General features: G+C 71.2%; 97 protein-coding genes, 2 tRNA genes and 1 pseudogene (2 of these 100 cut by a window edge). 60 read left to right on the forward strand and 40 right to left on the reverse strand.

The window, feature by feature from the left end:
- Nucleotides 1-605: the final stretch of a PHP domain-containing protein gene (locus MQP27_RS07395; protein WP_242762477.1), read on the forward strand. It extends 1,072 nt beyond the left edge of the window; only the last 605 of its 1,677 coding nucleotides appear in the window; its start codon lies beyond the left edge, outside the window; the stop codon is at nucleotides 603-605.
- Between the two features lie 61 nt (nucleotides 606-666).
- On the opposite strand, the gene MQP27_RS07400 is transcribed toward MQP27_RS07395, so the two are convergent.
- From MQP27_RS07400 to MQP27_RS07415, 4 genes are read right to left on the reverse strand one after another with little or no spacing between them, the layout of a single operon-like run.
- Nucleotides 667-1,122 (reverse strand): MaoC family dehydratase, encoded by a 456-nt coding sequence (locus MQP27_RS07400; RefSeq protein WP_242762480.1) that lies wholly within the window; start codon nucleotides 1,120-1,122, stop codon nucleotides 667-669.
- An 8-nt stretch (nucleotides 1,123-1,130) separates the two neighbouring features.
- Complete coding sequence (gene menE, locus MQP27_RS07405; protein WP_242762482.1) at nucleotides 1,131-2,633, reverse strand: o-succinylbenzoate--CoA ligase; 1,503 nt, start codon at nucleotides 2,631-2,633, stop codon at nucleotides 1,131-1,133.
- A gap of 10 nt (nucleotides 2,634-2,643) precedes the next feature.
- Entirely contained in the window at nucleotides 2,644-3,519 is an 876-nt protein-coding gene (locus tag MQP27_RS07410; protein ID WP_242762485.1) for an amidohydrolase family protein, read from the reverse strand.
- The gene (locus tag MQP27_RS07415; protein WP_308289914.1) at nucleotides 3,519-4,436 is read right to left on the reverse strand and encodes an SDR family NAD(P)-dependent oxidoreductase; all 918 of its coding nucleotides are present in this window, start codon (nucleotides 4,434-4,436) and stop codon (nucleotides 3,519-3,521) included. Before MQP27_RS07415 ends, MQP27_RS07410 begins: the two co-directional genes overlap by 1 nt.
- 191 nt (nucleotides 4,437-4,627) lie before the next feature.
- Here MQP27_RS07415 and MQP27_RS07420 point away from each other — a divergent pair, with 191 nt between their 5' ends.
- Complete coding sequence (locus MQP27_RS07420; protein ID WP_242763608.1) at nucleotides 4,628-5,053, forward strand: MarR family winged helix-turn-helix transcriptional regulator; 426 nt, start codon at nucleotides 4,628-4,630, stop codon at nucleotides 5,051-5,053.
- A 5-nt stretch (nucleotides 5,054-5,058) separates the two neighbouring features.
- Complete coding sequence (locus tag MQP27_RS07425) at nucleotides 5,059-5,796, forward strand: IclR family transcriptional regulator (protein WP_242762488.1); 738 nt, start codon at nucleotides 5,059-5,061, stop codon at nucleotides 5,794-5,796.
- A 24-nt stretch (nucleotides 5,797-5,820) separates the two neighbouring features.
- On the opposite strand, the gene MQP27_RS07430 is transcribed toward MQP27_RS07425, so the two are convergent.
- Nucleotides 5,821-7,584, reverse strand: coding sequence for a sulfatase-like hydrolase/transferase (locus MQP27_RS07430; RefSeq protein ID WP_242762491.1), 1,764 nt, complete (start codon nucleotides 7,582-7,584; stop codon nucleotides 5,821-5,823).
- A gap of 249 nt (nucleotides 7,585-7,833) precedes the next feature.
- On the opposite strand from MQP27_RS07430, the gene MQP27_RS07435 reads away from it, so the two are divergent.
- Complete coding sequence (locus tag MQP27_RS07435) at nucleotides 7,834-9,057, forward strand: sensor histidine kinase (RefSeq protein ID WP_242762493.1); 1,224 nt, start codon at nucleotides 7,834-7,836, stop codon at nucleotides 9,055-9,057.
- Nucleotides 9,054-9,722 (forward strand): response regulator transcription factor, encoded by a 669-nt coding sequence (locus MQP27_RS07440; protein WP_242762495.1) that lies wholly within the window; start codon nucleotides 9,054-9,056, stop codon nucleotides 9,720-9,722. Before MQP27_RS07435 ends, MQP27_RS07440 begins: the two co-directional genes overlap by 4 nt.
- On the opposite strand, the gene MQP27_RS07445 is transcribed toward MQP27_RS07440, so the two are convergent.
- The gene (locus MQP27_RS07445) at nucleotides 9,719-10,126 is read right to left on the reverse strand and encodes a VOC family protein (protein ID WP_242762497.1); all 408 of its coding nucleotides are present in this window, start codon (nucleotides 10,124-10,126) and stop codon (nucleotides 9,719-9,721) included. The genes MQP27_RS07440 and MQP27_RS07445 overlap by 4 nt on opposite strands.
- 202 nt (nucleotides 10,127-10,328) lie before the next feature.
- Between MQP27_RS07445 and MQP27_RS07450 the strand changes: the two genes are divergently transcribed.
- Complete coding sequence (locus MQP27_RS07450; protein ID WP_242762499.1) at nucleotides 10,329-12,431, forward strand: MMPL family transporter; 2,103 nt, start codon at nucleotides 10,329-10,331, stop codon at nucleotides 12,429-12,431.
- A 9-nt stretch (nucleotides 12,432-12,440) separates the two neighbouring features.
- On the opposite strand, the gene MQP27_RS07455 is transcribed toward MQP27_RS07450, so the two are convergent.
- Both MQP27_RS07455 and MQP27_RS07460 read right to left on the reverse strand, forming a co-directional pair.
- A complete protein-coding gene (locus tag MQP27_RS07455) occupies nucleotides 12,441-13,484 on the reverse strand; it encodes a DUF8094 domain-containing protein (protein WP_242762501.1) in 1,044 nt (347 codons plus the stop codon).
- Between the two features lie 66 nt (nucleotides 13,485-13,550).
- The gene (locus tag MQP27_RS07460) at nucleotides 13,551-16,838 is read right to left on the reverse strand and encodes an FAD/NAD(P)-binding protein (protein WP_242762504.1); all 3,288 of its coding nucleotides are present in this window, start codon (nucleotides 16,836-16,838) and stop codon (nucleotides 13,551-13,553) included.
- Between the two features lie 306 nt (nucleotides 16,839-17,144).
- On the opposite strand from MQP27_RS07460, the gene MQP27_RS07465 reads away from it, so the two are divergent.
- Together MQP27_RS07465 and MQP27_RS07470 are read left to right on the forward strand one after the other, a co-directional pair.
- Complete coding sequence (locus MQP27_RS07465; protein ID WP_242762517.1) at nucleotides 17,145-18,383, forward strand: L,D-transpeptidase; 1,239 nt, start codon at nucleotides 17,145-17,147, stop codon at nucleotides 18,381-18,383.
- A 196-nt stretch (nucleotides 18,384-18,579) separates the two neighbouring features.
- The gene (locus tag MQP27_RS07470) at nucleotides 18,580-19,965 is read left to right on the forward strand and encodes a glycoside hydrolase family 16 protein (RefSeq protein ID WP_242762519.1); all 1,386 of its coding nucleotides are present in this window, start codon (nucleotides 18,580-18,582) and stop codon (nucleotides 19,963-19,965) included.
- A 28-nt stretch (nucleotides 19,966-19,993) separates the two neighbouring features.
- Here the strand turns inward: MQP27_RS07470 and MQP27_RS07475 are convergent, their stop codons facing one another.
- The gene (locus MQP27_RS07475) at nucleotides 19,994-20,689 is read right to left on the reverse strand and encodes a response regulator (RefSeq protein ID WP_242762522.1); all 696 of its coding nucleotides are present in this window, start codon (nucleotides 20,687-20,689) and stop codon (nucleotides 19,994-19,996) included.
- Nucleotides 20,674-21,996, reverse strand: coding sequence for a sensor histidine kinase (locus tag MQP27_RS07480; RefSeq protein ID WP_242762524.1), 1,323 nt, complete (start codon nucleotides 21,994-21,996; stop codon nucleotides 20,674-20,676). The genes MQP27_RS07475 and MQP27_RS07480 overlap by 16 nt, the downstream gene beginning before the upstream one ends.
- 222 nt (nucleotides 21,997-22,218) lie before the next feature.
- Here MQP27_RS07480 and MQP27_RS07485 point away from each other — a divergent pair, with 222 nt between their 5' ends.
- Nucleotides 22,219-22,911 carry an ABC transporter ATP-binding protein gene (locus MQP27_RS07485; RefSeq protein WP_242762527.1) on the forward strand — a complete coding sequence of 231 codons (693 nt, stop codon included), beginning with the start codon at nucleotides 22,219-22,221 and terminating at the stop codon, nucleotides 22,909-22,911.
- Entirely contained in the window at nucleotides 22,908-25,247 is a 2,340-nt protein-coding gene (locus tag MQP27_RS07490) for an ABC transporter permease (protein WP_242762530.1), read from the forward strand. The genes MQP27_RS07485 and MQP27_RS07490 overlap by 4 nt, the downstream gene beginning before the upstream one ends.
- Nucleotides 25,248-25,274: 27 nt before the next feature.
- On the opposite strand, the gene MQP27_RS07495 is transcribed toward MQP27_RS07490, so the two are convergent.
- Nucleotides 25,275-26,180 (reverse strand): helix-turn-helix domain-containing protein, encoded by a 906-nt coding sequence (locus tag MQP27_RS07495; protein WP_242762533.1) that lies wholly within the window; start codon nucleotides 26,178-26,180, stop codon nucleotides 25,275-25,277.
- Between the two features lie 146 nt (nucleotides 26,181-26,326).
- Between MQP27_RS07495 and tkt the strand changes: the two genes are divergently transcribed.
- Genes tkt through MQP27_RS07530 form a run of 7 tightly spaced genes read left to right on the forward strand, consistent with a single transcriptional unit; the run spans nucleotide 26,327 to nucleotide 35,156 of the window.
- Nucleotides 26,327-28,402 (forward strand): transketolase, encoded by a 2,076-nt coding sequence (gene tkt / locus MQP27_RS07500; protein ID WP_242762535.1) that lies wholly within the window; start codon nucleotides 26,327-26,329, stop codon nucleotides 28,400-28,402.
- A 19-nt stretch (nucleotides 28,403-28,421) separates the two neighbouring features.
- Entirely contained in the window at nucleotides 28,422-29,567 is a 1,146-nt protein-coding gene (gene tal, locus MQP27_RS07505) for a transaldolase (RefSeq protein WP_242762537.1), read from the forward strand.
- Entirely contained in the window at nucleotides 29,564-31,099 is a 1,536-nt protein-coding gene (gene zwf / locus MQP27_RS07510; protein WP_242762547.1) for a glucose-6-phosphate dehydrogenase, read from the forward strand. Before tal ends, zwf begins: the two co-directional genes overlap by 4 nt.
- The gene (gene opcA / locus MQP27_RS07515) at nucleotides 31,096-32,031 is read left to right on the forward strand and encodes a glucose-6-phosphate dehydrogenase assembly protein OpcA (protein ID WP_242762550.1); all 936 of its coding nucleotides are present in this window, start codon (nucleotides 31,096-31,098) and stop codon (nucleotides 32,029-32,031) included. Before zwf ends, opcA begins: the two co-directional genes overlap by 4 nt.
- On the forward strand, nucleotides 32,024-33,676 hold the full coding sequence (gene pgi, locus MQP27_RS07520) for a glucose-6-phosphate isomerase (protein ID WP_242762552.1): 1,653 nt from the start codon (nucleotides 32,024-32,026) through the stop codon (nucleotides 33,674-33,676). Before opcA ends, pgi begins: the two co-directional genes overlap by 8 nt.
- Before the next feature lies 1 nt (nucleotide 33,677).
- Complete coding sequence (gene gnd / locus MQP27_RS07525) at nucleotides 33,678-34,556, forward strand: phosphogluconate dehydrogenase (NAD(+)-dependent, decarboxylating) (RefSeq protein WP_242762564.1); 879 nt, start codon at nucleotides 33,678-33,680, stop codon at nucleotides 34,554-34,556.
- Nucleotides 34,557-34,562: 6 nt separating this feature from the next.
- The gene (locus MQP27_RS07530; RefSeq protein WP_242762567.1) at nucleotides 34,563-35,156 is read left to right on the forward strand and encodes a histidine phosphatase family protein; all 594 of its coding nucleotides are present in this window, start codon (nucleotides 34,563-34,565) and stop codon (nucleotides 35,154-35,156) included.
- A 19-nt stretch (nucleotides 35,157-35,175) separates the two neighbouring features.
- Here MQP27_RS07530 and MQP27_RS07535 read toward each other — a convergent pair whose 3' ends face one another.
- Nucleotides 35,176-36,450 carry a lipase family protein gene (locus tag MQP27_RS07535; RefSeq protein WP_242762570.1) on the reverse strand — a complete coding sequence of 425 codons (1,275 nt, stop codon included), beginning with the start codon at nucleotides 36,448-36,450 and terminating at the stop codon, nucleotides 35,176-35,178.
- Nucleotides 36,451-36,783: 333 nt separating this feature from the next.
- Between MQP27_RS07535 and MQP27_RS07540 the strand changes: the two genes are divergently transcribed.
- Genes MQP27_RS07540 through MQP27_RS07550 form a run of 3 tightly spaced genes read left to right on the forward strand, consistent with a single transcriptional unit; the run spans nucleotide 36,784 to nucleotide 42,531 of the window.
- The gene (locus MQP27_RS07540) at nucleotides 36,784-39,708 is read left to right on the forward strand and encodes a peroxidase family protein (RefSeq protein ID WP_242762573.1); all 2,925 of its coding nucleotides are present in this window, start codon (nucleotides 36,784-36,786) and stop codon (nucleotides 39,706-39,708) included.
- Nucleotides 39,695-41,062 carry a hypothetical protein gene (locus MQP27_RS07545; protein WP_242762575.1) on the forward strand — a complete coding sequence of 456 codons (1,368 nt, stop codon included), beginning with the start codon at nucleotides 39,695-39,697 and terminating at the stop codon, nucleotides 41,060-41,062. The genes MQP27_RS07540 and MQP27_RS07545 overlap by 14 nt, the downstream gene beginning before the upstream one ends.
- 11 nt (nucleotides 41,063-41,073) lie before the next feature.
- A complete protein-coding gene (locus tag MQP27_RS07550) occupies nucleotides 41,074-42,531 on the forward strand; it encodes a membrane-associated oxidoreductase (protein ID WP_242762577.1) in 1,458 nt (485 codons plus the stop codon).
- Here the strand turns inward: MQP27_RS07550 and MQP27_RS07555 are convergent.
- Together MQP27_RS07555 and MQP27_RS07560 are read right to left on the reverse strand one after the other, a co-directional pair.
- Complete coding sequence (locus MQP27_RS07555) at nucleotides 42,518-44,314, reverse strand: bifunctional sugar phosphate isomerase/epimerase/4-hydroxyphenylpyruvate dioxygenase family protein (RefSeq protein ID WP_242762580.1); 1,797 nt, start codon at nucleotides 44,312-44,314, stop codon at nucleotides 42,518-42,520. The genes MQP27_RS07550 and MQP27_RS07555 overlap by 14 nt on opposite strands.
- A gap of 32 nt (nucleotides 44,315-44,346) precedes the next feature.
- Entirely contained in the window at nucleotides 44,347-45,222 is an 876-nt protein-coding gene (locus MQP27_RS07560) for a shikimate dehydrogenase (protein ID WP_242762583.1), read from the reverse strand.
- 165 nt (nucleotides 45,223-45,387) lie between these two features.
- Between MQP27_RS07560 and MQP27_RS07565 the strand changes: the two genes are divergently transcribed.
- Both MQP27_RS07565 and MQP27_RS07570 read left to right on the forward strand, forming a co-directional pair.
- Nucleotides 45,388-46,053, forward strand: a complete 666-nt coding sequence (locus MQP27_RS07565; protein ID WP_242762586.1) for a TetR/AcrR family transcriptional regulator — start codon at nucleotides 45,388-45,390, stop codon at nucleotides 46,051-46,053.
- Between the two features lie 128 nt (nucleotides 46,054-46,181).
- Nucleotides 46,182-47,522, forward strand: coding sequence for an MFS transporter (locus MQP27_RS07570; protein WP_242762589.1), 1,341 nt, complete (start codon nucleotides 46,182-46,184; stop codon nucleotides 47,520-47,522).
- Between the two features lie 50 nt (nucleotides 47,523-47,572).
- Here the strand turns inward: MQP27_RS07570 and MQP27_RS07575 are convergent, their stop codons facing one another.
- The 4 genes from MQP27_RS07575 to wecB are packed head-to-tail and all read right to left on the reverse strand — an operon-like array spanning nucleotide 47,573 to nucleotide 53,310.
- Nucleotides 47,573-49,768: a glycosyltransferase gene (locus MQP27_RS07575; RefSeq protein ID WP_242762592.1), complete on the reverse strand. Its 2,196-nt coding sequence runs from the start codon at nucleotides 49,766-49,768 to the stop codon at nucleotides 47,573-47,575.
- The gene (locus tag MQP27_RS07580; protein ID WP_242762596.1) at nucleotides 49,765-51,585 is read right to left on the reverse strand and encodes a hypothetical protein; all 1,821 of its coding nucleotides are present in this window, start codon (nucleotides 51,583-51,585) and stop codon (nucleotides 49,765-49,767) included. The genes MQP27_RS07575 and MQP27_RS07580 overlap by 4 nt, the downstream gene beginning before the upstream one ends.
- Nucleotides 51,585-52,229: a class I SAM-dependent methyltransferase gene (locus MQP27_RS07585; protein WP_242762597.1), complete on the reverse strand. Its 645-nt coding sequence runs from the start codon at nucleotides 52,227-52,229 to the stop codon at nucleotides 51,585-51,587. Before MQP27_RS07585 ends, MQP27_RS07580 begins: the two co-directional genes overlap by 1 nt.
- Nucleotides 52,222-53,310: a non-hydrolyzing UDP-N-acetylglucosamine 2-epimerase gene (gene wecB / locus MQP27_RS07590; protein ID WP_242762599.1), complete on the reverse strand. Its 1,089-nt coding sequence runs from the start codon at nucleotides 53,308-53,310 to the stop codon at nucleotides 52,222-52,224. Before wecB ends, MQP27_RS07585 begins: the two co-directional genes overlap by 8 nt.
- Nucleotides 53,311-53,408: 98 nt before the next feature.
- Between wecB and MQP27_RS07595 the strand changes: the two genes are divergently transcribed.
- The 3 genes from MQP27_RS07595 to MQP27_RS07605 are packed head-to-tail and all read left to right on the forward strand — an operon-like array spanning nucleotide 53,409 to nucleotide 57,428.
- A complete protein-coding gene (locus MQP27_RS07595; protein WP_242762601.1) occupies nucleotides 53,409-54,860 on the forward strand; it encodes a glycosyltransferase family 4 protein in 1,452 nt (483 codons plus the stop codon).
- 32 nt (nucleotides 54,861-54,892) lie between these two features.
- Complete coding sequence (locus MQP27_RS07600; RefSeq protein ID WP_242762612.1) at nucleotides 54,893-56,218, forward strand: nucleotide sugar dehydrogenase; 1,326 nt, start codon at nucleotides 54,893-54,895, stop codon at nucleotides 56,216-56,218.
- 58 nt (nucleotides 56,219-56,276) lie between these two features.
- Entirely contained in the window at nucleotides 56,277-57,428 is a 1,152-nt protein-coding gene (locus tag MQP27_RS07605; RefSeq protein WP_242762615.1) for a glycosyltransferase, read from the forward strand.
- Between the two features lie 2 nt (nucleotides 57,429-57,430).
- Here the strand turns inward: MQP27_RS07605 and MQP27_RS07610 are convergent, their stop codons facing one another.
- Nucleotides 57,431-57,841: a VOC family protein gene (locus MQP27_RS07610; protein ID WP_242763611.1), complete on the reverse strand. Its 411-nt coding sequence runs from the start codon at nucleotides 57,839-57,841 to the stop codon at nucleotides 57,431-57,433.
- Between the two features lie 174 nt (nucleotides 57,842-58,015).
- Between MQP27_RS07610 and MQP27_RS07615 the strand changes: the two genes are divergently transcribed.
- Nucleotides 58,016-59,752: a hypothetical protein gene (locus tag MQP27_RS07615; RefSeq protein WP_242763613.1), complete on the forward strand. Its 1,737-nt coding sequence runs from the start codon at nucleotides 58,016-58,018 to the stop codon at nucleotides 59,750-59,752.
- Nucleotides 59,753-59,764: 12 nt separating this feature from the next.
- Here the strand turns inward: MQP27_RS07615 and MQP27_RS07620 are convergent, their stop codons facing one another.
- On the reverse strand, nucleotides 59,765-61,882 hold the full coding sequence (locus tag MQP27_RS07620) for a tetratricopeptide repeat protein (protein WP_242762618.1): 2,118 nt from the start codon (nucleotides 61,880-61,882) through the stop codon (nucleotides 59,765-59,767).
- Nucleotides 61,883-61,997: 115 nt separating this feature from the next.
- On the reverse strand, nucleotides 61,998-62,435 hold the full coding sequence (locus MQP27_RS07625) for a PPOX class F420-dependent oxidoreductase (protein ID WP_242762629.1): 438 nt from the start codon (nucleotides 62,433-62,435) through the stop codon (nucleotides 61,998-62,000).
- A gap of 93 nt (nucleotides 62,436-62,528) precedes the next feature.
- Between MQP27_RS07625 and MQP27_RS07630 the strand changes: the two genes are divergently transcribed.
- The 3 genes from MQP27_RS07630 (at nucleotide 62,529) to MQP27_RS07640 (ending at nucleotide 66,137) form a co-directional block, all read left to right on the forward strand.
- Nucleotides 62,529-63,107: a TetR/AcrR family transcriptional regulator gene (locus tag MQP27_RS07630; protein WP_242762631.1), complete on the forward strand. Its 579-nt coding sequence runs from the start codon at nucleotides 62,529-62,531 to the stop codon at nucleotides 63,105-63,107.
- Nucleotides 63,104-64,837 (forward strand): MFS transporter, encoded by a 1,734-nt coding sequence (locus tag MQP27_RS07635; RefSeq protein ID WP_242762643.1) that lies wholly within the window; start codon nucleotides 63,104-63,106, stop codon nucleotides 64,835-64,837. Before MQP27_RS07630 ends, MQP27_RS07635 begins: the two co-directional genes overlap by 4 nt.
- Nucleotides 64,838-64,907: 70 nt before the next feature.
- The gene (locus MQP27_RS07640; RefSeq protein ID WP_242762645.1) at nucleotides 64,908-66,137 is read left to right on the forward strand and encodes a serine hydrolase domain-containing protein; all 1,230 of its coding nucleotides are present in this window, start codon (nucleotides 64,908-64,910) and stop codon (nucleotides 66,135-66,137) included.
- A gap of 7 nt (nucleotides 66,138-66,144) precedes the next feature.
- On the opposite strand, the gene MQP27_RS07645 is transcribed toward MQP27_RS07640, so the two are convergent.
- Genes MQP27_RS07645 through ribA form a run of 4 tightly spaced genes read right to left on the reverse strand, consistent with a single transcriptional unit; the run spans nucleotide 66,145 to nucleotide 70,162 of the window.
- Nucleotides 66,145-67,299: a saccharopine dehydrogenase family protein gene (locus MQP27_RS07645; RefSeq protein ID WP_242762647.1), complete on the reverse strand. Its 1,155-nt coding sequence runs from the start codon at nucleotides 67,297-67,299 to the stop codon at nucleotides 66,145-66,147.
- Nucleotides 67,292-68,353: a saccharopine dehydrogenase gene (locus MQP27_RS07650; RefSeq protein WP_242762648.1), complete on the reverse strand. Its 1,062-nt coding sequence runs from the start codon at nucleotides 68,351-68,353 to the stop codon at nucleotides 67,292-67,294. Before MQP27_RS07650 ends, MQP27_RS07645 begins: the two co-directional genes overlap by 8 nt.
- Complete coding sequence (locus MQP27_RS07655) at nucleotides 68,350-69,495, reverse strand: NAD(P)/FAD-dependent oxidoreductase (RefSeq protein ID WP_242762651.1); 1,146 nt, start codon at nucleotides 69,493-69,495, stop codon at nucleotides 68,350-68,352. The genes MQP27_RS07650 and MQP27_RS07655 overlap by 4 nt, the downstream gene beginning before the upstream one ends.
- Before the next feature lie 4 nt (nucleotides 69,496-69,499).
- Entirely contained in the window at nucleotides 69,500-70,162 is a 663-nt protein-coding gene (ribA, locus tag MQP27_RS07660; RefSeq protein ID WP_242762654.1) for a GTP cyclohydrolase II, read from the reverse strand.
- A gap of 38 nt (nucleotides 70,163-70,200) precedes the next feature.
- On the opposite strand from ribA, the gene MQP27_RS07665 reads away from it, so the two are divergent.
- Nucleotides 70,201-70,965, forward strand: coding sequence for a creatininase family protein (locus MQP27_RS07665; RefSeq protein WP_308289915.1), 765 nt, complete (start codon nucleotides 70,201-70,203; stop codon nucleotides 70,963-70,965).
- 137 nt (nucleotides 70,966-71,102) lie between these two features.
- On the opposite strand, the pseudogene MQP27_RS07670 reads toward MQP27_RS07665, so the two are convergent.
- The 5 genes and pseudogenes from MQP27_RS07670 to MQP27_RS07690 all read right to left on the reverse strand — a co-directional run.
- Nucleotides 71,103-72,365 (reverse strand): annotated as a pseudogene (locus tag MQP27_RS07670) (lysylphosphatidylglycerol synthase transmembrane domain-containing protein); the annotation flags it as partial.
- The gene (locus tag MQP27_RS07675; RefSeq protein ID WP_242762670.1) at nucleotides 72,362-73,393 is read right to left on the reverse strand and encodes a class I SAM-dependent methyltransferase; all 1,032 of its coding nucleotides are present in this window, start codon (nucleotides 73,391-73,393) and stop codon (nucleotides 72,362-72,364) included. The gene MQP27_RS07675 and the pseudogene MQP27_RS07670, both read right to left, overlap by 4 nt.
- Entirely contained in the window at nucleotides 73,390-74,580 is a 1,191-nt protein-coding gene (locus MQP27_RS07680) for a glycosyltransferase family 4 protein (RefSeq protein ID WP_242762673.1), read from the reverse strand. Before MQP27_RS07680 ends, MQP27_RS07675 begins: the two co-directional genes overlap by 4 nt.
- Complete coding sequence (locus MQP27_RS07685; protein WP_242762677.1) at nucleotides 74,577-74,975, reverse strand: 6-pyruvoyl trahydropterin synthase family protein; 399 nt, start codon at nucleotides 74,973-74,975, stop codon at nucleotides 74,577-74,579. The genes MQP27_RS07680 and MQP27_RS07685 overlap by 4 nt, the downstream gene beginning before the upstream one ends.
- 163 nt (nucleotides 74,976-75,138) lie before the next feature.
- Entirely contained in the window at nucleotides 75,139-76,122 is a 984-nt protein-coding gene (locus tag MQP27_RS07690; RefSeq protein ID WP_242762680.1) for a zinc-dependent alcohol dehydrogenase, read from the reverse strand.
- Nucleotides 76,123-76,229: 107 nt separating this feature from the next.
- Here MQP27_RS07690 and MQP27_RS07695 point away from each other — a divergent pair, with 107 nt between their 5' ends.
- Nucleotides 76,230-77,006, forward strand: coding sequence for a CDP-alcohol phosphatidyltransferase family protein (locus MQP27_RS07695; RefSeq protein ID WP_242762684.1), 777 nt, complete (start codon nucleotides 76,230-76,232; stop codon nucleotides 77,004-77,006).
- 213 nt (nucleotides 77,007-77,219) lie between these two features.
- Here MQP27_RS07695 and MQP27_RS07700 read toward each other — a convergent pair whose 3' ends face one another.
- The 5 genes from MQP27_RS07700 to MQP27_RS07720 are packed head-to-tail and all read right to left on the reverse strand — an operon-like array spanning nucleotide 77,220 to nucleotide 82,696.
- The gene (locus tag MQP27_RS07700; RefSeq protein ID WP_242762687.1) at nucleotides 77,220-77,657 is read right to left on the reverse strand and encodes a GNAT family N-acetyltransferase; all 438 of its coding nucleotides are present in this window, start codon (nucleotides 77,655-77,657) and stop codon (nucleotides 77,220-77,222) included.
- Between the two features lie 10 nt (nucleotides 77,658-77,667).
- Complete coding sequence (locus tag MQP27_RS07705) at nucleotides 77,668-78,894, reverse strand: MDR family MFS transporter (protein WP_242762690.1); 1,227 nt, start codon at nucleotides 78,892-78,894, stop codon at nucleotides 77,668-77,670.
- Nucleotides 78,891-80,660, reverse strand: a complete 1,770-nt coding sequence (locus MQP27_RS07710) for an ABC transporter permease subunit (RefSeq protein ID WP_242762693.1) — start codon at nucleotides 80,658-80,660, stop codon at nucleotides 78,891-78,893. The genes MQP27_RS07705 and MQP27_RS07710 overlap by 4 nt, the downstream gene beginning before the upstream one ends.
- 3 nt (nucleotides 80,661-80,663) lie before the next feature.
- Nucleotides 80,664-82,154, reverse strand: coding sequence for an ABC transporter substrate-binding protein (locus MQP27_RS07715; protein ID WP_242762695.1), 1,491 nt, complete (start codon nucleotides 82,152-82,154; stop codon nucleotides 80,664-80,666).
- Nucleotides 82,155-82,159: 5 nt separating this feature from the next.
- On the reverse strand, nucleotides 82,160-82,696 hold the full coding sequence (locus tag MQP27_RS07720; RefSeq protein ID WP_242762699.1) for a GNAT family N-acetyltransferase: 537 nt from the start codon (nucleotides 82,694-82,696) through the stop codon (nucleotides 82,160-82,162).
- Nucleotides 82,697-82,805: 109 nt separating this feature from the next.
- Between MQP27_RS07720 and MQP27_RS07725 the strand changes: the two genes are divergently transcribed.
- Nucleotides 82,806-83,753, forward strand: coding sequence for an ATP-binding protein (locus MQP27_RS07725; protein WP_242762701.1), 948 nt, complete (start codon nucleotides 82,806-82,808; stop codon nucleotides 83,751-83,753).
- Nucleotides 83,754-83,803: 50 nt separating this feature from the next.
- Nucleotides 83,804-84,196 carry an SCO5389 family protein gene (locus MQP27_RS07730; protein ID WP_242762704.1) on the forward strand — a complete coding sequence of 131 codons (393 nt, stop codon included), beginning with the start codon at nucleotides 83,804-83,806 and terminating at the stop codon, nucleotides 84,194-84,196.
- Between the two features lie 5 nt (nucleotides 84,197-84,201).
- On the opposite strand, the gene MQP27_RS07735 is transcribed toward MQP27_RS07730, so the two are convergent.
- The 4 genes from MQP27_RS07735 to MQP27_RS07750 are packed head-to-tail and all read right to left on the reverse strand — an operon-like array spanning nucleotide 84,202 to nucleotide 88,778.
- Nucleotides 84,202-85,566 (reverse strand): GH1 family beta-glucosidase, encoded by a 1,365-nt coding sequence (locus MQP27_RS07735; protein WP_242762707.1) that lies wholly within the window; start codon nucleotides 85,564-85,566, stop codon nucleotides 84,202-84,204.
- A gap of 50 nt (nucleotides 85,567-85,616) precedes the next feature.
- Entirely contained in the window at nucleotides 85,617-86,456 is an 840-nt protein-coding gene (locus tag MQP27_RS07740; protein ID WP_242763616.1) for a carbohydrate ABC transporter permease, read from the reverse strand.
- 7 nt (nucleotides 86,457-86,463) lie between these two features.
- Nucleotides 86,464-87,456 (reverse strand): carbohydrate ABC transporter permease, encoded by a 993-nt coding sequence (locus tag MQP27_RS07745; RefSeq protein ID WP_242762710.1) that lies wholly within the window; start codon nucleotides 87,454-87,456, stop codon nucleotides 86,464-86,466.
- A gap of 5 nt (nucleotides 87,457-87,461) precedes the next feature.
- Nucleotides 87,462-88,778 (reverse strand): ABC transporter substrate-binding protein, encoded by a 1,317-nt coding sequence (locus MQP27_RS07750; RefSeq protein WP_242762713.1) that lies wholly within the window; start codon nucleotides 88,776-88,778, stop codon nucleotides 87,462-87,464.
- Between the two features lie 210 nt (nucleotides 88,779-88,988).
- Between MQP27_RS07750 and MQP27_RS07755 the strand changes: the two genes are divergently transcribed.
- The 8 genes from MQP27_RS07755 (at nucleotide 88,989) to MQP27_RS07790 (ending at nucleotide 94,947) form a co-directional block, all read left to right on the forward strand.
- Nucleotides 88,989-90,848 carry a pectate lyase-like domain-containing protein gene (locus MQP27_RS07755; protein ID WP_242762716.1) on the forward strand — a complete coding sequence of 620 codons (1,860 nt, stop codon included), beginning with the start codon at nucleotides 88,989-88,991 and terminating at the stop codon, nucleotides 90,846-90,848.
- Entirely contained in the window at nucleotides 90,730-92,250 is a 1,521-nt protein-coding gene (locus tag MQP27_RS07760; protein WP_242762719.1) for a recombinase family protein, read from the forward strand. The genes MQP27_RS07755 and MQP27_RS07760 overlap by 119 nt, the downstream gene beginning before the upstream one ends.
- Nucleotides 92,251-92,443: 193 nt before the next feature.
- Nucleotides 92,444-92,824 (forward strand): hypothetical protein, encoded by a 381-nt coding sequence (locus MQP27_RS07765; RefSeq protein ID WP_242762722.1) that lies wholly within the window; start codon nucleotides 92,444-92,446, stop codon nucleotides 92,822-92,824.
- Nucleotides 92,821-93,525: an HNH endonuclease gene (locus MQP27_RS07770; protein ID WP_242762725.1), complete on the forward strand. Its 705-nt coding sequence runs from the start codon at nucleotides 92,821-92,823 to the stop codon at nucleotides 93,523-93,525. The genes MQP27_RS07765 and MQP27_RS07770 overlap by 4 nt, the downstream gene beginning before the upstream one ends.
- A 44-nt stretch (nucleotides 93,526-93,569) precedes the next feature.
- Nucleotides 93,570-93,839, forward strand: coding sequence for a hypothetical protein (locus MQP27_RS07775; RefSeq protein WP_242762728.1), 270 nt, complete (start codon nucleotides 93,570-93,572; stop codon nucleotides 93,837-93,839).
- Nucleotides 93,840-94,376: 537 nt separating this feature from the next.
- A tRNA-OTHER gene (locus tag MQP27_RS07780) sits at nucleotides 94,377-94,451 on the forward strand.
- Nucleotides 94,452-94,559: 108 nt separating this feature from the next.
- A tRNA-Phe gene (locus MQP27_RS07785) sits at nucleotides 94,560-94,634 on the forward strand.
- 79 nt (nucleotides 94,635-94,713) lie between these two features.
- Nucleotides 94,714-94,947, forward strand: coding sequence for a hypothetical protein (locus tag MQP27_RS07790; RefSeq protein WP_242762732.1), 234 nt, complete (start codon nucleotides 94,714-94,716; stop codon nucleotides 94,945-94,947).
- On the opposite strand, the gene MQP27_RS07795 is transcribed toward MQP27_RS07790, so the two are convergent.
- Nucleotides 94,948-95,163, reverse strand: a complete 216-nt coding sequence (locus MQP27_RS07795; protein WP_242762735.1) for a hypothetical protein — start codon at nucleotides 95,161-95,163, stop codon at nucleotides 94,948-94,950.
- 623 nt (nucleotides 95,164-95,786) lie between these two features.
- On the opposite strand from MQP27_RS07795, the gene MQP27_RS07800 reads away from it, so the two are divergent.
- From MQP27_RS07800 to MQP27_RS07890, 19 genes are all read left to right on the forward strand, one after another.
- Complete coding sequence (locus tag MQP27_RS07800; RefSeq protein ID WP_443735748.1) at nucleotides 95,787-96,257, forward strand: phage terminase small subunit; 471 nt, start codon at nucleotides 95,787-95,789, stop codon at nucleotides 96,255-96,257.
- Nucleotides 96,250-97,860, forward strand: a complete 1,611-nt coding sequence (locus tag MQP27_RS07805; RefSeq protein WP_242762741.1) for a terminase large subunit domain-containing protein — start codon at nucleotides 96,250-96,252, stop codon at nucleotides 97,858-97,860. The genes MQP27_RS07800 and MQP27_RS07805 overlap by 8 nt, the downstream gene beginning before the upstream one ends.
- Before the next feature lie 11 nt (nucleotides 97,861-97,871).
- Entirely contained in the window at nucleotides 97,872-99,377 is a 1,506-nt protein-coding gene (locus tag MQP27_RS07810; RefSeq protein ID WP_242762750.1) for a phage portal protein, read from the forward strand.
- Nucleotides 99,352-100,254 (forward strand): VG15 protein, encoded by a 903-nt coding sequence (locus MQP27_RS07815; RefSeq protein WP_443735749.1) that lies wholly within the window; start codon nucleotides 99,352-99,354, stop codon nucleotides 100,252-100,254. Before MQP27_RS07810 ends, MQP27_RS07815 begins: the two co-directional genes overlap by 26 nt.
- 93 nt (nucleotides 100,255-100,347) lie before the next feature.
- On the forward strand, nucleotides 100,348-101,016 hold the full coding sequence (locus tag MQP27_RS07820) for a hypothetical protein (protein ID WP_242762756.1): 669 nt from the start codon (nucleotides 100,348-100,350) through the stop codon (nucleotides 101,014-101,016).
- A 44-nt stretch (nucleotides 101,017-101,060) separates the two neighbouring features.
- The gene (locus MQP27_RS07825; RefSeq protein WP_242762759.1) at nucleotides 101,061-101,936 is read left to right on the forward strand and encodes a phage major capsid protein; all 876 of its coding nucleotides are present in this window, start codon (nucleotides 101,061-101,063) and stop codon (nucleotides 101,934-101,936) included.
- 83 nt (nucleotides 101,937-102,019) lie between these two features.
- Nucleotides 102,020-102,187, forward strand: coding sequence for a hypothetical protein (locus MQP27_RS07830; RefSeq protein WP_242762762.1), 168 nt, complete (start codon nucleotides 102,020-102,022; stop codon nucleotides 102,185-102,187).
- Between the two features lie 14 nt (nucleotides 102,188-102,201).
- Nucleotides 102,202-102,798 carry a hypothetical protein gene (locus tag MQP27_RS07835; RefSeq protein WP_242762765.1) on the forward strand — a complete coding sequence of 199 codons (597 nt, stop codon included), beginning with the start codon at nucleotides 102,202-102,204 and terminating at the stop codon, nucleotides 102,796-102,798.
- A complete protein-coding gene (locus tag MQP27_RS07840) occupies nucleotides 102,795-103,127 on the forward strand; it encodes a head-tail adaptor protein (protein ID WP_242762768.1) in 333 nt (110 codons plus the stop codon). Before MQP27_RS07835 ends, MQP27_RS07840 begins: the two co-directional genes overlap by 4 nt.
- Before the next feature lie 12 nt (nucleotides 103,128-103,139).
- A complete protein-coding gene (locus MQP27_RS07845) occupies nucleotides 103,140-103,463 on the forward strand; it encodes a hypothetical protein (protein WP_242762771.1) in 324 nt (107 codons plus the stop codon).
- A complete protein-coding gene (locus MQP27_RS07850) occupies nucleotides 103,463-103,831 on the forward strand; it encodes an HK97-gp10 family putative phage morphogenesis protein (RefSeq protein ID WP_242762774.1) in 369 nt (122 codons plus the stop codon). Before MQP27_RS07845 ends, MQP27_RS07850 begins: the two co-directional genes overlap by 1 nt.
- Nucleotides 103,831-104,235 carry a DUF3168 domain-containing protein gene (locus MQP27_RS07855; RefSeq protein ID WP_242762776.1) on the forward strand — a complete coding sequence of 135 codons (405 nt, stop codon included), beginning with the start codon at nucleotides 103,831-103,833 and terminating at the stop codon, nucleotides 104,233-104,235. Before MQP27_RS07850 ends, MQP27_RS07855 begins: the two co-directional genes overlap by 1 nt.
- 15 nt (nucleotides 104,236-104,250) lie before the next feature.
- Nucleotides 104,251-104,673, forward strand: coding sequence for a phage tail tube protein (locus MQP27_RS07860; protein ID WP_242762778.1), 423 nt, complete (start codon nucleotides 104,251-104,253; stop codon nucleotides 104,671-104,673).
- A 5-nt stretch (nucleotides 104,674-104,678) separates the two neighbouring features.
- Nucleotides 104,679-105,041, forward strand: a complete 363-nt coding sequence (locus MQP27_RS07865) for a phage tail assembly chaperone (protein WP_242763619.1) — start codon at nucleotides 104,679-104,681, stop codon at nucleotides 105,039-105,041.
- Nucleotides 105,042-105,091: 50 nt separating this feature from the next.
- The gene (locus MQP27_RS07870; protein WP_242762780.1) at nucleotides 105,092-105,376 is read left to right on the forward strand and encodes a phage tail assembly protein T; all 285 of its coding nucleotides are present in this window, start codon (nucleotides 105,092-105,094) and stop codon (nucleotides 105,374-105,376) included.
- A 213-nt stretch (nucleotides 105,377-105,589) separates the two neighbouring features.
- On the forward strand, nucleotides 105,590-107,311 hold the full coding sequence (locus MQP27_RS07875) for a phage tail protein (RefSeq protein ID WP_242762782.1): 1,722 nt from the start codon (nucleotides 105,590-105,592) through the stop codon (nucleotides 107,309-107,311).
- 12 nt (nucleotides 107,312-107,323) lie between these two features.
- Nucleotides 107,324-110,686, forward strand: a complete 3,363-nt coding sequence (locus tag MQP27_RS07880) for a hypothetical protein (protein ID WP_242762784.1) — start codon at nucleotides 107,324-107,326, stop codon at nucleotides 110,684-110,686.
- A gap of 43 nt (nucleotides 110,687-110,729) precedes the next feature.
- A complete protein-coding gene (locus MQP27_RS07885) occupies nucleotides 110,730-112,307 on the forward strand; it encodes a right-handed parallel beta-helix repeat-containing protein (protein WP_242762786.1) in 1,578 nt (525 codons plus the stop codon).
- Between the two features lie 76 nt (nucleotides 112,308-112,383).
- Nucleotides 112,384-113,118: the 5' portion of an N-acetylmuramoyl-L-alanine amidase gene (locus MQP27_RS07890; protein ID WP_242762807.1), read on the forward strand. It continues 219 nt past the right edge of the window; 735 of the gene's 954 nt are visible here — the first part of the coding sequence; its start codon is at nucleotides 112,384-112,386; its stop codon lies beyond the right edge, outside the window.

Consider the following 113,118-nt stretch of genomic DNA (forward strand, 5'->3'; position numbering starts at 1 on the left):
CCGGCAGCGACTTCTGGCCCGGCGAGTTCAGCCGCACCCACGTCGGCGTCACCCGCTACGGCTACCGCGCCGTGATGGCGGGCCTGCGCGCGGGCCGCGTCTGGCTGGACCACGGGCACCTGCTGGACGGCCTGGACGTGCGGCTGAAGCGGGACTGCGACCTCGGCCGCGGTGTGACGCTCGGCGGCCGGCTGCGGGTCCGCAAGGGCGAGAAGATCACCCTGTACGTCACCGTCACGACCGCCTCCCGCCCCAATCCCCAGGGGATCCTGCCCCAGTTGGCGCACGTGGACGTGATCCGGGGCGCGGTGCGCGGCGCGGTGAGCGACCGGGACAGCTGGCGGGCGCCGGACACCAGGGTCGTCCAGACCAAGGACGTGTCGGGCCGCAAGGGGACGTACACCCTGCGCATCCCGCTGACCGCCGGGGACGAGTCCTTCTACGTCCGACTGCGCGGCAGTGACGGCAAGCGGCACGGGGCGGGCTACCTGGGAGCCGCCGTCGACCCGAACGGTCCGATCCCGCACACGCCGGGCGACGGCGACCCGTGGGCCGACACCTGGTTCTACTCGAACCCGATCTTCGTCGATGTGGCGGGCTCCTGAGGAAGCGGCCCTGGCAGGCGTCGGGGGCGTGCGCGGTGTCGACGGCGGTCTGCTCGTACCGTCAGGCGTAGAACCGCGACAGGCTCTGGAGGACGGCGGCGGGCTTCCCGCCGCCGTCGATCTCTATCGTGCCGTCCACGGTGATCTGCACCCCGCCCGGCACCTCCTCGACGTCGGTGAGTTTCCCGACGAGCCGGATGCGGGAGCCCACCTTCACCGGCGAGGGGAAACGGACCTTGTTCAGGCCGTAGTTGACCTTCGTGGTGACGCCTTGGACGTCCAGCAGCTCGGTGAACAGGGGGATGAAGAGCGAGAGGGTGAGGTAGCCGTGTGCGATGGGGGCGCCGAAGGGTCCTGCCGCCGCCTTCTCGGGGTCCACGTGGATCCACTGGTGGTCGCCGGTGGCGTCGGCGAAGGTGTCGATGCGCTCCTGGGTGACCTCGATCCACTCGCTGGCGCCGAGGTCGCTGCCGGCGAGCTTCTTCAGTTCGTCGAGGCCGTTCACGGTGAGGCTCATGGGGTTCCTTAACTGTTGCCGTAGCGCTTGCGCACTCGGGACTTGAGGAGCTTTCCGGAGGCGGTGCGCGGGAGTTCGTCCGCGAGGACCACCGACTTCGGGATCTTGTACTTGGCGAGGCGGCCGGACAGGGAGGCCAGCACCTCGTCGGGGTCGACCGAGACGCCCTCGCGCGGCACCACGACCGCGCGCGGCACCTCGCCCCACTTGTCGTCGGGCACGCCGATGACCGCGGCCTCGACGATGTCCGGGTGGGCGAGGAGCAGGTCCTCGATCTCGGCGGGGTAGATGTTCTCGCCGCCGGAGATGATCATGTCCTTGATGCGGTCGACGATGAAGACGTAGCCGTCCTCGTCGATCCGGGCCGCGTCCCCACTGCGGAACCAGCCGTCGGTGAAGGAGGCGGCGGTCTCCTCGGGCAGCCCCCAGTAGCCGGGCATGACGTGCGGGCCGCGGATCACCACCTCGCCGGTCTCGTCGACGTCGACCGGCGCCAGGTCCGGCCGGACGACCCGCACATCGGTGAAGAAGTGCGGGACGCCCGCCGAGCCCGCCTTGCTGAGGGCGTGCTCGGCGTCCAGGAAGAGGGCGCCGGGGGACGCCTCGGTCATGCCGTAGCCCTGGAGGAAGGTGAGCCCGCGCTCCCCGTACGCGGTGATCAGCGGGGTCGACACCGGGGAGCCGCCGCAGGTCAGGATGCGCAGGGAGGACAGGTCCGCGTCGGCCCAGCGCGGGTGCCGGGCGACCTGCTCGAACATCGTCGGCACCCCGAACATGAAGGTGATCCGGTGCTGTTCGATCAGGTCGAAGGTGGCGCCCGGGTCGAAGGCCTCGACCAGGACGCAGGTGCCGCCCTTGAGCAGCACCGGGAGGGTCAGCATGTTCAGCCCGGCCGTGTGGAACAACGGGGCGGAGACCAGGGCCCGTTCGTCGGCGATCAGGTCGGTGTCGACAAGGACGTTGACCGCGTTCCAGGTGAGGTTGCCGTGCGTGAGCATGGCGCCCTTGGGCCGCCCGGTCGTCCCCGAGGTGTACATGATGATGCAGGTGTCATCGGCGACGACCGGCTCGTCGATCCGCTCGACGGCGGCCGAGGCCAGCAACTCCTCGTATTCGGCGCCCACTTCGACGTACACCCGCACATCGGTGTCGCCCGGCAGCCCGGCGACGAGACCCGCGTGCGAGGTGCCGTAGACCAGCGCCTTCGCGCCCGAGTCGGAGAGCTGGAAGGCGATCTCCGGTCCGGCCAGGCGGGTGTTGAGGGGGACGAAGACCGCGCCGAGCGTGCCCGCCGCGAACAGGGTCTCCAGGTAGGAGGGGTGGTTGGGGCCGAGGTAGGCGATGCGGTCGCCGCGCCGGATGCCGCGCGAGCGCAGGGCGTGGGCGAGGCGGGTGGTGCGGTCGTACAGCTGCGCGTACGTGAGCGAGGTGCCGCCGTGGATCAGGGCGGTGCGGTGCGGGGTCTTGCGGGCCCGGCGTGCGGGCCACGAACCCAGTCCCTCATTGCGCATCTACGGCCCCTTATGGCTTGGTCAGCCCGAGCAGGCGGGCGGCGTTCTCCTTGAGGATCCTCGGCTTCACCTCGTCCTTGATCGACAGCTTCTCGAAGTCGGCGAGCCAGCGGTCGGGGGTGAGGACGGGGAAGTCGGAGCCGAAGAGGACCTTGTCCTTGAGCAGGGTGTTCGCGTACTGCACGAGCTGCGGCGGGAAGTACTTCGGCGACCAGCCGGACAGGTCGATGTGCACGCCCGGCTTGTGCGTGGCGACGGCGAGGGCCTCGTCCTGCCAGGGGAAGGACGGGTGCGCCAGGATGATCTTCAGGTGCGGGAAGTCGGCCGCCACGTCGTCCACGTGGAGAGGGTTCGAGTACTTCAGCCGGATCCCGCCGCCGCCCGGGACGCCGGCGCCGATGCCGGTCTGCCCGGTGTGGAAGAGGGCGATGGTGCCTGTCTCCTCGATCACCTCGTAGAGGTCGTACGCCACCGAGCGGTCGTTGGGGAAGAAGCCCTGGATGCTGGGGTGGAACTTGAAGCCCTTGACCCCGTACTCCTCGACCAGGCGGCGGGCCTGCTTCACTCCCGCCTTCCCGCGGAAGGGGTCGATGGAGGCGAAGGGGATCAGCACGTCCGAGTTGGCGGCCGCGGCTTCCGCGACCTCCTCGTTCGGGACGGGCGCGGTGCCGGTCGCGGACTCGGCGTCCACCGTGAAGATCACGGCTGCCATCTTCCGCTCGCGGTAGTAGGCGGCCGTCTCCTCCAGGGTCGGCTTCCGCTTGCCCTCGACCTTGAAGTAGGCGGAGGAGGCGTCGTGCAGGTCGTCGTCGAGGGAGGAGTGGCCCTTGGAGGACACCTCCGCGTGGGTGTGCACGTCGATCGCCACCAGGCCCTGGATGTCCATCACGCCTCCGGGAACTTCGGCGCCGGGATGCCGACCGACTGGAGCTCGGCCCCCACCGACGTCGGGAAGGCCTCGGCCAGGGTGTCGGGGGTCCAGCCGCCGTCGGCGTACGCCGCCCTGATCTCCTGCGGATGCGACCAGAGTGCCACCTTGTCGCCGCCGATGCCGATGGCCTGGCCGGTGATGCCACGGGCCGCCTCCGAGGCGAGGAACGGCACCAGGGCCGCGCAGTCCTCGGGGGTGCCGAAGCCCTCGCCCTTGCGCAGGAAGTCCGGGAAGGGCTGCCCGTTCTTCAGGGCCTCCACGTACGGCGCGAAGGCGGGGATGGTCTCGGTCATCGCGGTCGCGGCGACCGGCACGATCGCGTTGACGGTGATGTTCGCGCGGCCCAGCTCCATCGACCAGGTACGGGCCATGGCGGCGATGCCGGCCTTGGCCGCGGCGTAGTTCGTCTGACCGAAGTTGCCGCGCTGGCCGGCCGGGGAGCCGACCAGGATCAGCGTGCCGCCCTCGCCCTGCTCGCGCATGCGCACGGCGGCGGCGCGGGCGCAGGTGAAGGTGCCCTTGAGGTGGGTGGTGATCACCGCGTCGAAGTCCTCGTCGGTCATCTTCCACAGCACCTTGTCGCGCAGGATGCCGGCGTTGGTGACCAGGACGTCGAGCCGCCCGAACTCCTCCACCGCCCGGTTCACCAGGCGCTCGGCGGCCTCGCTCGTGCCGACCGGGACGACCTCGGCGACGGCCGTGCCGCCCGCCTCGGCGATGGACTTCACGGCCGCCTCGGCCACCGCCTCGTCGACATCGTTGACGACCACGGACGCGCCGTGGGCGGCCAGGGCGTGCGCGTAGGCGAGGCCGAGGCCCCGGCCGCTGCCGGTGACGACGGCGACCTTGCCGGTGAGATCGATGCTGGGCACGGGTGGGTCCCTTTCGCATGGGGTGCGGCTTCGAGATCGAAGCTAAGAGCAATAATTGTTGACGTCAATAGTTGTTGGCGACCGGCAGGTGCGACATGCTGGAATCACCCAATACGGACCGAGAGCACAGGGAGCCCGCCATCACACGCCAGCACGTCACTCCGAACGCCATCGACGCGGACGAACCGTGGATGCGTGGGCTGCACGCGGACACCGGCTACCTGCTGTACCGACTGGGCCTGCGCTCGGGTCAGCTGTTCAACACGTTCCTCCAGGCCTCGGGGCTGCGGCTGCGCCACTACGCGGTGCTGCGCTTCCTCGCCGGCTCCGAGGGCGCGCTCCAGCGCGAGCTGAGCACCCGGCTCGGCTACGACCCGAGCGCGATCGTCGGCCTGGTCGACGACCTGGAGAAGCAGGGCTTCGCCGAGCGGCGCCCCTCCCCCGACGACCGGCGCAGCCGCATCGTCGTGCTGACCGAGGACGGCCGCGCCTTCCTCCGGGACACCGACGAGGCGGGGCTGCGGGTGACCAACGACCTGCTGGACCCGCTCGACGCGGCGGACCGGCAGACGCTGCACACGCTGCTGCTGCGGATCGCGGAGGACGGGCTGGGTTGAGCGCGATGACCACCACCCGGTCCGCGCCCGACCGGCTCCTGGCCGTGCTGGCCACGTTCGACCACGAGCATCCGGCGCTGTCCCTGACGGACATCAGCCGGCGGGCCGGGCTGACCCTCACCACCGCGCACCGGCTGGTCGCCGCGCTGACGGAGTGGGGCGCGCTGGAGCGGGACACCTCCGGCGTCTACCACGTGGGGCTGCGGCTGTGGGAGGTCGCGGCACTCGCGCCACGCGGGCTCGCCCTGCGCCAGATCGCGCTGCCGTACCTGGAGGACCTGTACGAGGCGACCCACGAGAACGTGCAGCTGGCGGTGCGGGACGGCGGCGAGGTCGTCTACATCGAGTGGATCTCGGGGCGTTCGGCGGTGGGCGTGCACATCCGGGTCGGGGCGCGCTGGCCGCTGCACGCGACGGGCGTGGGGCTGGTGCTGCTCGCGCACGGGGACGCCGAGTCCCAGGAGGAGTACTGCGCCGGGCCGCTGGAGTCCTTCACGCCGTACACCGTGACCGACCCGGGGCGGCTGCGCCGGATGCTGGCCGACGTACGGCGCACGGGGGTCGCGGTGAGCAGCCGCCAGGTCACGGACGACGCCCTGTCGGTCGCGGCCCCGGTACGCGGCCCGGGCGGCGCGGTGGTGGCCGCGGTGTCGGTGGTGGTCCCGCACGCCGAGGCCCAGGTCCCGGCGCTGGTCCCCGCGGTCCGGCTCGCGGCACTCGGGATATCGCGGGCGCTGGGGTGACGGCCGTAGGGGGTGGCGGTCCGGCTACGCCCCGACCCCGGCCGTCGCCGTGAACGTCACCTCGTCGTCGCCGAGTTGTACCGTGGCCCGGCAGACGAGTGTCGTGGCTGTCGCGACCTCGGCGCGGGTCGCGTGCCAGCGGGCGGTGAGGTGGTCGCCCGCCGGGAGGCGGGTGGTGGTGAGCGGGCCCAGGGCCCGGATGCTCCAGCCGGTGGGCGTGCCGAGGGTGAGCCGGGGTGCCTTCCAGGGCTTGGCGGAGCCGTTGGAGAGGGTGGCGGTGACCGTGAACTCCCTTCCGTGGCCGGTGACTTCGAGGGTGACGCCGAAAGGCCTACGTCGGTACACCGGGGCCCACGACTCCCGCATCCGCCGTACGAGCGCTTCGGCCTGGGCGGGTCGCGCGGCGGCGAGGTCGTGTTGCTCGCCGGGGTCCTTGGCGAGGTCGTACAACTCCACGTCCCACTGGTCGTCGGGGGCGCGTCGGCTCTGGCCCGGTGCGAAGCGGATCGCCTTGAGGTCGCCGTGGCGCAGAGCCTCGGCGAGGCGGCTGCCCCGCCCGTGGTCGACGGCGTCGGCGCGCGGGGTGACGCCGGCGTGGTTGCGGTAGAAGTACAGGGCGTCGTGGCGGGCGGTGTCCGGGGAGCCGCGGAGCAGGGGGGCGAGGGAGAGGCCGTCGACGTCCGTGGGGGCGGGTGCGCCCGCGAGGTCGGCGAGGGTGGGCAGCAGGTCGGTGAGAGGCGTGGGGCGGTCCGTGGTGCCGGACCGGATGTGCCGTGGGGACCAGGCGAGGAGCGGGACGCGGATGCCGCCCTCGTACAGGTTCCGTTTGAGGCCGCGCAGCGGGCCGTTGCCGTTGAAGAGCGCTGGGTCGGTGCCGCCCTCCTCGTGCGGGCCGTTGTCGCTGGTGACGAGGACGACGGTGCGGTCGGCCAGGCCGAGGTCGGTGAGCCGGTCGGTGATGCTGCCGACCAGCGTGTCGAAGGCGGTGACCTGGGCGGCGTGCCGCTTGTTCGGGCCGGTCCAGGGACGGTCGGCGTATGCGCCGGCGTCCGGGTCCTGGCTGGGGGCGTGCGGCACGGTCGGGGCGAGATAGAGCAGGAACGGCTCGTCGCGGTGCGCGTGGAGGAAGGCGAGGGCGCGTTCCTCGATCAGGTCGGGGGCGTAGACCTTGCGGGCGCCGTCCTTGTTCTCGGGGATCTCCACGCGGGTGCCGTTGTGCCACAGGTAGTCGGGGAAGTAGTCGTGGGCGTGGTGGTGCGTGAGGTAGCCGTAGAACTCCTCGAAGCCGCGGGAGTTGGGGTGGCTCGGCTGGTCGGGGGCGTTGGGTCCGAAGCCCCACTTGCCGATGGCACCGGTGCGGTAGCCGAGCGTCCGCAGCGACTCGGCGAAGGTGAAGTCCCGGTCGGTCAGGGCGCCTTGGCCACCCGGCCCCCAGGGGTTGTTCCGCACGGTGGCATGCCCGCTGTGCAGCCCGGTCAGCAGCGAGCAGCGCGAGGGCGCGCACACCGGGGCGGCCGCGTAGGCCTGCGTGAAGCGCAGGCTCCGGGTTGCGAGGTCGTCCAGGCGCGGTGTGTGGATCAGTTTCTGGCCGTAGGAGCCGAGTTCGCCGTAGCCGAGGTCGTCGGCGAGGATCACCACGAAGTTGAGCCGGCCCGACGACGAGCGGGCGGCGGGCAGGGCCGCGGCCCGCCGGGCGTCCGGTGCCGGTCGGGCCTCGTCGCCCGACTCGCAGGCCGAGACCGCCGTGAGCGCGGCGGCACCGGCGAGGATGCTGCGGCGAGTGGGCATGCGGGGTCCCCCGGTACGACGGCGGTGCGGGCTGCTGGAGCGATGATGATCGGAACTGTCGGTCCAGGACCATGCACACGCTGTGAACGCTCTGTTGCAACTCTTCAGAGGGGCGCCCCGGGCCGGAGGTTCCCCCTCCATGGCAAAGGAATGATCACGATCGTCGGCCGGGATATCCCTCTCACCGGCGAGGCACCGCCCGCGAACCCTCGTGATACTGGAACGGCCCGTCCCCTTCAGGAGCCGCCCATGTCCCCGCCGCCCTGGTTCACACGGGTCGTCGCGCGGCTGCGCACGGCGAATCCGTACGTCGTCGACACCGCGCTCGCCGCGTTCGTCCTGTTCGCCGTCTCGCTCCAGTGGATCTTCCCCGACGAGGGGGACGACCGGCTGACCTGGCAGGGCTGGCTGCTGGGCGCGGCGACGGCGGTGCCGCTGGTGTGGCGGCGCCGGGCGCCCTCCGCGACGGCGTGCGCGGTGTCGGTGGCCACCCCGGCGATGGCCGTCTACCACGCGCCGCCGCCGGACGTGGTGTGGGGCGGCCTGGTCGTCCTGTACACGCTGGCCGCCCGGTCCCCGGCCTGGCAGCGGCGGTTCATGCTGGCGGGCTGGCTGATCGGGGTGACCCTCACCATGCAGCACAAGGAGGGCGCCCGGCCCTTCGAGTACGCCTTCCACCTGCTGACGGTCCTGTGTGCGTACGGCCTGGGGACGCTCGCTCGGGTGCAGCGCGCCTACACCGCCGAGATCGAGGACCGGGCCCGGCGGCTGGAGCGGGAGCGGGCCGCGGACACCGCGCGGGCCATCGCGCAGGAACGCGCCCGGATCGCCCGGGACATGCACGACGTGCTGGCCCACGCGGTGAGCCTGATGGTGGTGCAGGCGGAGGCCGGGCCGGTCGTGGTGCGCTCGGACCCGGAGCGCGCGGAGGCCTCTTTCGACGCGATCGCGGCGGCCGGGCGGGACGCGATGGGCCAGCTGCGGAGGATCCTCGGCGTCCTCAAGGAAGAGCAGCGGAACGGGACTTCACCGCAGCCGGGGGTGGCCGCCCTGCCCGCGCTGGTCCGCCAGGTCGGTGAATCGGCGGGCCTGCGCGTGGAGTTGAGGGCCACCGGTGAGCCGTACCCGCTCCCGCCGGACACCGAGGTGGCCGCCTACCGGGTGGTGCAGGAGGCGCTGACCAACACCGTGAAGCATGCGTACGCTACCTGCGCGACGGTCGAACTGGACTGGACGGAGGACGCGTTGACGCTGACGGTGACCGACGACGGCCGGGGCCCGGCGGGTCCGGGCGGCGGGCACGGGCTGATCGGCATCCGGGAGCGGGCGGGTGTCTGCGGGGGCAGCGCGCAGGCCGGGCGCGGACCGGACGGCGGCTTCCGGGTCGTCGTACGGCTGCCCGCGGCGGACGGAAGGCAGGCGGTCGCTCCCGGCGCCGGGCGTTCAGGGGTACGGCGGCGGGGGCCGGGGTGAGCATCCGGGTGGTCGTCGCCGACGACCAGGAACTGGTCCGCAGCGGCTTCAGCATGATCCTGGAGGCGCAGCGGGACATCGAGGTGGTCGCCGAGGCCGGGGACGGCGCCGAGGCGGTCGCGGCGGTGCAGCGGCACACCCCCGACGTGCTGCTCCTGGACATCCGCATGCCGGTGATGGACGGCCTGGAGGCGGCCCGGCGGGTGTGCGCGCAGTCCGGCTGCAAGGTGGTCATGCTGACCACCTTCGACCTCGACGAGTACGTGTACGAGGCGCTGTACGCGGGCGCCAGCGGCTTCCTGCTCAAGGACGTGCGCCGTGACGACCTGGTGCACGCCGTGCGCGTGGTCGCGGCCGGCGACTCGCTGCTCGCGCCGACGGTCACCCGGCGGCTGGTCGCGGACATCGTGCGCCGCCGCCGGGAGGAGGCCGCCGCGGAGGTCCCCGCCGAGCGCCTGGACGTCCTCACCGCCCGCGAGACGGAGACCCTGCGCCTGCTGGCCCGGGGCCTGTCCAACTCCGAGATCGCCACGACCCTGTTCGTCAGCGAGCACACGGTGAAGACCCATGTGAGCAACGTCCTGGGCAAGCTGGGCCTCAGGGACCGGGTGCAGGCGGTGATCTGCGCCTACGAGACGGGCCTGGTGGCTCCGGGAGTCCCCTAGGGAGTGTCCAGTTCCTCGAAGAGGGTCAGCTGGAGGGCTGCCGGGGCCTCCAGCCTGGAGTTGAGGGAGTTCCAAGGGGTGCGGGTCGGCTCGGCGAGCACCTCGGCCCCGGCGGCGGCCAGCCGTGCCGTGGCGGCGGTGGAGTCGCCGACCTGGAAGGCGACCCGGATGTGGCCGGCGACGCGGTGTCCCACCTCGACCTCGTCGATGAAGTCGGCGTGGTTCGGATCGGTCAGCTCCAGCGTGGCCCGGCCCGCCTCCAGGATGGTGACCCGGCCGTCGGGCGAGGAGTACGCGGCCCGCTCGGGCAGGCCGAGGACGTCTCGGTAGAAGCGCAGGGCCTCGTCGTAGTCCTCGGCGGTGACGACCAGACGCAGTTCACGGACGGCGGGCTCCTCGGGCATGCGGGCTCCTTCGGGATCGCGCGGACTGACGGATCAACTCCCGGACCTGCCGGGTGATTCCCCTCCCTCCGGAGAGTGAGTCGCGCCCCCGTCTCCCCCGTACGGCCGAGTCCTCGAAACCGCTCCCTCCGGCGATCCGGGAGCGCCCCCGCCGGGACGAGCCTGAGGGCGTCAGGAAACCGACGACCCGCCGGGAGGCATCGTGCTCTCCACCCTCGCCCGGGCGGCGACCCGCCGCCCGCTGACCGTCATCCTTCTGTGGGTGCTCTTCCTGCTGCTCGGCTTCGGGCTGGGCACGGGCGTCTTCGGGCGGCTGTCCGACAACGTGCCCGAGGTCCCCGGCACCGAGTCCGAGCACGCCGCCCAGTACCTCGACCGCACCGACCCGACGGGCGAGTCGATCACCGGCGTCGTCGCGGGCGCGGCGGTCACCGACCCCGGTCTGCGCGGCCAGGTCGAGCGGGCCGTCGCCGACGTACGGAACATCGCCGGGGTCGCCGCCGTACCGGATCCGTACACCACGCGCGGCCTGACCGCCGAGGACGGACGGGCGCTGATCGTCCCCGTGACCCTCAAGGGCGGTCTCGACGACGACGCCGAGGAGCGGGCGGTGGACGCGGCGGCCGACCGCATCAAGCGGATCGACGCGCCCGACGTCCACGTCAGCGGTGGCCCGCTGCTGGGCAAGCAGCTCGGCGAGCGGGCCCAACAGGACGTGAAGAACGCCGAGTTGATCTCGCTGCCGGTCGTACTCGCCCTGCTGCTCGTGGTGTTCGGCGGACTGCGCGCGGCAGCGCTGCCGCTGGTGATCGCGGTGAGCGGCATCGCGGGCGCGTTCCTGGCGCTGTTCGCGTTCAGCCAGGTCACCGACATCTCGGTGTACGCGATCCAGGTGACCACCATGCTGGGGCTCGGACTCGCCGTGGACTACGCCCTGTTGATGCTGGTCCGCTTCCGCGAGGAACGCCGGCACACCGACGACGTCGTGGAGGCCGTGCACCGCACGGTCGCCGCGGCCGGCCGGACCGTCCTGTTCTCCGGCCTCACGGTGGCCGTCAGCCTGACCGGCCTGCTGGTCTTCCCGAGCGTGTTCCTGCGCAGCATGGGACTGGCGGTGGCGGCGGTCGTCGTCATCGACATGCTGGCCGCGGTCACTCTCCTCCCAGCCCTGCTGACCAAATTCGGCGGCAGGATCGCCCCGGCGCGGACCCGCCCCGAGGGCGAGGAGGGCCGCTTCTTCGCCCGCGTCGCCCGCTTCGCGGCCCGCCGCCGTGTCGCCGTCCTGGCGACCGTCGTCCCGGCCCTGCTCGTCCTGGCCCTCCCCGTCACCGGCATGAAGATCGAGATCGGCGACGCGACCCAGCTCCCGTCGAGCACCGAGGCACGGCAGTTGTACGACACCGTGGACGCCCACTTCCCGCCCGGCACCGGTGTCTCGCCGGTCACGGTGGTCCTGAGGCCGGGCACCGACGCGGGGACGGCGGAGCGGATCCGGTCCCTGTCGCCCACGGCCCAGGCCCGCCGACTGCCGGGCGGCGCGACGGTCGTACGGCTCCAGCCGTCGGGCAGGGTGGACGGCACCGAGGCCACCGGCCTGGTCGAGCGGGTCCGTGACATCCGCGGCGGCGAACCCGTCCAGGTCACCGGCCCGGCCGCCCGTCTGGTCGACTTCCGCGCGATGCTCTCGGACCGCGCGCCCTGGGCGGCGCTGACCGTGCTGGCCGGCATCTTCGTCCTCCTGTTCGCCTTCACCGGCTCGGTCCTGATCCCGCTACGCACGATCCTGACGACGCTGCTCAGCCTGGGCGCCGCGCTGGGCGTGACGGTCTGGGTCTTCCAGGAGGGCCACCTGGCGGGGGCGCTGGGCGCCGAGGGCCTGGGCGCGCTGAGCCTCACGGCACCCCCGCTGATCGTCGCGATCGCCTTCGGACTTGCCATGGACTACGAGCTGTTCATCCTGGCCAGGATGCGCGAGGCCCGCCACCGGACGGGCGACGACCAGGAGGCCGTGGTCGAGGGCCTGCGCCGCTCCGGCCGGGTCGTCACCTGCGCGGCCCTCCTCCTGGCGGTGGTCTTCGGCGCCTTCATGACGGGCGGCTTCTCCCCGATCCTCCAGATCGGCCTGGGCCTGACGCTGGCGGTGCTCATCGACGCGACGGTGGTACGCATGCTGCTGGTCCCGGCGACCATGGCACTGCTGGGGCGGCGGGCGTGGTGGGCGCCGAGGCCGCTGCGCAGGGCGCACGAGCGGTTCGGGGTGGCCGAGGAGCCGGCGCCCCGGCCGCCCGCGACGACGGGCGCGTGACCTCCGCTGCTATTGGGCGGACGTCAACTGCTCCTTGTAGCCGGTGACTTGGACCTTCTTCCCGGACGGCGGGACCACGGCCAGCGCCATCAGTGACTCGGTACGGGTCAGGATGGTGACCGAGGTCCTGCCGTCCAGGTAGATCTCGCTGATCACGGGCAGGTTCTTCAGCTTCAGGTCACCGCCGCCGCACTCGGCCTTGCCCCAGTTCTTGTACTGCACGCCGAAGTCGTAGAGGACGAGCGCGCCGCCGTCGCCGGTCTTCATGCCGTACGCGGTGTCGCCGCCCCCGGAGCCGGCCGCGTACTCGCCGTCCACGCACTTGTCGGTGGCCGGAGCCCGGTCGGCGTAGGCCTTCTTCCAGTCCTTGACGGACGCGGTGTCGGCGAAGGAGGCCGCGGCCTTCTTGCCGCCGGTGACGTAGAAGTCCTGGGAGAGGCCCACCAGTTCGCCGAGCGACAGGGACCCCACCTTCCCGGTCGCCCCGACGGGCGTCGTGAAGCCGTCGGAGTCCTTGGCCACAGCGGGCGGCTTCCCGGTGAGTTCGCCGACGGTCACCGCCCGCCAGCCCTTGCCGCCCGCGGCCTTGTCGTCCACGACGCTCTTGAAGACGATCAGTCGGCGGCGGCCCTTGGCGATGCCCTCGCCGGTGATCGCGGTGTCCACCATGAAGAAGTCCGCGGCGCCCTTGCGCGGGATGTAGAAGCGCGCGCTCTCGACGGGGTAGGAGAACGGCGTTTTGGACCGCTTCTGCTCCTGTGCGGACCAGGCGGGGTACTGCCGGAAGCCCGCCTGGCTCTGCGCCAGCATCGCGCCGCTCTCGATCGTCGCCGTCCGCTCCGCGTCCCGCGTGACGTTGGCCGCGTTGTTGACCTTCACGTAGTTCCGCAGCACGGATCGCGCGTCCGCGAGGGAGATGACGCCGGACGCGGCCTTGTCGCCCTCCTGGGACCCGGCGGAACCGTCGGAGCCGGAGCACGCGGCGAGTGCGCCGGCCAGTACGGCAACGGCGGTGGCGGCGCGGGCGGTTGGGCCGAGGCGGCGCTGACTCATGTCTCCCCCTGTCGTGGACGATCACGACAGGGTAGCGGTGCGGTCGACAACGTCCTCACGGCGGGCTCATACCGGCAGTCCCGCGCGCAACCGCCGGTCGCGCGGGGCGTGTTGGCGCTCCAGACGGGCGTCCAGCAGACGGCCCGCGTCCTCGCAGCGGCCCGCGGCGACGAGGGCGTACAGCAGCGTCTCCTCGACCACCTCCCGCTGCGCGGCGCTCCCGCCGACCCTGCGCAGCACCGGCAGCAGCGCGTCCAGCCCACGCGCCGCCGCCACGAACCGCTCCTCGACCAGCGCCACGAACGCCTCGCACAACGGCACGATCACCTCCCGCTGCACCTCGTCCGCCCCCGAGGCGTGGTCCCGCAGCCGGTGCAGCGCCGCCAGGTCCCCGGCGGCGGCGAGGGCGACGGCCGCGTGCAGTGCGGTGAAGGCGGTGACGGGGCGCTCCAGGACGTCCCGGGCGACCGTGTCCAGCACGTCGGCCGTGGGCAGTTCGCCCCGCCAGCTGTCGCTCAGCCGCGCCCGCCACAGCAAGGACCCCGAGTCGACCAGCGCCCGCACCCCCGTGACCACCCGGCCCGGCGCTAGCTGCGCGAACCAGCGCCGGCGCACCGCCGCCGGATCGTCCAGGGCGAGTTCGTGCAGAGCGATGTGCCATGAGAAGTGCGCCCGGTGCACGGCGCCCCGCCCCCGCCCGGACACCCACCGGTCGAGCCAGTCCCGTCCCGCCTCGTGCGCCCCGGACTCGTAGTGGACGTGCGCGAGCGCGTGCACGGCGTGCCCGGAGGCCGGCTCCGAGGCCAGCGCCCGTCGGGCGAGTTCACCCGCCTCCCCCAGCCGACCTTGCTCCTGCCGCAGGAACGCGAGCAGCGAAGTGTGGAACCAGTGCCCGTCGTACACGGGTGACGTCCGCTCGACGAGTCGCAGCGCCTGGTCGTCGTCGAGGTCCGTCACGCCGGAGAAGGCGATGGTGGGCACGGCGGCGGCCAGCGCGAGCGCGTCGGCGGGGTGCGTGTCCAGATGTCGTACGAGCGCGTAGTCGCCTCCGTCGCCGTGCACCCGCCGGGTGACCGCGTCCACGAACGACCGCTCGCGCTCGTCGGCCCGCTCGCCCGCGCTGCGCTGTGCCTCGGCCAGCGCCCGCGGCACGTCGACGTCGGCCCCGCACTCGTGACCGAGCAGGGCGAGGGCCGCGTGTCCGAGGGCGAACCCGGGGTCCAGGGCGACCGCGCGGGCGAAGGCGTCCTCGGCGCCGGCCCGGACCTTGAGGACGCGGTCGAGGCCGGTGCGGTAGGCGGCGGCAGCGTCGGCGTGGGTGGAGAGGGGGAGGCCGTGGCCGTCGACGGGACGGCGGGAGGGCCGGGGGCGCTTTCGGGGCTTCTGGGCGAGCGGGGCGAGCAACTGCCGTGCCAGGGCCGCCGCTTGGACGCGGATCTCGGGGATGGCGGTGGTCTCCCACAGCTCGCCGCGGCGTGGGGCGCCCAGCGTGAACAGCGGCCGGTCGGCGCGTCCTTCCGCGTCCAGCAAACGCCCCTCGACCGTGCCGACGCCCATGCCGAGGGGTCCGGCGACGGCCGCCCCGGACGCGAACAGCGACCGCCACAGCGGATCGTCGGGCCGCCGCCCCGGCCCGGTGCAGTCGATCACCCAACCGACGTGCAGGGTACGGCCGTTGGAGAGCGTGACCACGAGTGCGCCATCGTGCTCGACGACGTCGGTCACCGTGCCGGTGTGGACGGTGAGCCGGCGTGCCGTACGGGCGCGGGAGACGGACTCGGCGGTGGCGGGGGCCATGCGGTGCCGGTGGGTGTTCCACAGGGCGCCCTCGCGGGCGAGGAACTCGGCGCGGTCCTCGGGGGTGAGGCTGTGCCACAGCCGCGCGGTGTGCGGGCGCAGGCTGTCCAGGGCCGGGCGCCAGTCGCCGTGGGTGCGCACGGAACGGCTGACATGCCGGTAGACGGCACGGCGGAGCCGCCCCAGCGAGGTGTCGTCGAGCCCCTCGGGCGCGGGCACCGGCCCCGCCGGCACGAGGGCATGCGCCTGGGGCATCAGCCCGCTACGGGAAAGGGCGTGAACCGTCCGCCCCGGCCGGTCGAGACTCAGCGCCAGGTCGACGGCGGTCAACCCGGTACCGACGAGGAGTACGTCGACCGGATCGGTGGACCGTGATACGGCGGCATGGACGCTCGGCCCGCCCGAGGACCCCGCGGTCACAACGGCTGCGCCCGCGAGCCCGCCCAGTCCCTCCGACACCCGCGACTCGACGGACACGACCCCGCCCGCCCGCGAATCCGCCCCGGCGCGGCTCTCCGACACGGCCGCCACGCCAGGCACGACCCCAGCCGCCCGCGCGAACGGCCCCGCCAAGCCCTCGGACACCCCTGGCCCGGCAGACCCACCCCCGCTCGTCCGCCCCAAGGGCCCGCCCGAGCCCTCGGACACCCCCGGCACGGCCCCGGCCGACCGCGAAACCGGCCCGGCGATGCCGTCCGACACCGCCGCCACGCCAGGCACGGCCCCATCCGCCCGCACGGATGGGGCCGCCGAGCCCTCGGACACCCCTGGCCCGGAAGGAACGGCCTCGCTCGTCCGCCCCAGCAGCCCGTCCGAGCCCTCCAACAGCCCCGCCACGGCCCCCGTCGTCCGCCCGAGCGGCCCCACCGAGCCCTCCGACACCCCCGCCACGACCCCGGTCGTCCGCCCAAGCGACCCACCCAACCCCTCCGACACCCCCGCCACGCCAGGCACACCCGCGGACGCCCGCCCCAGCGGCCCGTCCAACGCCCCCGGGGCCCACGGCTCGGCGATGAAGCGTGCCGACTCTCGTAGCGCCGGTGGTGCCCAGGTCGACGTCGGTGTCGCCGGGCCCGTGGCCAGGACCGTCGCGTCGGCCGTCAGGTGGCTCCCGTCGGCGAGGCGGAGCTCCAGCCGGCCGTCGGGGGTGTCGGTACAGCTCTCGGCGCGGGTGCGCAGTCGTCGTACCGACACCGTGCCGCGGGCCCGGACAATGGCCTGGCCGAGGGTGTCGGCGAGGTACGCGCCGTACCGGTAGCGGGTCGCGAAGTCGGCGGCCCTCACGGACGGTTCGCCGTGGCGGCACAGCCAGCGGGTGAAGTGATCCGGTTCGTCGGGATAGCAACTCATGCCTCCCGCGGGCACGTTGAGGCGGTGGCGTGGGTCACGGGTCGCGTAGGCGCTGCCGCGGCCCGCCTCCGGCGCCGGGTCGATCAGGACCACGTCGAGCGGTGTCCGGCGGCGCGTCGCGGTCTCGCAGAGCTGGACGGCGGTGAGTGTGCCCGCCGCGCCCGCTCCCACGACGGCCACGGTGTACCGCTCACGGACTTCGGTCACGTACGCCTCCGGGGTGCTCGGTGGTTCCTCGTCTCCGCACTGTTCCGAACTATTCCGACCGGCAAGGTGGGGAAGCCATGGCGCGACAGGGGATCTCACCGGATACTCAGGGCGCCGGTCGGACCGTTCATACTCTGTTCACAATCCCCGGCACTCCGGCAACCGTCGTTTCAGGCCGTCCCCCAGACAGTCCCCCAGGCAGTCCTCACAGGAATCTCAGGAAGCGGCCCGGGTATTCAAAGGATCAACAAATCTGCGCGGCGCAGGATGCACCCGGAAAAGGTGGAAATCCCAGGAAGGCCTGCCGTGGGCGTCTCGCACATATCGAACCGGTCTCAGCAGTCGCAGAAGTGGTCCCGGCGCGGACTGCTCGGCGTGCTGGGCGCGGTGCCCGCCGCCGTCGCGCTGACCGGATGCAGCAGTTCGGCGGGCGCCTCGGAGGGCACGGCCAAGTCGGACACATCGGCGAAGGCCACGGCCACGAAGAAGCCCACCGTCTCGGTCACGCCCGCCGACGGCACCAAGAAGGCCGACTTCACAAGCCCGGTCGAGATCACCGTGACCGACGGCACGCTCGCCTCGGTGAAGGTCACCGGCAACGACGGCTCCACGCTGGACGGTTCGCTCAACGCGGCCAAGACCAAGTGGACTTCGGCGAGGAACCCGTACTCGGGCACGAAGTACACGGTCACGGCGACTCCGGAGGGCGCCGCCGCACAGACCGCGACCTTCACCACCAAGTCGCCCGGCGAGACCTTCGTCGGCTACTTCACCCCCGAGGCGGACTCGACCTCCGGCGTCGGCATGCCCGTGTCGATCAACTTCACGCACGCCGTGAAGGACCGGGCCGCCGTCCAGAAGGCCATCACCGTCACCGCCGAGCCGGCCGTCGAGGTGGTCGGGCACTGGTTCAGCGACACCCGGCTGGACTTCCGCCCGGAGACGTACTGGGCCGCCGGCACGAAGATCACGCTCAGCCTGCGGCTGAAGGACGTCGAGGGCCAGGACGGCGTCTACGGCGTGCAGCAGAAGGACGTCACCTTCCACATCGGCCGCGAACAGATCAGCACGGTCGACCTGTCCACCAAGCAGATGGTGGTCAAGCGGGACGGCGCGACGTACGCCACCTACCCGGTCTCCGGCGGTGACTCCGACCACACCACCTGGTCCGGGATCATGGTCATCAGCGAGCGGTTCAAGCAGACCCGCATGGAGTCCTCGACGGTCGGCCTCGGCGACGAGTACGACATCTCCGACGTCCCGCACGCCCAGCGCCTGACCACGTCCGGCACCTTCGTGCACGGCAACTACTGGGCGTCCACCTCGGTGTTCGGGCACGAGAACACCAGCCACGGCTGTGTGGGCCTGCACGACGCCAAGGGCGCGAACGACAGCTCGGTGGCGGGCTACAAGTTCTACGAGTCCTCGATGCTCGGCGACGTGGTGATCGTGAAGAACTCCGGCGAGAAGACCGTGGAGGCCTCGAACGGCCTCAACGGCTGGAACCTGTCCTGGGCGGACTGGAAGGCGGGCAGCGCCGTCTGAGCCCCGCGGTGGCGAGGTTTAGGGCCCGTTTGCGCCCTTCATGACGTGAACTTGCCCGCCCCGAAAGGACTTTCCTTGCTTTAAGTCTTGACGACCCTGGTACCGGAGAGCACATTGGGCCCACTTTGAGAGCGCTCTCAAGAGTCGCTCCCAAGGGCATCCGCAGCCCATCACCCCGTACCCGGGAGGCACCCCCATGAGTGCAACCTCCGGCATACCCAGACGGCGACGCGCGCTGGTCGCCGTACTCAGCACCCTCGGTCTGGCGGCGGCGCTGGCCACGGCCGCCACCCAGTCCGCCGACGCGTCCGCGCCCACGCCCCCGTCGGGCTGGACGCAGGTCTTCGTCGACGACTTCAACGGCTCGGCGGGCACCGGCGTCAACACCTCGAACTGGCAGTACGACACCGGGACTTCGTATCCCGGCGGCCCCGCCAACTGGGGCACCGGCGAGGTCGAGACGATGACGAACAGCACCAGCAACGTCGCGCTCGACGGCAGCGGCAACCTGAAGATCACCCCGATCCGCGACTCGGCGGGCAACTGGACCTCGGGCCGCATCGAGACCACCCGCACCGACTTCCAGCCCCCGTCCGGCGGCAAGTTGCGCGTCGAGGCCCGGATCCAGATGCCCAACGTCACGGGCAACGCGGCGCTCGGCTACTGGCCGGCGTTCTGGATGCTCGGCGCCCCCTACCGCGGCAACTACCAGAACTGGCCGAGCGTCGGCGAGCTGGACGTCATGGAGAACGTCAACGGCATCAACAAGACCTGGGCGACCGTGCATTGCGGCACGGCCTCCGGCGGTCCCTGCAACGAGACGACGGGCCTCGGCAACTCCACCGCCTGTCCCAACACGACCTGCCAGTCCGGCTTCCACACCTACACGATGGAGTGGGACCGCTCGGTCAGCCCCGAGGCGATCCGCTTCTACGTCGACGGTGTCAACTACCAGACGGTGACCGCGAACCAGGTGGACGCGACGACCTGGGCCAACGCGACGAACCACGGCTTCTTCGTCATCCTGAACGTGGCGATGGGCGGCGGCTTCCCGGCCGCGTTCGGCGGCGGCCCGACCAGCGCCACCGAGTCCGGCCACCCGATGGTCGTGGACTATGTCCAGGTCCTCTCGGCCAGTGGGAGCGGTACCACGACCCCGCCGACCGGCAACCGTGACGCCTACAGCGCCATCCAGGCCGAGTCGTACGACAGCCAGTCCGGCGTCACCGCGGAGACCACCTCGGACACCGGCGGCGGCCAGGACATCGGCTACATAGCCAACGGCGACTGGGCTCTCTACAAGGGCGTCAACTTCGGCTCCACGGCGGCCACCCAGTTCTACGCCCGTGTCGCCAGCGGGGCGGCGAGCGGGGTGAGCGGCCTGGTCCAGGTGCGGCTGGACAGCGCCACGGCGACGCCGATCGGCAGCTTCTCGGTCGGCAACACCGGGGGCTGGCAGACCTGGACGACGGTCCCGGCCAACATCAGCTCGGTGACGGGCACTCACGACGTCTATCTGACCTTCAGCAGCGGCCAGTCGGCGGACTTCGTGAACGTCAACTGGTTCGACTTCGGGCACTGACGGGCGCGGCACCTTCGGGGGCGGGGTCCTAGGAGTCCCCGCCCCCGGGGGAGATCAGTCCCGTCTCGTACGCCAGGACGACCGCCTGCACGCGGTCGCGCAGGTCCAGCTTGGACAGGATGCGGCCGATGTGGGTCTTGACCGTGGTGGGGCTGAGCACCAGGCGGTCGGCGAGTTCGGCGTTGCTCAGGCCCGTCGCGAGCAGCCGGAGCACCTCCAGTTCGCGCGGGGTCAGGCCGGACAGGTCGCGGTGCAGGGCGGCCGTCCCGGCCTCCTCGCGGTGCGTGAAGCGTTCGATGAGCCGGCGGGTGATCGCGGGGGCCAGCAGGGCGTCCCCGGCCTGCACGAGGCGTACGGCGGCGACCAGATGCTCGGGCGTGACGTCCTTGAGCAGGAAGCCGCTGGCACCGGCGGTGAGCGCGGCGTAGACGTAGTGGTCGAGGTCGTAGGTGGTCAGGATGACGACCCTGGTGCCGTCCGGGCCGCCGTCGGCGAGGATCCGCCGGGTCGCCTCGATGCCGTCCATCCGCGGCATCCGGATGTCCATGAGCACGACGTCGGGCCGGGTGCGCCGGACCGCGGCAACGGCTTCCGCCCCGTCGGCCGCCTCCGCGGTCACCTCGATGCCGTCCGCGGCCAGGATCATGCCGAAGCCGGTGCGGACGAGGGCCTGGTCGTCGGCGATGACGGCGCGCAGCGCGGGCGGGTTCACGAGGTCCGCCACGGGACCCGGGCGGTGATGCGGTAGCCGCCGGCCAGGGTGGGACCGGCGGTGAGCTCGCCGCCGTACACCGCGAGCCGTTCGCGCAGTCCGATCAGCCCGCGGCCGTTGCCCTCGCCCCCGGGTGCGTCGCGGGTGGCGCCGGTGTCGGTGACCTCTATCTCCAGGACGTCCGCGGTGTGTCCGACGGTGACCGAGGCCTCGGCGCCGGGCGCGTGCTTGATGGTGTTGGTCAGTGCCTCCTGCACCACGCGGTAGGCGGCGAGTTCGATGCCGGGCGGCAGCGGGTCCGGCGGCAGGGACACCGCGACGGAGACCGGTGTGCCGGCCGCGCGCACCCGCTCGGCGAGGGCGTCGAGCTGCCCGAGGCCGGGCTGCGGTTCCAGGCCGTCGGCGGGGCTGTCGGGGCGGCCGGTGTCCGGGGCGGCCAACAGGCCCATCACATGGCGCAGTTCGGCCATCGCGGCCCGTCCCCCGGCCTCGACGGCGAGCAGGGCCTCCTTCGACCGCTCCGGAGCGCCGTCCATCACCTTGCGGGCCGCGCCCGCCTGGATGACCATCACGCTCACATTGTGGGTCACCACGTCGTGCAGTTCCGCGGCGATACGGGCCCGCTCCTCCTCGACGGCCCGCCGCATGCCCTCCTCCTGGGCCTTCTGCAGCCGTGCGTAGCGGTCCCGGCTCTCCGCGAGGCGCCGCTGCCAGAAGCGGACGGTGACGGCCAGCACCCCGGCGAGCAGCAGCACGACCACCGGGCTCGACCAGCCCGGCAGCACCGGGTCGGTGTTGCGGAAGGCGATGCCGGCCAGCACCGCGGCGGCGAGCAGCCCGGCCGCCGCCCGCGCCCAGTAACGGCTGTACATGGCAGCGCTGTAGGCGCCGATGACACAGGACAGCACGTTGATCCAGGAGGCCTTGTCGCCGATGGCCAGGGCCGCGGCGAGCACCACCCCGAACACGGCCAGCGGATACCGGCGCCGGGCCGCCAGCGGCAGCGCCGTCAGCACGACCAACGGCCAGGCGGGGGCGGAGGGTTCGGGCTCCATGTCCCGTACGACCGGCACCGGGGGCGTCGGCGGGCGCGGGGTCGGCACCGTGCGCTCGCCGTACGAGGACTCGACCTTCGAGCTGATGTGGACCGGCCCGTCGCCGGGATAGCGCGCCGCCACGATCAGCGCCACGACGGTCAGCAGGACCGCCAGCACCACGTCCGCGCGCACCGCCCGCCGCGACAACGGGGCGCTCTGCGGCTCCGGCCTCAGGGCGTCGCGCAGTTGCCGGCGCCGTCCCCGCCGGTCCTCCGTCTCCATCGCCTCATTGTGCTGCGCCCCGGCCCGCTCCCGCGTCCGCCTGCACGGTCGACAGGCCGTACCTCAGGCGTACTTCGCAGGGATGACCCCGGGCGCCCCTCCTCCGCGGGGACGCCCGCAAGTCGGTGCCGCGGCCGACGCGCGCCAGGCGTCCGCGCCCCTACGTTCGCCGGGCCGACACCGACAACTCCCTTGCGCCGCAAGGACGAAGGACGGACTCCCATGACTGACGTGATCGAACTGGCGGGCGCGGCCAAGCGCTACGACAACGCCGGCACACCCGCGCTCGGACCGCTCGACCTCGCTGTCGCCGAGGGCGAGGCGCTCGCCGTGACCGGTCCTTCCGGCAGCGGCAAGTCGACGCTGCTGAACCTGGTCGCCGGCCTCGACAAGCCGACCGAGGGCGCGGTGACCGTGGCCGGAGAGCGGATCGACCGGCTGGGCGAGCACGCGCTGGCCCGGTTCCGCCGCGAACGGATCGGCATGGTCTTCCAGTTCTTCAATCTGCTCGACGACCTCACCGTCGCCGACAACATCCGGCTGCCCGCCCAGCTGACCGGGGCCGCGCGGCGCAAGGCGGCGGCCCGCGCGGACGAGCTGATGGAGCTGCTGGGCATCACCCGACACGCCCGCGCCTACCCGGGCCGGCTGTCCGGCGGTGAGCGCCAACGCGTCGCGGTGGCAAGGGCGTTGGTCAACCGGCCCGCGCTGCTGCTCGCGGACGAGCCGACCGGCGCGCTCGACACCGCCTCGGGGCACGACGTACGGGAGCTGCTGGTGGAGCTGCACCGCGGCGGGCAGACCCTCGTCCTGGTCACGCACGACATGGCGCTGGCGCGGGCGTGCGCGAGCCGCACCATCCAGCTGGTCGACGGCCGTCTCTCCCTCGACACGCGTGCGGAGGCCGTCCGATGAGCCTCCTCGGCAGCGGCGCGCTGGGCCGGGTCGTGCGCTCCGGGGTGGGCCGGCGCCGGGTGCAGACGACGGTGATCGCCGTGGCCTGCATGATGGCCGTCGCGGCCGCCGTGATCGCCGGATCGCTCATCGTCGCCACCAACGCCCCCTTCGACCACGCCTTCGCCAAGCAGCACGGCGCGCACATCACCGCGCAGTTCGATCCGGCCAGGGTGAGTACGGCGGCGCTGAAGGAGACCGGGCGGCTGGACGGTGTCACGGCGAGCGCGGGGCCGTATCCCACCACCACCTTCAACGAGCTGACCCTGGTGGGGCGTTCCGGCCCGCACAGCGACGTGGACGACCTGGACCTGCGGGCCGGGCGGTGGGCGAAGAAGGCGGGCGAGATCGTTCTCTCCGCGTCCTTCCTGAACTCCCCCCTCAAGATCGGCTCCGTCATGAAGGCCTCCGGCGACGCCGACAGCCCGGGCCTGACGGTCGTCGGCTTCGCGCTGTCGTCCGCCCGGACCGCCGACGCCTGGGCGACCCCCGGGCAGGTGCGCGCGCTGGCCTCGAAGGACTCACCGGTCACGAGCCAGATGCTGTACCGCTTCAAGTCGGCCAGCAGCAAAGGGCAGATCGCCGCCGACCGGAAGCTGCTCTCCGCCGCCGTGCCGTCCGGGTCCCTGCTGGCCACCCAGTCCTATCTGGACACCAAGCACTCCGCCGACCGGGGCGCGGCGGCGACCATCCCGTTCCTGGTGGCCTTCGGCGTGCTCGGCATCGTCATGTCGGTGATCATCGTCAGCAGTGTGATCAGCGGCGCGGTCGGCACCGGGCTGCGCAGGATCGGCATCCTCAAGGCCATCGGCTTCACCCCGCGCGAGGTGGTGCGGGCCTATGTGGCACAGGCGCTGATCCCGGCCGTCGCCGGTATCGCGCTCGGGGTCGTGCTGGGCAATGTGCTGGCCGTGCCGCTGCTGGCCGACACCGCGCAGGTGTACGGGGGTGTCTCGCTGTCGGTGACGTGGTGGGTGGACGTGGTCGTGCCGGCGGTCGCGCTGCTGATCGTGACGGTCGCGGCGCTGGTCCCCGCGCTGCGGGCCGGGCGGCTGCGGACGGTCGAGGCGATCGCGGTGGGCCGGGCGCCGCGCACGGGGCGCGGCCAGTGGGCGCACCGGACGGCCGGGCGGCTGCCGCTGCCGCGGGCGGTGACCTACGGCCTGGCCAGTCCCTTCACGCATCCGGTCCGCACCGCGGCGATGCTGCTCGCGGTGGCCTTCGGCACGGTCGCGGCGACCTTCGCGGTGGGCCTGACCTCGTCCCTGAACGCGGTGGGCAGCGCGCAGGATCCCCAGGACCGCGCCGATGTCACCGTCGTCAGCGGCGGAGCCGTCCAGAACCGCGGGCCGCTCTCCCCGGGAGCCGCCCGCAGGGCGCCGTCCGTCGATCCGGCGAAGGTCGGCGCCGCCGTCAAGGCGCAGTCGGGCACCGCCTCGTACTACGGCATGACCCGGACGGACGTCACCGTCGCCGGGATATCCGGCTCGGTCGAAGCCACCCTCTACCAGGGGGATTCGCGGTCAGGGAGCTACGAGATGATCTCCGGGCACTGGATCACCGGCGCCGGGCAGGTCGTCGTACCCACGCGCTTCCTGGAACGGACCGGCACCAGGATCGGCGACACGGTCCGGGTGACGCTCGGGAAGGACACGGAGAGTCTGCGGATCGTCGGCGAGGCCTTCGACACCGACAACGACGGCCTGTCGGTCCACGCGGACATGGCCGGTTTCGCGGGGGCCAGGCCCCAGGTCTTCCAGATCCAGGTGAAGCCGGGCGTCTCCCCCGCCGACTACGCCGCGAAGCTCGCCGCGGTGGTGCGGCCGCTCGGCGCCGACGTGCTGGCCGACGAGGGCTCGCAGCAGGACGGCATGATCCTCGTGCTGGACTCGATCGCGGTGCTGCTCACCCTGATGCTGGTCTCCGTGGCGGGCCTCGGCGTGCTCAACTCCGTCGTCCTCGACACCCGGGAGCGCGTGCACGACCTCGGCGTCTGCAAGGCGCTGGGCATGTCACCGCGGCAGACCGTGAGCCTCGTGCTCTCCTCGGTGGCCGGGATCGGCGTCCTCGGCGGACTGATCGGCGTACCGCTCGGGTTCGCGCTGCACGGCTATGTCCTGCCGGTGATGGGACACGCGGCGGGCACCGGCCTCCCGCCCTCGGTCCTCGATGTGTACGACGCCCCCGAACTGGTCCTGCTGGGGCTGGCCGGCATCGCGATCGCCCTCCTGGGCGCCCTGCTCCCGTCCGGCTGGGCGGCGCGGGCCCGCACGGCGACGGCACTGCGCACGGAGTAGGGGGTCGCCCGGCGAAGATCCGCCCGTCTATCGCAGCTCCGCCCGGAAAGCCGCCGGGGTCGTCTCCGTGTGCTGCTGGAAGAACTTCGAGAAGTTCGCGGCGTCCGGGAAGCCCACCGCCGCGCCCACCCGGCCGATCGGTATGTCGGTGTGGGCCAGCAGCCGCTTCGCCTCCAGGATCACCCGCTTGTCGATGAAGCCCTTGGGCGTCTCGCCGGTTGCGGCGCGGACCGCGCGGACCAGGGTGCGGCGGGAGTAACCGAGCGCGTCGGCGTAGGCGCTGACGCTGTGGTTGGTGGCGAAGCCCTTCTCCACGGCGTCCCGGAACAGGGTGAACGTCGTGTCCGACTGGCGGCGGACCGCCTCCGCCGAGCTCGCCGCCAGATGCGCGAGACGCAGCAGGAACGCCGTGAGGGAGTGGCGCAGGACCGCGGTGTGGAGGCTCAGCGGGAGCGTCGTCGTGTCCTCGTACTCGCGCTCCAGCTGGGCGAGGGAGGAGCGCAGGGCCGCCAGCTGGGCCTCGTCGGGGCGCAGCAGCGGCGGCAGGTCGTAGCGGTACAGGCCGGTGGCCTCCACCGTGGCGCGGGGCAGGAAGCCGGGCTGCATGGTCAGGACGGTTCCGCGGTACTCGCTCGTACTCGAGAAGCGGTGGACCTGACCCGGGCGGATCCACAGCAGGTCGCCGGCCGTCGCCTCGTACTCGGCAAAGTCGATCATGTGGCGGACGGGCCCCTCGTCGAAGAGCATCACGACATGGAAGTCGATGCGATGGACGCGGTGCAGGGGGGCGTCGGCGTGCCAGGTGCGGTCGGCGCCCATCGGGCCCACCTGCATGCCCACCCCGCACACACTCAGCTCGACCGGGAAGGGGAACGTTCTGATCCCGTCCACGCTGCCTTCACCGTCTCCGCCTTGGATGGTTCTGTCCGCCATGTCCCTCTCACGCCGCCCAGCTGGTACGTCCGGTGTCCCACTTTCACCACAGGCTGGCACACGAGGACCTTCCCTCGTAAAAGTCAGACTTTTAAGTTTGAACGCAACGAGCCAGAAACCCCGCTGCGATCGAGGACTTCTTGAAGATGAGTACGCAGACATCGGACAGCTTCGAATGGACCGAACTCGACCGGCGTGCCGTCGACACCGCACGTCTGCTCGCCGCCGACGCCGTACAGAAGGTCGGCAACGGGCACCCGGGCACCGCGATGAGCCTCGCCCCGGCCGCGTACACGATCTTTCAGAAGGTGATGCGTCACGATCCCGCCGATCCCGAGTGGACCGGGCGGGATCGTTTCGTTCTGTCCCCCGGGCACACCTCGCTGACCCTCTACACCCAGCTGTTCCTCGCCGGGTACGAGGTCGAGCTCGATGACCTGAAGGCCTTCCGGACCCACGGCTCCAAGACCCCCGGTCACCCCGAGTACGGGCACACCGCGGGCGTCGAGACCACGACCGGTCCGCTCGGCCAGGGTGTCGCGAACGCCGTCGGCATGGCGATGGCCGCCCGTTACGAGCGCGGTCTGTTCGACCCGGAGGCGCCCGAGGGCACCTCCCCCTTCGACCACACCATCTGGGCGATCGTCTCCGACGGCGACCTGGAGGAGGGCGTCTCCGCCGAGGCCTCCTCGCTGGCCGGCCACCAGAAGCTCGGCAACCTGGTCTTCCTCTACGACGACAACCACATCTCCATCGAGGGCGACACCGCGACCGCGTTCTCCGAGGACGTCCTGAAGCGGTACGAGGCCTACGGCTGGCACGTGCAGCGCGTCGAGCCCGCGCTCGGCGGCGACATCGACGTACCCGCCCTGTACGCGGCGCTCAAGGCCGCGCAGGCCGAGACCGGGCGGCCGTCCATCATCGCGATGCGCACGATCATCGCCTGGCCCACCCCGAACGCGCAGAACACCGAGGCCGCCCACGGCTCCGCCCTCGGCGCCGAGGAGATCGCCGCCACCAAGCGCCTCCTCGGCTTCGACCCCGAGCAGTCCTTCCAGGTCGACGCCGACGTCCTGGCGCACGCCCGTGAGGCCCTCGACCGGGGCGCCGAGGCGCACGCGGCCTGGGACAAGCAGCTCGACAAGTGGCGCGGCGCCAACCCGGAGCGCGCCGAGTTGTTCGACCGGATCGTCGCCGGGCAGCTGCCCGAGGGCTGGGAGTCCTCGATCCCGGTGTTCGAGGAGGGCAAGTCGGTCGCCACCCGTGCCGCCTCCGGCAAGGTGCTCCAGTCGCTCGGCTCCGTGCTGCCCGAGCTGTGGGGCGGCTCCGCCGACCTGGCCGGCTCGAACAACACCACCATCGACAAGACCTCGTCCTTCCTGCCGAAGGGCAACCCGCTGCCCGAGGCCGACCCGTACGGCCGTACCGTCCACTTCGGCATCCGCGAGTTCTCGATGGCCGCCGAGATGAACGGCATCGCCCTGCACGGCAACACCCGTATCTACGGCGGCACCTTCCTGGTGTTCTCCGACTACATGCGCAACGCCGTGCGTATGTCGGCCCTGATGCAGCTGCCGGTGACGTACGTCTGGACCCACGACTCCATCGGTCTCGGCGAGGACGGTCCGACCCACCAGCCGGTCGAGCACCTGGCCGCCCTGCGCGCCATCCCGGGCCTCAACATCGTGCGCCCGGCCGACGCCAACGAGACCGCGATCGCCTGGGCCGAGATCCTCAGGCGGCACGCCACCGACCCGGCCCCGCACGGCCTCGCGCTCACCCGCCAGGGCGTGCCCACCTACGCACCCAACCCCGATGCGGCGAAGGGCGGTTACGTCCTGAAGGAGTCCTCGAAGGAGACCCCGGACGTCGTCCTCATCGCCACCGGCTCCGAGGTCCAGCTCGCCGTGGCCGCACGGGAGCAGCTGGAGGCCGAGGGGATCGGCGCGCGGGTCGTGTCGATGCCGTCCGTGGAGTGGTTCGAGGAGCAGCCGCGCGAGTACCGCGACCAGGTGCTTCCGCCGTCGGTGAAGGCCCGCGTTGCGGTCGAGGCGGGCATCGGCCTGACGTGGTACCGCTTCACAGGTGACGCAGGACGCATCGTCTCCCTCGAGCACTTCGGCGCCTCCGCCGACGCCAAGACCCTGTTCGCCGAGTTCGGCTTCACCCCCGAGAACGTCGCCGCCGCGGCCAAGGAATCCCTCGCCGCCGCCCGCGGTTGATCCGATCGCCAGAAAGAAGATGATCACTGTGACCGAAGCAACCGCGTCCGCGGGAGCACTCAAGCGCCTCAGCGACGAAGGCGTCTCCATCTGGCTGGACGACCTGTCGCGCAGGCGGATCGAGTCCGGCAACCTCGCCGCACTCGTGGAGAACAAGAACGTGGTGGGCGTGACCACCAACCCCTCCATCTTCCAGGCCGCCATCGGCTCCGGTGAGGGTTACGAGGAGCAACTCGCCGACCTGGCCGTGCGCGGCGTGACGGTCGACGAGGCCGTACGGATGATGACCACCGCCGACGTCCGCGCCGCCGCCGACATCCTGCGGCCCGTGTACGACGCGACGGGCGGCCGGGACGGACGGGTCTCCATCGAGGTCGACCCGCGCCTCGCCCACAACACGGCGGCCACCGTCGCCGAGGCCCGCCAGCTGGCCTGGCTCGTGGACCGCCCGAACGTCATGATCAAGATCCCGGCGACCAAGGCGGGCCTGCCCGCCATCACCGAGGTCATCGGCCAGGGCATCAGCGTCAACGTCACGCTGATCTTCTCCCTGGAGCGCTACCGCGAGGTCATGGACGCCTACCTGGCCGGCCTGGAGAAGGCCGCCGCCAAGGGGCTCGACCTCGCCACCATCCACTCCGTGGCCTCCTTCTTCGTCTCCCGCGTCGACTCCGAGATCGACAAGCGGCTGACCGTGCTGGGCACCGACCAGGCCCTCGCGCTCAAGGGCAAGGCCGCGCTCGCCAACGCCCGCCTCGCGTACGAGGCCTTCGAGGAGGTCTTCGCGTCCGCCCGCTGGACCGCCCTCTCGGGCTCCAAGGCCAACAAGCAGCGCCCGCTGTGGGCCTCGACCGGTGTGAAGGACCCCGCGTACAAGGACACCCTGTACGTCGACGAACTGGTCGCGCCCGGCACCGTCAACACCATGCCGGAGGCCACCCTGAACGCCACCGCCGACCACGGCGAGATCACCGGCGACACGGTGACCGGCGGCTACGCGCAGGCCCGCGCCGACCTGGCCGCCGTGGAGACCCTCGGGATCTCCTACGACGAGGTCGTGCAGCAGCTGGAGGACGAGGGCGTGGCCAAGTTCGAGACGGCCTGGCAGGACCTGCTGGACGCCGTCACGAAGTCCCTGGACAGCAAGGGAGTTGACGCGGAATGACCATCGTCTCCGACTGGACGAACCCGCTGCGTGACGAGCGCGACCGGCGGCTGCCCCGCATCGCCGGACCGTCCGGACTCGTCATCTTCGGCGTCACCGGCGACCTGTCCCGCAAGAAGCTGATGCCGGCCGTCTACGACCTCGCCAACCGCGGCATGCTCCCGCCGGGCTTCTCGCTCGTCGGGTTCGCCCGCCGGGACTGGGAGGACCAGGACTTCGCGCAGGTCGTGCACGACTCCGTCCGCGACCACGCGCGCACCGAGTTCCGCGAGGAGGTGTGGCAGCAGCTCGCCGAGGGCATGCGGTTCATCCCGGGCGACTTCGACGACGACACGGCGTTCAAGCAGCTGAAGTCGGCCGTCGAGGAGCTGGACTCCTCCCGCGGCACCGGCGGCAACTTCGCCTTCTACCTCTCCGTACCGCCGAAGTTCTTCCCCAAGGTCGTCCAGCAGCTGAAGAAGCACGGCCTGGCGAACGCGCCCGAGGGTTCCTGGCGGCGCGCGGTCATCGAGAAGCCGTTCGGCCGCGACCTGGCGAGCGCGCGCGAGCTGAACGCGCTGGTGCACGACGTGTTCGAGCCGGACCAGGTGTTCCGCATCGACCACTACCTCGGCAAGGAGACCGTCCAGAACATCCTGGCGCTGCGCTTCGCCAACCAGATGTACGAGCCCATCTGGAACCGCTCGTACGTCGACCACGTGCAGATCACCATGGCCGAGGACATCGGCATCGGCGGCCGGGCCGGCTACTACGACGGCATCGGCGCCGCCCGTGACGTCATCCAGAACCACCTCCTCCAGCTGATGGCGCTCACCGCGATGGAGGAGCCCATCGCCTTCGACGCCGAGTCGCTGCTGACCGAGAAGCTCAAGGTCCTCAAGTCGGTGCGGCCGCCGGAGAAGCTCGGCGAGCACACGGTTCTCGCGCAGTACGCGGAGGGCTGGCAGGGCGGCGAGAAGGTCCCCGGCTATCTGCAGGAGGACGGCATCGACCCGAACTCGAAGACCGACACCTACGCGGCCATCAAGCTGGAGGTGGACAACCGCCGCTGGGCGGGCATCCCCTTCTACCTGCGCACCGGAAAGCGCCTGGGCCGCCGGGTCACCGAGATCGCGGTCGTCTTCAAGAGGGCCCCGCACTCGCCCTTCGACTCCACCGCCACGGAGGAGCTCGGCCAGAACGCGATCGTCATCCGCGTCCAGCCCGACGAGGGCATGACGGTCCGCTTCGGGTCCAAGGTGCCGGGCACCTCGATGGAGATCCGGGACGTGTCGATGGACTTCGCCTACGGCGAGTCCTTCACGGAGTCCAGCCCGGAGGCGTACGAGCGGCTCATCCTGGACGTACTGCTCGGCGACGCCAACCTTTTCCCCCGTCACCAGGAAGTGGAAGAGTCCTGGAAGATCCTCGACCCGATCGAGGAGTACTGGGCGAAGAACGGCAAGCCGGCGCAGTACCCCTCGGGGAGCTGGGGACCCGGGGAAGCCGACGAGATGCTCGCACGAGACGGACGGAGCTGGCGCAGGCCATGAAGATCGACCTGACCGACACCACGGCAAGCAAGATCAACAAGGCGCTGGTGCAGGGTCGCCGCGCCATCGGCACGCCTGCCGTGGGCATGGTCCTGACGATGGTCATCGTCACGGACGAGGAGAACGCGTACGACGCGATCAAGGCGGCCGAGGAGGCCTCGCACGAGCACCCCTCGCGCACCCTGGTCGTCATCAAGCGGCACGCCCGCACCCCGCGCGACCGCATGGCCTCCAAGCTGGACGCCGAGGTGCGGGTCGGCGCCGACGCGGGCACCGGCGAGACGGTCATCCTGCGCACCTACGGCGAGGTGTCCGACCACGCCGACTCGGTGGTCCTGCCGCTGCTGCTGCCGGACGCGCCGGTCGTGGTGTGGTGGCCGGTGGACGCGCCCGAGGTGCCGTCGAAGGACCCGCTGGGCGCGCTCGCGCAGCGCAGGATCACCGACCTGTACGCGGTCGAGAACCCCCTGGAGACGCTGGAGACCCGGGTCCGCTCCTACGCGCCCGGCGACACCGACCTCGCCTGGACCCGGCTGACGCCCTGGCGCTCGATGCTGGCGGCGGCCCTGGACCAGGCCCGGGCGCAGATCATCTCCGGTGCCGTGGAGGCCGAGGCCGAGAACCCGGCCGCCGAGCTGCTCGCGCGCTGGCTGGAGGCGCGGCTCAAGGTGAAGATCGACCGCGTGGTCACGGGAGGCCCGGTGGTGACCGCGGTCCGCCTCGGCACGGCCGACGGCGAGGTCGTCATCGACCGCCCCGAGGGCCCGCTGGCCACGCTCTCCCTGCCGGGCCAGCCCTCCCGCACCCTCGCCCTGAAGGTCCGCACCACCTCCGAACTCATCGCCGAGGAGCTGCGCCGCCTCGACGCCGACGAGATGTACGCCGTCGCCCTGCGGGGCGAAGGCACCAAGGAGACGCCCTCCCATGTCTGACTCTCCCCGGCTCACCAACCGTCCCGAGTGGACGGCGCTGGAGGACCACCGTGCGGACGTGCTGCAGCGGCCGCGGCTGCGTGAGCTGTTCGACGCGGATCCCTCCCGCGCCGAGCGGTACGTCGTGCGCGTCGGTGATCTGCGCATCGACTACTCCAAGCACCTGGTCAACGACGAGACCCTCGCCCTGCTGCGGGAACTGGCCACCGCCACCGACGTGTTCGGGCTGCGGGACACCATGTTCCGCGGCGACAAGATCAACGTCACCGAGAACCGGGCGGTGCTGCACACCGCGCTGCGCGCGCCCCGGGACGCGGTGGTCGAGGTCGACGGCGAGAACGTCGTTCCCAAGGTGCACGCGGTCCTCGACCGGATGAGCGACTTCGCCGACCGGGTCCGCTCCGGTGCCTGGACCGGGCACACCGGCAAGCGAATCAAGAACGTCGTGAACATCGGCATCGGCGGCTCCGATCTCGGTCCGGCGATGGCGTACGAGGCGCTGCGCACCTTCTCGGCACGGGAGTTGACGTTCCGCTTCGTCTCGAACGTCGACGGTTCCGACCTGCACGAGGCCACCCGCGACCTGGACCCGGCGGAGACGCTGTTCATCGTCGCGTCCAAGACCTTCACCACGATCGAGACGATCACCAACGCCACCTCGGCCCGCTCCTGGCTGCTCAGGGCCTTCGACGGTGACGACAAGGCGGTCGCCAGGCACTTCGTCGCGCTGTCGACGAACGCCGGCAAGGTCACGGAGTTCGGCATCGACCCGGACAACATGTTCGAGTTCTGGGACTGGGTGGGCGGACGCTACTCCTTCGACTCGGCGATCGGCCTCTCCCTGATGATCGCCATCGGCCCGGACCGCTTCCGCGAGCTGCTCGACGGTTTCCGCATCGTCGACGAGCACTTCAGGACCGCGCCGGCCGAGTCCAACGCCCCGCTGATCCTGGGCCTGTTGGGCATCTGGTACGGCAACTTCTTCGGCGCCGAGTCGCACGCGGTGCTGCCCTACAGCCACTACCTGTCCAAGTTCACCGCGTATCTGCAGCAGCTGGACATGGAGTCCAACGGCAAGTCGGTGGACCGCGACGGGCACGTGGTGGGCTGGGAGACCGGTCCGGTGGTGTGGGGCACGCCCGGCACCAACGGGCAGCACGCCTACTACCAGTTGATCCACCAGGGCACCCGGCTCATCCCGGCGGACCTGATCGGCTTCGCGCGTCCCGTGCCCGAGCTCAGTGACGAACTCAGGGCGCAGCACGACCTGTTGATGGCCAACCTGTTCGCGCAGGGCCAGGCGCTGGCCTTCGGCAAGACCGCCGACGAGGTGCGCGCGGAGGGCGTGCCCGAGGAGCAGGTGCCGCACCGCACCTTCCTGGGCAACCACCCCACCACCACGATCCTGGCCCGCGAGCTGACCCCGTCGGTCCTCGGCCAGCTGATCGCCCTCTACGAGCACAAGGTGTTCGTGCAGGGCGCCGTCTGGAACATCGACTCCTTCGACCAGTGGGGCGTCGAGCTCGGCAAGGTGCTCGCCAAGCGCGTTGAACCCGCCCTCACCGAGGGCGCGGACGTCCCCGGCCTCGACCCCTCCACCGCAGCACTCGTGGCCGCTTACCGCGAGCTCAAGGAAGGCAACTGAAATGCAGCTCGGTCTCATCGGTCTCGGCAAGATGGGCGGCAACATGCGCGAGCGGATCCGCCGCGCCGGCCACACCGTCATCGGCTACGACCGCAACCCCGACCTCTCCGACGCGGCGAGCCTCGCCGAACTGGTCGACAAGCTCGAAGCGCCGCGCGTGGTGTGGGTGATGGTCCCGGCGGGCGCCGCCACCCAGTCGGTCGTGGACGAGCTGGGCGGACTCCTCTCCCCCGGCGACACGGTCGTCGACGGCGGCAACTCCCGCTGGACGGACGACGAGAAGCACGCCGAGGAGCTCGGCGCCAAGGGCATCGGCTTCGTCGACGCCGGTGTCTCCGGCGGTGTGTGGGGCCTGCAGAACGGCTACGCGCTGATGGTCGGCGGCGACAAGGAGCACGTCGACCGGCTCCAGCCGATCTTCGACGCGCTCAAGCCGGAAGGCCCGTACGGCTATGTCCACGCGGGCAGGGTCGGCGCCGGGCACTTCTCGAAGATGGTCCACAACGGCATCGAGTACGCCATGATGCAGGCCTACGCCGAGGGCTGGGAGCTGCTGGAGAAGGTCGACTCGGTGGACAGCGTCCGCGAGGTCTTCCGCTCCTGGCAGGAGGGCACGGTCATCCGCTCCTGGCTGCTGGACCTCGCGGTCAACGCCCTCGACGAGGACGAGCACCTGGACAAGCTGAAGGGCTTCGCGCAGGACTCCGGCGAGGGCCGCTGGACCGTCGAGGCGGCCATCGACAACGCCGTCCCGCTGCCCACGATCACCGCCTCCCTCTTCGCACGGTTCGCGTCCCGCCAGGACGACTCGCCGCAGATGAAGATGATCGCGGCGCTGCGCAACCAGTTCGGCGGCCACGCCGTCGAGTCCAAGGAGTAGCGAACCGTGGGGGACCTACTCCTGGTCCGCCACGGCGAGACGGAGTGGAGCGTGTCGGGACAGCACACCAGCTGGACCGACCTGCCCCTCACCGACCACGGTGAGCAGCAGGCCAAGTCGCTCGCTCCCCTCCTCTCGCAGCGGACCTACGCGCTCGCCCTGACCAGCCCGCTCGGCCGCGCGATACGCACCGCCGAACTCGCGGGCATCGCCGGGGCCGTCGTCGAACCCGACCTGCACGAGTGGGACTACGGCGCCTACGAGGGCGTCACCACCGTCGAGATCCACCGCACCCGCCCGAACTGGGACCTGTGGCTGCACGGCGTCCCGCCGGGCACCGAGGGCCACCCGGGCGAGTCGCCGGCCGAGGTGGGCGAGCGGGCCGACCGGGTGCTGGCCCGGGTCGACGCGGCGCTCGCCAACCGCACGGGTGACGTGATCCTCGTCGCCCACGCCCACTTCCTGCGCGTCCTGACGGCCCGCCGGCTGGGGCTGCCGCCCGCCGACGGACGGCTGTTCCAGCTGTCCACCGGCACGGTCAGCCGGCTGTCGACCGAGCACGGGCGCCCGGTCATCGCCGAATGGAACAGCAGGGCGTAGGCCTCGCAGCCGGCCCGGGCTACAACACGTCCCCGAACTCGCTCAACACCCCTGGTGGAGCAAGCGCGTTGACGTAGTGGCCCGGGCCGTGGTCGTCGAAGGAGTACTTGAACGGGATCGTGCGGGTCAGCGCGAGGCGGGTCGCGAAGAACGCCAGCGGGGCGACCACGGCGAGGCCCGCGAGCGAGTCCATCTGGGGGTAGTGCAGGCCCGGTTCGGTGACCTCCGTCCAGCCTTCCTCGCGGGCGCGCGCCAGGGGCCGTACCGAACGCCGTACCCCTCCCGTGACCCGGGCCAGCAGGCCGCCCCAGTCGCGGCTCACGGCCGTGCGCAGAACGTCGCTGGGCAGGGTCAGGCCCTCGATCGCCGAGTCGGCGGCGAAGGTGAGGGCGGCGTCGGTCAGGCCGTGGCGCCTGCGGTAGTGGAACTCGCGGCCGAAGGGGGCGTAGGGGCCGACCGGGCGGGGCGGCAGCGCCGGGACGACGTCGCGGTCGAAGATGTAGCGGATCAGCCGGTCGCGCAGCACATACGTGCCGTGCGGGCCCGGCGTCTCCTCGCAGGCCCTCGCGAGGTCGGGGCCGCCGACCATGGGCTGGCCGAAGGTGTAGACGCCCTTGAGCTTCTCGGCGATGTGCCGGTAGCGGGGCTCGTGGACGAGGGTGACGGCCATGATCGCGGCCATCGCGGCGCCCAGGCTGTGCCCGGTGATGTAGAGGGCCTCCAGGCCGGTGCCGCGGGTGCCCTCCTCGTCGGGGTCGACCGACTCGCCGCGCAGGGCCCGCTCCAGGGCCTGGACGATGAGGTGGCGGGTGGCGCGGACGTTGCGGTAGAAGCCGGCGTGCACCTCGTGATGGTGGCCCTCCAGCTCGACGGTGAGCGTCTCCGGGCGTACGTCGGCGTCGGTGAGGATGCTGATGATGTCCTCGGGCTGGGTGCCGCGGTAGCAGAGGATGACGACCCTGCGGTCCCGGTCCTGGACCAGATAGGCGGCCGAGGCGATGTACAGGGCGTCCACGCGCTGCTCGAAGGCCCGGCAGCGGTTCTCCTCCAGGCCGAGCCGCGCCATGATCATGGAGACGGTCTCCACGTCGCTGTGCTGCTCGAATCCGGCGTACGAGTAGGCCGCACAGGTCGCCATGGTGTGCGGGACGATCCCGTCCGGGTCGGGCTGGTGCTTGTCCTCGACGAGCCGGTCCACCAGGTCGGGGTGGACCGGGAAGCTGCTCGGGTCGGTGTCCGGCTTGCACGGGCGCAGCGCGGTGTAGCTGGGCCCCTTGACGTATGTGTCCCTCATGTGGGACCTCCCCCGGGACGTCGGCGGGTGGTGAGCACACCACCGCCGCCGCGGGCCGTCAACCGAGCAGGCGTCGTTCCCCGGCCATACCGGGGGCGGCCGGATGGGGTTGCTGGGAAGCGGGGGCGCACGCGAGGCGCACACGGGAGGTCGCCACACCCGCACGGGCCCTACTGACGTGCCCAAATGCCGCTCTGCGTGCAATTGTTCGCATGGGGCGCAAGGTGGCGCAGATCGGCGCGAACCATCGCTGCGGGCGCCGGGGGCCACGGGTAGCGTGCGGCCCCTGTCCCGTACGTATCCGTGATGTGTCCGTACGTGAGGAAACCACCGATGGCCGAGACCGGGCAGCAAGAACCGCAGTACGAGCGGTACGAGGGCGGCAGTCCCGAGGCGGAGCGGCTGGTGTTCGAGCAGCTGGCCGCCGAACTGATGAAGGTACAGGTCAAGAACCGGCGGGCCGGAGGCGGTGGCATCGCCCGGACCTTTCACGCCAAGGCGCCGGTGGCGGTGGAGAACGCCCGGCTGCGCTTCCACGACGACCTCCCGGCGGCCCTGCGGGCGGGCTTCGCCCAGCCGGGCGCCGAGTATCCGGCGACGGTACGGCTGTCCAACGCGAGCGGCATCCGGCAGGGCGACGGCTCGCCGGACCTGCGCGGGGCGGCGGTGCGCGTGCGGGTGTCGGAGGAGGAGAGCCACGACCTGCTCGCCACGAGCTATCCCGTCTCGCACGCCCGCAACGCGCGGGAGTTCGTGGCCTTCGCCAAGGCGATGGCGGGGGCGAGGAGTCCGGTGCGGAAGGCTTTCGGGCTGTTCGTGAAGCTGCCGCTGGCCGTGGGCCTCGGCACCGCGAACCGGATGCGCCGCAATGTCCGGGCAGCCACCCGGCACACCGTCGACTCCCTCGCCAACGAGACCTTCTGGAGCCGGGGCGCGATCCTGTGGGGCGAGGCGGGGCCGGTGCGGTTCCTGCTCCGGCCCGCGCCCGGCACCCCGGCCGCGCCCTCCGCCGACCGCCGCGACCCGGATCTGCTGCACCGGGAGTTCGCGCACCGGCTCGCGCGGACGGACGTCAGCTACGACCTGTGCGTGCAGCGGTACGTCGACGAGCGGCGCACGCCGGTCGAGGACGCCTCAGTGGAGTGGCGGGACGGGGTCTCACCGGCGATCGCGGTGGCCCGGCTGACCATTCCGAGTCAGGACCTCGACAGCGCGGAGACGCGGGCGACCGCCCGCCGCGTCGAGGACCTCGCCTTCAACCCCTGGTACACCACGGACGAGTTCCGCCCGCTCGGCAACATCAACCGGGCCCGCAAGGCGGCCTACCAGGCGGCGAGCGCGCACCGGCTGGGGCTGCGCTTCGTCACCGAGGAGCCGCTGCGCAACCGCGTCCTCGGCCGTCCGGTCGAGGCGGCCTTCGCCATCCTCAACCGCTATGTCCCCTGGCACCGGCTGCCGTTGCAGCTGAGCCTGCTGAACCTGGTGTTCCTGCGCAAGGTGCTGCGCCGCCTGAACTTGATCGACACCGAGCCGCGCGAGGCACCGCCGAAGGCCCAGCCGGTGCCGGCGCCGATCCCGGAGCGGCTGCGCGGCGAGCGGTCGTACGACGGGACGTACAACGATCTGTCGGAGCCGCGAATGGGCGCGGTCGGCGCGGCCTTCGGGCGCAACCTCAAGCCGGAGTACCGGCCCGACCTCTTCGACACCCCGAACCCGGTCACGGTCAGCCGACAGCTCCTGTACCGGGAGAGCTTCGTGCCGGCGTCCTCGCTCAACGTCCTCGCCGCGGCCTGGATCCAGTTCCAGGTGCACGACTGGGTCAACCACCGCCGTCACAAGCCCGGCGAGCGCAGTGTCGAGGTGCCGCTGCCGCCCGGCAGCGGGCCCTGGCACAACACGCCCGGCGGGCCCGGCGAGAACGTGATGCGGTTCGCGGAGAACGAGGGCATCGAGGTGCCGGGCCGCCCGCCGATCCTGTTCGGCAACAACGCCTCGCACTGGTGGGACGGTTCGGAGGTGTACGGCGAGGACGAGCAGACCGCGCGCTTCCTGCGGGAGGCCGACGGCCGGGCCGAACTCCGCCTGGAGGACGGCCACTTGCCCGGCGGCAGCAACGGGCACATTCCGCTCACGGGCTTCAACGAGAGCTGGTGGATGGGCCTGAGCGCCATGCACACGCTGTTCGCCCGCGAGCACAACGCGGTGTGCGCGGCACTGCGCGCGGAGTACCCGACGATGAGCGAGGAGCGGATCTACCAGACGGCCCGGCTGGTGGTCTCCGCGCTGATCGCCAAGATCCACACCGTGGAGTGGACACCGGCCATCCTCGCCACCGAGGCGATCGACATCGCCCTGAAGACCAACTGGCAGGGCCCGCCGAAGAATTGGCTCAACCAGCTGGGCCTGTGGCTGCTTGAGGCGCACTCGCTGACCGGCATCCCGAAGACCCTGCCGGACCACCACACCGCTCCGTACTCGCTGACGGAGGACTTTGTCACCGTCTACCGCATGCACCCGCTGGTCCCGGACGACTTCGAGCTGCGCGAGCACCACTTCGGGCAGCGCCTGGAGACGGTGGGCTTCATGGACATCCAGGGCGGCGCGGCCGAGACCCAGATCCGCAAGACGGGCCTGGCGAACACCCTGTACTCCTTCGGCATCGCCCACCCGGGCGCGATCACCCTGCACAACTACCCGCGCGCACTTCAGCGGTTCGAGCGCGACGGGGAGATCATCGACCTGTCGGTGGTGGACCTCGTGCGCACCCGCCGTCGTGGCGTCCCGCGCTACAACGACTTCCGCGAGGGGCTGCACAAGCAGCGCATCCGCTCCTTCGAGGAGCTGACGGAGAACGCCGAGACGCTGGCCCGCCTCAAGGACGTCTACCGCTCGGTCGACGAGATCGACACGGTCGTCGGCCTGTTCGGGGAGAACCCGCCGACCGGGTTCGGGTTCAGCGACACGGCGTTCCGGATCTTCATCCTGATGGCGAGCCGGCGCCTCCAGTCCGACCGCTTCCTCAACGTCGACTACCGGCCCGAGGTGTACACCCCGCTCGGCATCGACTGGGTGGAGAAGGGCGGCATGGACTCGGTGATCCTGCGGCACTGCCCGGAGCTGGCGGCGCTGCTGCCGCGCGGGGCGAGCGCGTTCGCGCCCTGGCGGACGGTGCGGCCGACGAGCGACGGGAACACGGACGGGAACGTGAACGGGGTCGTGAACGGGAACGTGAACGGGGGCGTGAATGACCACGGTTGACGGGCACCCGGGGCTGGCCGACCTGTTCGGCCGGCCCCTGCTCGACACGGTCTGGCACCGGCGCACCCACCGCGTCAGCCGGGGCGCCTCGGTGCCGGCCGGGTCGATGAGCTACCGCTCCACACACGCCGAGCAGCCGCTGTCGGAGCTGGAGGAGGCGGTGCTGATCGCCATCACCGGCTGCACGGGCCTGACCATGCCGGACCGCCCCTTCGAGGACCCGCGCGACGGCACGCCCATCATGGCCAAGCCCAACCTGACGATGGCGGGCCGCACCGCGGGCAGCCCCGACAACGCCCAGGGCACCCACTTCTTCATGATCAACGACAGCGGTACGTACTACCTGCGCAAGCTGCCGCCGGCGCCTCGAGAGCCCTTCAGCGCCGAGACGTTGGTGTCCCGTGCCGCGCAGGCCAAGGTGAGGGTCCTGGACCACCGTCTCGACGTGCCGCAGAACAAGCGGGACTTCCCCGCGTACCTGGACTCCAACCGCTTCCTGTCGAACCTCGCCGGGACGACGGTGTTCTTCCCGGTGGTCGACCTGTCCCACCAGTACATCAACGCGCTGATGTACCTCCTCACCCAACCGGACGGCGCCCGGCCGACGTTGGTGGACGACCGCAACTTCTACCGCCCCGCCGGGGTCAGGAAGTGGGTGCGCAACGGCTTCCTCAACGCCGCCCTGAAGCTCCCGCTCGGCGCACTGGGCCCGATGCGCACGCAGATCGAGGCGGACCTGCTGCTGCAGAACCTGATGCTGACGGCGGAGGCGATGGGACTCGGCGCCTGGATCCACGCGTCGATCAACCCTCAGATCGCCCTGGGCGACCCGAAGTTCTCGAAGGCGTACGGCAGGATGCTCGGCTTCACCTTCGTCACCCCGCGCTGGCGCCCCTCGGACATCTGGCGCTGGCACGTCCCGCTGCCGAAGTACGCGACCCTGCGCTCGCACCCGGTCGGGCTGACGTCGAAGGACGGCGAGCAGCTCATCGCCGCCGCGTGCCCGCCCGCCCACAAGTCCATGTCGGACGCGGTCGATTCGGTGATCGCCGCGAAGTTCGGCACCGGCGGGACCTACACCGACAAGGACGTCTTCACCCGTATCTACAAGGAGGACTACGGGCAACGCTATCTCGCGGAGGCCAGTGAGTACGAGGAGCGGGTGATCGACTGCGCCCGCGACATCTGCGAGTACGTCATCCGCACCCACCGCCGCTTCCCCGCGCACACCGACGCGATCCACGTCCCGGGCATCTGGCTCCAGGCCCACCACGTGGAACGCGAGTACTACGAGCGGTACTTCGTGCACGGGCTGACCGAGACCCACCGGCGGCACCGGGAGTTGTGGGATTAGAGTCCCGCTCTGTGGAGATCAGCGATCTGACGCCGGCCGAGCAGCGCGTGTGGCGAGCGTTTCCGACGGGGGTGTCGGTCGACTTCCGCGAGTCGGCCGACGAGGACATGGCGGAGGGCGCGCACTGGGGGCCCGAACGGACGGTCCGGGCGAGCGTGGTGCGCGCCCTGCTGCTGAACGGGCCGCGGGAGCCGGGGGAGATAGCCGCGCTCAAGGTGTCGGGCGCACGGATCACCGGCCTGCTCGACATGCCGTACGGCGCGACGGAGTCCGCGGTGCGGCTGAGCCACTGCCACTTCGACGAGGTGCCGATGCTGTACGGCGCCAGGTTCCGGCAGCTCAACCTCAGCAACTCCGTGCTGCCGGGGCTGACGGCGGCCACGGTGCGAGTGGAGGGCGTGCTGCGGCTGACGGATGCCCGGATCCAAGGGCCGGTGCGGCTGGGCGGGGCGCACATCGCCGGGGCCCTCTTCATGGATCGGACGCATCTGTCCGCGCCGGACGACTCGGAGCCGGTGCTCCAGCTCAACCACGCCGCGATCGGCGACGACCTGTGGGCCCCGGGGATGCGGTCGCACGGCCAGGTGCGGCTCGACGGGGCCGCCGTCACCGGCGCGGTGAACCTGGAGGAGGCCCAGTTCCACAACCCGGGCTCCACCGCCATCAGTGCCCTGAGCTTCGACACGGGCTCCGACCTGCGGATGAGGTTCGTGCGCGCCCGAGGTCGCGTCGACCTCCGCGGCTCCCGCGTACCGGCCCGTTTCGACCTGACCCGCGCGCACCTGTCGAACCCGGAGGGCACTGCACTGCGGGTGAGCAGCTGCACGGTCGGTGAGCTGTGGCTGCTCAGAGGCGTCCTCGACGGTGTCCTCAACCTGCGCCGCGCCCACCTCGAAGTCCTGTACCTGGACCCGGAGATGCTCCCGGACAAGGTCTTCCTCAGCGACCTCACCTACACCACGCTCACCCCGCACGAACCCGCCGAACGCCGCCTGCACATGCTGGAGCGGGACCCGCGCTACGAACCCCACTCCTACGAGCAGCTGACCGCCGCCTACCGCCGCATCGGCGACGACTACGCGGCCCGGCGCGTCCAACTCGCCAAGCAGCGCCGCCTGCGCACCACCCGAGCCTGGTACGGCCGCCTGTGGGGCTACGTCCAGGACGTCACCGTCGGCTACGGCTTCCACCCGCTGCGCGCGGCGGTCTGGCTGCTGTCCCTGCTCGCCGTCGGCTCGACCGCGTACGCCCTGCACCACCCGCACGCCCTCAAGCCGTCGGAGGCCCCGCACTTCAACCCGGTCTTCTACACCCTCGACCTGCTCCTGCCGGTGATCTCCTTCGGCCAGGAGGAGGCCTTCGCGCCGGACGGCTGGTACCAGTACCTCTCCTACGGCCTCATCATCACCGGCTGGATCCTGGCCACCACCGTCGTCACCGGCGTGACCAGGACGGTCAGCCGTCAGTGAGCCGCCGGGCCGCGTGCTGGGCGGCCAGCCGGACGGGCGCGTTCTGGGCGCCGTAACCCCGGTAGCCGCCGTCGCGCTGCACGAGTTCGAAGAAGACGCGGCCGACGGTCCGCGTGTAGCAGTGCCGGAACTCCCCGTACGCGTCACGGTCGTAGAGGATGCCGAGTTCGCGGTACGTCGCCAACTCGCCGTCGGCGAAGTCGAATCGGGCGGCGAGGTCGTCGTAGTAGTTGGCCGGCATCGGCAGCAGCGGTCCGCCCGCCTCCCGAAGCCGCCGGGCCGCCGCGACCACGTCGTCCGTGGCGAGGGCGATGTGCTGGGCGTGGACCGTGTCGTCGGCCGGTGCGGCGCCGACCGACAGGGCGATGCGGACACCGCCGTCGGCGCTGGTCACGGCGCGGCTGCGCAGCAGACCGTACGGGTCGGCGACGTCCACGCTCTCCTGCGCGGCCAGGCCCAGGACGGCACGGTGGAACAGGGTCGCCTCGTCGAACTGGTGCCAGGGCTGGACCAGGGCGAGATGGTCGATGCGCCGGACGCCCGCGGCCTGCGGCTCCTGTCCGGTGTCCTCGAAGTCGGCGCGCCAGCTGGGCAGTTCGGGGCGGTCGGTGGCGCAGAAGAACAGCTCCGTGCCGTCGGGGGCGGCGACCGCGTCCAGCGGGGCGTCCTCGCTCGCCCGGCGCCGCGGCAGCACCGGTGCGAGCAGGGCCTCGGCGCGGCGGGCGGCGCCGGCCGGGTCGGGTGACTCCAGGCCGATCGCGGCGAGGCCGGTGCCGTCGCGCCGGGCGGCCGGGCCGGTGTTGACGAGGATCCGGGCCTCCCCCGCCTGCCAGAGGTCGACCGGCTTGCTCCGGTGCCGTGCGGTGCGGGCGAAGCCCAGCGCGCCGAGCACCTCGGCGACCGGCTCGGCGTCCGGTGTGACCAACTCGGCGAAGGCGACGCCGGTGGGGACGACGGGAGCGGGCAACTCGGCGACTCCCAGGGCCTCTTGGAGCACCAGGAGGGAGCGGTGGGCGTCCACGGCGGTGGGGCCCGCCTCGGCCTGCCGGAAGACGTCGTTGAAGACTTCGAGGGAGAGCGGACCGTCGTACCCCGCGCGCAGCACGTGCCCGACGAGCCCGGCGACGTCGAATCCGCCCTGCCCGGGGAAGCACCGGTAGTGCCTGCTCCACTGGAGCACGTCCATGGCGAGCAGCGGCGCGTCCGCGAGCTGCAGGAAGAAGATCTTCTCGCCGGGGATGTCCTCGATGCCCTTGGGGTCGGACCCGCGGGAGAGAATGTGGAAGCTGTCGAGGCAGGTGCCCAGGGCCGGATGCCCGGCGCTCTCGACGATGTGCCAGGCATGGTCGTACGTACTGACGTGCCGTCCCCAGGCGAGCGCCTCGTAGGCCACCCGGATCCCGGACTCCCGCGCCAGGTCGGCGAGTCGGCTGAGCTGCTCGGCGGCGAGTGCGTCGTCGTCGATCGCGAGCGGATGGACGCTGGAGCACACGAGCACCGTGTCCGCCCCGAGCCGCCGCATCAGCTCGAACTTGTGCCGGGCCCGCCGCAGGTTCCGCCGGAACTCCTCCTCGGGCACGGCCTCGATGTCCCGCATCGGCTGGTAGAGGTCGACGGTGAGCCCGAGGTCGGCACAGCGCTCCCGTATCTCCTCGGGAGTGAGGGGGCTGGCCAGCAGGTCGTTCTCGAAGATCTCGACGCCGTCGAAGCCGGCCCGCGAGGCGGCCGTGAGCTTCTCGGTCAGGGAGCCGCTGAGGGAGACGGTGGCGATGGACGTACGCATGTCGGTACCTCTTCTTCCGGAGACGTCCGGGACTACTTCTGGGCCCCTACGGCACCGGCCAGTTCGGCGATGTCGGCGAGCATCCGGGCGGCGTCGGGTTCCTGTCCGGTGAACAGCCGGAAAGCGTCCGCGGCCTGGAACACGGCCATCCCGCCCCCGTCCAACGTGGCGCAGCCAAGCGCACGGGCGGTCCGCAACAGCTCCGTCTCCAGCGGCCGGTAGACCACCTCGGCCACCCACAGCCCGGGGTGCAGCAGTTCCGCGGCGAAGGGCAGGCCCGGGTGGGCGGCCATGCCGGTCGGCGTCGCATGCACCACCCCGTCGGCCCGCGCAAGCAGCTGCGCCAGCCGGTCCGGCGTCGCCGCGTCGGCGCGCCCCGCGCCGAAGTGCCGGTTCAGGGCCGCCGCCAGCTCCGCCGCCCGGTCCGCCAGCGCGTCGACGACCGTGACCCGCCCGGCTCCGAGCGTCAGCGTGGCATGGGCGACCGCCGCCCCCGCTCCGCCCGCGCCCAGCTGCACGACCCGTTCCAGCGGAACGTCCGGCAGCCCGCGCGCGAACGACGCGGCGAACCCGGTCACGTCCGTGTTGTGACCGATCGCCCGCCCGCCCTCGAAGACCACCGTGTTGACCGCGCCCAGCGCCTCGGCCTGCGGAGCGAGCCCGTCGAGGTGCTCGATGACCAGCTGCTTGCAGGGGTGCGTGATGTTCAGCCCGTCGAAGCCCAGGTCCCGCGCGGCCCGCACCAGGTCACCCACGGCCGCCGGCGGCACGCCGAGCGTGTCGATGTCGATCAGCCGGTACAGACAGCGCAGCCCCTGCCGGTCCGCCTCCCGCTCGTGCAGCGCCGGGCTGAGCGACGGGCCGATTCCGGAACCGATCAGTCCGACGAGATACGAGTCCTTGGCCACGGGGCCCTCCTGATCGGCATCGCTAATGTACGAACTAGTACGTTAGCTATATCAGCGTGCGGCCACTCAGGGAAGACCCTGCGGTCACTCGGGGAAGACCCCGCGGGCGGCGTCCGGCCCGCCTTCTAGAATCGGCGGCACTGGCGGCACTCCCGAAGGAACCCGATGACCAGCGTCGACGAACCGGCACGACCGAACGGGCGGATCCGCGATGCCGCCCGCACCCAGGCCGAGATCCTCGACGTGGCCACCCAGGAGTTCGCACGGCTCGGCTACGACGGCGCCCGCGTCGACGAGATCGCCGCCCGCACCCGTACCACCAAGCGGATGATCTACTACTACTTCGGCGGCAAGGAGCAGCTGTTCACGGCGGTGCTGGAGCGGGCGTACACGGTGATCCGCGAGGCCGAGCAGAAGCTGGACGTCGAGCACCTGGACCCGGTCGCCGCGATCCGGCGCCTGGCCGAGCTGACCTTCGACCACCATGAGCAGCACCCCGACTTCATCCGCCTGGTCAGCATCGAGAACATCCACGGCGCGGAGCACATCGCCGGCTCCGAGAAGCTCGGCCGGATCGGCTCCCCCGCGCTCGACGTGATCCGCCGCATCCTGGCCGCCGGACAGGAGTCCGGCCTGTTCACGGCCGACGTCGACGCCGTCGACCTGCACGCGATGATCAGCTCCTTCTGCTTCTTCCGGGTCGCCAACCGGCACACCTTCGGCGCCCTGTTCGGCCGCGACCTGGTCGCCCCCGAGCAGCGGGAGCACTACCGGGCCATGCTGGGAGACATGGTGATCGCCTATCTGACGGCGGAGCGGTCCACCCACTGAGCCGTACGTCCGGACCTCTTGACAGCCGGGAAACGTGGGCGCAACATCCGTGGGCAACCGCTACTAACTATCCAGTGAGTTAATTAACTGGATAGCTCCCCCGGACTCCCCACCGAATGGAGCGAGCCGTGTCCGTCCCCGCCGAAGCCGTCGGGCAGCCGAAAAAGGCGGCCGCCGCCGCCTGGATCGGCAGCGCCCTGGAGTACTACGACTTCTTCATCTACGGCAGCGCGGCCGCGCTGATCTTCCCGAAGGTCTTCTTCGACGAGTCCGACCCGGCCACCGCGACCCTGCTGTCGCTGGCCACGTTCGGTGTCGCGTACGCGGCCCGGCCGGTCGGGGCGCTCTTCCTCGGGCACTTCGGCGACAAGGTCGGCCGCAAGAAGATCATGGTCTTCACGCTGATCCTGATGGGCCTGTCGACGTTCCTGATCGGCTGTCTGCCCACGCGGGCCCAGGTCGGCGGCCTGGCGCCGGTGCTGCTGGTGGCGTGCCGGGTGCTGCAGGGCATCTCCGCGGCCGGCGAGCAGGCCAGCGCGAACTCCATGACGCTGGAACACGCGCCGCCTCACCGACGCGGCTTCTTCACCAGCTTCACGCTCAGCGGCACCCAGGGCGGCCAGCTCATCGCCACCCTGGTCTTCCTGGCGGTGGCCCAGCTCCCCGACGACCAGCTGCTGTCCTGGGGCTGGCGGGTCCCCTTCTGGGCGAGCGTCGCGGTCGCCGTCGCCGGTTACCTCATCCGCCGCAAGCTGGCGGAGACGCCGGTCTTCGCCCAGCAGGCGGCCTCCGAGGGGGTCGTGAAGCTGCCGCTGGCGGTGCTGTTGCGCGAGCACTGGGCGGATGTACTGCGGGTGATCGGGGGCGCGCTGATCGCCTCGGTCTCCACGATCTTCACGGTGTGGGCGCTGGCCTACGCGACCAGCGACTCCGTCGGCATGTCCCGCTCCTCGATGCTGTGGGTGGGGGCGCTCGCCAACCTGGTCGCCCTCGGCGCGATCCCCGCGTGGGCCACGCTGTCGGACCGCATCGGACGCCGCCCGGTGTACCTGATCGGCGCGGTCGGCAGCGCGGTCACCATGTTCCTGTACCTCTGGGCGGTCTCCACGGGCAGCTACCCGCTGACCCTGATCCTGGGCATCGTCGCCTTCGGTGTCGTCTACAGCGCCGCGAACGGTGTCTGGCCGTCCTTCTACGGCGAGATGTTCTCGACCCGGGTGCGGCTGTCCGGCATGGCGATCGGCACGCAGATCGGCTTCGCCGTGGCCGGTTTCGCGGTCACCTTCGCCGCGCAGATCGCTGGGCCGGACGGCGACGACTGGTTCTCGGTGGCCCTGTTCACCGCGGCGCTGTGCGTCCCGCCGGTGATCGCCGCCCTCTCGGCCCGCGAGACCCACATGGTGCCGACGGAGCGGCTGGGGGAGGGGGTGGGGCGGGGGGCGGCGCAGCCGGAGACGGTGACGGCCTGACCATCCTGCTGTGGTATGTGACATAGCACTGACGACCCGTCAGTGCTATGTCACATACCACTGTCCGTCAGCAGCCCCGTCCAGGCCTCCGCCACCCGCTCCAACGCAAACCCCTCCCGCACCTGCCCCCGCGCCACCTCGCCGGCCGCCTCCCAGCCGCCCTCGGTGTCGACCAGGGAGGCGATCGCCTCCGCCATGGCCTCCGGGGTCTCGTGGATCCACCGCCGGTCGTAGATCTCGTCCGCCCCGGGCCACGGCAGCAGCGCCGGTACGGCCCCGGAGGCCATCCCCTCGGCCGGGGCGAGGTGGAAGCTCTCGTCGTCGCTGGTGGACAGGACGTGGCCGATCCGCCGTAGCCAGTTCGCCACGTCCGGGCCGAACTGGTCGAAGACGACGGCCCCTTCGAGCAGCGGCGCGTTCTGCATGCGGCGCAGGATCGCGTCGTAGTGCTCGCGCTCCTCGGGCTTGTTCCAGATCCACCAGTACTCCCACGGCGGCTTCGACTTCACCGACAGCTGCCAGCGGCGGTCGTGGGCGCGCAGCTTCTCCAGGACGTCGAGGCCGAGGTCGAGGCGTTTGCGGCTGGGCGCGATGCCGATCATGCCGAGCCGGAAGCGGGCGCCGGGTGCCTTGGGCCGGTCGAGCTGTTCGGTGTCGACCCAGTTGGGGACGACGGTGACCTTGGCGTCCGGCCAGCCGGTGACGTCGAGGGCCCGCCGCTTGTAGTAGGGGCTGACGCACACCACCCGGTCGACGGCGTCGATGTCGACTTGGCGCGGCCACTCGGCGTCGAGTTCGAAGCGGTGCAGCCGTACGACGAACCGGCTGCCGCGCCGCTTGTGGCGGCTGTACCAGACGGCGGCGGGCCCGCACCACTCGACGACCACCACATCGGCCCAGTCGGCGAGTTCACGGCTGGCGACGGGGTCGTGGCGGGCGAGCGCGGACCAGGTGTCGAGCCGTACGTCGAGGCCGGGCAGCGCTCGGAAGTGGTCGAGGAGCCGGGTGAGGAACTTCAGGTCGTGTCCGGCGACACCGACCCGCAGCGGACGGGAGCGGCCGGTCACCGAGGCGGGTGCGGAGGGGAAGGCCCGGTCCAGGTGACCGCGCCAGCGGGCCGCCGCGCTGTCCAGGGTGTAGCGGCGGGCCGCCTGCCGGCAGCGGTCGGCGGCCAGGTGCCGCGCCTCCGGTTCGCGCGCGGCGCGGGCCACGGCCTCGGCGGCGTCCGCGAGGTCGGCCCGTCCGGGGACGTAGAGCGGATAGTCGGCGCCGAGGAGCGCCTCGTGGGCGGGGGTGCGGTTGAGGACGACGGGCAGGCCGAGGGCGCCGAACTCCAGGACCTTGGTGGAGAGTTCGAGGCTGGCGTCGAGGACGGGGTCGCGCCAGCCGAGGCCGAGGTCGCATTCGGCGGCGATGCGCATGGCCTGCTCGCGGGGCTGTCCGCCGTGGTGGTGAATGCCGGGGGCGCCGCGCAGGGCCTGTGTCATGGCCTCCTTGAAGTCGGGGTGCGCCGGGTCGTCGTGGATCTTGTCGCCGACGGTGTGGAGTTCGGCCCGGACGCCCTGTTCGGCGAGCAGTTCGGGCAGCCGGGTCATGGGCAGGGTGTTCCAGCGTGGCGCGAACTTGCCGGTGTAGACGAGCCGTAGGGGTTCGTGCGGGCGGTCCTGCTCCGGCACCGGGAAGGCCGGCTCGGGTACGGACGGCGGGCAGAGCACGGCCCGCCCACAGGCCTCTGGCACCCAGCTCTCCAGGAAGCAGCGCAACTCCTCGGTCTGGCAGAGGAGTTGACGCGAGGCGGCGGCGATACGACTGAGCTCCTCGCGTGCTTCCTCGGTCATCTCGGTGGCCGACTGCGGGATGTCGGTGAGGTAGGCCCAGATCCGCCCGTCGAAGGCGCCGTCGGCCACCACCCGGGTGACCAGCCGCCGGCCGCGCAGCACCAGCAGATCGCAGGGTTCGTCCGCGTCCAGCCGGGCGAGCAGCTGCGCGGCCTGCGCCGGCGACAGCGGACGCGTCCCCTGCCCGGCGACGAGCCGCTCCTCGTACGGCCGTACCACCGTGACACCGGGCAGCCCGGCCAGCGGATCGACCAACCGCCCCGTGCGCACGGGTGACTTGAGCACCAGCCGGGTCTCGCATCCCGCGAGCGACAGCGCCTGCACGGTGGACTGGGCCCACACGGCGGAGCCGTCGATGAGGTTGAGGTCGACGTCGCCGTAGACGAGCGCCTTGATCGTGCGGGTCATGCCGGCTCCTTCCCGCGTACGGCGAACAGGCGGTGGCCGCGCCCGGACCAGCTCTCGGGCGGCAGACCGGAGAGGAACAGCGACCGCCGGACGAGCAGCGGACGCACGGTGGGTACGAAGGTGTGGTCCTCGTCGGCCGGGCCGGGGCCCAACGCGTCGGCGCCGGAGTACTCCTGAGCGCACATCAGGTCGAGGAGCAGGGTGTCCGGGCGTTCCTCGGCGAGGTCCGTCCAGTCGGCGACCCAGGGCGCGGTGGGCTGCCCCTGGCGGAGTTCGACGCCGGCGGCCTCCAGCTCGCCGAGCCCGGCCGGGTCGGGCACGACCACCTCGGCCGGGCGGTGGAGCTGTCCGAGCACCTGCGCCGTCAGCTCGGCCACCTCGGCGGCGTCACGCGGGGCCGCGACGACGGAGATTCGCCGCTGGGCGAGCAGGTCCGGGGCGCCGGTGAGCCGTGCGAGCTCGGCGAGGCGGACCCGGGTGCTCTCCTGGCGGAAGGCCTCCCGCAGCAGCTCCCGGCCGTCCTCGGCGGGGTCGAGCCGGGAGAGCCGTACGCCGGTGTCCATGTCCAGGACGGCGTCCCAGGCGAACTGGGCGAGGCCGGGTGCGGCCGACGCGGGGGCGTCCCGCCACAGGACGGTCGCGCGGCCCGACGCCCGTGCCTCGGCGATGAGTTCGGCCAGCTTCCGGTCGAGGTCGGGGGCGAGTCCCGTGCCCGCGAGCGACCACGGGCCGCTCTCCCCCGCGCAGGCGGCGAGCTGCACGACCACGGCGTCCGGGTCGGTGCGCTCGACCAGGAGGCGTCCGTCGTGCGGCAGCAGCCGGTTGACGACGGCGTCGGCCGCGAAGTCCTCGGCGGTGCGGTCGGTGAGCACGCCGGCGAGGACGAGCCGGTCCCGGGGCGTGGAGGTCAGGGCGCGGTGGGCGAGGTGCAGCCGGTCGTCCGCGACGACGGCGGCCGCAGGCTCCGGTCCCGGCTTTGCGGCACCTGCCGCCCGGGACACCGGTGCCCGGCGCCGCCCGCGCCACAGGCCGTACAGCTCCCCCGGCAGCCGGACCGCGCCGCGCCGCGGCGAGCGCGCGGCGGCGACCAGTGCCCGCCCGACCCGCAGCGACGTCGAGCCCTCCAGCATCGCCACCCGCGCCTCCAGCACCCCGACCCGGTCGCGGGCAGCGCGCAGGGCGGCGGCCAGCTGTTCCTTCTCCCGTACGGCGGCGGCCAGTCGCTCGGCGGTGGAGTCGTCGCGGGCCGCGTCGAGGGCGCGGGCGGCTTCCTCGGCGGTGCGTTCCAGGTCGAGGGCGCGGGCCCGTACGGCCCGGGAGACGAAGTCGGACAGCACGTACTCGTCGGCGATCCGCAGCGCGGTGGCGAGGCCGTCCGAGGGGACCGGTCGGCCGAACCAGTCGTGGAGCGGCAGGAGTTCGTCCGTGCGGGCGAAGACGGCGCCCGCGTGCAGATGGGCGTAGTCGAGGGCGGCGGCGCGCAGGACCTGGCAGCGGTGGGTCACCAGGTCGTCGAGGAGGGCGTGGTAGGGCAGTTCGGCCGGGCGGTGGCCGAAGAGGAGCAGCCCGCGTCCGCCGGGCCGCAGCCGCTCCAGGGTGCGGCGGCAGCGCTCCTCGTCGCCGTGCAGGGCGGGGTCGGGGCCGTAGGTCAGCAGCACCAACTCGCCCTCGCCGACCGGCTGTTCATCGTCCTCGCGCAGCTCCACCCCCGTCGGCAGGTGCAGGTAGGGCGTGAGGCGGAGGCCGCCGCCCGCCGTGGTGTCCACGACGGTGGTGACGCCGTCCAGGTGGGGGCGGAGCAGATCGGTGAGGCGCATCAGCGGGTCCTCGTGAAGACGTGGAAGCCGACCAGGTTCTCGCGGAAGCCGTACGGCCGGAAGAGGGTGTGGGTGAGGCCGAGGGGCTCAAGCTCCGTGCGGTAGGCGTCGGTTGGGCGGTGCAGTATGTAGTCGCCGCGTGGGGTGCGGCCGGGGCCTTCCTCGTCGGTGACGATCAGGCGGCCGGTGACGCGGACCAGGGAGACGAGGTTGCGCAGGGCGGCCGACCACTCGGCGTCGTCCAGGACGTGGAACAGGACGTCCACGCACAGCACGATGTCGTACGGCCACGGGCTGCGGAAGTCGGCGAGCGCGGCGAGGTCGTAGCGCGGGCCGCCGCCCTCGGCGCGGGCCTGCGCGACGGCCTCGGGGCTGGCGTCGAAGGCGTCGACGCGGTGGCCGCAGCGGGCGAGGGCGCGGGCGAAGTGCCCTTTGCCGCAGCCCGCGTCGAGGACGAAGAGCGGGGCGGCGGGGCTGGACAGGTCACCGATCAGGGTGAGGAGGGTGCCCAGCCGCTGGGCGTAGAAGATCTCGTTGCCCGGGCGGTCGAGGCCGATGTGGCCGCCGGACGCGAGGGTGTCGCGTTCGCGGTGCCGGGTGTCCCAGTAGGCGCGGGTGCGGTCCCGGGTCGGCTGGTCAGTCATGGCTCTCCAGCCAGTGGGTGAGCACCCGGGCGATGCGCGGGCCGGACTTCCCGTCCCACAGCGGCGGGCCTTCGGCGGGTGTGCTCGCGGCGCCGACCAGCACCTTGTGCAGTGCGGGCGCCAACTCCTCCGGCCGGACCAGGCGGTTGGTGCCGTGGGTGACGGTGATTGGGCGTTCGGTGGTGGTGCGCAGGGTCAGACAGGGGACGCCGAGCACGGTGGTCTCCTCCTGGACTCCGCCGGAGTCGGTGACGACGGCGGCGGCGCCGCGGACCAGGCTCATGAATTCGAGGTAGCCGAGCGGTTCGAGGAGGTGGACGCCGGGCGCGTCGGCGAGTCCGGCGGTGCGCAGGGCCGTGACGCCGCGCGGGTGGAGGGGTACGGCGAGGTCGAGGTGGGCGGCGGCCTCGGTGAGGGCGCGGGCGGCGGCGCGGGCCGCCTCCGGGTCGTCGACGTTGGCGGGGCGGTGCAGGGTGACGACGCCGTAGCGCTCGGGCAGGCCGTGCGCGGCGCGGGCGGCGGCCGGGTCGAGGCGGTCCAGGTGGGTGAGGAGGGTGTCGATCATCGGGTTGCCGACGAAGTGGACGCGGCCGGGGTCGACGCCCTCGCGGGCGAGGTGGCCGACCGCCTCCGGGCTGGTGGCGAACAGCAGCTCGGCGAGCTGGTCGACGAGGCGCCGGTTGACCTCCTCCGGCATCGCCATGTCGAAGCTGCGCAGGCCCGCCTCGACGTGGGCCAGCGGGATGCCGAGCTTGGCGGCGACGAGCGCGGCGGCGAGGGTGGAGTTGACGTCGCCGTAGACGACCGTCAACGCCGGTGCGCGGGCGGTCAGTTCGGTCTCCAGGGCGACCAGCAGGTCGGCGGTCTGGCGGGCGTGGCTGCCGGAACCTACGCCCAGGTGGGTGTCCGGTTCGGGCAGGTCCAGCTGGCGGAAGAAGACGTCCGAGAGCCGGGCGTCGTAGTGCTGTCCGGTGTGTACGAGGACCTGCTCGCAGCCGACCGTCCGCAGCGCGGCGATCACCGGCGCGGCCTTGACGAAGTTGGGCCGGGTCCCGACCACATGGAGCACGCCGCCGGTCATGCCGCCTCACCTCCGAGGTACCTCTCGCTGTGGCGGGTCGCCCGATCACCGCGGTGTCGGCTCCCCTCGTGTTCACCGTCGCGCCCTACCGTGGCCGCATGCCGCGTCGCCTTCCTCGCGCCCTTCTGCTCGCCGCCTCCGTCGCCTGGGGTGAGGTGCGGCACGATCCGGTGCGGGCCGCGCTGCTCGGCGTACGGCTGCTGCCCGCCCGGTTGCGGCGGCGGGTGCGGCCGGTCGAGCGACGGCTGGCCGGCCGGGCCCGTACCGCGGGACCCACCGCGACTCCGTCCGCCGCCCGGGTGCCCGCGCCCGTGGGCCGGGCGATCCGGCCGGTGCTGGGGCGGGTACTGCATCTGGTCACCAACGGGCTGCCGTTCAAGCATGCCGGATACACCGTGCGCACGCAGAAGCTGGCCGAGGCGCAGCGGGCCGCGGGGCTGGACGCGCATGTGGTGACGCGGATCGGGTTCCCGGTGGCGCAGGGCGTGCTGGACGCGCGGCCCTTGCAGCTGGTGGACGGGGTGCCGCAGCATCGGCTGCTGCCGCGGACGCTGCCGTACGGGCAGGGCGCGGCGCTCGCCCTGAACGCCGAACTGGCCGGCCGGCTGGTGGAGCGGCTGCGGCCGGCGGTGCTGCACGCGGCCACCGATCACGGCAACGGGCGGGTGGCGCTCGCCCTGCGGGAGGCCTACGGGCTGCCCGTGGTGTACGAGGTGCGGGGCTTCTTGGAGGAGACCTGGCTGACCCAGGCGCCGGGCCGGTCCCCGGACGACGCGGTCTACCGGGCGCGGCGCGAGCTGGAGACGTACTGCATGCGCGAGGCGGACCTGGTGCTGACGCTGGGCGCGGCGATGAAGGCGGAGATCGTGTCGCGCGGGGTGCCCGAGGAGCGGGTGCTGATCTCGCCGAACGCGGTGGACGAGGAGTTCCTCGCCCCGCTGCCGGACGGGGCGCCGGTGCGGGCGCGGCTCGGGATCGCGCCGGACGAGCTGGTCGTCGGCACGGTCAGCAGCCTCACCCCGCTGGAGGGCATCGGCACATTGCTCCATGCGGGTGCCGAGCTGCGGCGCCGGGGTGTACCGCTGCGGCTGCTGATCGTGGGCGACGGTCCGGCGCGCGCGGAACTGGAGCGGACGGCCGTACGACTGGGGCTCGGCCACGGTGTCGCCCTGTTCACCGGACGGGTGCCGCACGCCCAAGTGCGGGAGTTCCACGCGGTGTTGGATGTGTTCGCGGTGCCGCGCACCGACGAGCGCGTCTGCCATCTGGTGACCCCTCTCAAGCCGGTCGAAGCGATGGCGAGCGGTCTTCCTGTGGCCAGTAGTGATCTCACCGCAATGAGAGAACTGATCGAACCGGAGGTTAACGGCCAGCTAATTCTTCCCGAATCGTCCCTTGCCTGGGCAGATGGGCTCGAAAAACTGCTTTACAGTCAAAAGCGGCGCACCCAGTGCGGAGCGTCCGCCCGCGCGCTGGTGGCGCGTGAACGAACCTGGAAGCGGGTCGCCGCTACGACCCGCGAGGCGTATCGGGCCCTCGGATGCGCCTAGTCCCTCATTCGAGACCCAGTGGGTGAATCCCTATGCAGGTCGACAAGGCCGGATCGCTCGGGGAAACAAGCGAACAGCTCGGGGAATCAGCACGGGCCGACCACGTCGAACTGGCGGTGATCGGCCTCGGTTATGTCGGACTTCCGCTCGCGCGGGAAGCGGCCTCGGTCGGCCTGCGCGTGGTGGGCCTGGACCGCAACGCCAGGGTGGTGTCGGACCTCAACTCCGGCCGCTCGCACGTGGACGACGTGTCCGACGAGGACGTCCGGCGCATGCGCGAGGCCGGTTTCACGGCCTACACGGACGACGCCTGTCTGGCCCGCGCGCAGACCGTGGTCATCTGTGTGCCGACCCCGCTGAGCGAGGACGGCGGACCGGATCTGAGCGCCGTGACCTCGGCGGCGCGGGCGGTGGCCGGACATCTCAGGCCCGGCCGGCTGGTGGTGCTGGAGTCCACCACCTATCCCGGTACGACGGACGAAGTGGTACGTCCGCTGCTGGAGGAGCCCGGGCTCAAGGCCGGCGAGGACTTCGCGCTCGCCTTCTCACCGGAGCGCATCGACCCCGGGAACACCACCCACGCCCTGCGTGAAGTACCCAAGGTGGTGGGCGGCCTGACGCCCGCCTGCGCGGTGCGCGCGGTCGCCTTCTACGGCAAGTTCATCGACACGGTCGTGCAGGCCAAGGGCACTCGGGAAGCCGAGATGGCCAAGCTCATCGAGAACACCTACCGGCATGTGAACATCGCCCTGGTCAACGAACTCGCCATCATCAGCCGCGAGTTGCACATCGACGTCTGGGACGCGATCCGCTGCGCGGGCACCAAGCCCTTCGGCTTCCAGGCCTTCCGGCCGAGCGCCGGGGTGGGCGGCCACTGCATCCCGATCGACCCCAACTACCTTTCCTACAAGGTGCGTTCGTCGCTCGGCTACGAGTTCCGGTTCGTGGAGCTGGCCCAGGAGATCAACCGGCGGATGCCCGAGTACGTCGTACGACGGGCCCAGGACCTCCTCAACAGCGCGGGCCGGCCGCTGCACGGCTCGCGGGTCCTCCTCCTCGGCGTCACCTACAAGCCGGACGTCGCCGACCAGCGGGAGAGCCCGGCCGTGCCGGTGGCCAAGCTGCTGCGGGAGCGGGAGGCCGAGGTGTCCTTCCACGATCCGCACGTACAGCGGTGGTCCGTCGACGGGGTGAGCGTCCCCCGCGTCCCCGACCTCACCGCCGCCGTCCGCGAGCACGACCTGACCCTGCTCCTCCAGGACCACTCCGCCTACGACCTGCCGGCGCTGGCCGACCAGGCCCGCCTGCTGTTCGACACCCGCGGCCGGATCTTCCGCCCGGACGTCGAGGTCCTCTGAAACCCCACCCCGTTCCCTTCAACCCCCTTCCCCGCACGTGGAGTTGAAAGGCGCTCAGATGCGGATACTTGTCGTCACCGTCGTGCACCACCCCGAGGACGCACGCATCCTGCACCGCCAGATCGCCGCCCTGCGGGAGCGCGGGCACCAGGTGGTGTACGCCGCCCCGTTCACGGCCCGCAAGGTGGCCCCGCGCGCCGACGTCGAGGGGGTCGACCTCCCCCGGGCCGCCGGCCGCGACCGCGGTGCGGCGCTCCGGGCGGCCCGTGAGCTGCTCGCCGAGCGCGGCCCGGAGACGGACGTGGTCCTGCTGCACGACCCGGAGCTCCTGCTGGCCCTCCCGGGCACCCTGCGCCGCTGGCGACGGACCGGAAAGGCGCCGGTGACGATCTGGGACGTGCACGAGGACACCGCGGCGGCGCTCACCATGAAACGCTGGGTGCCCCGGGCACTGCGCCCACCGCTGCGGCTCGCCGTACGGGCCGCCGAAGGACTGGCGGAACGCCATCTGCGGCTGCTGCTGGCCGAGGACGCCTACCAGGAGCGCTTCCGCCGCGCCCACCCGGTCGTGCCCAACCTGGCGACCGCGCCGCCGGACCCGCTCCCGCCGCCCGGCGCCGAACGGGTCGTCTATCTGGGCCACTTGTCGCGGGCCCGCGGCACCCTGGACCTCATCGAGACGGCGGCCCTGCTGGCACCTGCGATACGCGTGGAGGTGATCGGCGCGGCGGACCCCGACGTCCGGGACGCCCTCACCGCGGCCGACCGGGACGGCGTCCTGCGGTGGCACGGCTTCCTCCCCAACGACCGCGCCCTGGCCCTGCTCCCCGGCGCCCTGGCCGGCCTGTCCCTCCTTCACGACCAGCCCAACTACCGCCACTCGCGGCCGACAAAGGTCGTCGAGTACATGGCCCACGGCGTCCCGGTGGTCACGACGCCCACGCCGCTGGCGGCGGAACTGGTCGACCGCCACCACTGCGGCCTGATCGTCCCGTACGAGGACCCCGCGGCCGCTGCCCAGGCGGTCCAGCGCCTGCGCACGGACCCCGAACTCCGGCTGAGCGCGGCGCGCCAGGGCCGTTCCGCCGCCCTCACCACCCTCAACTGGCAGCACAGGGCAGCCGACTTCACGGGTCTCCTGGAGGGCTGGGCGGGCGAGACGACCAGGCCGACGGTCGGCGTGAAACGCTGGCGGACCGCGACGCCCTGAAGTCAGCCGTTGGACCAGCCCCGCTCGCACAGCACCAGCCGATACCCGTCCGGATCCTCGACCGTGACGCCCCACCGGTTCCAGTAGGGGTTCGGCGAGGACACCCGCTTGCCGCCGTGCGCCTCCAGCCTCGCGACCAGGTCCTCCGGGACCGGCCCGTCGACGTACACGACCAGCAGGTCCTCCTCGGTCGGCCGGGGTTCCACGGGATGCGCCGGATCGTGCACCAGCTCCAGATGCCATCCGGCGTCGGGCCACCCCACCATCAGCAGGTCGTGCTCCCCCGGTTCGGCACCCCCCTCGGTCCGCCACACCACGCTCAGCCCGAGCCCCCGCACCCAGAACCGCTCGGCGACCGCGAGGTCCCGTGACGGGCGGGCGATCCGGATGTGGCTACGGCCGTTGACGGGCATCATGACCTCTTCCTGAGCTGCGCGATCTTTCCCGGCAGCCTAGGCGGCAGGCGCCCTCCCGACCATCAGTCGTCCGCCCTGCACCCCGGGACCTAGGACCCCCGCGGCGGGCCGGAGCTATCGTTGCCCGATCACCCGAACGGGTGCGGGACGGTACGAGAGGCGGGCGAGGGCGTGGCGGGGGCCGGGTGGATACGGGTGCCGGTCGGCGACGAGGCGGCGCGGTGGGCCACGCGCGGGCGCAGCCGCAAGGTGCTCCTGGTCGTCCACAACGTGACCGCGGCAACCCGGCTCCTGGACGTCCTGCCGCTCTTCCACGACGACTTCAGGGTGCAACTGCTCGCGACCTGCCCGGGTTCCTCGGCGTTCCGGGCGGGCGTCGCCGAGTTGCTCGCCGACACGGGGATCCCCGTACTCCCGTGGGAGCAGGCGATCGCCACCCCGGTCACACTCGCGCTCTCGGCGAGCTTCGGCGGTCAACTCCGGTCACTTTCCGGACAGTTGACCGTGTTGTCCCACGGTGTCGGATACACTAAGAAACTGGCGACACCCGACACCCGACACCCGACACCGGGCGGCGGGCAGAAGGCGGCAGAACCGGTCTTCGGGTTGTCATCGGAGTGGCTGCTCGGCGCGGACGGCCGTCCCGTCGCGGACACGCTGGTCCTCTCGCACCCCGAGCAGTACGAGCGTCTGCGCGCCGCCTGTCCCGAGGCCGCGTCCACGGCCGTACTCGCCGGGGATCCCTGCTGGGACCGCCTGCTGGCCGCCCGCCCCTACCGCGAGCGCTACCGCCGGGCCCTGGACGTGGGCCGGGGCAGACGGCTGATCGTCCTCACCTCCACCTGGAACCCGGAGTCCCTCTTCGGCGACGGCGGCGGGGATGACCTCCTCCCCTCCCTCCTTCCCCGTCTGACCTCGGAGTTCCCGGCCGACGAGTACCGTCTCGCGGCCGTGCTGCATCCCAATGTCTGGCACGGTCACGGCCCCGGCCAGATCCGCGCCTGGCTCGACCGCGCCCGCCGCGCGGGCCTCGCGCTGATCGACCCCTTGAAGGGCTGGCGGCAGGCCCTGCTCGCCTCGGACGCGGTGATCGGCGACCACGGCTCGGTGACGTACTACGCCGCGGCACTGGGCAGACCGGTGCTGCTGGGGGCGGCGCCCCTGGAGGGCCTCGATCCGCAGGCGCCGGTGTACGACTTCGTACGGGGCGCGCCTCGCCTGGACCCTTCGCTCCCCCTGCGAGCACAGGTGGAGTCACTGCTCGAACACCACCAACGCCCGCCAGAGCACGCGGAGTTCATCAGCTCCCTGCCCGGCGAGTCGGCCGCCCGGCTGCGCCGCCACTTCTACGACGCTCTCGGCATCCCTGAACCCGACCTCCCCGCACGCCTCGAACCTCTCCCGCTCCCCGCGTACGAAGCATCGGCTCCGACCGTTCCCCTCCGCGTGCTGAGCCGCTTGCCGGGCGCCGGGGAGATCGCGGTGACCCGGTACGCGGGGCCGCACCAGGCGCCGTACGAGGAGGGAGAGACGCATCTCGCGGTGTGCGAGGACACGCGTGAGGTGGATCAACTCGCCCTGGCGGATGTGGTGTTCCGGCACGGGGAGGCGGACGACCGGCGGTTCGGGTCGCCCGCCGAGTGGACGGCGGAGGTGCTCGACCGGCATCCGCACTGCGCGCTCGCGGCGTACGTGACGGGACCCGGGTCGTGTGTCGTGCGCACCCGCGCCGGTGCGTTGTTGCGGCTCACCGCGGTGGCCGGGGGCGCCGACGCCGACCCGGCCGTGTACGCGTCCGCGCTGCACGCGTGGCTGGCCTCGGGCAAGTCGCTGGAGGAGCTGTTCGGACGGGGGATGACGGTACGGACGGGGACGGTCACCGACGCGGTGACCGTCGTGCGGGCGTGACGACCGAGTCGGTCACTGCGTCACGGTGCACCGCTCCCTCAGCACCCGCAGCAACTCCACCTGATACTCCGCCTGTTCGCCCTCCAGGGTGACCAGAGCTTCGTCGATCAGCGGCAGTGCGGTCCCGGGCCGGCCCGCGTCGAGGTGGATCTCGGCGATGTCGGTGAGGGTGCGGGCCATGTTGTAGGGCTCGCGGTCTCGGAAGAAGGCCAGGGCGTGCCCGAGCCGGTCCAGTGCCTCCTCGCGACGGTCGAGGCGGCCGAGGGCGCGTCCGCGGTGCCGGTCCAGCAGGGCGCGGGCGCGCGGGAGGTCGGCGGCGCCCTCGTCGTCGGGGCCGATGCCGTCGAGGATGCCGTACGCCTGCTCGAAGCTGTCGTACGCCTCCTGGAACCGCCACTGTCGCAGCCGCAGCAAGCCGAGGAACTCGACCGCGGAGGCGTGGCCGCGGACGTGTCCGGCGGCTCGTTCGTCGCGTGCGGCGGCGAGGGCCTCGGGCTCGGCCGCGTCCCAGCGGCGCAACTCGGTGAGGCTGTGGGCGAGTTGGGCGTGCAGTGCGCCGGCGGTGCGGGTGCCGGGGAAGTGCTGGTCGGCGACTCGGGCGCCGGTGCGCAGGGCGGGCAGGAGGAGTTCATGGCGGCCGGCCTTGAGCTGGAGCGGCCAGAGGGCCTGGCAGAGCAGTACGACGGAGTGCGGGTCGCCGAACTCGTCCGCCGCCGCGACCGCTTCGACGAGGGTCGGCGCCTCGGCGGTCAGGGCGGCGACGCCCTCGCCCTTGGACGCGAAGGTGACCGGCGAGTGGGCGGTGGGTACCCGCCAGCTCTCCGGCAGCGCGGCCTGAGCCGCGCCGACGGCCAGGTCACGGCAGTGGTCGACGACCCGGGCGACCGCCGCCGAGCAGGCCGCGACGCCGTCGACGGCGGCTGCCGTGCGCTCGGCGTGGGCGCGGACGGAGGGGCGGTAGCGGTAGCGGCCGGAGCCGGCGCGTTCGAGGAGCAGTGCCTCGGCGAGCTCTCCCAGGAGCCGGGCGGCCTCGGTCTCGTCGATGCCGGCGGCTCGCGCGGCCGTGGCGGCGTCGAGGGCGGGCCAGTCACGCAGCCCGGCGAGGCGGTAGAGGCGGGCGGCGGCGGGGGCGAGGTGCCGGTAGGAGTCCTCGGTGGCGGCCCGGACGGGGTCGGTCACGGGTGTGGCCGGATGGTCCGGGGTCACCGCGGGGTTCTCGGGGTCGGCGAACCCCGGCGTCAAGCGCAGCGCCGCGGCCCGCAGTGCGTACGGTGAGCCGGCGCAGCGGTCGAGGACCCGGGGCAGGCTGGTGCGCGCGGCGGCGATCACGTCCTCGCCAGCGACGCTCTTCAGCATCCGTACCGCGTCCCGCCGCGCGAGTGGGCCGACCGGAATCCGCAGGGCGCCGAGCCCTACGAGCGCATGCCGGGCGACCACGATGGTGAACACCCCCGGCGCGGTCGTGAGCAGTGGTTCGAGCTGCGCCGCCGAGGTGGCGTGGTCGAGGACGAGGAGCATACGGCGGTCGGCGGCGCAGCGCCGGAAGAGGTCGGCCCGGGCGTCGGCGGAGGCGGGTATCCGCTCGTCCCCCAGGCCGAGTTGGCGCAGCAGATCGCCGAGGGCCACCTCGGGGGTGCGGGTGCGCAGGTCGACGTACGGCTGGCCGTCGGGGTAGAGGTCCGTGCGGCGCCAGCCCCAGTGGCAGGCGAGGGTGGTCGTGCCGATGCCTTCGGGGCCGTGCAGCAGGGCGAGCCTGGGGCGGCCCTCGAAGGGGCGGGTCGCCTCCTTGTCGAGGAGCTTCAGGGCCTGCTCGCGGTCCGTGAAGAAGCGCGGGGCACCAGGCAGGCGCGGGCGGGCGAGCCGGTCGGGCACTCCGGGTACGGGGGCCGAGCGGGCGAACAGGGCCCAGGCATGGGCGAGTTGCGGATCCGTGTGCACCCGCTCGTGCACCAGGCGTGCCACGTCGTCTAGTTGGCCGGGTGTCGTGGGCGCGGGCACCTCCCGCCCGGCGACGCGGCGGACCGCCCCGCCCGCCGACTCCCAGGCCCACCTGCCGAACTCCCCGGCCATGCCGTTGCCGACCGCGCCGAGGACGGCGCTGATGGCGCCCACCGAAAGGAGATCCAGCATGGCCCGCGCTCCCCCGTCCCTGCATCCGCGTCACTCCCAGTGGATCAACCCTAGCCGGATCAGGGGCTCATGACGGGACATCAACCGCGCGGGGCGGCCGAGTGAGCCCGGCCCGTCACCCGCGGTTCGCCCCCTTCGGGATCCCGTAAGCCCGCTCGACCTTCAGCCGCACCACCAGCCGCCGGTCGCGGACCATCGCGGCCCGGTAGTCGTCCCAGTCGGGGTGCTCGCCCTGGACGTCGCGGTAGAGGCGGATCAGTTCCTCGACCGTCTCGTCGTGCGGGTCCTTGGCGACGGGCGTGAGTTCGGCGGTGCCCTCGACGACCGTGTAGGCGCGGCGGTCGGGGGCGGACACGTGGTAGGAGGCCCGGGGGTCGCGGCGCAGGTTGCGGGTCTTGGCCCGGTCGTCCGTCACCGAGACACGGAGGATCCGCTCCTCGGGGTAGTAGTGGTGGCTGACGTTCGACAGCTGCGGGCGGCCGTCGCGCTTGAGGGTGACCAGTACGCCGCCGCGATGGTCGGAGAGCAGCTCCAGCAATGTGTCCTGAGTCATACCGGGATCAACCAGGTGGGCGGAGCCCGGCATTCCCAGTGCCGAGGACCCGACGAGTAGACACTGTCTACGACCGCCTGGTAGACACTGTCTATGGACGAATCGGAGACCGGGCTGCGGGCCCGGCTGGTCGACGTCGGCGTGGAGCTGGTCGCCCGGGAGGGCGTGCAGGCGCTGACCCTGCGCGAGATCGCCCGCCGGGCCGGCGTCTCGCACGGGGCACCGCGCCGCTACTTCCCCACCCACCTGGAGCTGCTGTCCGCCATCGCGCGGCGCGGCTTCGGCGAGCTGGCCGAGCGGGCGAGGGCGGCGACGGTCGACGACGCCACGGTGCCGCCGCGCGAGCAGCTGGCGACGCTCGCGGACGTCTATCTCCGGTTCGCGCTCGACAACCGCGGCATGTACGAGCTGATGTTCCGTCACGATCTGCTGGAGAGCGGTCACTTGGGGCTCCGGGACACCAGCCTGCCGCTGTTCGGCCGCCTGGTGGAGCTGGTCGCCCTGGCCCGTCCCGACGTCGACGCCCGGCTGGTCGCGGGCGCGCTGTGGGCGAACCTGCACGGCATCGCCCAGCTGTGGGGCTGGGGGAGCCTCCAACTGGCCACCGGCGCCGACGACTTCGTACCGCTGCTGCGCTCGGCCCTCGACGCGCACCTGGGGGCCGAGGCATGACCCCGCACCGCGCTCTCACCCTCGCGAGCAGCGTCGCGGGAGCGATGATCGTCGCCCTGGACGGCACGGTCCTCACCGTCGTGCAGCCCACCCTGCAACGGGAACTGGGCGCGTCCTTCGCACAGGTGCAGTGGACCAGCACCGGGTATCTCGTCGCGGTGGCGGGGCTGTTGGTGTTCGCCGGGCGGCTCGGGGACCGGTACGGGCACCAACGGGTCTTCGGCGTCGGGATGTTGGGGTTCGGGGCGGCCTCGGCGGGGATCGGGGTCGCGCCCGGGATCGGCTGGGTGATCGCACTGCGGGTCGCGCAGGGTGTGTTCGGGGCGCTGCTGCAACCGGCCACGCTCGGCATGCTGCGGGCGGCGTTCCCACCGGACCGGCTGCGGATGCCGATCGCCCTGCGCATGAGCGCGATCGGAGTGGCGGCCGCGGCCGGACCGGTACTGGGCGGGGCGCTCGTCTCGGGGCCGGGCTGGCGAGCGGTCTTCCTCCTCAACGTCGCACCGGCGGCGGCGTTCGGCACCCTCGCGCTGGCCGTCCGAGTCGGCACGGAACGGCGGTGGGCCGGCCGACCTGACATCGCCACCCAGCAGCCGCGCACCGGCCGACCCGACACCTCCGCCCAGCAGCCGCTCCCGAGCCGACCCGACACCGCCGCGGAACAGCCGCGCACCGCCCGGTTCGACACCGCCGCCGAGCAGCCCCACGCTGCCGGACCAGAAGCCCGCCTCAAGACCCTCGGCAGCGCCACCGGGCAACCGCCGTCCCATCGCACCGACGCCGCCGACACCACCGCCGAGCGTCCACTCCCCACCACCGACACCGCCGGGCAACCACCCGTCACCGCCCACTCGACCACCGGGCAACCACCCGCCACCACCCACCCCACCACCGGGCAACCACCCGCCAAAGCCCACCCCACCACCCGCCTCAACGCCCTCAGCGCCACCCTCCTCGCCCTCTCCCTCGCCGCCCTCGTCCACGCCCTCGTCACGCTGCCCTCCGACGGCCTCTCCCCCACCGGCTGGGCCGCCCTGCTCATCGCCCCGGTCGCCGGTGCCGGCTTCGTCCGCCACGAGCGCCGTACCCCCTGGCCCCTGCTGCCGTCGGACGTCGTCCGCTCCCCCGCCGTCGCCGCCTCGCTCGGCATCCTGGTCGCCGCCTCCGCCACGCTGCAGGGCACCCTCTTCGTCGCCACCTTCCTGTTGCAGGACACCCTCGGCTTCGACCCCCTGCACATGGCCCTGCTCGGCCTCCCGCTCGCCGCCCTGGTCATCGCCGCCGCGCCCGGGGCCGCCGTGCTGCTGCGCCGGGCCGGAGCCCGCCGTACCACCGTGGGAGCGATGGCCGTCCTGGCGGCCGGGGTCCTCGTGCTGGTGCGGGCCTCCGGCTCGCCCGCGCTGTGCGCCGGGTTCGCGCTGCTGGGGGCCGGATACGGAACGGTGATGGTCGCGGCCACCCATGTCGTCGTACGGCAGGCGCCCGTGGAGTCGGCCGGGGTCGCGGGCGGGCTGCAGCAGACCGCGATGAACGTCGGGCCCGTGCTGGGGGTGGCCGTGGCGACCACGCTCATGGGGCTGGGGCACGGTCACGCGCTGCCGCTGCTCGTGCTCGCCGCCCTGGCCGGGGCCGCCGCGGCGGTGGCCGGGCCCCGGCTGCCGAAACGTTCGCCCCAAGCGATCAATACCGGCCAAGAGGGGGACCCGGCCCGTGTTCCTGCGCGACGATGAGGGCCGAGGCCGGTCCGGCGGGTGTTCACCGGAGCGGGCCTCGACCAGTGCAAGTGGAGGAGAGCGAGCGATGGCACAGCTGCGGCAAGAGGTGGACCCGGGCGAGGTCGGGCTGGACGTGAAGGCGCTGGACCGCCTCGACCAGCACTTCGCGCACTACGTCGACGAGGGGCGCCTGCCCGGCTATCTGGTGGCCGTGGCCCGCGGCGGCCGCGTCGCCCACCTCACGACGCACGGCCGTCGCGACCTCGCGGCCGGTCTGCCCGTCGAGCCCGACACTCTGTGGCGGATCTACTCCATGACCAAGCCGGTCACCACGGTCGCCGCGCTGATACTCGTCGAGGAGGGCCGCCTCTCGCTCGACGACCCCGTCGCCCGCCACCTCCCCGCCTTCGCCGATCCGCAGGTGTACGAGAGCGGCTCGGGCACGGATGTCGTGACCCGCCCGGCCGCCCAAGCTCCGCTGATCCGGCACCTGTTGACCCACACCGCGGGACTGACCTTCGCCTTCTACCACTCGCACCCCGTCGACGCCCTCTACCGCGCGGCCAACCTGGAGTCGGCCGTCGTGCCGGGCTCGAACCTGGCCGAGACGGTCGACGTGTACGCGAGCCTGCCGCTCCAGTTCGAGCCGGGCACGCAGTGGAACTACTCGGTGGCCAGCAACGTCCTCGGGCGGGTGATCGAGGTCGTCTCCGGGCAGCCGCTCGACGAGTTCGTCGCCGAGCGCGTCCTCGGCCCGCTCGGCATGACCGACGCCGGCTTCTGCGTCACGGACGAACAGGCCACGCGGCTTTGCGAGTTGTACGGCGAGACGGACGCCGGCGGCATCGAGCCGATCCCGGGGCTGCCGCTGCGGGGACGGCCCCGCTTCCTGTCCGGCAGCGGCGGCCTGGTGGCGTCCGCGCACGACGTGCACCGCTTCATGGAGCTGCTGCGCCGCCGCGGCGAACTCGACGGCGTCCGCCTGCTCGCCCCGGAGACGGTGGACCTGATGACCCGCAACCACCTGCCCGGCAACGCCGACCTGCGCTCCTTCGGCGCCCGCCCGGCCCACGACGAGCCCGGCAACGACGGTGTCGGCTTCGGCTTCGGCGTCTCGGTCGTGATCGACCCCGAGCGCACCCAGGCGCCGACGGGCCTGGGCACGTACGGCTGGAGCGGGGTGGCGACGACGACCTTCTGGGTGGACCCGAGCCGTGATCTGACCGTGCAGTTCATGACCCAGGTCCGCCCCAGGTCCTCGCTGAAGCTCTTCCCCGACCTCAAGCGGCTGGTGCACGAGGCGGTCACCGGCTGAAGCGCCGCTACCCCTCGGTGCGAAGGGTGAACTCCACGCCCTGGCGGGCCAGTTCGCCGAGCCACTCCTCGGAGCGGGCCGCCGTCTCGGCGGCCCGGTTCAGGCCCGCGGGCAGCGAACCGTCCAGGATGTGCCCGACGCCGAGGGCCAGCGGCCGGGAGACCAGCCGGGCCATCGCGCTCTCCTCCGCGTCGCCCACCAGGTCCAGGAGGTAGGAGCCCGACCAGTTCCGGCCCTCCCGCGAGCGCACGTCGAGCGAGACGGCGAGCACGACCCGGTCGCGGTCGGCGTCCGTCGTCGGATACCGCTCCGCCAACTCCCTCGCCAGGGCGGCGATCCGGGCGTCGTCCCCGCCCTTCAGCTCCTCGAACACGGCGTCCCAGGCCCGCAGCCAGCCCTCCAGCCGGAGGGTGCCGCGCACGAACGACCGGGCCTGCCAGGCGGCCGGCAGCTCGTACTGCTCGACGAAGGGCAGGCTGTCCCGGTTCGGGTAGACCTCGAAGGTCTCCCCGTCGAGGACGTGCGGCCGGGTGACCTCCCAGGGACGGTCCGCCGTCGTCTCGGCGCCGTCCTCGATGTAACGGGCGGGCGAGCGAAGGGCGCCCAGCACTCCGGCGGGAGCCCAGCTGAAGCGGTACCTGAAGTCGTTCGGCACGGCGGGGATGCCGCCGCAGTACGAGGTGAAGCCGTACGAGGCCGCCGTACCGTCGCCGATCGCCTCGCGGGCGCGGGCCACCAGGCTGTGGGCGAAGAGGTGGTCGATGCCCGGGTCGAGCCCGGCCTCGGTGAGCACGACCAGGCCGGACTTGGCGGCCTGCGGCACCTGTTCCAGGACGGCGTCCGAGACATAGCTGGAGCAGGCGAAGTGGGCGCCGCCCGCGACGCAGGCGGCGAGGATCCCGGCGTGTTCGGGCGCGGGCAGCATCGACACGACGACGTCGCCGGGCGCGAGTTCGGCGGTGAGCGCGGGGAGGGTGTAGGCGCGGGGCTCGGCGCGGCCGACGAGGCCCAGCCGGGCGAGGGAACCCGCGGCGCGCTCCTCGGTGCGGTGCCACAGCCGTACCCGGTCGGCGCTCTCGCACAGCCGGGCCAGACCGCTGCCCGTGGACAGTCCGGCGCCGATCCAGTGGACGGTACCGCTCGCCGGGACGCGCTCAGGCATCGCGGAACTCCCCTTCTGCGATGCCGAGTTCACGGCAGGCCTGGTGGAACCGGTCCAGACAGCGGCCCCACGGTCCGCCGGTGCCGAACTCCAGCAGCTGGAGGACGAGGGCCGCCGAGAAGTCGGTGCTGGACTCCCGCGGGAGGAGGGAGGGCAGATTGTCGATCGCGATCAGGTCGAGCGGGGGTTCCTTGCGCAGACGCCGCACGGGGTCCGTCCAGTCCGTGGTGCGGTCGTAGACCGGGAGGACGTTGAGGGGCGAGCCGACGTCGCAGGTGACGTCGCACAGGGTGCGCAGGCGGCGGGCCGGGTCGTCGAGGTCCGGTTCGCGCAGGAAGGGCGGGACGGGGGTGGTGGCGAGGACCGCGTTCACCATGACGTCGTGCGCGAGCAGGGCGGGCCGGTCCAGGTCGCGGGTCTCGGCGAGGTCCCAGCAGGTGGGCTCGACACCGGCCACCTGGAAGGCGAGGCGCGCACCACGGCCGCTGCGCCCCAGGGCGCCGATCACCAGGGCCGTGAACTCCTCGTCGGCGTCGGCCCGTTGGAGCCGTTCGTCCAGCTCCTCCTTCGAGGTGGGCGTGAGCGGCGCGACCAGCCTGCCCCGCTGCTGGAGCACGGCCAGGGCGGCGCCCAGGTAGCCGGCCCAGAAGCCGAAGGCGGCGAGGCGGCGGCCGTGGTCGTCGACCAGGTACTCCAGGTCGAGGAGGGCGCCGCCGCCCGCCGCGAACCGGCGCAGCAGCGTCTCGGCGCCGGGCTGCCGCTTGTAGGCGTGGCCGAAGAAGATGTGCCGGTGCGTCAGTTCGCCCGGCTGGTCCGGGAGTTCCTTCAGGCCGAGGATCACCGCGTCCCGCGGCGCCGACACCCAGGAGCCGGCCGTCGCGACATGGCAGCCGGCCGCCTCGTACTCCTCGATGGGGAAGATCCGCTGCGGGGACTCCTCCACGGTCAGCGTCACTCCGCTGTCCACGAGCCGCCGGGCGTCGGACGGCACGATCGGCGTGCGGCGTTCGGTCCTGCGGTCCTCGTGGCGCAGCCACAAGTGGAGCTCTGTCATACGAGGTTGGCCTCCGGGCGGGGGGCGTCGGCCGCGAAGCGGTCGGCGCTCAAGGGGCTGACGTCCACGAAGGGTACGCGGCCCAGGCACAGGTCGCGGACGACCTCGCCGACGGCGGGTCCCTGCAGGAAGCCGTGTCCGGAGAAGCCGGTGGCGTAGAGGAAGCGGGAGACCGAACGGGCCTCGCCGATCAGCGCGTTGTGGTCCGGGGTGATCTCGTACAGGCCCGCCCAGCCGCCGGTGCGGCGCAGGTCGAGCAGGGCGGGGGCGCGCCGCTCCATGGCCGCGTACAGGGCGGGGATCCAGCGGTCGTGGGGGTCGGTCGCGAACCCCGGCCGCTCGCCCGGGTCGGACATGCCGAGCAGGAGTCCGGGGCCCTCGGCGTGGAAGTAGAGGCTGGTGGTGAAGTCGATGGTCATGGGCAGGTCGGCGCTCAGGCCCTTGACCGGTTCCGTGACGGCGATCTGGCGGCGCAGCGGCACCACCGGCAGTTCCACGCCGGCCATCGCGCCGACCGCCCTCGACCAGGGGCCGGCCGCGCAGATGACCGTGCCGGTGGCGATCCGGCCGAGAGTGGTCGACACCGCGGTGATCGTGCTGCCGTGCAGTTCGATGCCGGTGACCTCGGTGTGCCGCAGGATGCGGACGCCGAGCGCGCGGGCGGCGGAGGCGTAGCCGTGGACGACGGCCTCGGGGGTGCAGTGGCCGTCGTCGGGCGAGTAGGCGGCGGCGAGCAGGCCGTCGATGCTGATCAGCGGGGAGAGCTTGCGGGCCTCCTTCGGCGTGATCATGCGGCTGGGCACGCCGAGCGAGTTCTGCAGCCGGACGCTCTCCTCGAAGGAGGCGACCTCCTCGGGCGTGGAGAGGAGGAAGAGGTAGCCGACGCGGTGCAGCCCGATGTCGTACCCGATCTCCTCCTGGAACCGCCCGAAGGCCTCCAGGCTGCGCGCCCCGAGGTGGATGTTCAGCTCGTCGGAGAACTGCGCCCGCACCCCGCCCGCGGCCTTCGACGTGGACCCGGAGGCCAGTTCGTCCCGCTCGACGAGTACGACGTCCCGGACACCGGCGGCGGCGAGGTGGTAGGCGATGCTCGTGCCCATCACCCCACCGCCGATGACTACGGCACTGGCTTGTGTCTGCACGCGGTCAGGATGACAGGTGTGCCACCGCATCCAGGTGCGGCAGGACGTGATCCAGCCGTTCCCGCTTCGTGCGCAGATAGGTGATGTTGCTCTCGCACGGCGGGATCAACAGCGGGACGGTCTCGGCAACTTCGATGCCGTGGCGCACCAACGCCTCGCGCTTGCGCGGGTTGTTGGAGAGCAGGCGTACGGACTTCACGCCGAGGTCGTGCAGCATCCCGGCGGCGACGCCGTAGTCGCGGGCGTCGACCGGCAGGCCGAGCGCGAGGTTGGCCTCGACCGTGTCCAGGCCCTCCGCCTGCAGGGCCATCGCGCGCAGCTTGGCGAGCAGGCCGATGCCGCGGCCCTCGTGACCGCGCAAGTAGACGACGATGCCGCTGCCTTCGGCGACGACGGCCTTCAACGCGGCGGCCAGCTGGTCGCCGCACTCGCAGTGCTGGGAGCCGAACGCGTCACCGGTCAGGCACTCGGAATGCAGCCGGGTCAGCACGTCGTCGGTGCCGATCTCGCCATGGACCAGGGCCACTTGTTCATCGCCGCGGTCGTGATCCAGGTAACCCACGGCCCGGAATTGCCCGTACACCGTGGGCAGCGGTGCATTCACTATCCGTTCCACGCCCGTGCGCTGCGGGGTCTTCTTGCCGAGTACGCCGATTTTTTCTGTCATGATTCGATTCCTAAGCAGAGACGAAAGGCCGTGAAGAAATGAGTGGTTCGGGCGCGCGTACGGCGGCATACGGACTGGTGCCGGCGGACACTACGGAAGAGGTACGGACCAGGGCGGCGGGTGTCTCAACGCAGGTCGCCGTCCTTCCGGTGGGGAGCTTCGAACAACACGGTCCGTTTCTTCCGCTGGCGACCGACACGCTGGTCGCCTGTGCCGTGGCCCGGGAGATCGCCGCGGCGTACCCGGTGCACCTCCTCCCTCCGGTGACGATCTCCTGCTCGCACGAGCACGCGGCCTGGCCCGGGACCGTCAGCATCTCCTCGGTGACCCTTCACTCGGTGGTATGTGACATTGCACAGTCGCTGCGCCGCTCCGGCGTCGAGGCCCTGGTGGTGGTCAACGGGCACGGCGGGAACTACGTACTGGGCAACGTCGTCCAGGAATCCTCCGCCCGCGGCGAGCGCATGGCGCTGTTCCCGGCCGCGGAGGACTGGGAAGCGGCGCGGCAGCGGGCGGGGGTGGCCACCTCGCTGCTGACCGACATGCACGCGGGAGAAATCGAGACCTCCATCCTTCTGCACGCTCATCCGGAATTTCTCCGCCCCGGTTATGAGACCTCCGATTTCGTCGCGGACGACCGGCGTCATCTGCTCACCCTCGGTATGTCCGGCTATACCGATTCGGGTGTCATCGGGCGCCCTTCGCTGGGTTCCGCGGAAAAGGGCAAGGAACTGCTGGCGAGCCTCGCGGATTCCTTCGGCGCGATTTTCTCGCTGCTGACCTCCGAGGAAGGACGCGCATAGGCGCCGTCGGGTTCCGGGGCCGCCCCGGAACCCGCCTTCAGCGAGGTGTACCAGCGGGCGACGAGGACGACGGCGCCGGGCAGGGCGGCCACGAAGCTCAGCACTCCGTACACCACGGCGACGGCCACACCGCTGCTCGCGCCGAGGCCGGCCGCGCCGAACGCCCAGGCGGTGACGCCCTCCCTGGGGCCGAACCCGCCGATGTTCAGGGGCAGTCCCATGGCGACCAGGGCGAGGACGGCCAGCGGCAGCAGGACGGCGACGGAGGCGCCGGAGCCGGCGACCTTGGCGGCCAGCACGAACATGCCGAGGTGGCCGGCCAGGATCAGCAGCGAGGAGATGGTGACGCCGGGCCAGTTGCGGCGCGACAGCAGGCCCTCGCGTGCCTCGGCGAGCGTCGAGCGCAGGCGTGTTCCGCGGCGGGACGGCGCCTTGTTCATGCGCAGCGCGACGACGACGGCGAGTGCTCCCACGGCGGCGAGGCCCACCAGGGGTGCGAAGTGGCGAACCTCGCCGAGCACCGGTGACGGCATGGTGAGCAGCATCGCCGTACCCACGACGGTCAACGCGATCTGTCCGGCGACGCGTTCGAGGACGACGGAGCGGACTCCGCGGCCGAGGTCGCCGGCGCTCTGCCCGTGCCGGACGGCGCGGTGGACGTCGCCGAGGACGCCGCCGGGCAGGGCGGCGTTCAGGAACAGCGCGCGGTAGTAGTCGGCGACGGCGGGTCCGAGCGGCAGGTGGATCTTCAGCCCCCGGGCCACCAGCGCCCAGCGCCAGGCGCTGAGCACCGTGGTCGCAACGCCGATGAGCAGGGACACCACCAGGGTCGTCGCGTCGATGCCGCGCAGCCCGTCCAGCAGGACGCCGGTGCCGAGGTGCCACAGCAGCGCGCCGAGGATGACGACGCCCGCGACGGTGCCGAAGTGGGTGCGTACGGCACGGGAGTTGAGCCGGGCGAGGACTGAACGCCACCACGGCGTCCGCGCCGTGGCCGGCTCGGGCCGGGCCGAGGAGACGATCACGCCGATACGGGCCTCGGAGACGGCGGGCCCGGAAGGCGCGGCCGCCGCCAGCACATCGGCCCGCGCCAGCAGAGCGGCGTCCCGCGCGGCAAGACAGGCAAAGCCGTCGTCGTACACCTCGACGGCGACGGAGGCGACACCATCGGGCACACCCACGGAACGGCCCTCACCCTCGGCCCGCCCCTCGCCTGTGGGCCGCATCGGAAGAGGGGCGCGGGCCTCGGCAGCACCGCGCGCCGGCAGAGCGGCCCGTGCCTCGGCACCGACACCACCCCCCGCCGGCGCCCCGGACACGACATCCACCCCCCTCCGTGCCTCCGTCGCCCCGCGTCGGTCCGTCGGTAGCACGAGTGCCCGTACCGTCTCCACGCTCATGACGCCCCGCCCGTCGGCCGGGACAGTGCCAGTAGGTCGCTGTGGTGGACGGTGACGCGGAGCTCGCCCGCCTCGCAGGCCGCCAGGCGCTGCTGCAGATACCGTTCTGCGCGCTGCTTCAGCTCGGGGCGCTGTTCGACGGCCGCGCCGACCCAGCCGCGCAGCCACTGTGCGGTGAGCGCTGCCTCGCCGGGGCCGAGTCGCCAGGCGCTCGGGTTGACCCGTACCGTGGCGCCCCGCTCGGAGAAGGCCTCGCAGGCGACGGTGATCGCGTCCGGACCGAGCAGTCCGTCCCGGCGCTGGTGGGCGTTGAACGCCTCGGTGATCTCCGCGTCCATCGGGTCGGACGGGGTGAGTTCGACGCGCCCGGCCACCGAGAGCGTCAGCAGGGCCGGGCAGCCGGCGCCCGTGCAGGCGGCGGCGAGCGTCTCGATCTCCTCGCGCTTGAGGACGTCGAGGAGGGCGGACGCGGTCACCAGGGAGGCGCCGGCGAGGGCGTCCGGGGTGAGCCGGGCGACGTCGCCGCGCCGGGTCTCCACGCTGACCCGGCTGCCGTCGGCGGCCGAGCGCGGGGAGGCGACCGCCGCGAAGTGCAGCAGGTAGGGGTCGCGGTCGTGCAGGATCCAGTGCTGGGCGCCGTCGAGGCGCGGCGCGAGCCAGCGGCCCATCGAGCCGGTGCCGCAGCCGAGGTCGTGGATGACCAGACCGGCCTTGCCGGGCAGGTTGGCGAGCCGGATCCGCAGCGGGTCGAGCAGTTCGTGCGCCCGCGCGGCAGCGTCGGCGGGCTCGCGCAGCTCCAGCCACTCCGGCGCGTAGCGCGGCGGCTCGTCGGGCCCGGTGTCCCGCAGGCGTACGGTGGCCCGCTCGCCGGGGCGCAGGGCGGGCCCGGCGCCGGGGATCACGGAACCCGGGGTCGCCCCGGGCGCGCTTTCCTGCTGGGCGGCAGCTGCCACGGATCCCACCTTCGTCTCCCTCGGTCCCGGCTGTGCCGGGATCTTCCCGCCGACCTTGGTGCTGGTCCTGTTCATGCCGCCCTCCTGGGTTCGCTCGGCAGCCGGCCCAGTACTCCGGCGAGGCTGCGGGCCGTGGTCGCCCAGCCGTCCAGGGCGGCCCGCCGGCCCCTGGCGGCGGCCTTCAGCCGGCGTCGTACGTCCGCCTCGCCGAACCAGCCGCGCAGTTCGGCGGCGAGAGCGGCGGGGTCCTCCGGCGGTACGAGGATGCCGGGCACGCCTCCGTCGGGCGCGCGGCCGACCGCCTCGGGCAGACCGCCGACGTCGGTCGCGAGCACCGGGATGCCGCGTGCGAGGGCCTCCGTGACCGCCATGCCGTACGTCTCCGCGTACGAGGTCAGGACCATCAGGTCGGCGGTGTGGTAGCTGGCGTCGAGCTCGGCGCCGGCCCGCGGGCCCGCCAGCTCGATGCGGTCCTCAAGCCCGAACTCCCTGATCAGCGCCCGCAGATGGCCGACGTACTCGGGGTCCTGGGTGAGCCCGCCGACGCACACGCAGTGCCACGGCAGGTCGGCCGCCGCGGCCAGTGCCTGCACCAGCCGGTGCTGGCCCTTGCGCGGGGTCACCGCGGCCACGCACAGCAGCCGGGAGACGCCGTCGGTGCCGGAGGCGAGGGGCGCGATGTCGGCGCCGGGGGCGGCGACATGGACCCGCTCGGGGGCCAGGCCGTGGTGCGAGACCAGCCGCCGTACCGCCCAGTCGCTGGTGGCGATCACGGCGGGCACGGCCCGCAGTACGGCACGCTCCTTGGCGTCCAACTCGGCGGCCACCGCGGGCTCCAGGCCGGTCTCGTCGCCGAGCGGGAGGTGGACGAGGACGGCGAGGTTCAGCCGCTCGGTCTCCGGGACGACGATCTCCGGCACCCCGCACGCGACGAGGCCGTCCATCATGACGACGGTGCCGTCCGGCAACTCCCGCAGGGTGCGGGCGAGTTCGGCGCGGGCCGCGGCGTCGGGCCGGGGCCAGCCGCCGTCGACGGCGTGCTTGTGGACCTGCCAGCCGAAGCCGGGGAGGTCCAGACTCACGCGCCGGTCATAGGCGTTGCCGCCGCTCGGCGCGGCCGGGTCGTCGACGCCGCCCGGCAGGACGAAGTGCACGGAGCGCAGGGACATGGGGAGGATCTCGGCGTTCTTCAGGACGGAACTCTGCGCCGGCACATAGCCGAGCGCGGGCTGCGCCGTCTTCTCCAGGGTCACGTCGGTCACAGGGCACGCTCGTAACTCGCCCAGGCGATGTGCGACTCGTGGAGCGTGACGGTGATCCCGGCGATGCCCTTGGCGCCCTCGCCGAGCGCGCCCTTCTCGATGCGCTGGGCGAGCCGGTCGGCGATCACCTTGGCCAGGAACTCCGTCGAGGTGTTGACGCCGGAGAACTCGGGCTCGTCGTCGAGGTTTCTGTAGTTCAGCTCGCTCACCACGGCGCCGAGTTCCTGGGTGGCCAGTCCGATGTCGACGACGATGTTGTCGTCGTCCAGCTGCTCGCGCCGGAACGTCGCGTCCACGAGGAACGTGGCTCCGTGCAGGCGCTGCGCGGGTCCGAAGACCTCCCCGCGGAAGCTGTGGGCGATCATGATGTGATCGCGGACGGTGACACTGAACAACGGACGACCCTCCAGGTGCGGCGCGTCTGGTCCCCCGGCTGATCCCTGCCGGGGGATGCCGTGTAGTACGGCTCTTCGCTTCCCCGCGTTCAGCCGCCTCTCACTCTTTTCTCAGGTCAGGCGGTCTTGCAAGCCCGAAGGTCGTCCCGGATTGAACGACTCGTCAGGCTGTGTCCGCGTACCGGACCCGGTGGCACAGGGCCGGGATCTCCCCGGCGGCCAGGCGCGGCATGACGTCCGGGAGCTCCTCGAAGGCGGATTCACCGGTGACGAGGGCGTCCAGCACGGGGTCGGCGAGCAGGTCGAGGGCGAGGGCGAGCCGGTCGGCGTAGGTACGGCTGGAGCGGCGGGCGGGGGCGACGGTGCCGACCTGGCTGCTGCGGACGACGAGCCGGCGGGAGTGGAAGTCCTCGCCGAGCGGGAGGGAGACCCTGCGGTCGCCGTACCAGCTCAGCTCCAGGACGGTCCCCTCGTCCCGCAGCAGCTCCAGCGACCGGGCGAGGCCCTGCTCGGTCGCGCTCGCGTGCACCACGAGGTCGCGTCCGCCGAGCGCGTCGGCGGGCAGGGCGAAGTCGACGCCGAGGGCCTGGGCGACCTTGGCGCGGGCGGGGTCGGCGTCGACGAGCTGCACCCGTACACCCGGGAAGCGCGCCAGCAGGGCGGCCACCGAGCAGCCGACCATGCCGCCGCCCACCACGGCGATGCGGTCGCCGACCAGGGGCGCGGCATCCCAGAGGGCGTTGACGGCGGTCTCCACGGTGCCGGCCAGGACGGCGCGCTCGGCGGGCACGGTGTCCGGTACGAGGGTGACGGCGGTGGCGGGGACGACGTATCGCGTCTGATGCGGATGGAGGCAGAAAACCGTGCGCCCCACCAGCTCCTCCGGCCCCTCCTCCACCACGCCCACGCTCAGGTAGCCGTACTTCACGGGAGCGGGGAACTCGCCCTCCTGGAAGGGTGCGCGCATGGCCGCGCGCTGGCTCTCGGGAACGCCGCCGCGGAACACGAGCGTTTCGGTCCCCCGGCTCACTCCGGAGAACAACGAGCGCACCAGAACGTCACTCTCCGTGGGTTCCGGCAGGTCTACGTCCCGAATCTCACCTTCACCCGGTTGGCGTAGCCAGAACGCGCGTGCGGTGCGGTTCATCGGCGTCCTCCTGAACGATCGGGAAGTGGTTCACGTACCGAGGTGTGCACAGGCCGCGCACAGTACGCGGCGTTGATCGACTCTGTCACATGGCCGGAGGGTGTGCGGTGGCCCTGAACAACACTTACGACGCAAGGCTGGTCCAGCAGGAGACCGCTGTGGGAGCGGGTCTGCAGATCCTGTTGCTTGCCCTGCTCGGTACGGCGATCGGCATGGGGCCGGCGGGCTGGCTCACCGGCCTCGCCTTCGCCGTCGCCAGCTGGGCGGTGCTGTCGACGGCACTGCACCGCTCGCGCGTGCGCTCCTTCGGCCCGGCGAACCGGGTCACGCTCGGCCGGGCGACGCTGGTGGGCGGTGTGACGGCCCTGGTGGCGGACTCCTTCGAAAGCTCACCCCCGGTGACGCTCTTCGTCGGCCTGACGGCGGTGGCCCTGATCCTGGACGGCGTCGACGGCAAGGTGGCCCGGGCGACGGGCACCTCCACCCCGCTCGGCGCGCGCTTCGACATGGAGGTCGACGCGTTCCTGATCCTGGTCCTGAGCGTGTACGTCTCGATGCGGCTGGGCCCCTGGGTGTTGCTGATCGGCGCGATGCGCTACGCGTTCGTGGCGGCGGCCCGCGCCTACCCCTGGCTGAACGCCCCGCTCTTCCCGAGCACGGCCCGCAAGACGGTGGCGGCGATGCAGGGCATCTGTCTCCTCCTCGCGGCCTCGGGCTACCTCCCCCACATCGCGACCTTCACCGTGACAGCCCTCGCCCTCACGACCCTGACCTGGTCCTTCGGCCGAGACATCCACTGGCTGTACCGCACGTCGAGGGTCCAGGAGGGCGAGGTGGAGGAGATGCTGCACCGGGAGGCGGAACGCGAGCCGATCGCGTCGTGACGAAGGCGAACTGGTCGCCGCCACCGTTGTCGCCGAAGAAGAGCAGCGGCCCCGACGGCATGTACAGGGTGGCGAAGCCAGGGTCCGACCGGAACCGAAGGTTGTCCTCGACGATCCGCTCCAGGGGCCAGAGGACGTCCACCCCGTAGCGCCCCACAATGCCGTCGGCCTCCCGCAAGAGGCTCACCAGATCGCTGGTCGGCCGAGACCCCGTCAGTGGTCCAACGGCATCCGGTACACGCTCGACCCCCGCACCCGGAATCCAAGCCGCTCGTACAACCTGTTCGCCGCCGCGCGGTCCGGGCGGGAGGTCAGGTCGATGGTTCGGGCGCCTGCATCGCGGGCGATCTTCAGGGCCTCCTGCATCAGCAGGGCGGCGATTCCGTGGCCTCGGGCCGATTCGTCCACGACGACGTCCTCGATGCGGGCGCGCAGGCCGGACGGCAGCGGGAAGGTGACCAGGGTCAGGGTGCCGGCGATTCGCCCGTCGGCCCTGGCCACGAGGACCGTGTTCGCGTCGCTGGAGAGGATCCGGCCGACGGCCTCGGCGTCGAGGGGGCTCGCCGTTCGGGAGAGCTGGGGCAGCAACCGGGCGAAGGCATCCACGAGTTCCTGGGTCGGTTCCCGGGCGATTTCCGTCTCGATCTTCATGGCGGTGAGACTAGCCGCGGGGCACCAGCACCATCGCCGCGGCCGGTACGGCAGCCAGGGCCAGCCACGGGACCGTCGGTGGGAGGCCGCTGTCGAGGAGGAGGCCCGTCGCCGAGGTGCATGCCAGGACTGTCAGGCCGGACAGCGAGAACAGCGCGCCCGTGTAGAGGCCGATGCGGCCCTCCTCCGCCAGTTCGGGGACCCACGCGCGGGCGACCGGGGTGACCAGCATCTGGCCCAGCGTGAGCAGGGTGACGAAGGCGGCGGACGGGAGGAGGCCCGGTGTGCCCGTCCAGTCGGCCGGGCGGGCCAGGCCCACCGTCGTGAAGCCGACCGCGATCAGCAGCAGGCCCAGCCGCATCGACCGCCGCAGCGTCAGCCGCACTCCGGCCCACCGCGTCACCGGCAACTGCGCCCCCACCACCAGCAGCGACGACAGCGCGAACAGCCACGCCACCGGCGCCTGCGAACCCGCCGCCCGCTCCACCTCCGTCGGCAGCAATAGGTACAGCTGGTTGTAGGCGAGCAGACAGGCGCCGTACGCACAACACAGCGCCAGGAAGCGCCGGTTGCGGAGGAGCGGGCCGAGGCCGCCTCTCATCCGGGTCCGCGTCCGGCCCGGTATGCGCTGCGGCAGCAGCCATGCGTGCCCCGCCAGGACCAGTCCGAAGATCCCCGCCCCTGCCAGGCACACCGCGCGGAAATCCAGCTCCAGCAGCAGCGCCCCCAGCAACGGCCCCACGAACGCCCCGGCCTGCCCCGCCACCGTGAACAACGCCAGCACCCGCGTCCGCGATCCCCCACCCGCCGCCTCCGACTCCACGGCCTGCCGCGCGACTTCGGACTCCACGGCCGGCGAGAACAGCGCCGCCGCGAACCCGATCAGCAGCACCGACCCGATCACCGCCCAGGCCGCCTCCGCATACCCCAGCCACGCGAACCCGGCGATCCGCAGCACGCACCCCGCCAGCACCACCGGCCGAACCCCGTACCGGTCGGCCAGCGCCCCGCCCACCACGAACAGCCCCTGCTGGCTGAAGGTCCGCAGCCCCAGCACGAACCCCACCAGCCACCCCGCCATCCCCACCGTCTGCCCCAGATGCTCCGACAGGAAGGGCAGCACGGCGAAGAAGCCGATGTTGAAGGCGAGTTGAGTGAGGATCAGGAGTCGCAGCAGCGGCGTGAGGCGGACCCTCCCGGACGTCCTGCGTAGACGCGTCGGCTGTGGAGCGGTCATTCCGCTCCCACCAACTCCCTTACCCGAGCGGGCCGTTCGACAGGTGCTTCGACCGTACGATGCCTCGGCCGCCGCCGTACCCCGCCCGCCGCGCTCACCGCCAGCGCCCCCAGCAGGGCGAGTACGGCCGCCGGTGCCAGGACCGCCCAGGGCGCGCGCTCGGCGTAGGGCTGGTTCTCGGCGAGGAGCAGGCCCCACTCCGGGGACGGCGGCTGCGCGCCCAGTCCGAGGAAGGCCAGCGAGGCGAGCGCGAGGGCGATGCCGGGCAGGCGGAGCAGGGCGTGGCGGGTGACGGGCGGGAGGACGGCGGGGAGGAGTTCGTGCCGGAGGACGTACCAACGCCCCGCGCCCAGGCCCCGGGTGGCGGTCACGTGCAGCGCGGCCCGTTCCTGCCGCAGCAGCGCCGAGGTGTGCGTGGCCAGCGGCGCCCACGCCACGAGCGACACGGCCAGCGCGGGCGTCACCGGCCCGCCGCCCGCGACGGCCGTGACGAGGAGCGCGCCGAGGACCGGCGGCACGGCGTTGACCGTGTCGACCAACGGCCCGGACAGGCGCGGCAGCAGCCCGAGCAGTACCCCGGCGAGCAGGGCCACGGCACTGATCGCGAGGGCGAGCAGGAGGGTGTCGAGGGCGCCGTGGGCGACCCGGGCGAGGACGTCCCGGCCGAGGGCGTCCGTGCCGAACGGGTGCGCCCAGGAAGGGGATCGCAGTCGCTCGCGCGTGTTCAGCGCCAGCGGGTCGCGGGGCAGGCCGAGAGCCACGACGGCGAGCAGGACAGCGCCGTGGAGGAAGGGCTGGATGGCGCGGGCCGGTGGGGTCGGGCGGTGCAGGGACGGCAGGGCTCCGTCGCGCAGGGCCGGGCCGATCAGCAGGCGGGCGGCGAGGCGGGAGGCGCCGGTCGCCGCCGCGGCGAGGAGGACGAGGGCGAGGGTGCCGGCCTGGAGGACGGGGAGGTCCTGGGCGAGGGCGGCCTGAAGGGTGGTGCGGCCGAGGCCGGGGATGTCGAAGATCTGCTCGACGGCCACCGAGCCGCCGGTCAGCCCGACCACGAACAGGCCGGTGTTGGGGAGCAGCGCGGGCACGCAACGGCGTACCGCCTGGCGGGCGATGATACGGCGGGGCAGTCCGCGTGCCGCCGCGGCCCGCGCCCAGGATTCCGCGAACGCGCCGGGCAGCAGGTCGTCGAGGAGCCGCCCGAGCACGGCCCCGGCGGGCAGGCCGAGGGCGAGCGCGGGCAGTACCGTCCAGCGGGGCCCGTACCAACCGAGGGCCGGCAGCCAGCCGAGCTGCACTCCGACGACCGTGGCCAGCACGGACGCGGTGAGGAACTCGGGCAGCGCGGCGAGCACGGCGGAGCCGCCGCCCGCGCGTCCCCGGCGCCCCTGCCGGTAGAGCGTGCGGGCGCACACGAGCCCGGCGGTGACGGCGGCGACCGCGAGCGCCACCGCCATCAGCAGCAGGGAGACCCCGAGTGCCTGGAGAACGGCGGGCGTCACCTCGGCACCGGAGATCCACGACCGGCCCGCGTCACCGCGCCACAGCCCGCCCGCCCAGTGTCCGAGCAGTCGCCATGGGCCGTCGTCCAGGTCGAGTCGGTCCCGGATGTCGGCCAACACCTCGGGGGTCGGATCCCGTTCGGCCGAGCGTGCCTTGAGCACGGTGAGCGCCGGGTCGGTGCGTGAGAGCCAGGGCAGCAGGCCGATGCCGCAGACGAGGGCGACGGTCAGGCCCGACCGCCACAGGAGCGGGGTGAGTTGGTGCCGCATGCGTCAGCGCCGGGTGCCGGTGGAGAGGAGGGTGCGCTCGTACGGGTCGAGCAGTGCGCCGCGCACCGAGGTGCCGACGCCGGTGATGACGCGCTGGTGGACCAGCGGTACGACGGCGTCGGTGCCGAGGATCGCCGCCTCGGCCGCCATGACCGCGTCCTGCCGCTTCGCGGTGTCGGCAACACCCTCGGCCCCGGCAACCGCGCGATCGACGACCCTGTCGCACAGCTGCGCCAGGTTGTAGCCGCCGTCGCAGGAGAAGTCGCTGGCGAGTACGGCGACGGGATCGCCGGTGTCGACCAGGGTGTTGCGGGCGAGGACAAGGGCGTCGAACTTCCCGGCCAGCGCGTCGCTCTCCAGCCGCGAGTACTCGCGCACCTCCAGCCGGACCACGAATCCGGCCTTCTCCAGCTGCTGCTTCAACACCTGGGCGACTTCCGGGAGTTCGGGCCGGTTGTCGTACGTCGCCAGGGTGACCTTCGTGCCGTCCGGTGCCGTCGCCCGGGCTCGCCCGGCAGGCTGCTTCCGCTTGCCCTCGGCCCAGGTGACTGCGGGTCCGTAGATGCCCGCGCCGGCGTCCGCGTGTCCTTCGTAGACGCCGTCGGCGAGGGCGGAGGTGTCGACGGCCCGACGTGCGGCGGCCCGTAGCCCCGGGTCCGCGAAGGGGCCCTTCCCGGCGTTGAGGAGGAGGCTGGTGGTGCGGGTGGTGGCTGTCTCCCTGCGGGTGGCCTTGTCGAGGGAGGCGGCCTGCGCGACCGGGATCGCCTCGGCGAGGTCGGTCTGGCCGGTGCGCAGGGCGGCGGCGCGGGCGGCGCCGTCGGCGATGAACTTCACGTCCACGCCCGCCGACTGGGCACGGCCGCCCCAGTAGTCGTCGTAGCGGTCGAGGGTCGCGGAGGTGGTGCCGGTGACCTCGGTGATCTCGAAGGGGCCGGTGGCGGTGCCGACGGGGTCGGCGGCGCCCTTCTCGTCGTAACCCTTCTCGGCGAGGATCGCGAGGCTCGGGCTGGACAGGCGCAGCGGGAGTACGGGGTCGGGGTTGGCGGTCGTGATCCGTACGCCCGTGCTGCCGTCGGCCTTCGCCTGCAGGGTGACGCCGGAGAGGGCGGCCGGGGCCGGACTGGCCTCGGTGGCGTGGGTGAGGGAGGCGGCGACCGCGGCCGGGGTGACCTCGGTGCCGTCCTGGAAGGTGGCCTCGCGGAGGGTGAACAGCCAGGTGCGATCGTCCACTTGGCGCCAGGAGGAGGCGAGCGCGGGGGCGGCGGCGCCGTTGGCGTCCAGGGCGGTGAGGCTCTCGGTGACGCCGAGGCGGCTGAGGATCGTGGCGTCGGCGCCGTACGGGGAGAGGTTCTCGGCGGGCGGGAAGGCCAGCGCGACCCGCAGCCGCGAACCGGACTTCGCGTCACCGGACGAGCCTTCGGCGCCACCGGAGGCGAAGCAGCCGGTCAGGGCCGGGGCGAGCAGGAGGGCGAGGAGCAGTCTCAGTCGGTGCACGGCGGCTATCGGCCCATCGGTATCTCGAAGTGGATGATTCCCTGCCCGCCCGCGGGCTCCTCGCGCTCGTCGAGCACAACCTTGCCGAGCGACCGCCAGAAGGGTTCGGCGCCCTCGACGGCCGGGTCGGTGTGCAGATAGACGGCGCGGTAGCCGCCGTCCGCGGCGGCGAAGGCGAGCAGTTCGGCGACCAGGCGCCGGGCGAGACCGCGGCGGCGGTGCTCGGGGCGGACGTAGATCCGGCGCAGTTGGGCGGTCTCGCCGGAGGGGAAGCGCTCGGCGACGCACCGGGGGTTCGGCGGGTGGGCGGGGCCGCGGGAGTCGAGGGCGCCGGTGGCGACGACGGCTCCGTCCTCCGGGTCGAGGGCGACGAGGAGGGTGTGGCGGGCCGGGGCGAGGTAGGCGGCGGCCGGGTCGACGATGTCGCCGTGCCAGTGCGGTACGTAGCCGGTGCCGAAGTCGCGGTAGACGGTGTCGAGCATCACGGCTCGCGCACCGTCGAGGTCGTCCGGGCCCGCCGCCCTGATGCAGTACTCAAGCACTTGCACATCATATGCATTAAGAATCCTCGATTTGACAGAGAGGGGGAAGCTGCCTAAAACCTAGCGACATGACATTCATTTTCAAAACGAGCCCGGCCCGGGCCCGGTAATGCGGGTCGCGTTCGTCGGCAAGGGCGGCAGCGGCAAGACCACGCTGTCGGCGCTCTTCTCCCGTCATCTGGCCCGCTCCGGCGCGCCGGTACTCGCCATCGACGGCGACATCAACCAGCACCTGGCCGAGGCGCTGGGCCACGAGGGCGAAACTCCGGCCGCGCCGCCGCTGGGTGCGCACCTGCCCGCCGTCAAGGAGTACCTGCGCGGTACGAATCCCCGGATCCCCTCCGCCGAATCCATGATCAAGACGACTCCGCCGGGCCGCGGCTCACGCCTGCTGCGCCTGCTCGGGGACGACGAGATCCACGCCCGGCACGTCCGGCGCGCGGGCGGGGTACCGCTGATGGTGACGGGCGAGTTCGACGAGAGCGATCTGGGCGTCGCCTGCTACCACTCCAAGCTCGGCGCGGTGGAGCTCTACCTCGGCCATCTGCTGGACGGTCCCGGCGAGTACGTCGTCGTCGACATGACGGCGGGCGCGGACGCCTTCGCGTCGGGCCTGTTCACCCGCTTCGACATCACCTTCCTGGTGGCCGAGCCCACTCGCAAGGGCGTCTCGGTCTACCGCCAGTACCGCGACCACGCACGGGAGTTCGGCATCCGGATCGCGGTCGTCGGCAACAAGGTGAGCGGCGAGGACGACCTCCTGTTCCTCAAGGAGCAGGTGGGTGACGATCTCCTGACCCACCTGGTCCACTCACCCTGGGTGCGGGCGGCCGAACAGGGCCGAGCAGAGGGCGAGTTGGAGCCCCACAACCACCACGCCCTGAACGTCCTGCGCGAAGCGGCCGACGCCCACCCCAAGGACTGGGCCGGCCTCCAGCGCCACGCCGTCGAGTTCCACCTGCGCAACGCCCGCGCCTGGGGGGACAAGGCTACGGGCGCCGACCTGGCGGCCCAGGTGGACCCGGACTTCGTACCGGACCCGACGGCCCTCGACTGACCTACCCCCATGAGTCACATACAGCAACGATTAGAACGGACACCCCTTTAATGTCTCTCGACGTCTCCCCGAAGCTCCTCGCCGAAGCCGAGTCCGGTGACATCCGCGAGGAGGACTTCGTGGACACCGTCCGCACGTCCCTCCCCTACGCCTACGACCTGATCGCCTCCCTGGCCGGCGAACTCAAGGACGGCAAGGCCGAGTTCACCGACAACCAGACCCCTCCCCCATCGGAACAGGAACGCGGCCAGCTCCTCCGCGCCCTCGCGAGCGACGCCATCCGCGGCAGCCTGGAACGCCACTTCGGAGTGGAACTGGCCTTCCAGAACTGCCACAGGGTGGCGACGTTCCGCCCGGGCGCGCGAAACGGCGAAACATACAAGCGCTTCACCTCCCAGCGCTCGCAGATCCTGAACCAGTCACCGGAGTTCAGGGACTGCTAGCCCGCTCAGGCCGCGTTCCGGGCCCGTCCGCGGTGCGTCCGTACGATGTCCGCGTACCGGTGCCCGGTTCCCTTGATCGTGCGCTTCTGGGTCCGGTAGTCCACGTGGACCAGGCCGAAGCGCTTGTCGTAGCCGTACGCCCACTCGAAGTTGTCCAGCAGCGACCAGGCGAAGTAGCCGGCCAGCGGGGCGCCCTTGCGGGCGGCCGAGGCGCAGGCGGCGAGGTGGTCGATGAGGTACCGCTGGCGTTCGGGGTCGTCGACGGTTCCGTCGGGGCGTACGACGTCCGGGTAGGCGGAACCGTTCTCGGTGACGTACAGGCGGCGGGCGCCGTACTCCTCGGTGAGGCGGAGCAGGAGCGTCTCGATGCCGCTCGCGTCGATCTCCCAGTCCATGCCGGTGCGCGGGACGCCCAGGCGGCGGACCGAGCGGACACGGGGCGCGGGGGCGGAGGGGTCGTCGGCGACCGTGGCCGGCATGTAGTAGTTCAGGCCGAGCCAGTCGAGGGGCGTGGCGATGGTCGCCAAGTCGCCTTCCCGCTCGGGGAGTTCGACGCCGTACACCTCGCGCATGTCGGCCGGGAAGCCGCGGCCGTGGACGGGGTCCAGCCACCAGCGGTTGACGTGGCCGTCCATCCGGCGGGCGGCCCGGACGTCCTCCTCGCGGTCGGTCGCGGCGTGCACGGTGGAGAGGTTGGTGACGAGGCCGACCTCGGCGTTCGGCGCGGCGGCGCGGATCGCCCGGGCGGCGAGGCCGTGGCCGAGGAGCAGGTGGTACGAGGCCCGGACCGCGGCGGTGAGATCGGTGAGGCCGGGTGCCATCCGGCCTTCCAGGTGGCCGATCCAGGCCGAGCAGAGGGGTTCGTTGAGGGTGGCCCAGAGGGAGACGCGGTCGCCGAGGCGTTCGGCGACGACCGAGGCGTACTCGGCGAAGGCGAGGGCGGTGTCCCGCTCGGGCCAGCCGCCGCGGTCCTGGAGCACCTGGGGCAGGTCCCAGTGGTAGAGGGTGACGGACGGGGTGATGTCCGCCTCCAGCAGCCCGTCGATCAACTCGTCGTAGAAGGCGAGGCCCCTGGGGTTGACCCGGCCGGTGCCGCCCGGCACGACCCGGGGCCAGGCGATCGACAACCGGTAGGCGTTGGTGCCGAGTTGACGCATCAGGCCGATGTCCTCGCGCCAGCGGTGGTAGTGGTCGCAGGCCACGTCCCCGTTGTCGTTGCCCGCGACCTTGCCGGGCGTGTGCGAGAAGGTGTCCCAGATCGACGGGGAGCGGCCGTCCTCGGCGACGGCTCCCTCGATCTGGTACGCCGCTGTGGCCGTGCCCCACAGGAAGTCGGGCGGGAAGGCGGCGAGGTCGATGCGGTCGGACACGGAAGTCCCTTCGGAGTGCGGGGAGTTGGTCACGGGATGCCGGGGGTCGGTCATTTGACGGCGCCCGCCGTCAGCCCGGCGACGAGATAGCGCTGGAGCAGCAGGAAGCCGGCCACCACGGGCACGCTGACGACCAGCGAGGCGGCCATGATCTGGTTCCAGTACACGTCGTTGAGGGTCGAGTAGCCCTGGAGGCCGACGGCGAGGGTGCGGGTGGTGTCGTTGGTCATGACGGAGGCGAAGAGCACCTCGCCCCAGGCGGTCATGAAGGCGTAGACGGCGACCGCGACGATGCCGGGGATCGCGGCCGGGACGACGACGCGGAACAGCGCGCCGAGCGGGCCGCAGCCGTCCACCAGTGCCGCCTCGTCCAGGTCGCGCGGCACGGAGTCGAAGTACCCGATCAGCATCCAGATCGAGAAGGGGAGGGAGAAGGTGAGATACGTCAGGATCAGGCCGCCGCGCGAGCCGAACAGGGCGATGCCGGTGGCGTTACCGATGTTGACGTAGAGGAGGAACAGCGGGAGCAGGAAGAGGATGCCCGGGAACATCTGCGTGGACAGCACGGTGACCGTGAAGACGCGCTTGCCGCGGAAGGTGTAGCGGCTGACCGCGTACGCGGCGAAGACCGCGACCACCACCGAGCAGACGGTGGCCGCGACCGACACGATCAGCGAGTTCACGAAGTACTTCGCGAGCGGGACGGTGGACCAGATGTCGATGTACGGACGGATCGTCAGCCCGCTCGGCAGCCAGCGGAATTCGCCGGTCACGTCGGCCAGCGGTTTCAGCGAGCTGGAGACCATGACGTACACCGGGATCAGGACGAAACCGGTGAGCAGGGTGAGGAAGACGCGCCGGGACCAGAGGAACGAACTCGGCGGCGCCATCGGGGACTTAGCCATCTGCGGCCCTCCGTCCGCGTGAGGTGAGCGCCAGGTACACGCCCGTCACGACGAGCAGGAACAGCAGCAGGAGCACGGACATCGCGGATCCGGTGCCGAAGTTCCAGGTGACGAAGGACGCCTGGTAGATGTGGACGGAGATGAGGTCGGCGGCCTCGGGGGCGGCCTTGCCGAACAGGACGTACGGCGTGTTGAAGTCGTTGAAGGTCCACAGGAACAGGACGAGGACCAGCACCTGGTTGACCGGGCGCAGGGACGGCAGGGTGATGCGGCGGATCTGCTGCCACATGCCGGCGCCGTCCAGCGCGGCGGCTTCGTACAGTTCGCCCGGGATGTTCTGGAGGCCCGCCATGACGATGAGGAAGGCGAACGGCCAGCCCTTCCACACCGACACGGTCAGCAGGGCGTAGAAGCTGTTGTCGCCGATCAGCCAGAAGGACGGCTTGTCGGTGAGGTGCAGCTGGTCGTGCAGGACGTGGTTCACCAGGCCGTTGTCGTGCTGGAACATGAACACCCAGGTGATGACGGCGGCGTAGACCGGCAGCGCGTACGGCACCAGGAACAGGGCGCGCAGCAGACCGCGGCCGCGGAAGGTGTCCTGCATGTAGATCGCGGCCGTCGTGCCGATCAGCCAGCACAGGCCGACCGACAGCAGGGTGAAGGCGACGGTGACGAAGAAGGAGTGGAGCAGCGCCTCGCCCACGGGGGCGTCGAAGTCCACCGACACCTTGTAGTTGTCGAAGCCGGACCAGGGCGCGGTGCCCCAGTCGCGGATGTAGAACTGGGTGAGTTCCTTGAAGCTCATCACGATGCCGATCACCATCGGCACCAGGTGGACCAGGAGTTCGAGGAGCAGGGCGGGCAGCAGGAGCAGATACGGCAGTCCGATGCGGCGGATCCTCCCGGGGCGGCGGCGGGGCGCTTTCTCCGCCGTCCCGGGAGAGCTCTGCTGCACCGCGGCCTCCGCCGGCGCGGTCGTCGTCATCGTGCTCACTTCGCCGGCATCTGCTGCTGGGCCTTCTCCAGCGCGCTCTTGACGGAGTCGGTGGTGACCGCGCGTCCGGCGGCCGCGTCGGCGAACAGGTTCTTCACCGCCGTACCGACCGCCGTCTCGAACTGCGACTCGTCCGCGACCTGCGGCAGCGCGGCGGCGCTCGTCGCCAGGGTCTGCTTGAGCACGGCGTTGGACGCGGTGTTGAACGCGGCGTCCTCCTGCGCGGCCTTGACCGGCGGGATGGAGCTGTAGGCGGTGTTGAGGATCTTCTGCTCGGCGTCGCTCGTCATGAACTTCACGAACTTGGTGGCGCCGTCGAGGTTGTCGGTGTTCTTGAAGACGGCGAGGTTGATGCCCGCGACCATCGAGTTGACCTGGGTGCCGGTGCCGGGGGTGCCGGACTGCACGGGCACGGGCGCGATGCCGTACGAACTCTCGCTCATGCCCTGGGACTTGAGGTTGGCGGACGCCGACTGCCACAGCAGCATCGCCTGCTTGCCCTTGGCGAAGTCGCTGACCGACTGGTTCTGCGCGTACTCGGCGTCGCCGGTGGGGATGACCTTGTCCTTGGCCATCAGGTCGACGTACTGCTTGACCGCGGCCACCACGTTGTCGCTGGTGAAGTCGGCCTTGCCGTCGGCGGTGAAGAAGTCGGCGCCGTGCTGCTTGGCGAAGACGAAGACGTGGTGGATGTTCTCCGAGAGGTTCGAACCCTCCGCGCCCAGCGGGGACTTGCCCTTCGCCTTGATCTTCTTGCCGTCGGCTATGAGCTCGTCCCAGGTGGCCGGGGGCTTGGTGATGCCGGCGTCGGCGAAGATCTGCTTGTTGTAGTAGAGGGCGTAGGCCATCGAGTACAGCGGTACGGCGGCCGGGTCCTTGCCCTCGGCGCCGGTCGAGCCGAGCGCGGAGTCGACGAAGCGGTCCTTGCCGCCGATCTTCGCGAAGTTCTTGGCGTCCCACGGCAGCAGTGCGCCGGTCGCCTGCAGGGAGGCGCTCCAGGTGTTGCCGATGTTCAGGACGTCGGGGCCCTGCCCGGAGGTGGTCGCGGTGAGGATCCGGTTCAGCAGGTCGGACCAGGGCACGACCTCCAGCTTCACCTTGATGCCGGTCTGCTTCTGGAACTTGTCGAGCTCGGGCTGGAGGACCTTCTTGTCGACGGCGATGCTGGCGCCCTGGTTGGAGGCCCAGTACGTGAGTGTCTTCGGCGAGTCGTCGGACCCGCCGCCGCTCGACGAACCGCCCCCGCAGGCCGAGGCGGCAAGGGCGAGTGACATGGTGACGGCGCCTACGGCCGCGGCTCGGATGCTGCGCATGGCTCCCGGGTCCCTTCAGGGATTGCACTCATGGCTTAATTTAGGACGTGAGTTAAACCTCAAGAGATGGCCTCGTCAAGGGGTACGGCAACCCTTGTGGAACTCCGGACGCACCTCTTGACGCGACCGTTCGGGTAGTTGAAGCATTCACCGGCGAGAGAGCGCTCCCAAACCCCACCAGGTTCACTTCCTGAACAGGAGAGCCGCCCCATGCCTGTGCCCGACATCGGCCGCAGAACCGTCCTCGCCGCCGCGGCCGCCGCTCCCGCGGCGCTCGCCCTGCCGTCCCGCGCGTCCGCCACCCCCTCCCGGAGCGGGAAGCCGCGCCTGCTCCCCGGAGGCGGCGACCTCGGTCCGAACGTCCTCGTCTTCGACCCGTCCACGCCCGGCATCCAGGCCAGGCTGGACGAGGTGTTCCAGCAGCAGGAGTCGGCCCAGTTCGGGACGGGCCGCTACGCCCTGCTGTTCAAGCCCGGCACCTACAACGGCCTCAACGCCCAACTCGGCTTCTACACCTCGATCATGGGCCTCGGCCTCTCCCCCGACGACACGACCATCAACGGGGACGTCACGGTCGACGCGGGCTGGTTCAACGGCAACGCCACGCAGAACTTCTGGCGTTCGGCGGAGAACCTCGCCCTGGTCCCGGCGAACGGCACCAACCGCTGGGCGGTCGCGCAGGCGGCCCCCTTCCGCCGTATGCACGTCCGCGGCGGCCTCAACCTCTCGCCCACGGGCTACGGTTGGGCGAGCGGCGGCTACATCGCGGACAGCCGCGTCGACGGCCAGGTCGGCCCGTACTCGCAGCAGCAGTGGTACACCCGCGACAGCGCGATCGGCAGCTGGCTCAACGGCGTCTGGAACATGGTGTTCTCCGGCGTGGAGGGCGCCCCCGCGCAGAGCTTCCCCAATCCGCCGTACACGACGCTCGCGACGACACCGGTCTCCCGGGAGAAGCCGTTCCTGTACGTCAGCGGCTCCGAGTTCCGCGTCTTCCTGCCCGAGAAGCGGACCGACGCACGCGGGGTGACCTGGGGAAACGGCACCCCGCGCGGCACCTCGCTCCCCCTGTCGCAGTTCTACGTCGCGAAGCCGGGCGTCTCCGCGGCCACCCTCAACCAGGCGCTCGCCCAGGGCCTCCACCTGCTGCTGACGCCGGGGATCTACCACCTCGACCAGCCCGTCCAGGTGAACCGGGCCAACACCGTGGTCCTCGGCCTCGGTTACGCGACTCTCGTGCCGGACAACGGAGTCACGGCCCTCCGGGTGGCCGACGTCGACGGCGTGCGGCTGGCCGGCTTCCTGATCGACGCGGGTCCGGTCAACTCCCCCACCCTGCTGGAGGTCGGCCCGAGCGGCGCCTCCCGGGACCACTCCGCCAACCCCACCACCGTGCAGGACGTGTTCGTGCGGATCGGCGGCGCGGGCGCCGGAAAGGCCACCACCAGCATGGTGATCAACAGCCGGCACACCATCGTCGACCACACCTGGGTCTGGCGCGCCGACCACGGCACCGGCGTCGGCTGGGAGACCAACCGGGCCGACTACGGAGTCGTCGTGAACGGCGACGACGTGCTGTGCACCGGCCTGTTCGTCGAGCACTTCAACAAGTACGACGTGCAGTGGAACGGCCAGCGGGGCCGCACGATCTTCTTCCAGAACGAGAAGGCGTACGACGCCCCGAACCAGGCCGCGATCCAGAACGGGTCCGTGAAGGGGTACGCGGCCTACAAGGTGGGCGACGGTGTGACCGTCCACGAGGGCTGGGGGCTCGGCAGCTACTGCTACTACAACGTGGACCCCGCGAAACTGGCCCCAGACGCACATGTCCTTGCCGTACCCTGGACCCATGTCGCCAGCCGAAGTACCCGCCACCTTCAGGCGCCCACGGGCCAGCCTGTACGCCCGCCTGTCGCGCGCCGCCGACGGATCGAACGTGTCCCTCGAAGGCATGATCGAAGACATGCGCGCCCTCTGCGAGAAGGAGGGCCTGGACGAGGTCGCCCTTCACATCGACGACGGTCTATCTGGAGGGTACCGGGACCGCGACGAGTTCGAGGCCTGGCTTAACGACGCCCGCACGGGCGCCTGTGAGGTCCTGGTCCCCTACAACACGGACCGCCTGACCCGCGAGGGCCTCAACGTCGCTGCCTCCATCCTGGACACGATCGAGGGCAAGGACCCCGCGACCGGCCGCCCCGCACACCTTCCCGTCCGCCTGGTCGACTGCTTTGGCCTCGACTCCCTTCACGGCGACGCCTTCCGCTTCCGCTTCGTGATCCAGGCGGAGGTAGGCCGCTCCGAGCGTGAACGCATCCGGCAGCGCAACAAGGACCGCGCACGCAGGCTCCGCAACGCTGGCCGCTGGGCCGGCGGACCAATCCCCTTCGGCTACCGCCCCGTGGACAACCCAGAAGGCGCTGGGAAGATCCTGGAGATCGTCCCGGAGGAGGCCCAGGCGATCCGCAAGGCCGCAGAGGAGATCCTGGCCGGCGACACCCTGGGCAAGGTTGCCCGACGCATGAACCACGCTGGAGTGAAGCCCAGGCGCGCGGCCATGTGGTCACGAGTGACGCTGTCCCGCGTGCTGACCGGAGACCACATCGTGGGGCGGATCACGGTTAACGGTCGCCTGGCCAGAGACGCGGAAGGCAACATCCTGGCCCCGTTCGCGCCGATCCTGACCGTCGGCCAGCTGACCGCGCTGCGGGCCACCCTGGGGAAGGGCAAGCCGCCTGTCCGCACTGGCCGCGCGCCCGCACATCTGCTGTCCGGCCTCCTCACGTGCCACTCGTGCGACCGCACGTTGTCCGCGTCGTCCCGGAAGACTGGCCGCTTCTACCGCTGCTACACGCGCGGGTCAGGGGGCATCTGCGAACGTCCAGTAGTAGTGTCCGCGTCCGCGATCGAGCCGTACGTCGAAAAGCGCTACCTGGCCGCCGTCGGCCACATGCCCATGTACAAGGAGCGGACCGTCGTGTCCGGCCTGGAGGAGCTGGCCGCCGTCGAAGAGGAGATCAAGGCCACACTGGCGGACATGGCCACGAGTGCGACAGCGGACACGTTCAAGCGGCTCCAAGACCTTCAGGCCCGCCAGGCGGAGCTGTCCGCCCGGGACACGGACAAGCGGACAGAGCTGATTCCGACCGGCCAGACGATGGCGGAGCACTGGAAGGAGGCCATGGTGGAGGACCGCCGCACCCTCCTCGCCGAAGCGATTGACGAACTGATCGTCTACCCGGGACGCCAGGGCCAGCGCATCTTCACGGATGACCGCCTGGTGTTGATCTGGGCAGAGAACGAGGACGAGGACCTGGACGAGGACCAGGAGGCCGCCCTGGACGCCACGCTGGCGCCCGTGGTGGCGGAGCCTGCCCAGGAGATCCCGGAGGACCTGGCGCCCTTCCTGGAGGCCGCGCGGCGGCTTCAGGCGGATGGGGTGGACGTCGCGTCTCTCCTGGCGCCGGAGTAGGCCGGAGGGCCGACAGCGGGCGAGTTGTTTCTATATTTTTGTTTCGTCCCACTACAACAAATAAGTCTCATACAGTCTCGTCTCTCGGCGCTTACCCCAGAAGCCGGGACCGTTCCTGACTTCAGCAACAGCCTTCAGGGGACCTCCTCTCCGGTCAGGTGGCGTACCGCCCGCCCGCGACGAGGAGGCCCCCTTGGTCGTCTACGAGACCCATTGCGCCCACTGCGGCGATCCCCTGACGGGACGCCAGCGCAGGGCCTGTTCCGCCCGATGCCGCAAGGCCCTTCAGCGCACGTCACCGTCACTCCGCACGTGCAAGCTGTGCAACCAGCCCTTCAAGCCGGTCGGGCCTGGCCGCCGCACCGTGTGCCCGTACGAGGACGCGGACGACTACTGCCAGGGCCTCCAGGACGAAGCGGAGGACGCGGAGGCGATCCGCCAGGCCCAGCTCCGCGAGGCCGTGTGCGCGTGCGGTTGTGGCCGCGCGCTGCCGTACTCCGGCCGTGGCCGCCCGCCCCGCTTCGCCTCGCCGGCATGCAAGACGCGTACGTACCGCGAGGAGGCCCGATCGTGAACCCAGTCCCCAGCCAGGCCCTCGCCCAGGCCGCTCCGTCGGGCGCGTCCCCTGCGTCCCCTCTCGCTGACCAGAGCGCGCGTACGCGCCTGAACCGCCGCCTGGCCGCCCTGGGCGTGCCTGCGAAGGCCTGTAGCGCGTGCCTGGCCGTGAAGGGCCTGGAGGCCTTCCCGCTCGACGCGAAGGGCGTCCAGGGCCGTCTCTCGCGCTGCAAGGTGTGTCACCGCGACCGCCAGGCCCAGCTCCGCCAGGATCCCGCCTACCGTGCCGCTGAGCGCCGCCAGCAACGGCCCTACGACCGCAAGCGGGCCCTGACGGACGAGCGCCGCGCCTACTCCCTGGGCCGCAACCAGCTCCGCCGTGCCCTGGAGGCTGGCGCGGAGTACGACGGTCACCAGCCGGAAGACCTCTGGATCCACTGGGAGGACGAGGGCTACCACGCCTGCGTGTGCTGCGGTGGGCCCTTCGAGCACATCGACCACAACGTTCCCTTGATCCGGGGCGGCGGTCACACGCTGGACAACTTGGTCCCCCTCTGTGAGTCCTGCAACACGTCGAAGCAAGGCCGCTGCCCGTACCGCTTCTACGCGGAGCGCTTCCCTGGCCTGCGGCCCTGGCTGGAGCCCTTCTTCGACGTCCACGAACGCCTCACCGCTGAGGAGCTGGCTGCACGTGAGGCTGCCGTTAACGACCCGTCCTGACAGACCTTCGGGTTACGATGCTGGCTCATCAGGGAGGGGATCTCATGAGCCATCAGCAGTACCCGCCGCAGGGTCAGCCGCAGTACCCGAGCCAGCCGCAGCAGTACCAGGGCCAGCCGTACCCGCAGTACCAGGGTCAGCCGCAGGGCCAGCCCTACCCGCCTCAGCCGGCGCCCCAGACCGTCGTGACGAAGCGTGGAGCGAACCACGGCCTCCACCTGTTCCTGTCCATCATCACGTGCGGGGTCTGGGCTATCACTGGCTGGCCGATCGCTGCGGCCATGGGTCGGAAGACCAAGACGCGTACGTACTGACCTGCGTTAACGACACAAGGCCCTGGCCCGACGGCTGGGGCCTTCGTCATGCCCGCTGCCGTTACCTCTCCGTGACCAAACAGGGGACATCCTCACCGGTCAGTAGTAGGGAAGGAAGACCCTTCTGGAGTGCCTCGCACTCAGCACCACTACGGCTAGGCGGAACGAGCGCCAGTAGCTGGTCTCTTCCCGCCCTGCGCTCCCCGACGAAGGCCGTCCTCCTCTCCGGCCCAGGGTTGAGCGCCTGGGGCCCTGTTGCGACGCCTGCGGGCGGGAGACAGGGCCCCTTCAGACTCCCGTGGACGACAGCGAAACGGGTCCTAGTAGCTCTGGCCGGCGGGCCAGTGTGAACACGGCCCCGAGTAGCGGCAGCGTCACGGGCCCCTGGCCAACGGCCCCGCAAGCTGTCGCCAGGGGACAGACTTCCCCGCCCTGGGTGACAGGCCTCCAGGTCGGGGAACGCCACGTGGCAACGGAAAGCCGCCGAAGGAGCAAGATGGGGCGGCCATGGTGGGTATGAGGTTGAGCCTGCCGCACGCTTGCGTAGCTCAGTTGGAAGAGCGCCCCCGACGTTCGAGGGGGAGGCCAGGGGTTCGAGTCCCTTCGCAGGCACGGGCGCCAGAGGCAGTGAGAGTAGCCAGCGCTGGGTGCACACATCTGGTGAGGGTAGCTGTCGAGAGACCGGGCGGAGCCGTCAGCTTCGCAACGGACGCGCCACCACGTCTCGTAGCTCAGCCGTGGCAGAGCGCCGGAGTGAAATCCCGGAGGCCGCAGGTTCAACCCCTGCCGAGACGACCGTGAACGACCAGAATCACGCCTCCAGACGCCGAATTTGGTCCCTGAGAGGCCCAAATTTCGTTGCGAGGAGGCCAATTTGAGCCCCTGGACGCTGTCCTGGGTCGTCTGGCTGGCCGCCTTCGGCGTGATCGAGGGCCTCGCGCTGGCCAACAAGCGCCCAGGCGACACGCTGAGTGAGCATGTCTGGCGCTGGTTCGCCGTGGCCCGGACCACTCCGGAGCCTGACGGCTGGACGCGCCTCCGCCGCTTCCTCCTCCTGGCTGGCGTCAGCTGGCTCTCTGTGCACTTCCTGACCGGCGGCTGGGTCTGATCAGCTGTCCTTCGGCTTCACCTGGACGCCCAGCGTGGCCCCCTTGCCTCCCTCGACCATCTTCAGCGCCGCGTAAGGCACGAAGGCGACCAGGTCGCTCCGTGACTGCGAGTGCTTGTGCCCCTGGAACTCCAGGCCCTTCTCCACGTAGCGCATGGAGCGGGCCTCGATCGTCTTTGTGGACCCGTCCGTGAACGTCACCGTGTACTCAGCCATGCGCTGATCATACGGGCCTGGAGGTCGCAGTGTCCCCGCGTCGCGCCATGTCCGTGTGCCCTACCCCTGGCTGCCCGACGCTCACACAGAGCGGGCGCTGTGACGCGTGCAGGGCCACCGCAAGGCGTTCACGACGCAGCGCGCACAGCAAGGGCTACGACGCCCGTTGGGCCCGCACGCGCAAGGCCTACCTCTTGGCCAACCCCCTGTGTGAGTGCGAGGAGTGCACTGCCATCCCCTCACCACTGCGGCCGGCGGCCACGGAGGTCGACCACATCGACGGCCTGGGCCCGCTGGGTCCGCGAGGGCACGACTGGTCGAACCTGCGGGCGATGACGAAGGCGCACCACTCCAGGGCCACGGCACGCTCCCAGCCTGGTGGGTGGAACGACCGGGGCTGACGCGCCGGCGCGCGCTCGCTCGCGTTCGCACTGCGTTTGCGATCACGTTGCAGCCGCACACCAGGGCGGGGGGTGACCCCCAACCCCCCAGGGGGCCCGAGACGCGGGGGAGGTCTCTGACCCCTCCGCCCGGTTCAAACACCCGGTCTGTGACCCGCGCCACGCGTCCGCGTGCGCGCCTGCGAACACCCCGGTTCGACCCCCTGAAGGTGGTGATCACCCATGGCCAGAGGAGGCGCACGCGCCCGGTCCGGGCCGGCCCCGACGTCCACCGAGCGGAGCCACAAGGCGAAGGCTGATACCCAGGGCTGGGTGACCCTGCCGGCCGATGGTCGCGAGGGTCCGATGCCGCACTTCCCGCTGTCGGGCCCGTCCGATCGTGAGATGGACCTCTGGGAACGCCTCTGGGAGACGCCCCAGGCCACGATGTGGGAACAGCTCAGCCAGGAGTTCGAGGTCGCGTCCTACGTCCGCCTCCTGGTCCGCGCGGAGAAGCCTGGTTCTTCAGCGATCATCTGGGGCCAGGTGAAGCAGTTCGCGGAGTCGCTGGGCCTCTCGGTGTCCGGGATGCAGCGGAACCGCTGGACGATCGCTGCCGTTAACGACCTTGACGAGGACCAGGCGGCCAACCCGTCCGCTGTCTCGCCTGTCGCTGACCTGCGGGAGCGCCTGAAGGCGGTCCAGGGTGGCTGACGGAAAGCTCCTGTTCGTCTCCCTGGCCTGGATCGAGCGTCACGCCGTGGTGCCCGACGGTTTCAGGCAGGGTGAGCCGTTCACGATGCTGCCGTGGCAGTTGAAGGTGGCCTCCAGCCTGTACGAGGTCAAGGCCACGGCCACCGTGGGCCAGAAGAGCACTGCGTTCACGTTCCGCCGCGCCCAGGTGATCATGCCCCAGAAGTCGGGCAAGGGCCCCTTCGCGGCGGCTGTCGTCCTCCTGGAGGCCGCAGGCCCCACGGTGTTCGCCGGCTTCGCTGGGGGCGGGGAGACGTACCGCTGTAGCGACTACGGCTGTCCCTGCGGCTGGTCGTACGTTTACGGTGCGGGCGAGCCCATGGCGGTCCCCCAGCCGACCCCTCTGATCCAGCTTCTGGCGACCTCTGAGGACCAGGTGGCGAACGTCTACCGCCCGCTGGTCGCCATGATCAAGCACGGTCACTTGTCCGCCCTCATGAGGCCGCTCGAAGGCTTCGTACGGGTCGGCGACGAGGGCCGAATAGACGTCGTCACGTCCTCCGCTCAGTCCCGACTGGGCAACCCCATCACGTTCGCGATCATGGACGAGACGGGTACGTACACGGCAACCAACAAGATGATCAAGGTTGCCGAGACGATGCGTCGCGGCCTCGCCGGCATGTCTGGCCGGTCGATGGAGACGACGAACGCGTACGACCCGTCGGAGTACTCCACGGCCCAGAAGACCTACGAGGGCCAGGCGGAGGACGTCTACCGCTTCTTCCCGCAGGCCCCGCCGACCCTGTCCTACCGGAACAAGGCCGAGCGCCGCCGGATCCACAAGGCCGTGTACGCGGACTGTCCGCACATCGACCTGGACGCGATCGAGGCCGAAGCGGCGGAGCTACTGGAGTCCGACCCCGGACAGGCTGAGCGGTTCTTCGGCAACCGCATCATGGCCGGTCACGGAGCCTGGATCGAGGCCGCTCACTGGCTGTCCCGGAAGAGCGACCGCGAGAAGCCCGCGCCGTCCGCGTACAAGCTGATGAAGGTCCCCATCGTCTTGGGGTTCGACGGCAGCGACAGCGACGACTGGACCGGTATCAGGGCGGAGACCCTGGAGGGCTTCCAGTTCACCCCCTCGTACGGCCCCAGCAACCGCCCGACGGTCTGGGACCCCTCCGAGTGGGGCGGCCAGGTCCCCCGCCTGGAGGTCGACGCAGCGGTCAGTGAGCTGTTCGCGAAGTACGACGTGAAGCTCATGTACTGCGACCCCCCGTACTGGGAGACAGAGGTCGACACCTGGGCGGAGCGCTACGGAGAGCGACGCGTGATCCGCTGGCACACACGCCGTGTAGTGCAGATGCACGCTGCGGCGGAGCGCCTGAAGACGGACATCGTGAAGCGGGACTCCTCGTTCACGCATGACGGATGCCCCATCGCGGAGCGCCACATGTTCAACGCGCGCATGGCCGCTCGCCCGAGTGACCGCTACGTCCTGGCGAAGCCGGAGCACCGCCGCAAGATCGACCTTGCCGTGGTCAGCGTGCTGACGCACGAAGCCGCCTGCGACGCAATCGCCGCTGGACTCCTCCGCCGCAAGCCCCTGTACATGTCTGCCTAGGAAGGAGGGTCATGGCGACTCAGGACCAGGCCCTGGCCCTCGTTCAGATCCTCGAAAGCGAACTCCTCCAGCGCCGCTCGCTGATCCGCCGGAACTCCGACTACTACCGTGGGCGCCAGCCGCTCACCTTCGCGTCGGACCAGTTCCGCAAGTTCCACGGGGACCGCTACCGCGAGTTCGCGGACAACTGGGTCCAGATCGTCGCCGACTCCCCCGTGGAGCGGCTGACCGTTAACGGCATGATGCCTGCCGGCGCCACGGAGGCCGACAAGGAACTGTGGCGCGTCTGGCAGATGAACGGCCTTGACGCGGACTCCCAGCTGGGCTTCCTGGGCTCCGTGAACTCCGGACGGTCCTTCGTCCTGGTCTGGGGCAACCCCAGCGACCCGGACACCCCGGAGGTCACCTTCGAGGACGCGTCTCAGTGCATCGTCGTGTACGAACCTGGCTCCCGCCGCAAGCGCCGCGCGGCCCTGAAGCGCTGGGACGATGGCAACCGCTCATTCGCGACGCTGTACCTCCCCAACCAGGTGTGGAAGTTCGAGCGGGCCTTGACGGACGCCACCACGAAGTCTGTCCAGATGCGTGCGGCGGACGAGGAGATGAACCGCTGGGACCTCCGGGGGACGGAGGACACGGGCGACGCTGCCAACCCGCAGGTCAACCCGCTGGGCGTCGTCCCCATGGTGGAGCTTCCCAACCGCCCCATGCTGAGCGACGACCCGGTCAGTGACGTGTGTGGCGTGATCGCCATGCAGGACGCGGTGAACCTCCTCTGGGCCCAGCTGTTCACGGCCGCCGACTACGCGTCGTTCCCCCAGCGGATCGTTCTGGGCGCGGAGGTCCCGGAGATCCCGATTCTGGACAGCAACGGCCAGATCGTCGGGTCCAGGCCGGTTGACCTGGAGCGCTTCGCGGTCGACCGCGTCATGTTCTTCACGGGTGACGACGTCAAGGTGACCGAGTGGACCGCCGCCAACCTGGAGGCGTACACGAAGATCATTGAGGTCGCCGTGGCGCACATCGCGGCGCAGACCCGGACCCCCCAGCACTACCTCATTGGCAAGATGGCGAACCTTTCGGGGGACGCCCTCCTGGCCGCTGAGACGGGTCTGGTGAAGCGGGTCGAGGAGAAACAACTGTGGTTTGGCCAGGCTCTCCGTGAGGTCTTCACGCTGATAGCGCTGGCGCAGGGCGACACGAAGAAGGCCCTGTCCGTTCAGGGCGGTCGACTGCTCTGGGCGAACGCGGAGTCACGGTCGGAGGCCCAGACGGCTGACGCTCTGGTGAAGCTTCGCCAGATCGGCTTCCCCTTCGAGTGGCTGGCGCTTCGGTTCGGCTTGACGCCGACGGAGGTTGCCGACCTCATGGCGATGAAGGAGAAGGAGCTGAAGGCGGACCCGATGGGGGCCTTCACTCAGCTGATGGGGCAGAACTCCGACCAGGGCCCGGACGATCCAGGCGCCTCCGTTGGGGCGGCTGGCGGTGACGATGGCGATCAGTCTCAGGTCGCGTAGGCACCAGGAGGAGCGGGCAGCCCTGGCGGAGGCCACGGCGCGCGCTGTCCTGGCGGAGTGGTCGAAGGTCCGACCGGACTCCGTAGCGCGCGACTGGGCCCGGTTGCTGCCGCAGGTGACTGCCCTCGTCCAGGCGGGCCAGCTGCATGCGGCCCAGGGCTCTCACACCTTCATGCGGGAGCTACTGGGTGAGGACGTTGGCCCGCAGGTCATCGCCGAACAGTTCGCGTCTCAGACCCCGGAGGGTCGCGACGCGATGAAGTTGATCGCGGGAGCCATCCCGAAGTCGATCAGTGCCCAGCGTCGAGGGTTCAGCGCACGTGCCGCAATGGCCCGTGGCGCTGCCTTCCTGGACATGGTCGTACGGACGGTCGTCGCGGATACGGGCAGGCAGGCGGATCAGGCCGCAATGGTCGCGAACCGCAGCGTGCGCGCGTACATCCGCGTTGTTGAGCTACCCGCGTGCTCCCGCTGCATCATCCTGGCCGGTCGCGAGTACGGCGTGTCCTCCGGCTTCCTGCGGCATCCGCGCTGTGACTGCACGATGGAACCGGTCACGCGCCGGCACACCCCCACTCCCCTGGACGCCGAGGACCTGTTCGAGTCCATGACTCCGGAACAGCGCCGCAAGACGTTCGGTGAGGCGGGGACGAAGGCGATCGAGGACGGAGCGCGGATCTCCTCCATCGTGAACGCCCGCAAGGCCATGGACCGGGTCGAGATGTTCGGCAAGACGGTTCAGGTGACGCACGTCGGAACGGGCTCCCGTAAGAAGCCTCGAAGGCCTCCGCGCCTGATGCCGGAGGAGATCTACCGCCTGGCGGAGTCCCGTGAACACGCGATCCGCCTTCTCTACAAGAACGGCTATCTGAGGTAGAGCGCAAGGCTCCCTCGCCTGCCACGTCCCCATGACCGCGTGCGCGCAAGGCGCCAGGTCTTCCTTTGCCGACCCCGCAACGGAGGTTCACGCATGCCCGAAAACCCCGAGACCCCGGCCCCGCAGAACGGTCCGGCCGGTACCGACCCGGTCACCCCTGGTACCGGAGAGGACGTCCCCCAGACCCCTGCCACTGAGGCGGGCGACCAGGGCGCTCCGGAGGGAGCCGACGACCTGGGCGACGCGGGCAAGCGCGCGCTGGACTCCATGAAGGGCAAGTGGCACACCGAGCGCGACCGGCGCAGGGAGCTGGAGGCCGAACTGGCCGCCCTGAAGGCCCCGAAGCCGTCCGACGACAACCAGCCCGACGCGGACGCGATCCGCGCTGAGGCCGACCGCGAGGCGACCGCACGAGCGAACGCCCGCGTACTCAAGTCCGAGATCAAGGCCGCTGCCGCTGGCAAGCTGGCCGACCCCGCCGACGCCCTGGCGTACCTGGACCTCAGCTCCTTCGAGGTCGACGCGAGCGGCGAGGTCGACGCTGACGAGATCAGCGAGGCGATCGAGGACCTGCTTTCCCGGAAGCCGTACCTGGCCGCAACCAGCCGGCCGCGCTTCCAGGGCTCCGGAGACGGTGGAGCCGCGCGCAAGGCGTCGGGGCCGTCCCAGCTCACCCGCGCGGATCTCAAGGGGATGACGCCCCAACAGATCCACGCCGCGAAGACAGAGGGCCGTCTCAAGGACCTTCTCTCCGGCAAGTGATGCCGGTCGCGTCCACATCCCCTTCACCTTGAACGGAGGCCCTTGTGGCCGTCGATACCTTCATTCCCGAGGTCTGGTCGGCTGACCTCCTCGTCGCCCTGCGTGGTGCGCAGGTCTTCGGGCAGGCTGGCGTGATCAACCGCAATTACGAGGGAGAGATCTCCTCGTACGGCGACACCGTCCACATCGGTTCGCTGGGTCGCCCGACCATCAGCACGTACACGAAGAACAGCACTTCGATCGACCCGCAGACCCTGACGACCACGGATCAGACCCTTCTGATCGACCAGTCCAAGTACTTCGCCTTCGAGGTCGACGACGTGGACGCCCGTCAGGCCCGCGACGGCGGTCGACTGCTGACCCAGTCCGCCGACGAAGCGGCCTTCGGTGTTGCGGACGTCGTGGACCTCTTCCTGGCCAGCCTGATGACCACGAACGCGGGCAACGTCGTGACCGCCGGCGACGCTGCGACTCCGGACGCTGCGTACAAGATCGTCCTGGCCCTGAAGCTGAAGCTGGACAAGGCGAAGGTCCCGACCTCCGGCCGGTTCATCATCATCTCGCCGGAGTTCTACGCCCTGATCCTCCAGGACAACCGGTTCATCGACGCGGCGGCCTACGGCTCGAACACGGCGCTGATCAACGGTGAGGTCGGTCGGATCCTCGGCTTCCAGGTCATGACCTCCATGAACCTCCCGCAGGGCACCGCCGGTACCGCGCCGGAGGTCTCCAACTTCGTCGTCGCCGGTCACGGCATGGCGACCACGTTCGCCGAGCAGATCAGCAAGGTCGAGGCGTACCGCCCGCAGTCCTCGTTCTCCGACGCGATCAAGGGCCTGCACCTGTACGGCGCGAAGGTCGTCCGTCCGGAGGCCCTGGCCGTGATGGACGTGGACGTGACCACGGGTCTCCCCACCTGATCCAGCTGAGTGACGGGGGTCGCTGGCTTACCTGACCGGCGACCCCCCTCCCGTGAACCTCTTCCCCTGAAGGAGACCCACCCATGGCACTCGTTGCCGTCAAGATCGTAAACAACAGCGACCAGACCGTGGAGCGCCTGGTCGAGGAGGACGGCGAGGAGCTGGAGTACCTCCGCAAGCTCCTCCGGCGCGAGGACCTGAAGTCCGTCGAGGTCGTCAAGCCCTCCACCCGTAAGCCTGCGGCCAAGTAAGGCGGTGACGTCCCATGGCCCTCGCCCCTCTGGCGAGCATCACTGACCTGGAGGCCAGGGGCGTAACCGTCGCGGCCGGCGAAGTCGGCTTCGTGAACGGCTCACTGGACAGCGCCTCCTCCGTGATCCGTGAGGCGGCTGGCTCTCCGATCAGCGAGGCGACCAGCACCGTGGATCTGGAGGGCGACACCGAGACCCGGCTTCGCCTGCCTGGCCTTCCGATCCGGTCCGTCTCCTCCGTCCTCCTTGACGGTGTCGCGGTCACGGACTGGAAGCTGCGGTCCGGCGCCCTCTGGCGCGCGTGCGGCTGGCGGCCTGGCTGTGACCCTGCCAACGTGACGGTGACGTACGTTCACGGTCTGCCGGAGGTTCCGGCGGACATCGTCGACCTCGTCTGCCGCATGGTCGGCCAGGCTCTCCTGGTGTTCCGCGAGAGTGACGACGCCCTGACGGCCCTGGCGGACAAGCCGCTGTCACAGGAGCGGATCGGCGACTGGTCGGCCACGTACTCCTTCGCCCCCGACTACTCCGTGATGGAACTGCCGGAGAAGATCCGGAACCGTCTCGCTGCCCGCTTCGGCGGCAACGCCCAGGCGGTGAAGTCCAGGTGAGCCGAGTCAACCGCCTCTTGAACGCCTCAGCGGAGGTCTGGCGGTCGGCCCGTACGTCCGACGGCATCGGCGGCTGGACAGAGGGCTGGGCGAAGGCATCCACGGTCCGGGCCCGCTTCTCCCAGCCGTCCGCCACGGAACGCGCCGTGAACGACCGCTACGACGCGAAGCTGTCCCAGATCGTCTACCTGCGCCACGACGCGGACGTACGACGCGGGGACCAGCTCCGCACTTCCGGCCGGACCCTTCGCGTCCTGGCCACCTATGAACCTTCCGTGCCTGGGACGTACCTGCGCGCTGACTGCGAGGACCTCCAGGTTTCCCAGTAAGGAGGCTGCCTCATGGCTGCCCTTTCCGCCCAGCGTGTCGCACTCTCCGGCACCGCCCCGACCTACTCGGCAGCGTCCGCAGGCGGTGACACCGCTCCCGTGGGCGGCGGCCTGAAGCTGCACGTCTCGAACGGCTCCGGGTCGGCGGTCACCGTGACCATCGTGACCCCGGGGACCATCGACGGCCTGGCGATCGGCGACGCGGCCCTGTCCGTCCCCGCCGGCGGCCACGGCTTCATCCCGCTGACCAACGTCTACCGGGACCCCGTGACGGGCCGAGCGAACATCACCTACAGCGCGGTGACCACGGTCAACGTCGCCGTCATCTCCGACTGATGGCGTCTGGCGTCCGGGGCCTGCGCACCGCCCTCGCGCGCCTGCGCCTCCTGCCCGCGCGCCTGAACGAAGCCAGGACGGAGGCCCTCCGCGAGTGGGCCACTGCCCTGGAGAAGACGGCCAAGGAGCTGGCCCCGAAGCGGTCCGGGGACCTGGAGCGAAGCATTCAGGCCCGCGTGAACGCCTCCTCCGGGAAGGCCTGGGTGGAGATCGCCCCCGGCAAGACGCGCGAGTACGCGTACTACGTCGAGAAGGGCACGTCCAAGATGGCTGACCAGCCGTTCCTGGGCCCCGCCGCACAGATCCACCGACGGTCAGGCGAACGCGCCTTGCGCCGCGCCACTCCGCGCTTCCTGGGGAGGCTCTGATGGCTACCGCCCTGCGCCCTCTCCAGGCCGCTGTCTACGCGAAGCTGACCGCTTCCCCCGCCCTCCTGGCGCTGGTCTCTGGTGTCTACGACGAGGTTCCGGAGCCAGCTCCCTACCCGTACGTCTCGATCGGCTCCATCACGGAGGTTCCCGACGACGCGCACGACCGCCAGGGTCTGGAAGCCACGATCGTGCTCCACGTCTGGTCCAAGTCCCCCGGCTTCGCCCAGGCCTACGACATCTTCGCCGCTCTGGACGCTGCCCTGGACCGCGCATCGCTCGCGGTCGCTGGCTTCACGGACGTCTCGATCCGCCACGACCAGCACCAGGCCCTTAAGGACCCCGAACCAGGCGTACGCCATATCAACGCCCAGTACGCGGTCCGTCTCACCCGTGATTCCTGATCAGGAGACAACCCCATGGCTGGACTTGACGCCTTCGGGATCGCTCTGAAGCGGTCCGACATGGCGACCCCTACCGCCACCTTCACCACGATCGGCAACGTCACCAGCGTCTCCGGCCCGGAGATCGAGCGCGAGACGTACGACGTGACCGCCCACGACTCCACCAGCGGATGGCGCGAGTTCATCGGTGGCCTGAAGGACGGCGGTGAAGTGTCGCTGGAGGTCAACTACGACCCCCGCAAGCACGACACCCTCGTGGCCGACTTCGAGGACACGACCCCCCGCGACTACAAGCTGACCTTCCCCGGGACGCTCGGGGAGTGGGCGCTGAAGCTCATCCTGACCGGCTTCAGCCAGGAGGCCCCGGTGGACGACAAGCTCTCCGCCGAACTCAAGTTCAAGGTCAGCGGCAAGCCCACGATCACCTTCGGAGCGTGAACCTGATGTACCTGTCCGCTGACGACATCCTGAACGCCGACGACCTGGGCCGAGAGGCCGTCGAGGTCCCCGAGTGGAGCGGTACCGTCCTCGTCCAGGGCATGACCGGCACGGAGCGCGACCGCTTCGAGGCCGCCATGGTCAACGACTCCATGACCGGGGTCTCGAAGGACAAGGCCCTGGACATGTACCGGGCCCGCCTGGCCGCCGCCTGCCTGGTCGACGAGAACGGCAAGCGCCTCTTCCAGGGCTCCGCCGTGAAGCGACTGGGTGAGAAGAGCGCCCAGGCCCTGACCCGCGTCGTGGACGTCGCGTCCCGCCTCTCGGGCCTGACCGACGACGACGTTCAGGAACTCACGGGAAACTGATCACCCGCCCAGAGCGCCAGTTCTACTTCCGCCTCGCCGGATTCCTGGGCATGCCGGTCCGTGAACTCCTCGCCAGGACCTCCTCCCGTGAACTCACGGAGTGGATGGCATACGAGAAGGTCACGGGCCCGCTCGACTCCCGCCTTCGAACGGACATCTCCGCCGGCATCGTCGCAGCGACGGTCGCCAACTCCCAAGGTTCGAAGCGCAAGTTGCAGCCGTCCGACTTCATCCCGAAGTGGTTCAAGCGGCGCAAGTCCCCCGAGGAGATCTGGCAAGACGTCTTGAAGGCGAATGCCGCCCTGGGCGGGTCGGTCAACACCCCTGACGAGTAAGGAGGCCCGCCCATGTCCACGCTCGCGTCGCTGACGGTTCAGCTGGGCATCGACACGGACCGGATCACGGCGGGCGCCCGACGCGCGAGTTCGGCGATCCGCTCCATCGGATCCACGACAGCGGGCATGACCCGCGACGCTGACGGCAACTGGCGCTCCCTGGACGGACGCGTACTGTCCTCCGCGCACGCCATGATGACGAACGGTCAGCGCATGCGCGACGCCCTGGGCGGCATCGGGCAAGTAGCGCGCGGCCTGGGCGCGTCCGTACGCAACGGCCTGGGCAACGGCATCACGGCGGTTGGCAACGGAGCGAGAGCCGCAAGCGGCCCTTCCCTGAAGCTGTTCGCCGGTATGTCGGCGGGCGCTGTCGGTGCCGCTGGCGCCATGGCCGCTGTCCCGCTGGCGATGGTCGGCATGGGCGTGATGGCTGCCGCCCAGAACAAGCAAGTGCAGACGGCCTTCACCAGCCTGAAGGACCACGCCTCGAAGACCATGCAGTCCCTCGCCAAGCCGCTGGTGGGACCGCTGACCGATGCAGCCGAGCAACTGGGCAGCGTCTTCGACTCCCTGGCCCCGAAGCTGGGCCAGATCTTCAAGGCCGCCGCCCCGATGATCGAACCGCTGGTTCACGGCGTCGGGGAGCTGGTCCTGGGCCTGGCTGACGGCTTGCTGCCCGTCATGAAGTCCGCTCAGCCGGTAGTCGAGTCTCTGGGCCGCTTCCTGGGCACCCTGGGCGAGTCCCTGGGCGAGATGCTGTCCGCCATGTCGGGCGGCATAGGCGCTGCCGCTGGCGTCTTCGACGGTCTGGGATCGGTCATACAGGCCTTGCTGCCCACTCTGGGCTCCCTGACGGGGGAGATCCTGAAGGTCGCGGGCCCGGTCCTCTCGAAGCTGCTGACCGCCCTGGGACCGGTCATCCTGCAAATCGGCGAAGCCCTGATGCCCGTCATCGACGCCCTGGGCCCGGTCCTGTCCGCCGCCGCTGATGCAGTGATCGCCCTGGTTCAGGCCGTCCTCCCGCTCCTTCCACCGATCGCCCAGCTGGTCGCCGCGCTGCTACCTGCGCTGACGCCGATTCTACAGGCCTGTATCCCCCTGTTCGGGGCCCTGGCCCAGGTCGTCGCGGCCCTGGTCCCGATCCTGATCCCGATCATCACGCTGGTCGCCCAGCTGGCCTCGATCCTGGCCAACTACCTGGCGGCCTTCATCACCAGCGTCGTTGTCCCCGCCGTCCAGGCGATCGCCGCTCTCCTGAAGGGCGACTTCTCCGGGGCGCTGGACCTGGCCAAGACGGCGATCAAGAATGCGGCGCTCTTCGTCCTGATGATCTTCACCCGGCTTCCGGGCCAGCTCTGGGCAGCGATCAAGCCGCTGGAGCTGAAGATCGGACAGGTCGCCCTTGCTGCGGGCGCCAAGCTCGTCCAGTACCTGAAGGACAAGGGCAACGAAGCGATCGCCTTCGTGAAGAGCCTGCCCGCGAAGGCGGCCCAGGTCCTCGCAGGGATCAACAACACCCTTCGCAACGCAGGTATCAAGCTGATCGCTGGGTTCATCAGCGGCATCACCTCTCAGTTCGGCGCGGTGAAGTCCACCCTGGGCGGACTGACCAGCAAGCTGACCGACTGGAAGGGCCCCGCCCCGCTGGACAAGCGGATCCTGTCCCCGAACGGTCGCCTGGTGATCGACGGATTCGTGAACGGCATCGCCGACCGGATCCCGACGGTCAAGCGCCAGCTCCAGGGCCTGACTTCAGACCTTCCCGGAATGGCCATGGACGTCTCCCCGAAGGGCGTCATGGCTGCCTCGATCCGCCAGGGCCAGACGGTGACCTTCGACGTCACGGGCGCGGACGAGGACATGAAGCGGCTCATCCGCCGAATCGTCAAGAACGACGGACGCGGCAGCGTGCAAACCGCGTTCGGCACCAGATAAGAGGGGGTAGCGGTGGAGTTCCCGCTTGACATCCGTACAGACCTGAGCCTGGGCGGCATCTGGACGAACATCAGTGATGACGTCTACGTGCGCGACGTCAAGGCGATCACTCGGGGACTGCGCGACCAGGGCTCCGCCGCTGACCCCTCCTCGCTGACGCTGACGCTGGACAACCGCGCCGGCAAGTACTCGCAGCGCAACGCCATGAGCCCACTGTTCGGGCAGATCGGCCGCAACACACCGATCCGCGTGAGCCTGCCCAGCGACGGTGACCACTACCTCCAGCTTGACGCCCGGACCGGCAACTACGCATCGACCCCGGACGTTGGAACGCTCGACATTACGGGGGATCTTGACGTCCGCGCGGAGATAGCCCCCGACTGGTACGGCGCATCGAATCAGCTGATCATCGGCAAGTGGGACCGGGCGAACCTGCAACAGTCCTGGGTCCTCATGATCGACGACGGCCTGTTGTACTTCCGCTTCAGCACGGACGCGAACGCTGACCTGGGCGGTCGCTTCTTCGCCACTCCCCTCCCCCAGCTCCCCGAGCGTGCCGCAGTCCGCGCGACTCTGGACCTCGACAACGGAGCCGGCGGAAACACGGTGACCTTCTACTGGGCCGAGACGCTGGACGGCCCGTGGACCCAGATGGGTCAGCCGACCACGCTGCTCGCCGGTACGGACCCCATCTACTCGGGATCGGCCCCGCTGGCGATCGGCATCACGGACCTGCGCAACGGACTCAGCGAGGCCCGCTACCCCATGAACGGGCGAGGCTACCGGTTTGAGGTCCGCAGCGGGATCAACGGGACCGTGGTTGCCGCCCCCGACTTCCGCGCGCTGGCTGCCGGAACCACGTCCTTCACGGACTCGACCGGCAAGGTATGGACGCTGAGCGGCAACGCTGAGATCCGGGACCGCGAAGACAGGTTCGTTGGCGAGGTCGCTTCCTGGCCGCTGCGCTGGTCGACCGACGACGCCGACCGGTACACGTCGATCACGGCGAACGGCATCCTGCGCAGGCTGGGCCAGGGCGCTAAGGCTCTGGACTCCACCCTCCGCCGCCGCATCCCGTCGGGGAACCCGGTGGCGTACTGGGCCATGGAGGAGCAACAGGACGCGGTACAGGCGTACAGCCCTATCCCCGGGGTCCTTCCGGCCAGCGTCTCTTCCGTGGAGTGGGCAAGCTGGGACACCCTTCCCAGCTCCGCCCCGCTGCCGAAGCTCACGGGGACCAGCTCTCTCAGTGCCCCAGTCCCCACCTTCACGGGCGGCAAGTGGCAAGTGGAGTTCGTCTACAACGCTGACGACATCGTCCCCACGTCGAACGCCCAGCTGATCAGCTTCACCTCCAACGGCGTGATCAAGCGCTGGATCGTCGAGGTCCGCAGCGGACTGGCCACGGTAAGCGGATTCACCAGCGCTTCGGCCACGGTCGCCACGCGCGTCATCTATCAGGGCGTAACCGTCGGAGCCGACATCTTCCACGGCTGGACGCGCCTCCGCTTCAGCGCCACGGACGACGCGGACGGCTCCGGCTTCACCTGGTCCATCACCTGGCAAGACGTTGGCGGAGACGCTGGCGGCCTGACGAGGACGTACGCGACTGGTTCGTGCGGCAGCATCTCGCTGATATCGGCGGACTGGCCCGCGTCTACGGAGGGCTGGGGGTTCGGTCACCTTTCCGTCACACGCGACGTAGGGTCCACCCTCTACAACGGCAGCGACAATGCGTACCTTGGCGAGACGGCCATTCAGCGCATGCGCCGGCTGGCGACCGAAGAGCGCATCAGCTTCACGCGCGCGCCCGGTCGGCTGGACGCGGCCCAGGTCGGGTACCAGCGCCAGGACTCGCTAGTCAACCTGTTCGAGGCAGCGGCTGACGCCGATGGCGGGATCCTCACCGAGGATATGCGCCGCATCGGGCTGCACTACCGAGACAGGTCCTCCCTGTACACGCAGGACCCGGCTATCACGCTGAGCTACACGGAGCCTGGCCTGGGACCGGATATCGAGCCGGTAGACGACGACACCGACATCGTTAACGACGTCACGGTGACACGCGACGGCGGCTCCTCTGCCCGCGCTGTCCTGACCGAAGGGGCACTCAGCGTCAACCCTGCGCCGGACGGCATCGGCAAGTACGACGCGGCGCACACCGTGAGCCTGGCCACCGACAGCCAGTCGGAGCCGGTTGCGTACTGGCGGCTGCACCTGGGCACATGGGACGGCGCTCGGTACCCCAGCGTCACGCTGATGCTCCACAAGCCTGGCGCTGAGTGGCTGATCCCGCTGGTTCAGCGCCTGCGCGAAGGGGACAAGATCCGGCTCACGGACCTGCCTGAGTGGGTGTCACATGACGACGTTGACCTTCTGGTCATGGGTTGGTCGGAGATCCTCGACCTGTACCGCTGGGAGATCACTCTCAACTGCATTCCCGCCGGACCCTGGAACACGGGCGTCACCGACGATGCGACCTTCAGCAAGGCCGACACGGACGGGACGGTCCTGGGGCTTCCCATGACCCAGACGGCGACCACGGCGTACGTCCGCGTCACCGATGGTCCGCACTGGACAACCTCCCCCGCGTTTATGCCGATCCCCATCCGCGTTGCTGGCGAGACCATGAACGTCACCGCAGCGACGGAAGCGCCAGCGGACACCTTCGAGGGCCGCACGCTGACCGGCAGCTGGGGCACGTCATCCGACGGCCTGATGGTGTGGACGCCGATCGGCGGCACGCTCGCTTCTGACTACGCAGTGAGCGCCGGCGCGGGCAAGCACGTTCACACGTCGAGGGGTATCACGCGGCGCACCTACGCCCCGGTCCCGCAGGCAGACACGGACACGGTCGCCGTCTGGTCGTGGGACAAGGTCCCCGTCGGTGACACCCAGTTCCACGCGCTGACCGCCCGGTACCAGAACACGGACAACTACTACTTCGCGCGCGTACTGCTCAACACCAACGGCACCATGGTGCTGTCCCTGCGCAAGCGAGTAGCAGCCACGGAGTCAGCGCTGGGCAGCACGTTCACGATCCCGGGGACCTACACGGCAGGCGCGAAGTACCGCCTCCGGTTCTCCGTCGTGGGCTCCACGCTCAGCGCAAAGGCCTGGGCTGACGGGGCCACGGAGCCTTCGGCCTGGCAATTGACAACCACGGACACAGCGTTGTCCGCCGCCGGATCAGTGGGAGCTATCTCGTTCATCGGAACCGCGTCGACCCTGACCTTCCCCACGACGCTCAGCTTCGACCTGATCGATCTTCAGTTCCAGGCCTTCACCGTCACGCGCGCTGTGAACGGCGTGACCAAGTCCCACTCCGCAGGCGAGGCGGTGAACGTCGCCAACCCCATGATCACGTCTCTCTGAGGAGGCCTCTTTGTCCACCCCTGTCGATCAGTGGCGCCCTGGCATGGACGTCACGGGGGGCCGCCTTCAGTACATGCTGGAGCGCCTGAACACCAGCTCCACCGTGAACGTCGAGACCTTCGGCGCTGTCGGCGACGGCATCACGGACGACACCCTGGCCATTCAGGCAGCGCTGGACCTGGCTCACTCCTCCGGCGGTGGCCTGGTCCAGTTCACGCCTGGCAAGACGTACGCGGTGTCGACGTTCCTGGTCGTCTACGACTACACCACCGTGTACGCGTACGGCGCGACGATCAAGGCGATAGGTAACAGCGGGATCCTCCGCAACTTCCTGTCCTCTGAGACCTTCAACGCCTACGAAGGCCACTCCCACATTCAGATCCTGGGCGGGCGCTGGGACGGCAACGCCTTCAACGGCACCACGGGCAGCGTCACCGCCGAGACGGACGTGATGAACTTCGTTCACGCCCAGGACATCACGGTCCGTGACGCGACGATCGAGAACACGTCCACGGCTCACGCCCTGGAGTTCAACGCGGTCGACGGTGGCCGCGCCCTGAACTGCCGCTTCCTGGGCTACAACGACAACAGCTCCGACGCCTCCCGCCAGTTCAGCGAGGCGATCCAGATCGACATCTCTGTGTCTGGGTCCTCGTCCATCGGGTCCTTCGACAACACCCCCGCGAAGAACATCCTGGTGGACGGCTGCTACTTCGGCGTCTCCTCGCGCTGCGGCAAGTTTGGCCGCGCCGTCGGGTCTCACACGCTGGCGTCCGGCCAGTACTACTACGGGATCCAGATCGTCAACAACAGGATCGAAGGCACGCTCCAGGAGGGCGTCCGGGGCTACGGCTGGCGCCGCTCCGTCATCGCGAACAACGTGATCTCCGGGACCGGCTACTCGGGTATCTGGCTGGGGATCCCGAACCCCTCCACGGCTGGCTACACGGCGACCTCGTATGACCTGACGATCCAGGGCAACACGATCACTGCGCCGGCCACGGACTCCGCGATCCGGGTCGTCGGCTACTCCGGCGCGTCGATCGCCCAGGTCACCGTTAACGGCAACTCGATCAACGGCGGCTCGACCGGCAACGCGAACGGGATCCAGATGGAGTACTGCAACTCCCCCGTGGTCTCCGGCAACACCCTGGCCTCCGTCCAGTCGACCGGCATCTACAACGTGAACTCCGACTCCGGCACGATCACGGGTAACACGATCCGGGGTACTGCCTCGAACGGGATCAACGTCAGCAACTCCTCTGGCACGGTCGTCAGCTCCAACCACGTCCGCGACGCCAGCACGAACCACTGCATCTTCATCGGTGCATCGAACGACTTCCTGGTCACCGCCAACCGAGTCGTGAACGCGGCCTCCACGGGCGCAGGTATCCGCCTGGGCGGGACCGCGACGGACGGAACCGTTAACGGCAACCGCGTCGTCAAGGGCACGTCCCAGAACGGGATCAGCGTCGACAGCACTGCGACCGGATGCATCGTCGCGAACAACGACCTGAGCGGTAACGGCTGGTCCACTGCAACCGCGCTGGCCTTCTCTGCCACGGTCACCACCAGCTTCGGCGGCGGGTCGACCTCCCCCGGCTTCAACCGCGTGTCCTGACCCTCCCCTCATCTCTGGCCTCCGGGCGCTGGCACCGCTGCCTGCCCGGAGGTCGCCCCATGAAAGGACGTTAACGATGTCTACTCCCATGACGGCGGACCAGCTCATGGCCCAGCTGAAGAAGTGGGGCGTCAAGTACCAGGAGTACCGGTCCTGGCGGACCCACAACCGCGCCGGCCACGGTGCCTGGGGCCCGGTCAACGGATTCATGGTCCACCACACGGGCAGCGACGCGAGCGACCAGCGTTCGCTCCTCTACAACGGCACGGCGGCTCTCCCCGGTCCGCTGTGTCACTTCGGTCTGGCCCAGGACGGGACGGTCCACCTGATCGGCTGGGGCCGCGCGAACCACGCGGGCGCGGGCGACCCGGACGTCCTGAAGGCCGTCGAGAACGAGTCGTACGGCGCGTACCCGCCCGCCGACAACCAGTCGAGCGTAGACGGCAACGCCCGCTTCTACGGCGTGGAGATCTGGTACAGCGGCAGCCACAAGATGAGCGACGCCCAGTACGCGACCCTGCGCAAGCTGGCCGCCGCCCTCTGCGACTTCCACGGCTGGTCCGCGAAGTCGGTCATCGCTCACGCGGAGTGGGGTTCCCCGGGCAAGTGGGACCCGGGCATGGCCCCCGGCAAGACCTACGACATGGCCGTTGTCCGTGCCGACATCGCCGCGACCCTGGCCAGCAAGTCGGCCACTCCGTCCGCGCCCTCGACGCCGACCCCGAAGCCGTCCACTCCGGCCAAGCCGTCCGTGTCGCTGTCGAAGCTGGTGACCGCTGCGAAGCGGAACCCGTCCGCGAAGGGGACCCCG

It is taken from the genome of Streptomyces cylindrosporus, from assembly GCF_022698165.1.
GTDB lineage: Bacteria > Actinomycetota > Actinomycetes > Streptomycetales > Streptomycetaceae > Streptomyces > Streptomyces cylindrosporus.

What these genes read in the sequence shown, in the direction of transcription:
- MQP27_RS07540 (WP_242762573.1), top strand. Translation starts at nt 36,784, where the DNA reads ATGGCCGAGACCGGGCAGCAAGAACCGCAGTACGAGCGGTACGAGGGC.
- MQP27_RS07875 (WP_242762782.1), top strand. Translation starts at nt 105,590, where the DNA reads ATGCGCGACGCCCTGGGCGGCATCGGGCAAGTAGCGCGCGGCCTGGGC.
- MQP27_RS07410 (WP_242762485.1), bottom strand. Translation starts at nt 3,519, where the DNA reads ATGGACATCCAGGGCCTGGTGGCGATCGACGTGCACACCCACGCGGAG.
- MQP27_RS07650 (WP_242762648.1), bottom strand. Translation starts at nt 68,353, where the DNA reads ATGACAGAGCTCCACTTGTGGCTGCGCCACGAGGACCGCAGGACCGAA.
- MQP27_RS07865 (WP_242763619.1), top strand. Translation starts at nt 104,679, where the DNA reads ATGTACCTGTCCGCTGACGACATCCTGAACGCCGACGACCTGGGCCGA.
- MQP27_RS07710 (WP_242762693.1), bottom strand. Translation starts at nt 80,660, where the DNA reads ATGCGGCACCAACTCACCCCGCTCCTGTGGCGGTCGGGCCTGACCGTC.
- MQP27_RS07830 (WP_242762762.1), top strand. Translation starts at nt 102,020, where the DNA reads ATGGCACTCGTTGCCGTCAAGATCGTAAACAACAGCGACCAGACCGTG.
- MQP27_RS07870 (WP_242762780.1), top strand. Translation starts at nt 105,092, where the DNA reads ATGCCGGTCCGTGAACTCCTCGCCAGGACCTCCTCCCGTGAACTCACG.
- MQP27_RS07690 (WP_242762680.1), bottom strand. Translation starts at nt 76,122, where the DNA reads ATGAACCGCACCGCACGCGCGTTCTGGCTACGCCAACCGGGTGAAGGT.
- MQP27_RS07755 (WP_242762716.1), top strand. Translation starts at nt 88,989, where the DNA reads ATGCCTGTGCCCGACATCGGCCGCAGAACCGTCCTCGCCGCCGCGGCC.
- MQP27_RS07635 (WP_242762643.1), top strand. Translation starts at nt 63,104, where the DNA reads ATGACCCCGCACCGCGCTCTCACCCTCGCGAGCAGCGTCGCGGGAGCG.
- zwf (WP_242762547.1), top strand. Translation starts at nt 29,564, where the DNA reads ATGACCATCGTCTCCGACTGGACGAACCCGCTGCGTGACGAGCGCGAC.
- MQP27_RS07850 (WP_242762774.1), top strand. Translation starts at nt 103,463, where the DNA reads ATGGCGTCTGGCGTCCGGGGCCTGCGCACCGCCCTCGCGCGCCTGCGC.
- MQP27_RS07490 (WP_242762530.1), top strand. Translation starts at nt 22,908, where the DNA reads ATGAGCCTCCTCGGCAGCGGCGCGCTGGGCCGGGTCGTGCGCTCCGGG.
- MQP27_RS07625 (WP_242762629.1), bottom strand. Translation starts at nt 62,435, where the DNA reads ATGACTCAGGACACATTGCTGGAGCTGCTCTCCGACCATCGCGGCGGC.
- MQP27_RS07665 (WP_308289915.1), top strand. Translation starts at nt 70,201, where the DNA reads ATGAGTGGTTCGGGCGCGCGTACGGCGGCATACGGACTGGTGCCGGCG.
- MQP27_RS07470 (WP_242762519.1), top strand. Translation starts at nt 18,580, where the DNA reads ATGAGTGCAACCTCCGGCATACCCAGACGGCGACGCGCGCTGGTCGCC.
- MQP27_RS07630 (WP_242762631.1), top strand. Translation starts at nt 62,529, where the DNA reads ATGGACGAATCGGAGACCGGGCTGCGGGCCCGGCTGGTCGACGTCGGC.
- MQP27_RS07800 (WP_443735748.1), top strand. Translation starts at nt 95,787, where the DNA reads ATGGCCAGAGGAGGCGCACGCGCCCGGTCCGGGCCGGCCCCGACGTCC.
- MQP27_RS07885 (WP_242762786.1), top strand. Translation starts at nt 110,730, where the DNA reads ATGGACGTCACGGGGGGCCGCCTTCAGTACATGCTGGAGCGCCTGAAC.
- MQP27_RS07795 (WP_242762735.1), bottom strand. Translation starts at nt 95,163, where the DNA reads ATGGCTGAGTACACGGTGACGTTCACGGACGGGTCCACAAAGACGATC.
- tkt (WP_242762535.1), top strand. Translation starts at nt 26,327, where the DNA reads ATGAGTACGCAGACATCGGACAGCTTCGAATGGACCGAACTCGACCGG.
- tal (WP_242762537.1), top strand. Translation starts at nt 28,422, where the DNA reads ATGATCACTGTGACCGAAGCAACCGCGTCCGCGGGAGCACTCAAGCGC.
- MQP27_RS07620 (WP_242762618.1), bottom strand. Translation starts at nt 61,882, where the DNA reads ATGCTGGATCTCCTTTCGGTGGGCGCCATCAGCGCCGTCCTCGGCGCG.
- opcA (WP_242762550.1), top strand. Translation starts at nt 31,096, where the DNA reads ATGAAGATCGACCTGACCGACACCACGGCAAGCAAGATCAACAAGGCG.
- MQP27_RS07455 (WP_242762501.1), bottom strand. Translation starts at nt 13,484, where the DNA reads ATGAGTCAGCGCCGCCTCGGCCCAACCGCCCGCGCCGCCACCGCCGTT.
- MQP27_RS07740 (WP_242763616.1), bottom strand. Translation starts at nt 86,456, where the DNA reads ATGGCGCCGCCGAGTTCGTTCCTCTGGTCCCGGCGCGTCTTCCTCACC.
- MQP27_RS07730 (WP_242762704.1), top strand. Translation starts at nt 83,804, where the DNA reads ATGTCTCTCGACGTCTCCCCGAAGCTCCTCGCCGAAGCCGAGTCCGGT.
- MQP27_RS07400 (WP_242762480.1), bottom strand. Translation starts at nt 1,122, where the DNA reads ATGAGCCTCACCGTGAACGGCCTCGACGAACTGAAGAAGCTCGCCGGC.
- MQP27_RS07420 (WP_242763608.1), top strand. Translation starts at nt 4,628, where the DNA reads ATGCGTGGGCTGCACGCGGACACCGGCTACCTGCTGTACCGACTGGGC.
- MQP27_RS07810 (WP_242762750.1), top strand. Translation starts at nt 97,872, where the DNA reads ATGGCGACTCAGGACCAGGCCCTGGCCCTCGTTCAGATCCTCGAAAGC.
- MQP27_RS07705 (WP_242762690.1), bottom strand. Translation starts at nt 78,894, where the DNA reads ATGACCGCTCCACAGCCGACGCGTCTACGCAGGACGTCCGGGAGGGTC.
- MQP27_RS07700 (WP_242762687.1), bottom strand. Translation starts at nt 77,657, where the DNA reads ATGAAGATCGAGACGGAAATCGCCCGGGAACCGACCCAGGAACTCGTG.
- wecB (WP_242762599.1), bottom strand. Translation starts at nt 53,310, where the DNA reads ATGACCGGCGGCGTGCTCCATGTGGTCGGGACCCGGCCCAACTTCGTC.
- MQP27_RS07610 (WP_242763611.1), bottom strand. Translation starts at nt 57,841, where the DNA reads ATGCCCGTCAACGGCCGTAGCCACATCCGGATCGCCCGCCCGTCACGG.
- menE (WP_242762482.1), bottom strand. Translation starts at nt 2,633, where the DNA reads ATGCGCAATGAGGGACTGGGTTCGTGGCCCGCACGCCGGGCCCGCAAG.
- MQP27_RS07605 (WP_242762615.1), top strand. Translation starts at nt 56,277, where the DNA reads ATGCGGATACTTGTCGTCACCGTCGTGCACCACCCCGAGGACGCACGC.
- pgi (WP_242762552.1), top strand. Translation starts at nt 32,024, where the DNA reads ATGTCTGACTCTCCCCGGCTCACCAACCGTCCCGAGTGGACGGCGCTG.
- MQP27_RS07860 (WP_242762778.1), top strand. Translation starts at nt 104,251, where the DNA reads ATGGCTGGACTTGACGCCTTCGGGATCGCTCTGAAGCGGTCCGACATG.
- MQP27_RS07815 (WP_443735749.1), top strand. Translation starts at nt 99,352, where the DNA reads ATGGCGATCAGTCTCAGGTCGCGTAGGCACCAGGAGGAGCGGGCAGCC.
- MQP27_RS07745 (WP_242762710.1), bottom strand. Translation starts at nt 87,456, where the DNA reads ATGACGACGACCGCGCCGGCGGAGGCCGCGGTGCAGCAGAGCTCTCCC.
- MQP27_RS07775 (WP_242762728.1), top strand. Translation starts at nt 93,570, where the DNA reads ATGAGCCATCAGCAGTACCCGCCGCAGGGTCAGCCGCAGTACCCGAGC.
- MQP27_RS07435 (WP_242762493.1), top strand. Translation starts at nt 7,834, where the DNA reads ATGTCCCCGCCGCCCTGGTTCACACGGGTCGTCGCGCGGCTGCGCACG.
- MQP27_RS07845 (WP_242762771.1), top strand. Translation starts at nt 103,140, where the DNA reads ATGGCTGCCCTTTCCGCCCAGCGTGTCGCACTCTCCGGCACCGCCCCG.
- MQP27_RS07545 (WP_242762575.1), top strand. Translation starts at nt 39,695, where the DNA reads ATGACCACGGTTGACGGGCACCCGGGGCTGGCCGACCTGTTCGGCCGG.
- MQP27_RS07645 (WP_242762647.1), bottom strand. Translation starts at nt 67,299, where the DNA reads ATGCCTGAGCGCGTCCCGGCGAGCGGTACCGTCCACTGGATCGGCGCC.
- MQP27_RS07675 (WP_242762670.1), bottom strand. Translation starts at nt 73,393, where the DNA reads ATGAACAGGACCAGCACCAAGGTCGGCGGGAAGATCCCGGCACAGCCG.
- MQP27_RS07725 (WP_242762701.1), top strand. Translation starts at nt 82,806, where the DNA reads ATGCGGGTCGCGTTCGTCGGCAAGGGCGGCAGCGGCAAGACCACGCTG.
- MQP27_RS07575 (WP_242762592.1), bottom strand. Translation starts at nt 49,768, where the DNA reads ATGACCCGCACGATCAAGGCGCTCGTCTACGGCGACGTCGACCTCAAC.
- MQP27_RS07595 (WP_242762601.1), top strand. Translation starts at nt 53,409, where the DNA reads ATGCCGCGTCGCCTTCCTCGCGCCCTTCTGCTCGCCGCCTCCGTCGCC.
- MQP27_RS07445 (WP_242762497.1), bottom strand. Translation starts at nt 10,126, where the DNA reads ATGCCCGAGGAGCCCGCCGTCCGTGAACTGCGTCTGGTCGTCACCGCC.
- MQP27_RS07480 (WP_242762524.1), bottom strand. Translation starts at nt 21,996, where the DNA reads ATGGAGACGGAGGACCGGCGGGGACGGCGCCGGCAACTGCGCGACGCC.
- MQP27_RS07585 (WP_242762597.1), bottom strand. Translation starts at nt 52,229, where the DNA reads ATGACTGACCAGCCGACCCGGGACCGCACCCGCGCCTACTGGGACACC.
- MQP27_RS07640 (WP_242762645.1), top strand. Translation starts at nt 64,908, where the DNA reads ATGGCACAGCTGCGGCAAGAGGTGGACCCGGGCGAGGTCGGGCTGGAC.
- MQP27_RS07835 (WP_242762765.1), top strand. Translation starts at nt 102,202, where the DNA reads ATGGCCCTCGCCCCTCTGGCGAGCATCACTGACCTGGAGGCCAGGGGC.
- MQP27_RS07565 (WP_242762586.1), top strand. Translation starts at nt 45,388, where the DNA reads ATGACCAGCGTCGACGAACCGGCACGACCGAACGGGCGGATCCGCGAT.
- MQP27_RS07820 (WP_242762756.1), top strand. Translation starts at nt 100,348, where the DNA reads ATGCCCGAAAACCCCGAGACCCCGGCCCCGCAGAACGGTCCGGCCGGT.
- MQP27_RS07425 (WP_242762488.1), top strand. Translation starts at nt 5,059, where the DNA reads ATGACCACCACCCGGTCCGCGCCCGACCGGCTCCTGGCCGTGCTGGCC.
- gnd (WP_242762564.1), top strand. Translation starts at nt 33,678, where the DNA reads ATGCAGCTCGGTCTCATCGGTCTCGGCAAGATGGGCGGCAACATGCGC.
- MQP27_RS07430 (WP_242762491.1), bottom strand. Translation starts at nt 7,584, where the DNA reads ATGCCCACTCGCCGCAGCATCCTCGCCGGTGCCGCCGCGCTCACGGCG.
- MQP27_RS07760 (WP_242762719.1), top strand. Translation starts at nt 90,730, where the DNA reads ATGATCGAAGACATGCGCGCCCTCTGCGAGAAGGAGGGCCTGGACGAG.
- MQP27_RS07495 (WP_242762533.1), bottom strand. Translation starts at nt 26,180, where the DNA reads ATGGCGGACAGAACCATCCAAGGCGGAGACGGTGAAGGCAGCGTGGAC.
- MQP27_RS07855 (WP_242762776.1), top strand. Translation starts at nt 103,831, where the DNA reads ATGGCTACCGCCCTGCGCCCTCTCCAGGCCGCTGTCTACGCGAAGCTG.
- MQP27_RS07600 (WP_242762612.1), top strand. Translation starts at nt 54,893, where the DNA reads ATGCAGGTCGACAAGGCCGGATCGCTCGGGGAAACAAGCGAACAGCTC.
- ribA (WP_242762654.1), bottom strand. Translation starts at nt 70,162, where the DNA reads ATGACAGAAAAAATCGGCGTACTCGGCAAGAAGACCCCGCAGCGCACG.
- MQP27_RS07535 (WP_242762570.1), bottom strand. Translation starts at nt 36,450, where the DNA reads ATGAGGGACACATACGTCAAGGGGCCCAGCTACACCGCGCTGCGCCCG.
- MQP27_RS07750 (WP_242762713.1), bottom strand. Translation starts at nt 88,778, where the DNA reads ATGCGCAGCATCCGAGCCGCGGCCGTAGGCGCCGTCACCATGTCACTC.
- MQP27_RS07485 (WP_242762527.1), top strand. Translation starts at nt 22,219, where the DNA reads ATGACTGACGTGATCGAACTGGCGGGCGCGGCCAAGCGCTACGACAAC.
- MQP27_RS07555 (WP_242762580.1), bottom strand. Translation starts at nt 44,314, where the DNA reads ATGCGTACGTCCATCGCCACCGTCTCCCTCAGCGGCTCCCTGACCGAG.
- MQP27_RS07580 (WP_242762596.1), bottom strand. Translation starts at nt 51,585, where the DNA reads ATGCGCCTCACCGATCTGCTCCGCCCCCACCTGGACGGCGTCACCACC.